Origin of the sequence: Massilia eburnea (assembly GCF_009720745.1) — a bacterium.
Classification (GTDB): Bacteria; Pseudomonadota; Gammaproteobacteria; order Burkholderiales; family Burkholderiaceae_D; genus Rugamonas; species Rugamonas eburnea.
The window spans coordinates 1-115,343 of record NZ_WNKX01000003.1 but is presented as its reverse complement, the minus strand read 5'-3'; the positions used below and the strand labels follow the sequence as shown (position 1 = coordinate 115,343).

At 63.5% G+C, this 115,343-nt stretch carries 95 protein-coding genes (1 of these 95 running past the window's edge); 54 read left to right on the top strand and 41 right to left on the bottom strand.

Translation table 11 applies throughout. The annotated features are described in order from the left end of the window. From GM658_RS04990 to GM658_RS04975, 5 genes are all read left to right on the top strand, one after another. On the top strand, positions 1-116 hold the 3' end of the coding sequence (locus tag GM658_RS04990) for a helix-turn-helix domain-containing protein (protein ID WP_155452904.1). 1,102 nt of this gene lie to the left of the window's left edge; the window shows 116 of its 1,218 coding nt (coding positions 1,103-1,218); the start codon falls outside the window, past its left edge; its stop codon occupies positions 114-116. A 366-nt stretch (positions 117-482) separates the two neighbouring features. Next, a complete protein-coding gene (locus GM658_RS04985) occupies positions 483-1,670 on the top strand; it encodes a XylR family transcriptional regulator (RefSeq protein ID WP_155452903.1) in 1,188 nt (395 codons plus the stop codon). Positions 1,671-1,901: 231 nt separating this feature from the next. Next, complete coding sequence (locus GM658_RS29205; protein WP_229416761.1) at positions 1,902-2,057, top strand: hypothetical protein; 156 nt, start codon at positions 1,902-1,904, stop codon at positions 2,055-2,057. 6 nt (positions 2,058-2,063) lie between these two features. Further along, positions 2,064-4,250: a beta propeller repeat protein gene (locus GM658_RS04980; protein WP_229416760.1), complete on the top strand. Its 2,187-nt coding sequence runs from the start codon at positions 2,064-2,066 to the stop codon at positions 4,248-4,250. 139 nt (positions 4,251-4,389) lie between these two features. After that, entirely contained in the window at positions 4,390-6,453 is a 2,064-nt protein-coding gene (locus GM658_RS04975; RefSeq protein ID WP_155452902.1) for a beta-galactosidase, read from the top strand. Positions 6,454-6,643: 190 nt separating this feature from the next. On the opposite strand, the gene GM658_RS04970 is transcribed toward GM658_RS04975, so the two are convergent. Continuing rightward, positions 6,644-9,028 (bottom strand): dockerin, encoded by a 2,385-nt coding sequence (locus GM658_RS04970; protein ID WP_211841808.1) that lies wholly within the window; start codon positions 9,026-9,028, stop codon positions 6,644-6,646. 177 nt (positions 9,029-9,205) lie between these two features. After that, positions 9,206-10,882, bottom strand: a complete 1,677-nt coding sequence (locus GM658_RS04965) for a sodium:solute symporter family transporter (protein WP_155452901.1) — start codon at positions 10,880-10,882, stop codon at positions 9,206-9,208. 257 nt (positions 10,883-11,139) lie between these two features. On the opposite strand from GM658_RS04965, the gene GM658_RS04960 reads away from it, so the two are divergent. Beyond that, on the top strand, positions 11,140-11,973 hold the full coding sequence (locus tag GM658_RS04960; protein ID WP_229416758.1) for an aldose epimerase family protein: 834 nt from the start codon (positions 11,140-11,142) through the stop codon (positions 11,971-11,973). Here the strand turns inward: GM658_RS04960 and GM658_RS04955 are convergent. From GM658_RS04955 to GM658_RS04945, 3 genes are read right to left on the bottom strand one after another with little or no spacing between them, the layout of a single operon-like run. Then, entirely contained in the window at positions 11,970-13,616 is a 1,647-nt protein-coding gene (locus GM658_RS04955) for a family 43 glycosylhydrolase (RefSeq protein ID WP_155452900.1), read from the bottom strand. The genes GM658_RS04960 and GM658_RS04955 overlap by 4 nt on opposite strands. Further along, positions 13,613-15,952 carry a glycoside hydrolase family 31 protein gene (locus GM658_RS04950; RefSeq protein ID WP_155452899.1) on the bottom strand — a complete coding sequence of 780 codons (2,340 nt, stop codon included), beginning with the start codon at positions 15,950-15,952 and terminating at the stop codon, positions 13,613-13,615. Before GM658_RS04950 ends, GM658_RS04955 begins: the two co-directional genes overlap by 4 nt. An 11-nt stretch (positions 15,953-15,963) precedes the next feature. Then, entirely contained in the window at positions 15,964-16,863 is a 900-nt protein-coding gene (locus GM658_RS04945) for an alpha/beta hydrolase (RefSeq protein WP_155452898.1), read from the bottom strand. Positions 16,864-17,044: 181 nt separating this feature from the next. Here GM658_RS04945 and GM658_RS04940 point away from each other — a divergent pair, with 181 nt between their 5' ends. After that, complete coding sequence (locus GM658_RS04940; protein ID WP_155452897.1) at positions 17,045-18,631, top strand: GH39 family glycosyl hydrolase; 1,587 nt, start codon at positions 17,045-17,047, stop codon at positions 18,629-18,631. On the opposite strand, the gene GM658_RS04935 is transcribed toward GM658_RS04940, so the two are convergent. After that, complete coding sequence (locus GM658_RS04935; protein WP_155452896.1) at positions 18,628-20,625, bottom strand: glycoside hydrolase family 2 protein; 1,998 nt, start codon at positions 20,623-20,625, stop codon at positions 18,628-18,630. The two genes, GM658_RS04940 and GM658_RS04935, sit on opposite strands and share 4 nt — an antisense overlap. A gap of 158 nt (positions 20,626-20,783) precedes the next feature. On the opposite strand from GM658_RS04935, the gene GM658_RS04930 reads away from it, so the two are divergent. The 8 genes from GM658_RS04930 to GM658_RS04895 all read left to right on the top strand — a co-directional run bounded on the left by GM658_RS04930 (position 20,784) and on the right by GM658_RS04895 (position 34,364). Continuing rightward, entirely contained in the window at positions 20,784-22,268 is a 1,485-nt protein-coding gene (locus GM658_RS04930) for a tryptophan halogenase family protein (RefSeq protein ID WP_155452895.1), read from the top strand. A 13-nt stretch (positions 22,269-22,281) separates the two neighbouring features. Further along, positions 22,282-23,937, top strand: coding sequence for an alpha-L-fucosidase (locus GM658_RS04925; protein ID WP_155452894.1), 1,656 nt, complete (start codon positions 22,282-22,284; stop codon positions 23,935-23,937). 314 nt (positions 23,938-24,251) lie between these two features. Then, positions 24,252-27,311, top strand: coding sequence for a TonB-dependent receptor (locus GM658_RS04920; RefSeq protein ID WP_170298671.1), 3,060 nt, complete (start codon positions 24,252-24,254; stop codon positions 27,309-27,311). A 54-nt stretch (positions 27,312-27,365) separates the two neighbouring features. Continuing rightward, positions 27,366-29,012 carry a GH35 family beta-galactosidase gene (locus tag GM658_RS04915; RefSeq protein ID WP_155452893.1) on the top strand — a complete coding sequence of 549 codons (1,647 nt, stop codon included), beginning with the start codon at positions 27,366-27,368 and terminating at the stop codon, positions 29,010-29,012. Between the two features lie 13 nt (positions 29,013-29,025). Further along, the gene (locus GM658_RS04910; protein ID WP_155452892.1) at positions 29,026-30,522 is read left to right on the top strand and encodes a tryptophan halogenase family protein; all 1,497 of its coding nucleotides are present in this window, start codon (positions 29,026-29,028) and stop codon (positions 30,520-30,522) included. Positions 30,523-30,638: 116 nt separating this feature from the next. Next, a complete protein-coding gene (locus GM658_RS04905; RefSeq protein ID WP_371865036.1) occupies positions 30,639-31,796 on the top strand; it encodes a fumarylacetoacetate hydrolase family protein in 1,158 nt (385 codons plus the stop codon). A 17-nt stretch (positions 31,797-31,813) separates the two neighbouring features. Then, positions 31,814-32,581, top strand: coding sequence for a D-xylose 1-dehydrogenase (gene xylB / locus GM658_RS04900; protein ID WP_155453115.1), 768 nt, complete (start codon positions 31,814-31,816; stop codon positions 32,579-32,581). Between the two features lie 13 nt (positions 32,582-32,594). Further along, positions 32,595-34,364: an IlvD/Edd family dehydratase gene (locus GM658_RS04895; protein ID WP_155452891.1), complete on the top strand. Its 1,770-nt coding sequence runs from the start codon at positions 32,595-32,597 to the stop codon at positions 34,362-34,364. A 14-nt stretch (positions 34,365-34,378) separates the two neighbouring features. Here the strand turns inward: GM658_RS04895 and GM658_RS04890 are convergent, their stop codons facing one another. After that, on the bottom strand, positions 34,379-34,636 hold the full coding sequence (locus tag GM658_RS04890; RefSeq protein ID WP_155452890.1) for a hypothetical protein: 258 nt from the start codon (positions 34,634-34,636) through the stop codon (positions 34,379-34,381). Between the two features lie 292 nt (positions 34,637-34,928). On the opposite strand from GM658_RS04890, the gene GM658_RS04885 reads away from it, so the two are divergent. Genes GM658_RS04885 through GM658_RS04875 form a run of 3 tightly spaced genes read left to right on the top strand, consistent with a single transcriptional unit; the run spans position 34,929 to position 35,833 of the window. Then, positions 34,929-35,306: a hypothetical protein gene (locus tag GM658_RS04885; RefSeq protein ID WP_155452889.1), complete on the top strand. Its 378-nt coding sequence runs from the start codon at positions 34,929-34,931 to the stop codon at positions 35,304-35,306. After that, positions 35,307-35,564, top strand: a complete 258-nt coding sequence (locus GM658_RS04880) for a DUF5985 family protein (protein WP_155452888.1) — start codon at positions 35,307-35,309, stop codon at positions 35,562-35,564. It begins immediately after the preceding gene. Beyond that, entirely contained in the window at positions 35,564-35,833 is a 270-nt protein-coding gene (locus tag GM658_RS04875; protein WP_155452887.1) for a DUF5985 family protein, read from the top strand. Before GM658_RS04880 ends, GM658_RS04875 begins: the two co-directional genes overlap by 1 nt. Positions 35,834-35,856: 23 nt before the next feature. Here GM658_RS04875 and GM658_RS04870 read toward each other — a convergent pair whose 3' ends face one another. From GM658_RS04870 to GM658_RS04860, 3 genes are read right to left on the bottom strand one after another with little or no spacing between them, the layout of a single operon-like run. Further along, positions 35,857-36,654: a radical SAM protein gene (locus tag GM658_RS04870; RefSeq protein ID WP_155452886.1), complete on the bottom strand. Its 798-nt coding sequence runs from the start codon at positions 36,652-36,654 to the stop codon at positions 35,857-35,859. An 11-nt stretch (positions 36,655-36,665) separates the two neighbouring features. Further along, positions 36,666-37,235 (bottom strand): 3'-5' exonuclease family protein, encoded by a 570-nt coding sequence (locus tag GM658_RS04865; RefSeq protein ID WP_155452885.1) that lies wholly within the window; start codon positions 37,233-37,235, stop codon positions 36,666-36,668. After that, positions 37,232-37,891, bottom strand: coding sequence for a DUF7146 domain-containing protein (locus GM658_RS04860; protein WP_155452884.1), 660 nt, complete (start codon positions 37,889-37,891; stop codon positions 37,232-37,234). The genes GM658_RS04865 and GM658_RS04860 overlap by 4 nt, the downstream gene beginning before the upstream one ends. A gap of 143 nt (positions 37,892-38,034) precedes the next feature. Here GM658_RS04860 and GM658_RS04855 point away from each other — a divergent pair, with 143 nt between their 5' ends. From GM658_RS04855 to GM658_RS04845, 3 genes are all read left to right on the top strand, one after another. Next, positions 38,035-38,400, top strand: coding sequence for a DUF6968 family protein (locus GM658_RS04855; RefSeq protein ID WP_155452883.1), 366 nt, complete (start codon positions 38,035-38,037; stop codon positions 38,398-38,400). A gap of 113 nt (positions 38,401-38,513) precedes the next feature. Beyond that, positions 38,514-40,502, top strand: coding sequence for a squalene--hopene cyclase (shc, locus tag GM658_RS04850; RefSeq protein WP_155452882.1), 1,989 nt, complete (start codon positions 38,514-38,516; stop codon positions 40,500-40,502). Positions 40,503-40,513: 11 nt separating this feature from the next. Further along, positions 40,514-41,167, top strand: a complete 654-nt coding sequence (locus GM658_RS04845) for a phosphorylase family protein (protein WP_371865035.1) — start codon at positions 40,514-40,516, stop codon at positions 41,165-41,167. Here GM658_RS04845 and GM658_RS04840 read toward each other — a convergent pair. Both GM658_RS04840 and hpnN read right to left on the bottom strand, forming a co-directional pair. Next, entirely contained in the window at positions 41,164-41,937 is a 774-nt protein-coding gene (locus GM658_RS04840) for an MlaA family lipoprotein (protein WP_155452881.1), read from the bottom strand. The two genes, GM658_RS04845 and GM658_RS04840, sit on opposite strands and share 4 nt — an antisense overlap. A gap of 4 nt (positions 41,938-41,941) precedes the next feature. Beyond that, the gene (gene hpnN / locus GM658_RS04835; protein WP_155452880.1) at positions 41,942-44,629 is read right to left on the bottom strand and encodes a hopanoid transporter HpnN; all 2,688 of its coding nucleotides are present in this window, start codon (positions 44,627-44,629) and stop codon (positions 41,942-41,944) included. A 164-nt stretch (positions 44,630-44,793) separates the two neighbouring features. On the opposite strand from hpnN, the gene GM658_RS04830 reads away from it, so the two are divergent. Next, positions 44,794-45,405, top strand: a complete 612-nt coding sequence (locus tag GM658_RS04830) for an MlaC/ttg2D family ABC transporter substrate-binding protein (RefSeq protein WP_155452879.1) — start codon at positions 44,794-44,796, stop codon at positions 45,403-45,405. Positions 45,406-45,407: 2 nt separating this feature from the next. Here GM658_RS04830 and GM658_RS04825 read toward each other — a convergent pair whose 3' ends face one another. Genes GM658_RS04825 through ispH form a run of 6 tightly spaced genes read right to left on the bottom strand, consistent with a single transcriptional unit; the run spans position 45,408 to position 51,928 of the window. Then, positions 45,408-46,406: a lysylphosphatidylglycerol synthase domain-containing protein gene (locus GM658_RS04825; RefSeq protein ID WP_155452878.1), complete on the bottom strand. Its 999-nt coding sequence runs from the start codon at positions 46,404-46,406 to the stop codon at positions 45,408-45,410. Then, positions 46,403-47,248, bottom strand: coding sequence for a hopanoid biosynthesis-associated protein HpnK (gene hpnK, locus GM658_RS04820; protein ID WP_155452877.1), 846 nt, complete (start codon positions 47,246-47,248; stop codon positions 46,403-46,405). The genes GM658_RS04825 and hpnK overlap by 4 nt, the downstream gene beginning before the upstream one ends. Before the next feature lie 25 nt (positions 47,249-47,273). After that, a complete protein-coding gene (hpnJ, locus tag GM658_RS04815; protein WP_155452876.1) occupies positions 47,274-48,695 on the bottom strand; it encodes a hopanoid biosynthesis associated radical SAM protein HpnJ in 1,422 nt (473 codons plus the stop codon). Continuing rightward, positions 48,692-49,801 carry a bacteriohopanetetrol glucosamine biosynthesis glycosyltransferase HpnI gene (gene hpnI / locus GM658_RS04810; protein ID WP_155452875.1) on the bottom strand — a complete coding sequence of 370 codons (1,110 nt, stop codon included), beginning with the start codon at positions 49,799-49,801 and terminating at the stop codon, positions 48,692-48,694. The genes hpnJ and hpnI overlap by 4 nt, the downstream gene beginning before the upstream one ends. After that, complete coding sequence (hpnH, locus tag GM658_RS04805; RefSeq protein ID WP_155452874.1) at positions 49,801-50,964, bottom strand: adenosyl-hopene transferase HpnH; 1,164 nt, start codon at positions 50,962-50,964, stop codon at positions 49,801-49,803. The genes hpnI and hpnH overlap by 1 nt, the downstream gene beginning before the upstream one ends. A 22-nt stretch (positions 50,965-50,986) precedes the next feature. Continuing rightward, positions 50,987-51,928 carry a 4-hydroxy-3-methylbut-2-enyl diphosphate reductase gene (ispH, locus tag GM658_RS04800; RefSeq protein ID WP_155452873.1) on the bottom strand — a complete coding sequence of 314 codons (942 nt, stop codon included), beginning with the start codon at positions 51,926-51,928 and terminating at the stop codon, positions 50,987-50,989. A 148-nt stretch (positions 51,929-52,076) separates the two neighbouring features. Here ispH and hpnA point away from each other — a divergent pair, with 148 nt between their 5' ends. Continuing rightward, positions 52,077-53,075 carry a hopanoid-associated sugar epimerase gene (gene hpnA, locus GM658_RS04795; RefSeq protein WP_155452872.1) on the top strand — a complete coding sequence of 333 codons (999 nt, stop codon included), beginning with the start codon at positions 52,077-52,079 and terminating at the stop codon, positions 53,073-53,075. A 9-nt stretch (positions 53,076-53,084) separates the two neighbouring features. Here the strand turns inward: hpnA and GM658_RS04790 are convergent, their stop codons facing one another. The 3 genes from GM658_RS04790 to GM658_RS04780 are packed head-to-tail and all read right to left on the bottom strand — an operon-like array spanning position 53,085 to position 56,675. Further along, positions 53,085-53,972 (bottom strand): ferritin-like domain-containing protein, encoded by an 888-nt coding sequence (locus GM658_RS04790; protein WP_155452871.1) that lies wholly within the window; start codon positions 53,970-53,972, stop codon positions 53,085-53,087. A gap of 25 nt (positions 53,973-53,997) precedes the next feature. Continuing rightward, the gene (locus tag GM658_RS04785) at positions 53,998-55,266 is read right to left on the bottom strand and encodes a glycoside hydrolase family 2 (protein WP_155452870.1); all 1,269 of its coding nucleotides are present in this window, start codon (positions 55,264-55,266) and stop codon (positions 53,998-54,000) included. Positions 55,267-55,271: 5 nt separating this feature from the next. Further along, positions 55,272-56,675: a hypothetical protein gene (locus GM658_RS04780; RefSeq protein ID WP_155452869.1), complete on the bottom strand. Its 1,404-nt coding sequence runs from the start codon at positions 56,673-56,675 to the stop codon at positions 55,272-55,274. Positions 56,676-56,907: 232 nt separating this feature from the next. Here GM658_RS04780 and GM658_RS04775 point away from each other — a divergent pair, with 232 nt between their 5' ends. From GM658_RS04775 to GM658_RS04755, 5 genes are read left to right on the top strand one after another with little or no spacing between them, the layout of a single operon-like run. Continuing rightward, entirely contained in the window at positions 56,908-58,140 is a 1,233-nt protein-coding gene (locus GM658_RS04775; protein WP_155452868.1) for a 3-methyl-2-oxobutanoate dehydrogenase (2-methylpropanoyl-transferring) subunit alpha, read from the top strand. Between the two features lie 28 nt (positions 58,141-58,168). Next, positions 58,169-59,173, top strand: coding sequence for an alpha-ketoacid dehydrogenase subunit beta (locus GM658_RS04770; RefSeq protein WP_155452867.1), 1,005 nt, complete (start codon positions 58,169-58,171; stop codon positions 59,171-59,173). A gap of 1 nt (position 59,174) precedes the next feature. Beyond that, the gene (locus GM658_RS04765; RefSeq protein WP_155452866.1) at positions 59,175-60,488 is read left to right on the top strand and encodes a dihydrolipoamide acetyltransferase family protein; all 1,314 of its coding nucleotides are present in this window, start codon (positions 59,175-59,177) and stop codon (positions 60,486-60,488) included. 3 nt (positions 60,489-60,491) lie between these two features. Further along, complete coding sequence (gene lpdA, locus GM658_RS04760) at positions 60,492-61,889, top strand: dihydrolipoyl dehydrogenase (protein WP_155452865.1); 1,398 nt, start codon at positions 60,492-60,494, stop codon at positions 61,887-61,889. 43 nt (positions 61,890-61,932) lie between these two features. Then, complete coding sequence (locus tag GM658_RS04755) at positions 61,933-62,448, top strand: hypothetical protein (RefSeq protein WP_155452864.1); 516 nt, start codon at positions 61,933-61,935, stop codon at positions 62,446-62,448. A gap of 25 nt (positions 62,449-62,473) precedes the next feature. Here GM658_RS04755 and GM658_RS04750 read toward each other — a convergent pair whose 3' ends face one another. After that, the gene (locus tag GM658_RS04750) at positions 62,474-63,199 is read right to left on the bottom strand and encodes a hypothetical protein (protein WP_155452863.1); all 726 of its coding nucleotides are present in this window, start codon (positions 63,197-63,199) and stop codon (positions 62,474-62,476) included. A gap of 31 nt (positions 63,200-63,230) precedes the next feature. On the opposite strand from GM658_RS04750, the gene GM658_RS04745 reads away from it, so the two are divergent. Together GM658_RS04745 and GM658_RS04740 are read left to right on the top strand one after the other, a co-directional pair. Then, positions 63,231-64,070, top strand: a complete 840-nt coding sequence (locus tag GM658_RS04745) for a MipA/OmpV family protein (RefSeq protein ID WP_155452862.1) — start codon at positions 63,231-63,233, stop codon at positions 64,068-64,070. A 98-nt stretch (positions 64,071-64,168) separates the two neighbouring features. Further along, positions 64,169-64,669 (top strand): hemerythrin domain-containing protein, encoded by a 501-nt coding sequence (locus GM658_RS04740; protein ID WP_155452861.1) that lies wholly within the window; start codon positions 64,169-64,171, stop codon positions 64,667-64,669. Between the two features lie 7 nt (positions 64,670-64,676). Here the strand turns inward: GM658_RS04740 and GM658_RS04735 are convergent, their stop codons facing one another. Next, positions 64,677-65,594 carry a LysR family transcriptional regulator gene (locus tag GM658_RS04735; protein WP_155452860.1) on the bottom strand — a complete coding sequence of 306 codons (918 nt, stop codon included), beginning with the start codon at positions 65,592-65,594 and terminating at the stop codon, positions 64,677-64,679. Positions 65,595-65,729: 135 nt separating this feature from the next. Between GM658_RS04735 and GM658_RS04730 the strand changes: the two genes are divergently transcribed. The 7 genes from GM658_RS04730 (at position 65,730) to GM658_RS04700 (ending at position 74,837) form a co-directional block, all read left to right on the top strand. After that, positions 65,730-66,428: a hydrolase gene (locus GM658_RS04730; RefSeq protein ID WP_155452859.1), complete on the top strand. Its 699-nt coding sequence runs from the start codon at positions 65,730-65,732 to the stop codon at positions 66,426-66,428. 25 nt (positions 66,429-66,453) lie between these two features. Beyond that, complete coding sequence (locus GM658_RS04725; protein ID WP_155452858.1) at positions 66,454-66,711, top strand: DUF1427 family protein; 258 nt, start codon at positions 66,454-66,456, stop codon at positions 66,709-66,711. After that, positions 66,708-68,600 carry an amidohydrolase gene (locus tag GM658_RS04720; protein WP_155452857.1) on the top strand — a complete coding sequence of 631 codons (1,893 nt, stop codon included), beginning with the start codon at positions 66,708-66,710 and terminating at the stop codon, positions 68,598-68,600. The genes GM658_RS04725 and GM658_RS04720 overlap by 4 nt, the downstream gene beginning before the upstream one ends. Positions 68,601-68,611: 11 nt before the next feature. Continuing rightward, the gene (locus GM658_RS04715) at positions 68,612-69,064 is read left to right on the top strand and encodes a DoxX family protein (protein ID WP_155452856.1); all 453 of its coding nucleotides are present in this window, start codon (positions 68,612-68,614) and stop codon (positions 69,062-69,064) included. Continuing rightward, complete coding sequence (locus tag GM658_RS04710; RefSeq protein WP_155452855.1) at positions 69,061-69,768, top strand: YoaK family protein; 708 nt, start codon at positions 69,061-69,063, stop codon at positions 69,766-69,768. Before GM658_RS04715 ends, GM658_RS04710 begins: the two co-directional genes overlap by 4 nt. 241 nt (positions 69,769-70,009) lie before the next feature. Next, positions 70,010-72,976, top strand: a complete 2,967-nt coding sequence (locus tag GM658_RS04705) for a TonB-dependent receptor plug domain-containing protein (protein WP_155452854.1) — start codon at positions 70,010-70,012, stop codon at positions 72,974-72,976. A gap of 19 nt (positions 72,977-72,995) precedes the next feature. Next, the gene (locus GM658_RS04700; protein ID WP_155452853.1) at positions 72,996-74,837 is read left to right on the top strand and encodes a glycoside hydrolase family 35 protein; all 1,842 of its coding nucleotides are present in this window, start codon (positions 72,996-72,998) and stop codon (positions 74,835-74,837) included. A gap of 1 nt (position 74,838) precedes the next feature. Here GM658_RS04700 and GM658_RS04695 read toward each other — a convergent pair whose 3' ends face one another. Both GM658_RS04695 and GM658_RS04690 read right to left on the bottom strand, forming a co-directional pair. Next, a complete protein-coding gene (locus tag GM658_RS04695; RefSeq protein WP_443093807.1) occupies positions 74,839-77,292 on the bottom strand; it encodes a DNA translocase FtsK in 2,454 nt (817 codons plus the stop codon). 132 nt (positions 77,293-77,424) lie between these two features. After that, complete coding sequence (locus GM658_RS04690) at positions 77,425-78,315, bottom strand: LysR family transcriptional regulator (protein WP_155452851.1); 891 nt, start codon at positions 78,313-78,315, stop codon at positions 77,425-77,427. A gap of 98 nt (positions 78,316-78,413) precedes the next feature. On the opposite strand from GM658_RS04690, the gene GM658_RS04685 reads away from it, so the two are divergent. Beyond that, on the top strand, positions 78,414-79,382 hold the full coding sequence (locus GM658_RS04685; protein WP_155452850.1) for a zinc-binding dehydrogenase: 969 nt from the start codon (positions 78,414-78,416) through the stop codon (positions 79,380-79,382). Here GM658_RS04685 and GM658_RS04680 read toward each other — a convergent pair. Next, entirely contained in the window at positions 79,379-79,747 is a 369-nt protein-coding gene (locus GM658_RS04680; protein ID WP_155452849.1) for a cupin domain-containing protein, read from the bottom strand. The genes GM658_RS04685 and GM658_RS04680 overlap by 4 nt on opposite strands. 4 nt (positions 79,748-79,751) lie before the next feature. After that, positions 79,752-80,723, bottom strand: a complete 972-nt coding sequence (locus tag GM658_RS04675; protein WP_155452848.1) for a ribonuclease Z — start codon at positions 80,721-80,723, stop codon at positions 79,752-79,754. 164 nt (positions 80,724-80,887) lie between these two features. Between GM658_RS04675 and GM658_RS04670 the strand changes: the two genes are divergently transcribed. The 3 genes from GM658_RS04670 to lnt are packed head-to-tail and all read left to right on the top strand — an operon-like array spanning position 80,888 to position 85,010. Continuing rightward, positions 80,888-81,967 carry an SGNH/GDSL hydrolase family protein gene (locus GM658_RS04670; protein WP_155452847.1) on the top strand — a complete coding sequence of 360 codons (1,080 nt, stop codon included), beginning with the start codon at positions 80,888-80,890 and terminating at the stop codon, positions 81,965-81,967. Continuing rightward, positions 81,964-82,593 carry a hypothetical protein gene (locus GM658_RS04665; protein WP_170298669.1) on the top strand — a complete coding sequence of 210 codons (630 nt, stop codon included), beginning with the start codon at positions 81,964-81,966 and terminating at the stop codon, positions 82,591-82,593. The genes GM658_RS04670 and GM658_RS04665 overlap by 4 nt, the downstream gene beginning before the upstream one ends. Further along, positions 82,590-85,010, top strand: a complete 2,421-nt coding sequence (gene lnt, locus GM658_RS04660) for an apolipoprotein N-acyltransferase (RefSeq protein ID WP_155452846.1) — start codon at positions 82,590-82,592, stop codon at positions 85,008-85,010. Before GM658_RS04665 ends, lnt begins: the two co-directional genes overlap by 4 nt. A gap of 2 nt (positions 85,011-85,012) precedes the next feature. On the opposite strand, the gene GM658_RS04655 is transcribed toward lnt, so the two are convergent. The 6 genes from GM658_RS04655 to GM658_RS04630 are packed head-to-tail and all read right to left on the bottom strand — an operon-like array spanning position 85,013 to position 94,040. Then, on the bottom strand, positions 85,013-85,291 hold the full coding sequence (locus GM658_RS04655; RefSeq protein ID WP_155452845.1) for an acylphosphatase: 279 nt from the start codon (positions 85,289-85,291) through the stop codon (positions 85,013-85,015). Beyond that, positions 85,291-86,196, bottom strand: a complete 906-nt coding sequence (locus GM658_RS04650; RefSeq protein WP_155452844.1) for a diguanylate cyclase — start codon at positions 86,194-86,196, stop codon at positions 85,291-85,293. Before GM658_RS04650 ends, GM658_RS04655 begins: the two co-directional genes overlap by 1 nt. Further along, positions 86,193-89,630 carry a response regulator gene (locus GM658_RS04645; protein ID WP_155452843.1) on the bottom strand — a complete coding sequence of 1,146 codons (3,438 nt, stop codon included), beginning with the start codon at positions 89,628-89,630 and terminating at the stop codon, positions 86,193-86,195. Before GM658_RS04645 ends, GM658_RS04650 begins: the two co-directional genes overlap by 4 nt. Then, positions 89,624-90,985 (bottom strand): oxygenase MpaB family protein, encoded by a 1,362-nt coding sequence (locus GM658_RS04640; protein WP_155452842.1) that lies wholly within the window; start codon positions 90,983-90,985, stop codon positions 89,624-89,626. Before GM658_RS04640 ends, GM658_RS04645 begins: the two co-directional genes overlap by 7 nt. Further along, positions 90,982-91,782, bottom strand: a complete 801-nt coding sequence (locus GM658_RS04635) for a carotenoid biosynthesis protein (protein ID WP_155452841.1) — start codon at positions 91,780-91,782, stop codon at positions 90,982-90,984. Before GM658_RS04635 ends, GM658_RS04640 begins: the two co-directional genes overlap by 4 nt. A gap of 11 nt (positions 91,783-91,793) precedes the next feature. Next, complete coding sequence (locus GM658_RS04630; protein WP_155452840.1) at positions 91,794-94,040, bottom strand: TonB-dependent receptor; 2,247 nt, start codon at positions 94,038-94,040, stop codon at positions 91,794-91,796. Positions 94,041-94,250: 210 nt separating this feature from the next. Here GM658_RS04630 and GM658_RS04625 point away from each other — a divergent pair, with 210 nt between their 5' ends. After that, entirely contained in the window at positions 94,251-94,658 is a 408-nt protein-coding gene (locus GM658_RS04625) for a carboxypeptidase regulatory-like domain-containing protein (RefSeq protein WP_155452839.1), read from the top strand. On the opposite strand, the gene GM658_RS04620 is transcribed toward GM658_RS04625, so the two are convergent. Further along, positions 94,645-95,445: an isocitrate lyase/PEP mutase family protein gene (locus GM658_RS04620; protein WP_155452838.1), complete on the bottom strand. Its 801-nt coding sequence runs from the start codon at positions 95,443-95,445 to the stop codon at positions 94,645-94,647. The genes GM658_RS04625 and GM658_RS04620 overlap by 14 nt on opposite strands. 99 nt (positions 95,446-95,544) lie before the next feature. Between GM658_RS04620 and msbA the strand changes: the two genes are divergently transcribed. Beyond that, positions 95,545-97,371 (top strand): lipid A export permease/ATP-binding protein MsbA, encoded by a 1,827-nt coding sequence (msbA, locus tag GM658_RS04615; protein ID WP_170298668.1) that lies wholly within the window; start codon positions 95,545-95,547, stop codon positions 97,369-97,371. Here the strand turns inward: msbA and GM658_RS04610 are convergent. Together GM658_RS04610 and GM658_RS04605 are read right to left on the bottom strand one after the other, a co-directional pair. Continuing rightward, positions 97,359-98,108 (bottom strand): DUF481 domain-containing protein, encoded by a 750-nt coding sequence (locus GM658_RS04610; protein WP_155452837.1) that lies wholly within the window; start codon positions 98,106-98,108, stop codon positions 97,359-97,361. The two genes, msbA and GM658_RS04610, sit on opposite strands and share 13 nt — an antisense overlap. A gap of 12 nt (positions 98,109-98,120) precedes the next feature. Further along, positions 98,121-98,582, bottom strand: a complete 462-nt coding sequence (locus tag GM658_RS04605) for an Lrp/AsnC family transcriptional regulator (RefSeq protein ID WP_155452836.1) — start codon at positions 98,580-98,582, stop codon at positions 98,121-98,123. Between the two features lie 95 nt (positions 98,583-98,677). On the opposite strand from GM658_RS04605, the gene GM658_RS04600 reads away from it, so the two are divergent. After that, positions 98,678-98,941, top strand: coding sequence for an ACT domain-containing protein (locus GM658_RS04600; RefSeq protein WP_155452835.1), 264 nt, complete (start codon positions 98,678-98,680; stop codon positions 98,939-98,941). On the opposite strand, the gene GM658_RS04595 is transcribed toward GM658_RS04600, so the two are convergent. Beyond that, positions 98,926-100,257, bottom strand: coding sequence for an NCS2 family permease (locus GM658_RS04595; RefSeq protein WP_155452834.1), 1,332 nt, complete (start codon positions 100,255-100,257; stop codon positions 98,926-98,928). The two genes, GM658_RS04600 and GM658_RS04595, sit on opposite strands and share 16 nt — an antisense overlap. A gap of 56 nt (positions 100,258-100,313) precedes the next feature. Between GM658_RS04595 and GM658_RS04590 the strand changes: the two genes are divergently transcribed. Further along, positions 100,314-100,790, top strand: coding sequence for a MarR family winged helix-turn-helix transcriptional regulator (locus GM658_RS04590; protein ID WP_155452833.1), 477 nt, complete (start codon positions 100,314-100,316; stop codon positions 100,788-100,790). After that, the gene (locus GM658_RS04585; protein ID WP_155452832.1) at positions 100,787-101,524 is read left to right on the top strand and encodes a class I SAM-dependent methyltransferase; all 738 of its coding nucleotides are present in this window, start codon (positions 100,787-100,789) and stop codon (positions 101,522-101,524) included. The genes GM658_RS04590 and GM658_RS04585 overlap by 4 nt, the downstream gene beginning before the upstream one ends. 17 nt (positions 101,525-101,541) lie before the next feature. Here GM658_RS04585 and GM658_RS04580 read toward each other — a convergent pair whose 3' ends face one another. Beyond that, the gene (locus tag GM658_RS04580; protein ID WP_155452831.1) at positions 101,542-102,690 is read right to left on the bottom strand and encodes a hypothetical protein; all 1,149 of its coding nucleotides are present in this window, start codon (positions 102,688-102,690) and stop codon (positions 101,542-101,544) included. Positions 102,691-102,810: 120 nt separating this feature from the next. Between GM658_RS04580 and GM658_RS04575 the strand changes: the two genes are divergently transcribed. Continuing rightward, positions 102,811-103,701, top strand: coding sequence for a LysR family transcriptional regulator (locus GM658_RS04575; protein WP_155452830.1), 891 nt, complete (start codon positions 102,811-102,813; stop codon positions 103,699-103,701). Here the strand turns inward: GM658_RS04575 and GM658_RS04570 are convergent. Next, positions 103,688-106,021: a diguanylate cyclase domain-containing protein gene (locus tag GM658_RS04570; protein ID WP_155452829.1), complete on the bottom strand. Its 2,334-nt coding sequence runs from the start codon at positions 106,019-106,021 to the stop codon at positions 103,688-103,690. The genes GM658_RS04575 and GM658_RS04570 overlap by 14 nt on opposite strands. A gap of 150 nt (positions 106,022-106,171) precedes the next feature. On the opposite strand from GM658_RS04570, the gene GM658_RS04565 reads away from it, so the two are divergent. Next, positions 106,172-107,365, top strand: a complete 1,194-nt coding sequence (locus tag GM658_RS04565) for a glycosyltransferase (protein ID WP_155452828.1) — start codon at positions 106,172-106,174, stop codon at positions 107,363-107,365. On the opposite strand, the gene GM658_RS04560 is transcribed toward GM658_RS04565, so the two are convergent. Beyond that, entirely contained in the window at positions 107,362-107,550 is a 189-nt protein-coding gene (locus GM658_RS04560) for a hypothetical protein (RefSeq protein ID WP_155452827.1), read from the bottom strand. The genes GM658_RS04565 and GM658_RS04560 overlap by 4 nt on opposite strands. Before the next feature lie 234 nt (positions 107,551-107,784). Here GM658_RS04560 and GM658_RS04555 point away from each other — a divergent pair, with 234 nt between their 5' ends. From GM658_RS04555 to GM658_RS04540, 4 genes are read left to right on the top strand one after another with little or no spacing between them, the layout of a single operon-like run. Next, positions 107,785-109,173, top strand: coding sequence for a class I SAM-dependent methyltransferase (locus tag GM658_RS04555; RefSeq protein WP_170298667.1), 1,389 nt, complete (start codon positions 107,785-107,787; stop codon positions 109,171-109,173). A gap of 29 nt (positions 109,174-109,202) precedes the next feature. Continuing rightward, the gene (locus tag GM658_RS04550) at positions 109,203-110,543 is read left to right on the top strand and encodes a sensor histidine kinase (protein ID WP_155452826.1); all 1,341 of its coding nucleotides are present in this window, start codon (positions 109,203-109,205) and stop codon (positions 110,541-110,543) included. Then, complete coding sequence (locus tag GM658_RS04545) at positions 110,540-111,661, top strand: hybrid sensor histidine kinase/response regulator (RefSeq protein ID WP_155452825.1); 1,122 nt, start codon at positions 110,540-110,542, stop codon at positions 111,659-111,661. Before GM658_RS04550 ends, GM658_RS04545 begins: the two co-directional genes overlap by 4 nt. Beyond that, positions 111,658-112,647 (top strand): response regulator, encoded by a 990-nt coding sequence (locus GM658_RS04540; protein WP_155452824.1) that lies wholly within the window; start codon positions 111,658-111,660, stop codon positions 112,645-112,647. The genes GM658_RS04545 and GM658_RS04540 overlap by 4 nt, the downstream gene beginning before the upstream one ends. Positions 112,648-112,651: 4 nt before the next feature. Here the strand turns inward: GM658_RS04540 and GM658_RS29650 are convergent, their stop codons facing one another. Beyond that, the gene (locus GM658_RS29650) at positions 112,652-113,989 is read right to left on the bottom strand and encodes a methyl-accepting chemotaxis protein (protein ID WP_155452823.1); all 1,338 of its coding nucleotides are present in this window, start codon (positions 113,987-113,989) and stop codon (positions 112,652-112,654) included. A 137-nt stretch (positions 113,990-114,126) separates the two neighbouring features. Between GM658_RS29650 and GM658_RS04530 the strand changes: the two genes are divergently transcribed. Together GM658_RS04530 and GM658_RS04525 are read left to right on the top strand one after the other, a co-directional pair. Next, entirely contained in the window at positions 114,127-114,309 is a 183-nt protein-coding gene (locus tag GM658_RS04530; RefSeq protein WP_155452822.1) for a PIN domain-containing protein, read from the top strand. Positions 114,310-114,403: 94 nt separating this feature from the next. Next, a partial coding sequence (locus GM658_RS04525; protein ID WP_170298666.1) for a cache domain-containing protein occupies positions 114,404-115,343 on the top strand: 940 nt, incomplete at its 3' end.

Here is a 115,343-nt window from a genome sequence, read left to right as displayed (position 1 = left end):
AGGAAGAATACGGCTGCACGCCGAAATCCTTCCGCTGCCTGGCCAGCCAGCAGGCCCCGGCGGCATCTCCCGCCACGGCCGATGTCCTCTCCTCACAAGCCGCAGAAACCGGTTGACGCGCTTGCACTTCCTGCAGAACTGATCGCAATTTTTGCACATTGCTAGAAATTCCCCTCGGGGCGTTACCGCCTCGCAGGGGTGTCCGCCTATGCTTTGGCTGTGGCTTAGCTTCCGCTATCCACCTATAAAAACAGAACTGTAATAGCGCGGTCATTCATGGCGGCTTGCTGCAGGCCGTCATTGGGGACGATTGTAAATGATTAAGACCGGGGATGCCTTTCGGCGCTACCCTGGCTAATTGGAGACAAGCATGAAGAATATCCTTTCCGATATCGGCAAACATCATCGCTCAGCTGAATTCGCCACCACGGCGAAAACTGCTTTCTAGCATTCACCTGAAACCTGTTTGGCGATTGGCGATTATGAATACTTCGAAAGCACACCGTATTGCCCTGCTGTTTAATGCAAACAAGAGTTTCGACCGCGAAGTGATATCCGGTATCGCAGCCTATTTGGGCAGCACCCGCGCGGCCTGGGATTTATTTCTGGAAGAGGATTTCCGCCTGCGCCTGGCAGGCATCGAAAACTGGCAGGGCGATGGCATCATTGCCGATTTCGATGATCCTGCCGTAGCGGCAGCCCTGTCCCGCTGCAGCGTTCCCGTGGTGGCGGTTGGCGGCTCCTACTCCGACGAAGCCGAATACCCGCGCGGCTTGCCGTACGTTGCCACCGATAATTTCAAGCTGATCAAACTGGCCCGCGACCACCTGATCGACGTCGGCCTGCACCGATTTGCCATGTTCAGCCTGCCCAAGGCCAAGGAAAACCGCTGGGCGCAAGAGCGCGAGAATGCTTTCCGCACGCTGATGGAAGCGGACAAGATGGAGGCGCCGATCTTCCGCGGCTGCGAGACCAGCGCCTCGGCCTGGGACGAATCGGTGGAAGGCCAGATCGCCTGGCTGCGCAGCCTGCCCAAGCCCGTCGGCATCATCGCGGTGACCGATGCGCGCGCGCGCCAGCTGCTGCAGGCCTGCATCATCGCCGGCATCGCCGTGCCGGAACAGGTGGCCTTGATCGGCATCGACAACGACCCGCTGGTGCGCATGCTGACCCGCATTCCCCTCAGTTCGGTGATCCAGGGTGCGCAGGAAATGGGGCGCACCGCAGCGCACTTGCTGGACCAGATGCTGCACGGCGTGCGCCTGTCGAACACGCGCATCCTGATGCCACCGGCCGGGATCAATGTGTTCGCGTCGAGCCAGCACCAGGCAGTGCGCCATCCCCACGTTGCACGGGCGCGCCACTTCATCCGCCAGTACGCTTGCCAGGGCATCAAGACCCACCAGGTGGCGGAATATGTCGGTGTGTCGCGTTCCTCGCTGGAGGCCTATTTCCGCCAGGAGCTGGGCTGCAGCGTGCACGACGTGATCCTGCAGTTCAAGCTCGATGCCGCCAAGGCCGGCCTGGAGTGCGGGGAGCGCAGTATTGCCGATGTGGCCTTGGGCTGCGGCTTTACCTCGACCCAATACATGCACCTGGTGTTCAAGCGCGAGCTGGGATGTACGCCAAGGGCCTACCGCGACAGGGCGTTGGCGCTGGAGACGGAATGAAGCAAGGGCCTGCGGGCCCTTTTTTATTGCCTGGCGTTAACACTTGCGTTTCGCACACTTCAACTTTTTGCAGAATGCAAGGCGTTGGCGCGAAAGTTCTACCTGAAATGGAATCGTGCTGCTTAGTCTGGATGCGAAAACTCACCAATTCTCACGATCTGCAGTGTGCGCGTGGGAAGAGGGGGTTTTCCTATGCAAACCATGAAGCCATTTCTTTTGAAGGATGACAGGATGAAATCGCAATACAAGGCAAAGTACACCGTAGTCCCGGTCTTATTGGCCGCGCTGGTTGCCAGTGTCGTCGCCGGCTGCGGCGGTAGTTCCGGCAGCGGCAGTGCGGCAGTCAGCACTGCGGCCCTGGTCGCCGGTTCAGCCGCCAACAGCTAGACCAGCGTGAAGTGGGGCGGCGGCGGCTACGTCACCGGCCTGGTCTACCACCCGGTCAATGCCAGCGTGCTGTATGCCCGCACCGACGTGGGCGGCATCTACCGCTGGAACGCGAGCAATTCGACGTGGATGCCGTTGACCGATGGCCCGGGTTTTGGCGGCGGCGAAGCAAGGTTCCATGATGTGGAGAGCCTGGCGCTCGATCCGGCCAATGACCAGAAAGTCTATTTTGTTGCCGGCGATACTACCAAAGGCAATGGCAACGGCCGCCTTTATATTTCCAGTGATCGCGGCAGCAGCTGGACCTGGGTCAGCCTGCCGTTCCCGGTGGGCGGCAACGACACCGCCCGCGCCGTCGGCGAACGCTTGAAGCTCGACCCCACCAATCCGTCGACCATGTTCTACGGTTCGCGCACCTCCGGACTGTGGAAAAGCTCGGACGCGGGCCAGACCTGGAACCGCGTCACCGGGCTGGGCAGCTTCACGCTCGCAGGCGACCCGCCGCCAGTCGGCATTGAGCACCTGATGTTCGACAACTCGGGCGTGGGTGGCGGCGCAACCACCTGGATCATGTATGCCGCCATCGCGCCCGACTACGCCAACGCGGCAGGCCTGACGTCGGTGCTGTACAAGTCCGTGAACGGCGGTGCGACGTGGACGCCGGTGCCGGTCCCATCGCAGGCGGCAGGCTTCTACATCCCGCACATGCTGCGCACCAGCGATGGCAGTTTCTACATTGTCTTCAATAAAAACCGCGGCGAGGGCGCCGGCGGCCCCGGCTACCTATACAAGTTCGGCGGCACCGTCGGCAACGAAAGCTGGAACCTGCTCAACAGCAGTACCCAGGGCGGTTTTGGCGGGGTGTCCGTGTATGGCGCCGGTTCGGGCGCCCGCATCGCGCTGGGCGTGACCGGCACCTGGGGCGATTATCCCGGCAAGCAGGTGGTGCGCCTGTCCGACAACGACGGCCTGGCCTGGCACGAAATCGCGGCTGGCATGCCGCATAATGCGCCCGGCGATTTCTCCGGCTGGGTGGACGATGTCGAGATCGACCCGGCCAACCGCGACCACGTGATGCATGTCTTCGGTGGCGGCATCTGGGAAACCTTCAACGCATCCGCCGCAACGCCAAGCTGGAGCCTGAAGGTCAACAACCTGGAAGAGACGGCCACGCTGTCCCTGGTCACGCCTCCGGCTGGCGCGTCGTACAAGTTCATCAACAGCGCCGGCGACATCGGCACCTGGGTCAACACCGACCTGGCGACGAAGCCGACAAAGGGTCCGCTGAACGCCTGGAGCAGCGGCAATTCGGCCGATCTCGCCTGGTCCGATCCGCAATACATCGCCGCTGCGGGGGTGATCAACAACGGCGACGGCAGCCATGTCGGCACCGGCTACTGGTCCGGCGACGGCGGCAATTCCTGGTCCACCTTCGCCAGCCTGCCGGCAGGTGCTGCCGCTGGGACGGAGGGCGCGAGCAACATCGCCGTCACCACGCGCAACAATGTAATCTGGGCGCCGAATGATGCAGTGCCTTCCTACACCACCAACAGCGGCGCGAGCTGGAATGCGACCAACCTGCCGGCGCTGGCGCCGATCAGCGGCGCACCCCGCAGCTACCGCCTGGCGGTGGACCGCAAGAATCCGAACAAGGTCTATGCCTACGATTCGGGCGGCGCATGGTGGAACCAATGGTCGGATACGGCACACTTCTGGGCCTCGACGGATGGCGGCCATACCTATACCGAGCGCACTTCGTTCAAGGCGACCAGCCCGATGGTGACTTTCTTCGGCAATACGTCGATGGCGGTGAACCCGAACGTGGAAGGCGACGTCTGGCTGGCTGACGGTAATGCCGTGTACCACTCGGTTGATGGCGGCGGCACCTGGACCAAACTCAGTGATTTCTCTTCGGTCTGGGGCAGCAACAACTGGCCGGACGTGCAGGGCGCCACCGTGGTCACCCTCGGCAAAGCGGCACTGGGTTCGCCATATTCGGCCGCGGTCTATGTGGTGGGCGTGATCAATGGCGCATGGGGCGTTTACCGCTCCGACGATGCCGGCGCCCACTGGTCGCGCTTCAATGACGACAGCCACCAGTTCGGCGGCGTGCTGCACATGGCGGGCGACTGGAATACCTACGGGCGACTCTACGCCGCCGGCAACGGTCGTGGTGTCCTCTATACAAACTAAACGGCAGCCTTGCTGAACGGCGGCGGCGTGTCGAGCTAACGGATTTCATTGACTGCGTTGGCCATTTTCGCAATTGCGGTGCGATGCGGGCGCTCGCAGAATCTTCTGCGAGCATTCCTAATGCAAATCCCACATCGCTATGAAATTCACAAGAATCGCCGCCGCCTGCGCGCTGGCACTGGCCGTCCTCGCCACAGCAGATGCCGTGGCCCAATCTACCGAAGGCCATCCTGAATGGCCAGGTGCGGGCCAGCTTTTCGTCGGCACCAATTACCAGCCTTTCGACCGTAGTGGCCGCGAGCAGATCGAGCGCGACATCCAACGCATGAAGCAGGCCGGGATGAAGGTAGTGCGCATGGGCGACCTGGCGTGGGACGCCTTCGAGCCGTCGGAAGGAAAATTCGACTTCCGCCTGTTCGACTGGATCATGGACCGTATGCAGGCTGCCGGCCTGAAGGTCATCGTGGATATACCGGGCCAACCGGCGCCGATATGGCTGCACAAGAAGTACCCGGGCGTCGACATCGTCACCGAGCGCGGTGAGCGGCTCGACCCGGTGGAGCGTTACATGGACGACACCAGCGATCCTGACTACCGGCGCCTGCTGGTGCGGCTGGCCGACACCATGACCAAGCGCTATGCAAAGCATCCGGCGCTGTTTGCCATCGGCTACAACAACGAAAGCGGCAATGGCATGGTGTCGTACTCCGAGGCTGACCGCAAGCGCTTCATCGGCTGGCTACAACGCAAATACGGCAGCGTGGCGGCATTGAACAAGGCCTGGGCCTCGCAGCGCTGGTCGCGCCACCTCAACACGTGGGACGAAGTGCGCCTGCCATATATCGAAGGCCCTGGTCCTTACGAGCGCTACCTCGACATGCGGCGCTTCTGGTCCGACCAGACCGTTGAAGTGCTGGAGTTGCTGGAAGCAGTGCGCAAGAAGAATACGCCGGACAAGCCTGCCATCTCCAACCTGTGGGACAGCGCCGGGCGCAAGGGCTTCGACATGCTGGCCACTTACCGCAAATTTGTGAGTTACGGCGCGATGGGCTTCTACCCCGGAGATCCCCTGAGCGCGGGGTTCGAAGCGACGATGATGCGCGCCGGCATGAAGTCTCCGATCTGGTTCAACGAGTTTACTGCCGGCGGCCCTGGGTATTACGGCACACCGGGACGTTCGCGCATGTGGGCGCACTTCGGCCTGCTGATGGGCGCGCAGGCAGTGATGCCCTGGACTTGGCACAGCCACCACGGCGGCGAAGAACAGGCGCTGTTCGGCCTGATCGACCACGACGACCGGCCCTCCTGGAAGCTCGACGAATTCGCTACCGTCGCGAAGGAATTCGCCACGCTGGAAAAGCTGGGCTTCCCGCGCCTGCAAGAGCCCAAGGTGGCCATCGCCTACGCGTTCGACAACATCATCGCCACCAACCTGCCGAAGGAAGGCATGAACAACACGGTGCGGCCTTACGTCAACCCGGGCTACATGAAACAAGCGCATAACGCATACGAACCGCTGTTCAAGGACAATGTCGACGTGGCGGTAATTCACGTCGGCCACGAAGATTTGAGCCGCTACAAGCTGGTGATCGTTCCCGGCTTGTATCTGCTCGATGCGGCTTCGACTGCTAACCTGCGCAAGTTCGTGGCCGAGGGCGGTACGGTCATCATGACCGCGCAGTCAGCCAAGGTGAATGACAACAACCAGTGGCACGACACCCCGCTGCCCGGCGGCCTGACCGACGTGTTCGGCCTGCGTACCAACGCCTTCTACAACGCAGGCACCCTGCAGACCACGATTGATGGCACGGAGGTCAAGGCCGAACTGGGTGCCTACGAGGTGCTGGAGCCGTCCACCGCCGAAGTGCTGGCAAGTTTTGCCAATCTTGACGGCAAGACGCCCGCCATCACGGTCAACCGCTTCGGTAAGGGACGCGCCATTTACGTTGCCACGGCAGCGCATCCGCAACTCATGCGGCCGTTGTACCGCCAGCTTTACGCGAGCCTGGGGATTGGGCCGGGGCCGGCAACGCCCGACGGCGTCTACGCACGCGTCGTAGACGGCCGTACGCTCTATGTCAACACCACGGGTGAACCCAAGGAGGTCGTGATCCAGGGCGCCATGAGTGGCGTACTGACTGGGAAACGCTGGCAGGACGTGCTGCGACTGGAGCCCTTGGGCGTCGACCTGCTCGAGAAGTGACCCAGGCCGCCAATTTTGCGAAGCAAGTTCTTCACGGACTACCAGGAAATTCAATATTCGCCATTAGCTGTAAAGCAGGCGGGTCAGACCCAAGCCGGATGGCCGTCCTGTCTGACCCGCCTGCTCAGCTGCTGTCGGCGAAAACCAAAGGAAGGGCAGCTGGCGCCACCCTCCCTGATTGTTTTAGGCCTTAGTTGGAGTACAGCAGGCCGCGGCCGGTACCGGAGACGTAGATGCGTCCGTAGGTGTTCTGGTCCGCTGCCATCACGCCGATGCCGCCGAACTGGTGGGCGTCATCATTGAAGCGCGTCCAGGTTGCACCGGCGTCGTCTGAACGGTAGACACCCCATACGCCGCCGATCGTCCCAACCACATAAACCGCAGCGGAGTACTTGGCGCCACTGGCGGCCTTGCCCAGCGCGACAATGCTGGCGCCCTGCACGCCGGTGGCGGAAGCAAAGTTATTCAGCTTGGTCCAGGTCGCGCCCGAGTCCAGCGAGTGGTAGACGGTGTTGCCGTCAGCCAGCCACAGGTCGCCTTCCGCGTTCGGGTTGACCGCAACCGAAGTCGCCCAGAAAGCGTTAGGCGCCAGGTTTGCCGTTACCGAGCCCTGGCTCAGCGCGAAGCTATGGCCGCCATCGGTCGATACGTAGAACTTGCCGGCCGTGCCCCAAGTTGCTCCGCCCGAATCGTAGGCATAGACCTTGTTCGGATTCTTGCGGTCGGCGGCCAGGTGGTAGCCACGGTCCCAGCCTTGCGCGACTGCCGGGAGCGCCGGCAGGTTGGTCGCCGTCCAGCTGGCGCCGTTATTGGTGGTGTAGGACGGCACCGAGTTGGCCGGCGACCAGATGATGCTGTTGCGGGACGGTACCGCTACGCTGGCAGCGCCACCGGTATTGGTCTGGGCGCCTGCTGGCAAGGTCGCGAAGTTCGACCACGTCTTGCCGCCATCGCCCGACCAGAAGCCGAAGCCGCCGGCACCGGACCAATTTGCGACGCCCGCGCCGGCGATAAACAGCGGATCGGACCACGCCATGTCGGCCGCGTTGCCGTTGCTCCAGTTGGCGGTGGGGGCCAGGGTTGGCTTGACGGTGACGTCGGTCTGCAGCCAGGTGCCGATATCGCCAGCGCTGTTGATGAACTTGTACGGTGCGCCGGCTGGGGCCGTGACCAGCGACAGGGTCGCGGTTTCTTCGATGTTGGTGATGTTGCCGCTCCAGGTCGGGGAAGCCGAGGACGCATTCTTGGTTTCAATGATGCCGCCGCCGTGCACATGCAGGATGTGGTCGCGGTTGGACGGATCGATTTCGACATCGTCGACCCAGCCCGATGCGGTCTCGCCCGGCGTCATCGCTTCGATTTCGCGCCAGGTCTTGCCGGCGTCATCGGACAACTGCACGATCTGCTGGCCGCTGAAGTTGCCCCAGGAGTTGGTCACGCCCAGCGCAATACGGGTGGTGGCGCCGCTGCCCTGGACGGATACGCCGCCGAGGCCGAAGTTTGTCCCGTTAAGCGGGTCTTCACTCTTGAGCAAGGTCCAGGTGCTGCCGTCGAATTTGTAGAAACGGCCAGGGCCGCCGGCGCCAGGGCCGGTGTCCTTGGTGAACACGACGTAGAACATGCCGTCCGCAGCGCGCACCATGTGCGGGATGTGGTACCCGGAGACCGGCAGCGGGACTGGCGACCAGGTGGCGCCGCCGTCGCTGGATTTGTACATGTTCGACGTCAGGCCGGCCACGCTGGCGTAGTCCGGCGCGACGGCGGCGTAGATGGTCTGGGTGGCCGTGCCGCTGCCCTTGGAACCGGTGTCATAGACTACCAGTTCGACCCCCATCGCGCCGCCGGCGGCATTGATCTGGTCCGAGGTCATCTTGACGGACGACAGTGCCGTCACCTGGGCCCAGGTCTGGCCCGAGTCGGCGCTCTTCCACAGGCCAGCCGTGCGCGAGCCGTAGAACAGGGTCGAAGGCTTGTTAGGGTCCACCATCAGGCGCTCGCCCATGGCCCGACCGGGATTGTTGCCGCCCAAGGGGAAGGGCAGGTCGACGTGCGTCCAGTGGTCGCCGCGGTCGCTGGAGAGATACAGGCGGCCGTTGCCTTCAAAGGTGTACATGCCGGTCGCCATGTAGACCAGCTGGTCGTTGTTAGGATCGAGGGCAATGCTCTCGATGCCGTGGTATTTGCTCTCCGCCGCGCCGAAGCCCAGGCCGTCGGTGATCGGGACCCAGGACGAGGCGGCCTGGTTCCAGCGGTAGGCGCCGCCGATATCGGTGCGCGCGTACAGCAGGTTGGACGTGGTCGGATGGAAGATCAGGCCGCTGACGTAGCCGCCGCCGCCCCATTTCACGCTGCTCCAGGTGGTGGCTTTGCTGGCCGGCGTGTTGCTGGTGCCGCCGGTGCTGCCTGAGTCGGTGCTGCCGCCAGGCGGGGTGCCTGTGTTGCCCGTGCTGCCGGTGCTGCCCGTGGTGCCGCTTGCTGACGCACCGCCATAACCGCCCGAGCCACCGCCGCAGCCAGCGGCAAGGCCTGCCGCGATGAGCGAGACGACAATCGCCCGCATTTTAAGATTGTTCATTCTTTCCCTTCCGATAAGTGTCATTTGCGGCATACGCAAATTGCATTTTGGTAGGGGACAATTGCCCTTGCAATTCTCAAGACCGCCAAGACGCTGAATGAAATTGCTCAGTAATTGCCAAAAATGAACAAAGGGCCTCGCGGCCCTTTGCTTGCTACGGTGGACTTGGGCTTGCGCTTACCAGAGCGTGCCGTAAATCGCTGCCAGTGCCACGCCGATGATGGCCGAGCCGACGGTGAAGGCGCCGTCGACGCGGAACATCGAGGTATCCACGTGCAGGTGCCTGGTCACGCCTTCGCGCTTGGCTTCGGCCAGTTTGCTGATCAACACCATGCCGGCGATGACGAACCAGAACACGATGAACATGCGGTCCAGGAAGGGGATCTCGGCGACACCGGAGGAGGTGACTTTGGCGAAGCCGATCGGCACCAGGAAGGACAGGTCCATCATGGTCGGCAGGAATTTCAGCACGATCGATCCGGCCAGGCCGCCGACAGTGGCGAACATGGCCGCGCCGGAGGTGGTCTTTTTCCAGAAGAAGCCCATGAGGAACATGGCCAGGATGCCGGGCGAGACAAAGCCGGTGTACTCCTGGATGTACTGGAAGCCGCCTTTCTTGTCGATGCCCAGCATCGGCGCGATCAGCACGGCCAGCGCCATCGACACCACTACGCTGACGCGGCCGATCCACACCATGCGCTGCTCGGTGGCCTGCTTGTTGAACGTCTTGTTGTAGATGTCGAGGGTGAAGATGGTGGCGATGCTGTTTGCCTTGCCGGCCAGGGATGCCACGACTGCCGCGGTCAGGGCGGCGAAGGCGACGCCCTTCAGGCCGGACGGCAGCAGGTTAAGCAGCACAGGGTAGGCGCGGTCGGGATTCAGCTCGCCGCCCTGGCGCATGGCGTCGCCCAGGGCGCCGGATTTGTCCAGCGCGTAGGCGGCGATACCTGGCAGCACCACGATGACCGGCATCAGCAGCTTGAGGAAGGCCGCGAACAGCAGCCCTTTGCGGGCGGTCGGCAGGTCGGCGCCCAGGGCCCGCTGGGTGATGTACTGGTTGCAGCCCCAGTAGTTCAGGTTGACGATCCACATGCCGCCCAGCAGCACCGACAGGCCTGGCAGGTCCATGTAGTTCGGGTCTTCGCGCTTCAGCACCATGTCGAAGTGGCCGCGCGCCACGCCGAACAGTTCCGACAGGCCGTCCAGTGCGCCGTGCTTGCCGGCCAGGCCGGCCACCAGGTCAAGCGCCAGCCAGGTGGTGACCAGGCCGCCGACCACCAGGCAGGCCACCTGCACCACGTCGGTATAGCCGATCACCTTCATGCCGCCCAGGGTGATGATGGCTGCGAACACCGCCAGGAACAGCATGCATGGCAGCAGGGCGATGCCGGAGAGGCTGGAAATGGCCAGCGCGCCCAGGTACAGGATGGAGGTCAGGTTGACCACCACGTACAGGCCAAGCCAGAACAGGGCCATGGTAGTGGCCACGGCTTTGCCGTAGCGCTGTTCCAGGAACTGTGGCATGGTGTAGATGCGGTTCTTCAGGTACACCGGCATGAAGAACACGGCGACGATGACCAGGGTGGCGGCCGCCATGAGCTCGTAGACGGCGATGGCCATGCCGATCTTGTAGCCCGAGCCGCTCATGCCGATGAACTGCTCGGCGGAGATGTTGGAGGCGATCAGCGAGGCGCCGATAGCCCACCAGGTGAGCGAACCTTCGGCCAGGAAGTAGTCATGCGACGCCTGGCCGGAGCTGTTTTGCTTGCGGCGGTAGATCCAGATGCCGTAACTGGCCACGGCGACGAAGTAAATCAGGAAGACAATCAAGTCCAGGGTTGAAAAGGTACTCATGCGGTGCTCACAATAGGGTTTGTCTCTGGGCGGGAACGCGTGGGCTTGCGTCGCACCCTGTTGTTGAAGTCGGCCGGCGCAGGCCTGCCGAAGCTGATGCGCTTGCATTATTGCCTAATCCGTGGCGCAGAAAAGCCCTTTGCCGTGCAGTTCGCCAGAATCGTTCGGGGGCTTGGTGATTTTAGTAATTGAATCGCCATGCGCCGGATAGCAAAATGTCATGGTGCCGAAGTGTGCACAGGGAGCCCGATTTTTTAATGATGACGAAACATTTTTCCGGCGCAGCGTCCGAAGCGGACGAATACCGCGTGTTTACCCTCAGGAACGCCAGCGATATGGTGGTGACGGTCAGCGAGTGCGGCGCCGCCTTGTGCGGCTGGCGCGCGCCAGACCGGTATGGCCGGATAGCCGACGTCCTGCTGGAACCAGGATGCAGCGCAAAAGCGGCACTGTGGCAAGGACGCCACGATGACAGCGGCGTACGGCTTTTGCGGATGGAAAATGGCGACGGCGTGGCGCAGTTGGCGAAATACCACCTGGACGACGATGGCAGCCTGACCGTTGAGCATGAGGTGGTGGCGATGGCCCTGACTCCGCTCGAAACGGCATCCAATCCTTGCTTTAACCTGAACGGCGCCACGGCCGACGTGGGCGACCACATGGTGCAGATCGATGCCGACTACTATGTGGAAGTGGATGCCGGCGGCGCGCCGTCCGGCGTAGCTGCCGTGGGCGGCACCGCATTCGATTTCCGGCATCCGGCGCCCATCGGCGCGCGCCTGGGCTGGCCCGATAGCCAGCTTGTCGGGCGCTCGGGTTTCGACCACTGCTTTTTCGTGCGCGATCATTTTGCCGGCGGCCAGGGGCCGCTGCGCAAGGTGGCCCGGATTGCCGATCCAGCCTCCGGACGCTGCCTGCAGGTGCACACCACCGAGGCGGCGCTGAAGTTCCGTGCCGGCCCGCAGGGCGGCTTCATCATCGAATCGCGGGCGCGTCCGGAATTGGCCAGCGCCGCCTGGCCGAACGTGCTGCTGCTGCCCGGCCAGGTGTACCGGCAGACTACGGTCTACCGGCTTTCGCTGGAGGCTTAGGCGGGCTTCAGGCCGCGGTAGGAAAACTGCCGCGCCCTGACTTCGCCGCTGCCGGCGCTATAGATACCGACCTTCAGGCTCATGAAACCGCCGAACACATTGTGGTGGAAGCCGGAGACTTCCATCTGCCACGGGTGCTTGATCCATGTCACGCCGTCCCGCGAGTAATGGAAAGTCAGTACGTTGGCGTGGTTGGTGAGCCTGATGTGGATCGTCCCCGCGTTGATGTTTTCCCGCATCCAGCTCTGTTCTTCGCTGCACTGGTAGGTGAACATCTGCGTCGGGCTGAAACCGATGCCGCAATAGGCGCGCTGGCTGTAATACAGCAGCAGGCCCCCTTGCGCGCCTTCCGAAATATCCAGCACTACGGAGGCCTCGTAATCGCGGTCGCCGACGATGCAGGTGAGGGGGGAGCAGTCTGCCGGCGAGCTGCCCTTGCCCTTGATGACAAGGCCTTTGCCATCGTAGCGGGCGCGTTGCATTTCGTCCGGACCGGGAGCAAAGAAACTCCACTGCATACCGAACTTGTTGGCGCTGAAATCATCCGACAGCGCCTGGCCGGAAGGCGACGGACGGCCGCCTTTGGGTTTGCGCAAGGGTTTGGACAAGGTGCCGCCGCCGGCGCGGAACCAGCCGTCGCGGGTCCATTCGACCGGTTCCAGCAAGGCCTGGCGGCCCAGGGTGCGGAAGCCGTTTTCGTAGCCATGGTAGATCATCCACCAGTCGCCGCCGGGTCCTTCGAACACGGTGGCGTGGCCGCGCGACCACCATGGCTCGTCCGCACTGCGGGTGCGCACGATCGGGTTGGCGGGGCAGTTCTGCCAGGGGCCGTGGATGGAGCGCGAGCGCGCCACGGTCACCATATGGCTGGTGGGCGGGCCCGAGGTGCCGCCGACGGCGGTCACCAGGTAAAACCATTCGCCGCGGCGGAAGATCTTGGGGCCTTCGGGCGCGTACATTTCGACCACCCAGTCGTCCGGGTAACGCCATGGCTCGTAGACTTTTTCCAGCGGTCCGGCGGTCGACAGGCCGTCGTCCGACAGTGCGATACGGCGCACGCCGTTGAAGAAGAGGTAGCGCTTGCCGTCTTCGCCGACCGCGTGACCGGGATCGATGCAGCCTTTGATCTTGAGGTCGACAGGATCGCTCCATGGGCCGCGGATATTGTCGGCGTAGATCACGAAGATCGAGTCGGCGGCCGGGATGTACAGGTAGTATCGGCCATTGTGCTTGACCAGGTCCATCGCCCACACGTTGCCGATCGGCTTGGCCAGCGCTGCGCAGAGCGGAGCCCAGTTGACCAGGTCGCGCGAATGCCAGATGACAGCGCCGGGGTAGGACAGGAAGGACGAAAACGTCATGTAGTAATCGTCGCCGTCCTTCAGGATGGTGGGGTCGGCATGGTCGCCCGGCACGATCGGATTGAGGAAGGTGCCGTTGCCAAGGTCGGCCTTCCGCTGGCCCTCGATGCCGTAGGCGGGCGACGGCGCGCCTGGCGCGCAGGCAGGTGCGCCGGTGGCGGTGGCTGCGTCTGCGCCGGCCAGCGGCGCCAATGGAGCCGCCGCCGCGCCGGCGCCGGCCAGGGCCAGCTTGAGCAGGCCGCGGCGGCGCGTAGGGTCGGCTGGAGAGTGATCGCGCGTCATTTCGCCACGACTTTGGTGATGCCAGGCGCCTTGCGCGCCAGCTCGCTGTCGCCAGTGACGGCCAGCTTGCCGGCGGAGTTGTCCCATTTCAGCTTGGCCAGCGTGGCCTTGCCTTTCTCGTAGTCGTACGAGACGCCGTCGTCGTCATACAGCGTGAACTCGCCGTCCTTGCCGGGATAGACCCTGATTTCCGCGATCGCCTGCTTGCTGGCAGTCGACTGGATGTCCGAGCCAAGCGGCAGGATGGAACCGGCGCGCACGAATACCGGAATCTGGTCGATCGGTGCCGCCACCTTGACCCAGCGCCCGCCGGCCAGCTTCTCATTGGTCCAGAAGTTGTACCAGTCGCTGCCAGCCGGCAGGTAGACATCCTTTTCCGTCTGGCCTTGCTCCGTCACCGGCGCCACCAGGAAGGCCGGGCCGAACATGTACTGCGTGCCGATGTTGGCGACCGCCGGGTCGGCCGGGAAATCCATCCACAGCGGGCGCATGAACGGCGCGCCGCTGTCCCAGGTCGACTTGGCCTGGCTGTACAGGTAAGGGATCAGCTGGTAGCGCAGGCGGTCGTAGCGCGCCATGATGCTCTCGGCGTGCTTGCCGAAGGCCCAGATCTCGGCGTGCTTGCGGTCGCCGTGCAGGCGCAGCGTCGGCAGGAAGGTGCCGTATTGGAACCAGCGCGTGAGCAGTTCAGGGTAATCGTGGTTCTGGCCGACAGTTTCCTCGGCGCCGCGCGGATCGACCAGCGGCTGCTTGGTGGCGCGGGTCGATTGCGGCAGCCATTGCCAGCCGCCGATATCGTTGCCCCAGTAGGCGATGCCGGATGCGGTCATGTTCAGGCCAGTGGGGACCTGGCGCGCCAGCGCTTCCCACGAGGGGTTGATGTCGGAGGACCAGAACAGGGCGCCCGTGCGCTGCGAGCCGAGGTAGGCTGCGCGCGACAGGATCAGGGCGCGCTTGTTCGGCTTCCAGGCGCGCATGCCCTGGTGCACGCCCTCGGTATGCAGCAGCGGGAACACATTGTGATAGCGGTCGCCCGAGCCGATCGAGTAGAAGAAGCCGTCCGGCACCAGGTCCGGTTCCGTCTCGTCCAGCCATGGATAGTCGAAGCCCTGCGACATCACGTTGTCGCGCATGTGCTCCCAGAACCATTGGCGTGCCGCCGGATTGGTGGAGTCAATCAGGGCGCCGGCGCGGTCGGAGCGGAAAGGCAGGCCGTCGACGGTCTTGCCGTCCTTGTCCTTCAGGAAGAAGCCCTTGGCATCGAGCTCGTTGAAATAGCGGCCCGAAGTTTCAAAGCGCGGCCAGACCGAGACGATCGACTGCATGCCCAGGTCGTGCAGTTCCTTGTTCATGGCGGCAGGGGCGGGGAACTGCGCCGGATCGATGTCCAGCTGGCCCATGCGGGTCCAGTAGAACCAGTCGAGCACCATGATGTCGAGCGGGTATTGCTTCTGGCGGTAGGTATTGGCCACGCTCAGGATTTCCTGCTGGCTCCCGTAGCGCGCCTTGGACTGGATCAGGCCGAATGCCGCCTTGGGCGGGATCGGCGTCTTGCCGGTCACGCGTGCGTAGCCTGAATAGATTTCTTCCGGCGTGCTGCCGGTGATGACGAAGAAGCTGACGCGCTCGCCCACATTGGACTGGAAGGCGGTACGGCCATTGACGCCGGCGATGAAGCGGGTGGCGGAAGGGTTGTCCCAGACGATGCCGTAGCCTTTGGACGACACCATGAAGGGCACGCATACCGTCTCGCCGGCCGGTGCGTCATACCAGTGCTTGCAATCGAGGGTGCGGCCGCGCAGGTCGAGCGGCCCGGCCGATTCCTGGTTCTGGCCCATGCCGTAGTAATGCTCGTCGGCCGGTGCGCTGAAGTTGGCGCTGGCCTGGTAGGTCTTTTCGCCGGCAACGGTTTGCGGCGACAAGTCCCAGCCCGTCATGTCGAGCACGAGGTCGCCCTTGGCGTTGCGCACCTGCAGTCCGACCGGCGCCAGTTGCGGCGCGAAGTATTTTTCCATCTGGGTCGGCACGCGCGGCTGCGGCGCCGGGTTGACGTGCAGTGTCAGCGCCGCCGAAGCAAAGCTGTCGCCGTCGTTGCCGCTGCTGTGGCGGAAGGCGGAACTGTCGCTGTTCTTGGGCAGGATGCCGTAGCCCGGACCTTTCAGCGCTTCGGCCTTGTCGGCCGCAATGGTGATATGGACGACGTTCGGACCATAGGCTTCAACGGAAACCCAGGCGCCGTTGCGGTCGAGGGTGGCGATCGGCGCTGCCTGGGCGGCGCCAAAGCCGATCATCGACACGGCTGCAGCCAGGGCCTTGCGCTTGTAATGCACGTTCATCAAAACTCCTTTTATTGGGAAATCAGCTTGCGGTCGCGCAGCCAGTCTTCGACGCGCCTGGTCCAGTTGGAGGCAGTGCCGTTACCGGTACGCATGGCCATGCCGTGGCCGCCGTGCTCGAAGACCAGCATTTCAGCCGGTACCTTGGCGCGCGTCAGGGCCTGGAAATACAGGATGCTGTTGTCGACCGGAACCACGCCATCGTCTTGCGAGTGGATCAGCAGGGTGGGCGGCGTTGCAGCGGTAACCTGCTTCTCGACGGACATCAGCTGCACCAGGGCGGGCGCAGGCTTGGGACCGATCAGCGCCTCGCGCGAACCGGCGTGCGCGGTGGGCGCTTCCATGGTGATCACGGGGTACATCAGGATGGCGAAATCGGGGCGGGCGCTGATGGCGTCCAGCGTGTCGCCGGCTTTTCCTGCCGGGTGGTTGAACAGGGTGGAGGCGCTGGCGGCGAGGTGGCCGCCGGCCGAACTGCCCATGACGCCGATGCGGTCTGGCGCAATGCCATATTTGGCTGCCTGCGAGCGCACCAGGCGAATGGCATGCAGCACGTCCTGCAGGGGTGCCGGGTGACCGAAATCGGCCAGGCGGTACTTCAGCACGAAGGCGGTAATGCCGAGGGAGGACAGCCACTGCGCATACTGCTGCCCTTCGCGCGTGTTGGACAGGAACTGGTAGCCGCCGCCGGGGCAGATGATGACGGCGGTGCCGGTCGGGCGGTCGAGCGCTGCGGGGTAGACCGCCAGGGTCGGCTGGCTGACATTGCTGATGCGCTCACCGTCTAGCCGTTCCGGGCCGGCTTGCGGCCGCGCGTTCGGCACGCCGTCGGGCCAGACTGGAATGGTGCTGCTTTGCGCCAAAGCGCTGTTGGCGGCCAGGAACAACAGGGCCAGGATCCACGATCGCATTTCTTGCAGTCTCCAATATTGTTGAATCAGGCCATCTTTGCAGACTGGCCCGGGCGCTGCAATTATGAAAATCACCGAGCGGCGGAATGATTTAGTCGAAGCGGCACCGGAGGCGGCCACGAGCGAAACCCCCGGTGATAGCATGCCTCGCAATACCAGTCACAATCAGGAGTCCTGAAGCATGAAATACCTGCAGCAAATCTGTCTCGCGGCGCTCGGCGCTGCCTGCTTGTCGAACACCGCGGCCATGGCCGCCACGCCTGCCAAAGCGGCCGCGCGCCACGTGGTGCTGGACGCCGGCAAGGCGGAGCAAGCCCTGGACCGCTTCTTCGACCTCTCGGTGGGTTCCGACTACCCGGGTACGCTGCGCCGCGACGACAGCATGGCGCAGTTGAAGACCGTGGTCGATGAAACCGGCTTCCGCTACATCCGCTTCCACGCCATCTTCCACGACGTGCTGCAAACCGTGAAAAAGGAAAACGGCAAGCTGGTCTACGACTGGAGCGGCATCGACAAGCTGTATGACGACCTGTTGGCGCGCAAGATCAAGCCTTTCGTCGAGCTGGGGTTCACGCCTAAGGCGCTGGCCACTTCGAAAGCCCAGATCTTTTATTGGGAAGGCAATACCTCCCATCCCGAGCTGAATGGCTGGCGCGAGCTGGTGACGGCCTTCGTCGAGCACTGCCAACAGCGCTATGGCAAGGCAGAAGTGCGCAACTGGTTCTTCGAAGTCTGGAATGAGCCGAACCTGGATGGTTTCTGGGAGCATGCCGACCAGAAGGCGTATTTCGAGCTGTATGACGTCACGGCCAATGCGATCAAGGTGATCGATCCGGCGCTGCGCGTCGGCGGCCCGTCTACCGCAGGTGCGGCCTGGGTGCCCGAATTTCTCGACCATGTGGCCAAGAGCGGCGCTGCGGTCGACTTCGTGACCACCCATACATACGGCGTCGATAGCGGCTTCCTCGATGAAAAAGGCGTGGAAGACACCAAGCTGTCGCAGTCGCCGGACGCCATCATCGCCGATGTGCGCAAAGTGCGCGGAGAGATTGAAGCATCGAAGTATCCGGGGCTGCCGCTTTATTTCACCGAATGGAGCACCAGCTATAACCCGCGCGACAAGGTGCATGATTCCTATGTCGGCGCCGCCTATATCTTGAGCAAACTGAAGGGAACTAAGGGCCTGGCGCAGGGCATGAGCTACTGGACTTACACCGACCTGTTCGAAGAACCGGGGCCGCAGGCCAAGCCATTCGACGGCGGATTCGGCCTGATGACCCCGCAGGGTGTGCGCAAAGGTCCCTATTTCTCGTACAAATACCTGCATGCGCTGAGCGGTAAGGAAATTCCAGTGAATGATGGACAGGTGATGGCGGCCAGCGACGGCAAGGCCGTGCGCGCCGTGGCCTGGGACTTCCAGCTGCCGAAGCAGCCGGTCAGCAACCGCTCCTTCTTCAGCCGCGTGCTGCCGGCCACGCCATCCGCGCCGCTGGCGTTGTCGATCCAGCATGCAAAACCCGGCAAATACCGTCTCCAGGTGCGCCGCACCGGCTTCCGCGCCAATGATGCATACACGGCCTACATTGAAATGGGCATGCCGGACAAGCTGAGCGCGGAGCAGCTGGAAAAGCTCAGTACCTTGACCAAGGATGCACCGGAAACCGAGCGTGAAGTCAGCATCGGCAAGTCCGGTTCCTATTCGCTCACCGTGCCGATGCGCAGCAACGACGTGGTGCTGGTGACGCTGGAACCGCTGGAAAAGCGCTAACGCGAAGCGGGCGCGGGCCGGAGGGGCCAATCGACGCTGTCGGCCGCGGCGCCCGCCGTCACTTCCAGCCGGTTGGCGCCTTCGGCCAGCTGCACCTGCCAGGTGGCGATGTGGCCGTTCACCGGACGTTCGCCGAGATCGATGCCGTTCAGCCGCAGGCGCGCGCTGGGCTGGTTGCTGTACACCTTGACCTGTGCGGCTGCCTGTGTGCGCAGCGCATGCCGGCGCGACGTGATATAGGCCATGGGCCGGGTCGTCCAGTGGGCCTGGTACCAGAAATATGCGTCCTTCCTGACGTTGCGGTCAAAGCTGACCAGGCCCTTGTCGTTGAACCCCGGCGTGTCGCCTTCGTTACGCCCGGCCGAGGCGAAATCGAAACCGACCCAGATGAAATTGGCCCACAGCCAGGGCCGTGCCGCCAGCTGCGGCCAGGCCGCCTCGTGATACAGAGCCTGGTATTGCTCGGGGTGCCAGCGGCCGCCGGGCTGCGGGCGTTGCGGCGGGTCTTCCTGATGCAGTGCGCTGGCGCCGGCGCCGTATTCGCTGACAGCCAGCGGTGTGGCCGGGCGGCGCGCATGGTTCGCATCAAGGAATGGGCCCAGGTCGGCGAATTGCCCGTCGTACCAGCCGAAATAGACGTTTGAACCAACGGCATCGGTATGCGAGGCTTGCGCTCCGTCGATCGGCCCGCAGCAATTGGCGTAGGCGGTGGGCCGGCTCGGATCTTCCTCGTGGGCGGCGCGCTGCAGCGCGTCGAGCACGCGGGCGCTGGCCGCGTCGCTCTGGTAGATCTCATTGCCCAGGCCCCAGACCATGACGGAAGGGTGGTTGCTGTTCTGGCGTACCAGCTCGCGCAGCTGCTGCTTGCCGTTGGCGAGGAAGGCATCCGAACCGTCGACGGCCGCCGTCAGCGGCAGTTCGGTCCATACCAGCCATCCGGCGCGGTCGGACAAATCATAAGCGCGCTGCGGGTGCTGGTAGTGGGCGTAGCGCAAGCCGGTCACGCCCAGCTCGGACAGGATGCGGTAATCGGCATCGATGTCGGCGTCGCTCGCAGCGATGCCTTTGCCCGGCAAGGAAGTCTGGTGCACATTGACACCATGGACCTGGTAGCTGGCCCCGTTCAGCAACAGGCCGCGCTGGGGATCCAGTCGGATGTCGCGCAGGCCGGCCTGGAACGATAGCTGGTCGCCAGCGGCGCGATCTGCGGCGCTCTCTTCCGAGAGCACGGCCTCGCTGGTGTACAGGTAAGGATCATCGACGCCTTGCCACAGGTGCGGCGCAGGCAGTGCGGCCCGCAGCTCGACCTGCACCGTGCCGCGCGGCGGCAGCAGCACCATCTTGCGTGCCGAAGCGACCACATTTTGCTGGGCATCGCGCAATTGTGTGGCAACGACAGCGCGTACGGCGCGGGCGCGCTCGTTGCGTGCACGGACGGTCCAGGCCAGTTCGGCATGCTCCCGCGTCACGGCGCTGGGCTTGAAGTACACGCCGGGCCCGCCGTAATCGAGCATGTCGAAGTGGACATCGCCGGTCGTCACCAGCCTTACCTTGCGATACAGTCCGCCGGCCAGGGTGTAATCGCCGGCCAGCGGGGCGATGTCCTTGCCGGGCGCATTGTCGACGCGTACCACGATTTCGTTGTCGCCGTCCCGCAGCAGGTCCGTGATATCGAAGCGGAAGCGCGCAAAGCCGCCGGCATGGCGTCCCGCCGGCTGGCCGTTGATCCAGGCCTCTGCCACCAGCAGGGCGCCATCGAACTCGAGGAAATGCCGCTGCCCGTGGCGCGCGCGCGACAGATGCACGGTGCGGCGGTACCAGGCCGGGCCGCGGTAACCGTCGAAGCTGTGGGGCAGGGCCACCGCTTGCCAGCCATGGTCGCCAATCTTGTGGAAAAGCCATTCGGTATCGAGTGGGATTGCGGCGCGTGGCTGTGCGATGGCGGCTATTGGCGCGAGTAACGCGCACGATATCACTGCATGGATCGTCTTCATAGCGCCGCATTCTCCACCGCGTCACGCCGCAGTTCAATTGCGCTGCAAGATTTCATTGAACGACTTGGTATTTTTCACAATTGCGTGCACCTGGGGCCACTTGCACAATCCATCCACATAATGAGCCGATCCGAACACGAGATCGCGAAGGAGACGATATGAAAACAGCATTCAAGCGCATCGTGGTTGTCGGAGGCGGCTCCGCCGGCTGGATGGCAGCGGCGGCGTTCGCGACCGCGTTCCCGGCTTGCTCGGTGCAGCTGGTCGAATCCGAAGAAATCGGTATTGTCGGCGTTGGCGAAGCGACTTTTCCTTCCATCCGCCACTTCCACAAGCTGCTGGGCATCGATGAGGCGGAATTCCTGCGTGCCACGAACGGCACGTACAAGCTGGGGATCGAATTCCGCGACTGGCGCGAGCGCGGAGAGCGCTACTTCCACACCTTCGGGGATATCGGTGGGCTCAGCGGCCCGCGCTCGCTGTGGGGCCAGTACCGCCGCGTAGGTGACGCCGGCCTGGGCGCCCTGGATGCGCAATGCCTGCCGAGCGTCATGGCGCGCGAGGGCCGCTTCATGTCCGCCGGCAGCGAAGAGGAGCGCCAGTTCAACTACGCCTACCATTTCGACGCCGTGCTGTACGCAGCCTTCCTGCGCAAGCTGGCCGAAGGACGCGGCGTGCGCCGCATCGAAGGCCGGATCGTCCAGGCGCCGCGCCGCGCTGACGGCGGTATTGGCAATCTTGTCCTGGCTGATGGCCGCGCGGTGGAAGGCGACCTGTTCGTCGATTGCTCCGGCTTTGCTTCGCTGCTGCTTGGCCGCGCGCTGGAAGAACGCTTCGTGGACTTCGGCCGCTGGCTGCCGGTGGACCGGGCCTGGGCCTGCCCATCCGAACGCAGCGGTACCGCACTGATGCCTGCTACGCGCTGTACGGCGCTGGAAGCTGGCTGGGCATGGCGCATCCCCTTGAGCAACCGTACCGGGCATGGGCACGTCTTCGCCAGCCGCTACATCGACGACGACAAGGCCCGCGAGCAGCTGCTGCAGCAACTGGACGGCGCACCCATCGCCGAACCGCGACTGCTGCGCTTTGCCGCCGGCCACCGCGAACGCTTCTGGGTGCACAACGTGGTGGCGCTCGGCTTGTCGTCCGGTTTCCTGGAGCCGCTGGAGTCGACCAGCATCTTCCTGGTCCAGAGCGGCCTTGGCAGGCTGATCGAACTGCTGATGCCCGGCGAGCGCCCGCCAAAGGAAGCGGTGGACGCCTACAACACGGGCATGCGGCGCCAGTTCGAGCGCATCCGCGACTTCATCATCCTGCACTACTGCCTCACGTCACGAAGTGACAGCCAGATGTGGCGCGATATGGCCAGCATGGAGCTGCCGGAAACGCTGGCCTTCAAGCTCCATGCGTGGCGCGAGGCCGGCGCCCTGCATCAGTACGACGAAGAAGGCTTCGACGCCACCAGCTGGCTGGCGATCCATGCGGGCATGGGCCATTGGCCGCAGCGCGCCGACCCTTCCTTGCTGGACCTGCCGCATGAAGACGCGCTGCGCGCCTTGCGCTTCCGGCGCGACAGCATCGCCGCCGCCGTGGCCGCAATGCCCACCCATGAAGCCTACCTGAATAGCGTGCTCGCACGCTGACCGAGAAAGACTGATGAAACGCCGAGATTTGCTGAAACACATGGGCGCGGCCTTGCCCGCTGCCGCACTGCCCGACCTGTGCTCTGCCGCCGATGCGGTGGCGCCGGGCGCCGCATTACCGATCGCCAGCGGCCCGTTTGCGCCGGCCTGGGATTCGCTCGACAAGTACCAGGTGCCGGATTGGTTCCGCAACGCCAAGTTCGGCATGTGGGCGCATTGGGGGCCGCAGTGCGAACCCGAGTTCGGCGACTGGTACGGGCGCCTGATGTACGAGGAGGGCAGCGACGCCTACCGCCATCACCTGGAAAAATACGGCCACCCGTCGAAATTTGGTTTCAAGGACGTCATCCACCAGTGGCAGGCCGACAAGTGGGAGCCAGATGAACTGGTGGCCTTCTACAAGAAAGCCGGCGCAAAGTACTTTGTCGCCATGGCCAACCACCACGACAATCTTGACCTGTACAACAGCCGCTACCAGCCCGAGTGGAACGTCACCAAGGTCGGTCCGCGCAAGGACTTGATTGCCGGCTGGAGCAAGGCCGCCCGCGCCAACGGTTTGCGCTTCGGCGTCAGCGTGCACGCCGCCCATGCCTGGACCTGGTACGAGCTTGCGCAGGGGGCCGACAAGGCGGGCCCTTTGGCCGGCGTTCCGTACGACGGCAACCTGACGCGCCTGGACGGCCTGGGCAAGTGGTGGGAAGGCTTCGACCCGCAGGGACTGTATGCGCAGCGCCACCCCTTGAGCAAGGCGAATGGCGACGGCGGCGTGCAATATGAACAATGGCATTGGGGTGGCGGCGCCGCCATACCCGACCAGGCATATTGCGAGAAGTTTTTCCACCGGACGCGCGACCTCATCGATTCTTACGATCCGGACCTGGTGTATTACGACGACACCGTGCTGCCGCTGTGGCCTGTCAGCGACGTCGGCATGCGGCTGGCCGCGCATATGTACAACCGCAGCATCGCTACCAAGGGAAAGCTGGAGGCCGTGGTCAACGGGAAGATCCTGAACCCGCAGCAGCGCCGCAGCATGGTGTGGGACATTGAACGCGGCCAGAGCAACCAGATTGAGGAATTGCCATGGCAGACCTGCACCTGCATCGGCAACTGGCATTACGACCGGCGCCTGTTTGACAACCATGGCTACAAGAGTGCGCAGACGGTGGTGCATACCCTGATCGACGTGGTGAGCAAGAACGGCAACCTTTTGCTGAATATCCCGGTGCGCGGCGACGGTTCGATCGACGCGCAGGAGCGGGCCATCGTCGGCGAAATCGGACGCTGGCTGGCGCGCAACGGCGAAGCGATCTACGACACCCGCCCTTGGGCCGTCTTCGGCGAGGGGCCGGTGATGGAGCAAGCGGCGCAGATGTCGGGAGCAGGCTTCAACGAAGGCAAGGGCAAGCCATTTTCCGCATCCGATCTCCGCTTTACGGCCAAAGGTGAAACGGTGTATGCCTTCATCATGGGCTGGCCGCAGGACGGCAAGGTGACGATCAAGTCCCTGCGCAGCGCCTCGCCCTACCTGAAGAAGCGCATTGCGCGCGTCGAGCTGATCGCCAACGGCTTCCCCTTGGACTTTCGCCAGACCGCACACGGCCTGGAAGTGACGCTGCCGCGCGACCAGCCGCCATTGGCGTATGCCAACGCGCTGAAAATCAGTTGAATGTCCGTGCATTTACAGATTTTCGTTTGTTGTATTGGTGATTTTCGCAATTGCCGCTGAAAAGGACGAAGGGCAGAATGGTTTCATCGCCAGGCGATATAAAACATACAAGGAGACATTCCAATGATTATTCGAATTCTCGCCGCGCACAGCGGTGATATGGCACGCGCCAAGTAGGGCGCGGCGCGGACTCCGGGCTTACCCCGCCAGGCACTCCAAGGAAATGCGCGAATCAGGCCCCGACACGGCGGCGTGGTGGCGCTAAACGAGCACAACGGTGAGTAAACTAATAAGTTAGAACGAGAGGATTCAGAGTGAAGCACTTGAAGAAGACAGCAATCGCCATGGGAGCAGCACACATTGCACTGTTGGCGAGCGGCGCCGCGATGGCGCAGACTGCGCCTGCCGCGAAGGGTGACCCGAATACCGTGGTGGTGGTAGGCCAGCGGGCAGCGCTGGAGTCGGCGCAGAAGATCAAGCAGAATTCCGACGAGATCGTCGATTCGATCGTCGCCGACGACATCGGCAAGCTGCCGGACCGTTCGGTCACCGAAGTACTGCAGCGCATTCCTGGCGTGAGCATCGACCGCACCATGAACCGTGCGGACCCGATGCAAGGCCTGGGCGACGGTATCCAGCACTTCGCCGCCGAAGGCACCGGCGTATCGGTGCGCGGCTTGAGCTATGTGCGCTCCGAATTGAATGGCCGCGATTCCTTCTCCGCCAACGGCGGCCGCTCGCTGAGCTTCGAGGATGTGCCGCCTGAACTGATGGCCGGCGTCGACGTGTACAAGAATCCGTCCGCGGAACAGATCGAAGGCGCCGTCGGCGGCCTGGTCAACCTTCGCACCGCGATGCCGTTCGACTTCAAAGGTTTCAAGGCCGCGGTATCCGTAGAGGGCTCGCGCGCCAGCCGCAGCGGCAAGACCAAGCCGGCAATGTCGGGCATGGTGTCGAACCGTTGGGACACCCCGATCGGCCAGGTGGGCGCTTTGCTTGACCTGTCGCATTCGCAGATTTCCACTGCCAGCGATGCGCTCGGCGTCAGCAACTACCTGCCGCGCTCCGATATCGATCCGGGCAAGATGCGCTGGATCAGCCCAGGCGCCAGCTGGAATTCGAATACTTTTGACCGCACCCGCCAGGGCCTGTACGGCGCCCTGCAATGGAAGAAAGACAATCTCTCGTCCGCGCTGACCTACTTCAAATCGAAGTACAAGATCCACACCGAGGAGAGCGGCTTCTTCATGAGCACCACGGCCTCGACCCTCACCGTCGATCCGGGCGCGACCTATGACGACCAGGGCGCGCTGCTGACGGGCGTGCTGCGCAATCCTACCGATGGCGGCTTTGGCCTGAGCAAGGGCATTGGCTTCGGCACGGATGCGCGCCAAACCAGCCGCAAAGCGGATACGTCCGACTTGTCCTGGAACCTCCAGTGGCGCGCTTCCGACCAGTGGGTGTTCAAGGCGGACTTGCAGCATACCCGTGCCACCACCAAGGGCTATGATAATACTGTCGGCCTGGGCGGCTTCATGCCCAAGGAAACGATGGACCTGCGCACCTCGCCACCGACCTACACCTTCGATGACAGCGACCGTGCCTGGCTGGCCGATCCTTCGCACTATTATTGGAGCTTCGCCCAGGAACACCGCGACAAGGCGGTGGCGACGCAGAATGCGGCACGACTCGACGCCAAGTTCATTTTCGATTCGCCAGTGCTGCAGGACCTGCGTTTCGGCGTGCGCGCGACCGACCGCGACTCGGTTACCAACCGTACCCATGGCGGCAACGGGGGTAACGAATGGCAGAACATCACGCAGTCCTGGTCGGTCGGCGGCGACGGCTGGCAGCCATACAGCAAATTCGCAGTCCTGACCGATCCGCGCCTGGGCCAGAACTACACCACGCACTCCTTCCCTAGCTTCTTCAACGGCACCGTGCCGGCGCCGCCGCCGATCGTCCTGCCGACCGCGGCGACCGTGGCTGGCTCCTACGATGCGACACCGCCGATGTTCCAGGAATTGCATGGCTATGCCAACTATTTCTGCGCCAACCCGGGACCGACCGGCGATTGCACCAACTGGAAGCCTTCGCCATTCGGCGGGCCAAGCGATACCAACGAGCAGCATGAGCGCACCAAGGCGGCCTACGCCCAACTGCGCTTCGCCTTCGACAACCTGCCTTATCCTATCGACGGCAATATTGGTACGCGCGTCGTGCGGACGGAAGCAAGGGCGAACGGCATGCTTCTGTTCAGCCCGCCAACTGGCCCCCAGCCACCGGGCGTGCCGTCGATTCCGGAGTTGAACGAGAAGCAAAATATCGAGCATAACTACACCAACGTTCTGCCGAGCTTGAACCTGCGCATGAAAGCCGGCAGCGACCTGCAGTTCCGTTTCGCCGTATCGAAGGGCTTGACGCGCCCGGACTTCTACCTGATGCAGCAGTACACTACGCTGGAACAGAAGGTCAATACGCACACCGACCCGGACACCAAGCAGACGGTGCTCGACTCGATCGACTACAAGGGCAATGCCAGCGGCAACCCGATGCTCAAGCCGACCACGTCCACCAACGTCGACCTGACGGCCGAATGGTATGGCAGCCATGGCAGTTCGGCGACCCTGTCGCTGTTCAACAAGCGGCTGAAGGACATCGTCATCAACCGCACGTTCGTCTATACGCTGAGCGACACTGCAGGGACGCAGCATGACTTCCTGACCAATGGACCGGTGAACGGCGCCGATGGACGCGCCCGTGGCGCCGAGATCGCGATGCAGCATTATTTCGACAAGCTGCCAGGCTGGATGTCAGGCTTTGGTGTGTCGGGCAACTACACCTATATCGACAGCAAGCTCGATATGCACGCGCCGGCCGGCTTGTGGTGCACGCCGAAGGGCACGCTGGACGCCAACACCCTGCGTGACCTGGCCGGTTGCGATACCGACGGCCGCGTGATCGGCGGCATGCCGATGATCGGCTTGTCGAAGAATGCCTACAACCTGGCTTTGTTGTACGACCAGGGCCCATGGTCTGCCCGCCTGGCATACAGCTGGCGTTCGAAGTACCTGCAGGTAATCAATGCCTTTGGCAGCAATGGCACCGACGGTATCGACCAAAATCCGGATAGCCCGAACAAGGGGCAGTTGAATTCGGTGAACTATGCACTGCCGGTATGGGGCGGCGCGTATGGCCAGCTGGACCTGGGCCTGCAGTACAAGGTGACCGACAACATGACCGTGGCATTCAACGTCGGCAACCTGAACAACGCCATGTACAAGCAGTATGTGCAGCAGCACATCGGCATGAAGGAGCACTTCGCCAACTTCACCGGCCGCAGCTACTACCTGCAAGCACGTTACTCGTTCTAAGACGGTCCGGCAGCACGTCCTCGCGGCGTGCTGCCTTTTTGAGATGGATGACGAATGAAAAAAACGCCCAGCCGCCTTATGGCGGCGTTTTGCTTGATGGCGATGCTGTCCGCGCATGCCAACGCCGCACAGGCGCCGATTCCGCAATTGCTGCGCCAGGATGGGCGCTTTGCGCTGATGGTCGACGGCCGGCCTTTCACCATGCTGGGCGTGCAGGCGCATAACTCGAGCAACTATCCGTCGGCACTGGATAAAGTGTGGGCTGCGGCGCAAGACGCCCATGCCAACACGGTCGAAATCCCGGTGGCCTGGGAACAGCTCGAGCCTACTGAAGGCAAGTTCGATTTCAGCTACATTGACACCCTGGTGGCGCAAGCACGGCAAAACAAGATGCGGCTGGTCCTGCTCTGGTTCGGCACCTGGAAGAACACCGGGCCGCAGTACACGCCGGAATGGGTAAAGTTCGACAACCAGCGCTTCCCGCGTATGGTGGACAAGGACGGCAAGACGATCTATTGCCTGTCGCCGTTTGGCGAGCAGACCTTGCAGGCCGACGCCAACGCTTTTGTCGCGCTGATGGAGCACCTGAAGAAGACCGATTCCGCGCAACGCACCGTGATCATGGTGCAGGTTGAGAACGAGGTCGGTACTTACGGCACCGTGCGCGACTTCGGCGCCAGGGCGCAGGCTGCGTTTGAACAGCCGGTGCCGCCGGCAGTCCTGGCGCGCAAGAAGGCGCCCGTCGCCGGCGCCGCCAGCGGCAGCTGGGCCGAGGTCTACGGCCCGTATGCCGACGAATATTTCCATGCCTACGCCGTGGCCAGCTATATCGAAACGCTGGCCAAGGCCGGGCGCGCGGTCTACGACTTGCCGATGTATGTCAATAACGCCCTGCGTGATCCGGTCGAACCAATGGCGCCGTGGAAGGGCAATTTTGCCAGCGGCGGCCCTACCTTCGACGTGATCGACATCTACAAAGCGGCAGCGCCTCATATCGACATCGCCGCGCCGGACCTGTACTCGCCGGAGTCGAAGAAGCTGGGTGCGACCCTGGCATTGTTCCAGCGCCAGGACAACGCCCTGTTTGTCCCGGAGATGGGCAATGCCGCCACTTATGCGCGCTATATTTACCAGATCCTTGGACGCGGAGCGATCGGCGTCGCGCCGTTCGGCATTGATTACGCCGACTACAGCAATTATCCGCTCGGCTCCAGGCTGAAAGACAAAGCCATGGCCGAACCGTTCGGCAAGGTCTACGCTGCGTTCCGGCCGATGGCGGGCCTGTGGGCGCAGTGGTCGCTGGCCGGCCGCACCTACGGTATCGCGGAAGGCGATGACCGCCAGCCGCAGACGCTGACCGCCGCCGGCTGGAAAGTGACGGCCACCTTCCGCGAATGGCAGTTCGGCAACGCCAGCAAGGACGACCTGCCGCCGGGGACCGAATCGCCCAACGGCGGCGCCGCGCTGGCGCAAATCGGCGACAATGAATTTGTTGTCGTTGGACAGAACGTGCGCTTGAGCTTTGAAGGCGCCGGCCCCAACGCCGGCAAGCCATCGATGTATGCGCGCGTGGAAGAGGGACGTTTCGATGCCGCCGGCAAGTGGATCATGGAGCGCAACTGGAATGGCGACCAGACCGACTGGGGCATCAACTTGACAGGCAATCCCACGGTGCTGAAGATTCGCCTGGGTACATATTGATGGAGAATTAATCATGTCCGGTAAGCCGATTCGGAAAATCGTCATCGTTGGCGGCGGCACCGCCGGCTGGATGGCCGCCGCGCCGCTGGCGCTCAAGCTTGGCAAGACCTGTGAAATCGTGCTGGTCGAATCGCCGGAGATCGGCACCGTGGGAGTAGGGGAGGCAACACTGCCGACCATCCGCTACTTCAACCAGGCGCTCGGCATCGATAACGCCGATTTCGTCAGGAAAACGCAGGCGACCTTCAAGCTTGGCATCGAGTTCAAGGACTGGGGCCACATCGGCAACCGCTTCTTCCACGGATTCGGCGATTTCGGTCCTGCCATCGAGGGCCGTTCGCCGATCATGTACTGGCTGCGCCTGGCCAGCGTCTACAAGGACATGCCGTCGTACGAGGAATGGTCGACCGCCACCGTCATGGCGCGCGCCAACCGGTTCATGGAGCCCTATGGCGACCAGCCTGCCGCGACCAATGCCTTCTCCTACGCCTACCACTTTGACGCCAGCCTGTACGCCGCCTTCCTGCGCGGCTATGCAATGGAGCGCGGCGTGCAGCGCGCCGAAGGGATGATCAATGAGGTTGAACAGCATCCGGAAACCGGGTTTATCACCGCACTGAAGCTGAAAGACGGGCGCCGTATCGAAGGCGACCTGTTCATCGACTGTTCCGGCTTCCGCGGCCTGCTGATCGAAGGCGTCTACCAGGCAGGGTATGACGACTGGAGCGCCATGCTGCCTTGTAACAGCGCGCAGGCCGTGCCATGCGAAAAGGCGGAGCCTCTGACGCCTTACACCACGTCGACTGCCCGCAGCGCCGGCTGGACATGGCGCATTCCGCTGCAGCACCGCACCGGCAACGGCCACGTGTACTGCAACGGCTTCACCAGTGACGAGGAGGCTGGGCGGGTGCTGCTGGCCGGGCTGGACGGGCGCGCGCTCGACGATCCGCGCCAGCTGCGTTTTACGACGGGCCGGCGCCGCAAGTCGTGGATCAGGAATTGCGTGGCGGTGGGATTATCGAGCGGTTTCCTGGAGCCGCTCGAGTCGACCAGCATCAACATCATTGAAAATGCGGTCGGCTGGCTGCTGCAGTACTTTCCCGACCAGGACTTCCGGCCGGAACTGGCGGATGAATTCAACCGCCTGGTGTCGCAGCGCTACGAGTACGTGCGCGACTTCATCATCCTGCACTACAAAGCCACCAGGCGCGAGGACTCGGAGTTCTGGCGCTATTGCGCCAATATGGCGATCCCGGATACGCTGCGCCACCAGATCGAGCTGTTCCGCGCTACCGGCCGGGTGATGATCTATGACACGGAGGGCTTCGGCGTCGCCTCCCATGTTTCGATCCTGATGGGCCTTGGCATCACTCCGAAGGCGTATGACCCGCTGGTCGACCTGTTCGACCTGGAGCGCCTGCAAGACCATTTCACCCGGGTGCGGGACACCATCCGCCAGGCGGTGGGCGTCGTGCCGGAGCATGCGAAATATCTCGCCCAGATGCGCTAAAACATCCCGTACGCTTAATCATGAGCCGCATTGGTGAGTTTCATAATTGCGGATAGCACTTGCAGCGGGCAACATTCATTCGTCAATCAACCAACGCAGTCAGGGAGAAGATTCAAGTGACGAATGCAATATTGCCCGCCGACCTGGAGCGGGCATTGCTGGTAGGGCGTGTCTGGCGCGAAAACATCGGGCCGGCCGTGGTCGTGGTGCGCCAGGGCCAGATGTTCGATATCACCCGGCATGCGCCAACAGTGTCCGCACTGTTCGAGCGCGCCGGTTTGCAGGAACTGCTGGCGCAGGCGCAAGGCGAGCCGCTCGGCCCCGTGGCCGCACTGGCGAACGAGGCAGGCGCTTGCGATGGCCTGCGCCTGCTGGCGCCGTGCGACCTGCAGGCGGTCAAAGCCTGTGGCGTCACCTTTGCCGTCAGCCTGCTGGAGCGGGTGATCGAAGAACGCGCCAAGGGCGATCCGGCCCGCGCGGCCGACCTGCGTAAGGAAATCCAGTCGCGCATCGGCGCCGACCTGTCCGAAATCCGTCCCGGATCCGACGCGGCCATGCAGTTGAAGGCGGACCTGCTGGATCGCGGCCTCTGGTCGCAATACATGGAGGTGGGCATTGGACCTGACGCCGAGGTGTTCACCAAGTCGCAGGCCATGTCGGCGGTCGGGCACGGCGCGGCGGTCGGCATCCACCCTGATTCAAAATGGAATAATCCCGAGCCGGAAATCGTCCTGGCCGTCAACAGCGCCGGCGTCGCCCTGGGCGCGACCCTGGGCAACGACGTCAACCTGCGCGACATCGAAGGGCGCAGCGCACTCTTGCTGGGCAAGGCCAAGGACAATAACGCATCGTGCTCCATCGGCCCGTTCATCCGCATGTTCGACCAGCATTTCAGCATCGACACCGTGCGTAACGCCGAAGTGAGCCTGCTGATCGAAGGCGCCGAAGACGGCTTCGAGCTCGCCGGCACCAGCCGCATGCGCGAAATCAGCCGTGATCCGCTGGACCTGGTGAAGCAGGCTTGCGGCCCGCATCACCAATATCCCGACGGCTTCATGCTCTTCCTCGGCACCATGTTCTCGCCGACCAAGGACCGTGATGCGCCAGGGGCGGGCTTCACCCATCACCTGGGCGACCGTGTCAGCATCGGCAGCACGGCGCTGGGAACCCTGGTCAACCAGGTGCAGCGCAGCGACCAGCTGCCGCCATGGACGTTCGGCGTGCGTGCCTTGTACAGCAACCTGGCGCAGCGCGGCATCGCGTTCGGGGAGTGAGCATGTCCGCAAATCCTATGGAATACGCCCGCTACCCGGACCTGCCGGGCAAGCTGGTGGTGGTGACCGGTGGCGGCTCCGGCATCGGCGCCGCCATCGTTGAAGCCTTTGCAGGGCAGGGGGCGCATGTCGTCTTCCTCGACGTGCAAGACGGACCATCGCATGAACTGGCGCAAAAGCTGGCCCAGTCCGGCTTCCCGCCGCGCTACGTGCACTGCGACCTGACCGACCTGGACCAGCTGGGTGCGGCGTTTGCCGGCATCACACGCGACTACGGCGCAGTCGATATCCTGGTCAACAACGCTGCCAACGACCAGCGCCACCAGGTGCGGGAAGTTACCGCGCAATATTGGGACCAGAGCCTCGCCGTCAACCTGCGCCACCAGTTCTTCTGCGCACAGGCCGTACTGCCCGGCATGCAGGAAAAGGGGAACGGGGTCATTCTCAATTTCGGCTCGATTTCCTGGCACCTTGCGCTGGCCGGCCTGCCGCTGTACATGGCCTCCAAGGCCGCCATCGAAGGCTTGACGCGCGGCCTGGCGCGTGAGCTCGGGCCGCACGGCATCCGCGTGAACTGCATCGTGCCGGGCGCGGTCAATACGCCGCGCCAGATGGCTTTGTGGCAAACGCCGGAAAGCGAAGGGGAAATCCTGGCCGCCCAGTGCCTGCCGCAACGCGTGCAGCCGGAGGATGTGGCCGCGCTGACCCTGTTCCTGGCCTCGTCCAATGCTGCGCGCTGCAGCGGCCGCGAATATTTTGTAGACGCCGGCTGGTACGGTGCATAAGGAGAAAGGCATCATGAGCGAACGTCGCTTCCGCTCCCAGGACTGGTTTGACAATCCTGAGCGCATCGACATGACGGCGCTGTATCTCGAGCGCTTTATGAATTACGGCATCACTGCCGAGGAACTGCGGTCCGGCCGCCCCATCATCGGCATCGCGCAGAGCGGCAGCGACATCAACCCGTGCAACCGCATCCACCTGGAGCTGGCCAAGCGCGTGCGTGAGGGCATCCGCGACGCGGGCGGCATCGCGATGGAATTCCCGGTGCACCCGACATTCGAGAATTGCCGCCGGCCGACCGCGGCCATCGACCGCAACCTGGCCTACCTGGGACTGGTGGAAATCCTGCACGGCTATCCGATCGACGCTGTAGTCCTGATGACCGGCTGCGACAAGAGCACGCCGTCGCAGCTGATGGCTGCGGCCACCATGGACCTGCCGGCCATCGTGCTGTCGGGCGGCCCGATGCTGGACGGCTGGTTCGATGGTGAACTGGTGGGTTCCGGCGCCGCGATCTGGAAGGGCCGCCGCATGATGGCGGCGGGCCAGATCGATGGCGAGAAATTCCTGCAGATCGCCACCGCGTCAGCGCCATCTGCCGGCCACTGCAACACGATGGGCACCGCCTCCACCATGAATGCAATCGCCGAGGCGCTCGGCATGTCGCTGACCGGCTGCTCCGCCATTCCTGCGCCATACCGTGAGCGCGGCCAGATGGCATATGAGACCGGCCGCCGCATCGTGGCGATGGCGCACGAAGATTTGCGGCCGTCGCAGGTCATGACGCGCGACGCCTTCCTGGACGCCATCGTGGTCAACGCCGCCATTGGCGGTTCCACCAACGCGCAGCCGCACATCATGGCCATGGCGCGCCATGCCGGTGTCGAGATCACGCCGGAGGACTGGATGCGCTACGGCTACGACGTGCCCCTGCTGCTGAATATGCAGCCGGCCGGCAAGTACCTGGGCGAGCGTTTCCACCGCGCCGGCGGCGTACCGGCCGTCATGTGGGAACTGCAGCAGGCGGGCCGCTTGCGCGCCGCCCGCCCCACCGTGACCGGGCGCAGCATGGCGGCCAACCTGGAAGGACGCGCCACCTCCGACCGCGAGATGATCCATCCGTTCGAGCAGCCGCTGAAGGAGCAGGCCGGTTTCCTGGTCCTGAAAGGCAATCTGTTCGACTTTGCCATCATGAAAACCAGCGTGATTTCGGCGGACTTCCGGCAGCGCTACCTGTCCACGCCGGGCAGCGAAGGCGTATTCGAGTGCCGTGCCGTGGTATTCGACGGCGCCGACGACTACCATGCTCGCATCAATGATCCGTCGCTTGAAATCGATGCGCGCTCCATGCTGGTCATTCGTGGCGCAGGGCCGATCGGCTGGCCGGGGTCGGCTGAAGTGGTGAATATGCAGCCGCCGGACGCATTGCTGAAGCAGGGCATCAGCGCCTTGCCGACGCTGGGCGACGGCCGCCAATCCGGTACTTCGGACAGCCCGTCGATCCTGAACGCTTCGCCGGAGAGCGCGGCGGGCGGCAACCTGGCCTGGCTGCGCACCGGCGACATCGTGCGTGTCGACCTGAATGCCGGGCGCTGCGATGTACTGATCAGCGAGGAGGAGTTTGCGCAGCGAAAAACGGCGGCGCCGGCGCAGGCGCCCGCCAGCCAGACACCATGGCAGGAAATTTATCGCGCCACGGTTGGCCAGCTGCAGTCAGGGGCTTGCATGGAGTTGGCGGTGTCCTACCGCGGGGTGGGGCAGGATATGCCGCGGCATAACCATTGACCGACCCACATGCTTCAACACCCGCCGGGATGCCAGCCCCTCAGCCGGATTCCGGCGGCGTTCAGCGCCAGGCGCGCGGTCGTTTCGGCATTTTCGACCCTGTAGCACCATGCATCCGCAGGCGCGTTGAGGATTCGCAGGATGTCAGCGTCGGCAACGCCGGCGCGGGACAAATATGTCCAGGCATACAGGCCGCCGTGGACAAAATCGATACAGAGGGCATTCAGCTCCAGTTCGTCGCGGTACGGCGACTTTGCGTGGCGGGCGCGCATGATTCTTCACTTTCGGGCGGGCGCCGCACAGGGGCATGGTGCGGTGTTAACGGTCGCTGCGGTGTATGGGAGCGATAGGGCATACCATAATCGACTCAATATTTGTTTGCAAGCACTGCGGGCGAATCGGTCGACTATTGCACAACAATCATTGCCTTATGGAAAGTAGCAGCCCCGGGGATAGCCGCGCGCACGGTTGAATTCACTTTCTTGCAAGCGACATAAAGCTCGTGCAATATAAGTTTCATGCGCATAACAACTCGTTCGTTCCGTCTTCTGCCAACCGCCTAGCATGAGTTCTTCAGCGATCCCAAACGACATACGGCGCTACCTCATGCAGTGCGTTCCCTCCGTTCCCTATATCGAGGCGGTACTGCTGATGCGCGAGAGCAGGCAACCGTGGCAAGCGGATGCCCTGGGGCGCCGCCTGTATCTTGGCGTCGATGACGCACAGCAGCTGCTGGCCAGGATGCATGCCGATGGCCTTGCTGCGGAAGACGCGGGCGGATTAAGGTATGGGCCCAACGCGCCTGAACTCGAGGATCTATGGAGCAGGCTGGCAGTCGTATACGCACAGCATCTGATTGAAGTCAGTACGCTCATTCATACCAAAACCAGCGGCAAAGCTCAGATTCTGGCCGATGCGTTTGTCTGGCGAAAGGGAAAATAGATGGCAAGTGTCATTTACCTGATGTGCGCGGCAACCGCGCTGGCGTGCGCCATCCTGGTACTCCGCAGTTACCGGGCAAGCCGGCACCGCCTGCTGTTCTGGTGCGGGCTATGTTTCGGCGGCATGTTTCTTTGCAACGTGCTCTTGATTGTCGACCGGCTGGTCCTCCCCGATACAGACTTGTCGACGGTGCGGCTGGCCGCCGGCCTGGCTGCACTGCTGCCGCTGCTGTATGGCTTGGTGTGGGAGGACGAATAATGGCGATCAATGCCTGGTTAAACGGCGCAATTTTCATGTCGGCGATGGTTATCGCGCTGTTCTTTGTCCGTTATTGGCGGCATTCCCGCGACACACTGTTTATCTACTTTGCGATCGCATTCGTGCTCGAAGGCGTGCACCGGCTGTTGCAGGCCTGGCCCGCAGACGATCCCGATACGCCGCAATATTACTTGCTGCGCTTGCTCGAATATGGCTTGATCCTGGTTGCCATCGTGAAGAAAAATCGCGGCGCCGGCAAGGAACGGTGACGGCACGGATTGGCAGCTTGGCGTTACACGAACTGGATGGGGATGCGTTTCTTTTGCGTGGCGTCCTCCGGGATCGTGCACAGCAAGGTGTCCCTGGATTCGCTGGCGCGTTCGAGCACAACGCGCCCATCGGCTTCGACGACCGGCACTGGCTTGACTGAAAAGTCCAGCCAGCGCACATCCAGGCGGCCGAGCAGCGCACGCCGCTTGCGCAGGACCTTGTCGTGCAACAGGGCCCGCTCCGCAGGCGTCAGACCATAGTCGCCTTTGGTGCGGACACCGCTGCCGCGCGGAATGAAGGGCAGGATGCTGAGCTTCCGCACTCTTTCCGAAAGGCAGAAATCCGCCATCCAGTCCAACACCCATTCTTCACCGGCGACAACCGTGGTCTGTATTGACGCCGGGATGCCGGCAGAAAGCAGATCGCGAAGATGTTGCGTTGCCTGGTCAAAGGCCGCTCGCCCCACCATTGCATCGTGATGGGCACGATCCCCGTGCAGGCTGACCTTCACCCGTGTGCCTGCTGCGAGCAAGGCCCGCAATATGGGCTCAGTCATTGCGATGCCGTTGGTGGTCAGGCGCGACTCGCCGCCATGCGACTGGACATGCGCCAGCAGCTCCGGCAGTCCGGGATGGATGGTCGGTTCGCCGCCGCAGAAATGGACAGTACGCACGCCCTGGTCCTGCAGCCACCCCAGGCGGTCTTTCAATACCGCTGTCGGCGGGTGCGCCCCGTCAGGCGGCGCAAGGCAGAATCCGCAGCGCGCATTGCAGTAGCGCGTGACGCGAAAGCAAACTGTTGAGGGCAGCTTCACGTTCATGCCAGGCCTCCTTAGCGGCTGCGGCTCTCTTTCAGCATATTGCAAAACAATGCGCCTTGTTCGAGCGCGTCGTCCACCGCGACATGGGTATGCGGCAAGTCGTCAAACCAGCGCTTGGGCATCGCACTCTTGGTGCTGCGCCGATAGTCCTTGCGCAGCATTGTCATTGCCATCGTTTTCATGTCGAGGGCAGAGAAGCTGAACGGGCTGCGGCCGGCAAAGCGCATCAGGTACCAGTAAACGAACATGAAATCGAAGGCCGCCGGATAGCCGACGAAGACCGGCAAGCCGGGCAGTGCTTCCAGCCATGCGACATAGTCTTGCATGGCTGCCTGCGGCGGCTGGGGATTGCGCCGCGCCGCTTGCCAGGCGTCTGGATGATCTTTCCACCATGCGAGCGTGTCGGGATGCCCGCTGGCCCCGGGCAGGAAGTCCAGGTTGGCTGCGAAAGTCCCGAGCAAGGTCTTGTCCGCCAGGTAGGCCGCAGATGCAAAGCTCAACATCGAGTGTGGGCCGGGGATCGGGCCGTCGACTTCAACGTCCGTGCTGACGTAGATTTCCACCCTGGGCTTATCGCTCATCTCGTGACCACATCCTCGCATTCAAAACTGGCCTTGAGCCAGCGCGCCACCCTGGTGTTTCCCTGTTTGACCAGCGCTGTGTTCCAGTCCTTGCAGCGTGCCGGCGGCAACAGGCGCCGCGGCTTGCTCATCGACAGCATCTGCGCATAGTGCCGCGCCTCTTGTTCGCCCGGGGCGTTTGCATCAAAACCCAGCCACACGACGCGCATGGCGCAGGTCTGCGGCAGCCAGGGCGCCCAGCGCCCGATGGTGGCGACGCCATCCCAGCCACATGCGGCCAGCGAGAGGGCATCGAATATCCCTTCCACCAGGATGAGGGGCTCGGCGCGCCAACTCGAGCCGACGCCGGCCACGCCGCCGGGCAGTCCGACTGTCAGCATCTTGTTCTGGCCGCGTAAAGTAGTCAAGTAGCGGCCGTGCACCGACACCAGCAGGCCCTCCTGGTCATGCAGTCCGACCAGTACCGCCGGGCGCCCGTCCCAGTCGGGGTCGAAACGCATGCCGGCCTGCTCGGCCAGGGGCAAAGGAATTCCGCGGCGCTCCACGTAGGCCTGGCCCGGCGTGCCGGCAAGCGGCAGCGCGCGTGCGAGGCGCTCGCTCGGGAGTTCACCAGAGCGTGGCATGCGGACAGGGTCAACGCGTTCGAGTCGGGCCATATCGTGCATTGTGCCCAGATATTGCCCGTTGATTCCTCTCCGATTGTCACGTTTGGTAATCTCCGGAGTTATGTTATTTTTGAGTTTGCGCACTGGAAAGCAAATTTGCCGCCGCATCCCGGCTATTCGCAAAGGAGTCCAAAGTGGAAGACGACATTTCAGACGTGATTTCTGAACGCAGGCTAAGCCTGGCGACCGATGACGGCAGCATCGCGTCGATTATCGTCCGGATTGGCAGACCGCTTTGCGTGGCCGGGCCGGAGGTCTATCGGTGCCATTTCCAGTTCTTGGGATTCGACAACAATAAGATCCGCTACGCAGAAGGCGATGACAGTATGCAAGCCCTGATCCTCGCCCTGACGAAAATCGCCTCGCATCTCTACACCTCCGCCGAATTCAGGTCGATGCGCTTGACGCTCGATGGCCAGTGCAATCTTGGGTTTCCGCTGTTCGTTTCGGACCATCAATCGACGCTTTTCCCGGATCCGATCGGATTACTGCTGATCTGACCATGCACGAAATTCAACGCTATTAGCATGTTGTGGAGTTTTGGCATATTGTTATAATTTGCTGAGCTATCGTGGCAGTACCCCAATTGTGTCAACTCCGATTTCGGTGAATCATGGCCCAGGTACGACAAGCGACATCCCAATCAGTTCCTTGCGACGCTGAGTCAGCAATCGAACAAGCCCTCGATGCCATCCTGTCCCGACAGCGTGAAGATGGCCATTGGCTATATGAGCTGGAAGCCGATTCCACCATTACAGCGGAATACATCCTGCTGGTGCATTACCTGGGGGAAGACCATGATCCCGAGCTGGAAGAGCGCATGGGCCGCTATTTGCGGCGCGTGCAGGGCCGGGATGGCGGGTGGCCACTGTTCCATGAAGGCGAGGCCGACGTCAGCGCCAGCGTCAAGGCCTACTTTGCGCTGAAAATGCTGGGCGATTCGCCCGACGCCCCCCATATGCAGCGCGCCCGCGCCCGCATCCTGCAGCTGGGCGGCGCGGAAAACTGCAATGTCTTCACGCGCACCCTGCTGGCGCTGTACGGCTTCCTGCCTTGGCGCAGCGTGCCCATGATGCCGGTGGAACTGCTGCTGTTGCCACGCTGGGCGCCGTTCCATATTTCGAAAGTTTCGTACTGGTCGCGCACCGTGGTGGTGCCGCTGCTGGTGCTGAACAGCCTGCGGCCGGTCGCCCGCAACCCGCGCGGCGTGAAGATTGACGAGCTGCTTGCCAATCCTCTGCAGAAGGCGGGCTTGCCGCCATGCGCACCGCACCAGCACCGCGGCTGGTACAGCATCTTCCGCGGCATCGACATGGTGCTGCGCGCCGGCGAAGGCCTGATTCCGCGCCCGGTGCGCCGTCATGCGCTGAAAAGGGCCGAGCAATTCGTACGTGAGCGCGTGAACGGCGAGTATGGACTGGGCGCGATTTTCCCGGCCATGGTGAATGCCGTGCTGATGTTCGATGTGCTGGGTGTGCCGCGCTCCGATCCCACAGTTGAAATGGCGCGCAGGTCGATCGACGCGCTGCTGGTCGACCGGGTGGATGAATCATATTGCCAGCCTTGCCAATCGCCGGTATGGGATACGGCGCTGGCTTGCCATGCCTTGCTTGAAGTGTCCAGCTCCAAGGCCTCGGCGGCTGCCGCGCGGGGCCTGCAATGGCTGCGCCGCCTGCAAGTGCTTGACCACTGGGGCGACTGGAAAGTGCGCCGGCCGCATGTGCGTCCCGGCGGCTGGGCCTTCCAGTATGAAAATGCCTATTATCCGGACGTGGACGATACGGCTGTCGTGGCGATGGCGCTGCACCGCTTCACACAGACGCTGGGCGAACACGTTCCCCACAGCGATCCGGCGCTGCCCCCTTCGTCCGAAGCCATTGAGCGGGCGCGCGAATGGGTGGTGGGCATGCAAAGCGCCAATGGCGGCTGGGGCGCCTTCGAGCCGGAAAATACGCACTACTACCTGAACAATATTCCATTTGCCGATCACGGCGCCTTGCTCGACCCGCCCACTGCCGACGTTACGGCGCGCTGCCTGTCCATGCTGGCGCAGATGGAGGGCGGCGCCAGCAGTCCGGAGGCGCAACTGGCCCTGGCTTACCTGCTCGACGAGCAGGAAGAAAATGGCAGCTGGTTCGGGCGCTGGGGAACCAATTACCTGTACGGCACCTGGAGCGCTCTTTGCGCCCTGAACGCTGCGGGCCTGGATGGCGGCCATCCGGCCGTGAAGCGCGCCGCGCACTGGCTGCTGAGCGTGCAGAACGAAGACGGCGGCTGGGGCGAAGGCGGCGACAGCTACCGCATCGACTATAGCGGCCACGCGGAATCGGTCAGCACGCCTTCACAGACCGCATGGGCCATCATGGGGCTGATGGCGGCCGGGCAAGGCCGGCATGAAGCGGTGGAGCGCGGCATCGCCTACCTGGTCGAGACCCAGCGCGACGACGGCACCTGGCATGAGGAGCACTTCACGGCGGTGGGATTCCCGCGCGTGTTCTACCTGCGTTATCACGGCTACGCGCACTACTTCCTGTTGTGGGTGCTGGCCCGCTATGCCAACCTGCACCGCGATGGCGCCTCGCCGACGCGCTGGGGCATGTGATCCGCCCGCCGGTGGTCGTCCTTACCGGCATGGCGTTCGAGGCGCGCATCGCCGACGCGCCGGCAGTCTACGGGCAGCGTGGCAAGGCGCTTGAGGATGCGTTGGCCGCGCGTTTGCAGCGGCCCTGCGCGGGGCTGATCAGCTTCGGCGTGGCGGGAGGACTGGCGCCTGCCTTGCAGCCCGGCGCCATCGTCGTGGCGGATTCGGTGGCCACGGCGGGCGAGACGATTCCTACTGATGGTGGCTGGAGCGCGGCATTGTTGCGCGCATTGGACGGCGCATCATTGGGGCCAGTTGCCGGAGTCGATTCGCCGCTGGCGGCAGTGGCGGAAAAGGCGGCCCTGAACGCTGCATTGGGCGCCTTGGCGGCGGACATGGAATCGCATATCGGCGCGCGCGCTGCCCGGCAGGCCGGCGTGCCATTCGCGGTGCTGCGGGTGGTGATCGATGCGGCCGGAAGCGCGGTGCCGCCGGCGGCGCTTGCCGGTTTCGGCGCCGATGGCAGGACGGATATGCGCGCGCTGCTGGCAAACCTGCTCGCCCATCCCTGGCAGCTGGGGGCCATGCTTCGGCTCGCGCGCGACTCGGCGCATGCGCGTGCTGCGCTGCGCGACGCCCGTGCGTCGCTGGGTGCGCGCTTCGGCCTGCCTGAAACGCCGGGTTAAGAAGACGGCGGTCGGGATGGCGGCGGTACCGGCGTGGCCGCTGGCACGGCTTCAGCGGGCTTGCCTTCCTCGGGTTCCTCATATTGCGGCAAGCCGTCCTTGTCCTGCCCCAGGCGATTGCGGCGTTGCTGCAGGTAGGCGTCGCGCACGAAGCTGTATTTGTCCAGCGCGGCCTGCTCCAGCAAATCGCTGGCGCCAAGGTAGTTGGCGCGGGTATTCACAACCTGCAGTGCGCGCAAGGGAACGCGGTAATCGGCATCGGCATAGCTGAGCGGATCGGCGTAGAAGTCGACGCCGGTGCCCACGCCATCGCGAATGGAGCTCGGGCCGAAGAGCGGCAGCACCAGGTAGGGGCCGGACGGGACGCCCCAAGTGCCCAGGGTCAGGCCGAAATCCTGTGAATGCTTGGGAATTCCGGCCGGCGTTGCGATATCAAGCACACCGGCCAGGCCAAAGGTCGTATTCAAAGCGACCCGCATCAAGCTCTCCATGCCGTCGCCGACTTTACCCTGCAGTAGATTGTTGATGGTGTTGCCGACGTCGCCAAGATTGCTGAAGAAGTTCGTCACACCGGTACGCAAGAATGATGGCGTCGCCTCCTGGTAGCCCTTCGCCACGGGCTTCATGACGTAGGTGTCGAGCTTGTCGTTGACCTGGAACATGGTGCGGTTATACGGTTCCAGCGGATCTTCCTGCGTGGCGTTCGGGCCGGTGGCACAGCCGCCCAGCAGGGCACACATCAGTAGCAAGATGCTGATTGTTGTCTTCATCGGCTCAATCCCTGGCGGTGCGCTGGCTGCCGGCGCTGTCTGCAGATCCCACCCGGCCTTTGTCGCCGGGCATACTGCCCTCGCCAGGAACCTGCGCTGCATCGCGTGGGCGTCCCAGCAGGATAGGTTGGAAGAATACGGCGCCGACCAGGGTGCAGGCCAGCGCCAGGGCCAGCAGCTGGCCCATGCTGGCCGTGCCGGGATGGTGGGAGAAACTCAGGCTGCCGAATGCCGCTGCGGTCGTTGCCGCGCTATACAGCACGGCGTGCGTCAGGCTCGATTGCAGCAAATGGGTCTGGCCGGCGCGCCAGGCCATGACGTAGTAAATCTTGAAGGCCACGCCGACGCCGAGCAGTAATGGCAGTGCGATGACGTTGGCGAAGTTCAGCGGCAGATCGATCAGTACGCAGGATTCCAGGGTCACCAGCGCGGAAACCAGCAGCGGCACCAGTGTGCGCAGCACATCGCCGAAATTGCGCAGGGTAAGCCAGAGCAGAAGCGTAATCGACAGCACGGCATAGGCGGTCGCCTTGCCAAATGCGCCCATGATGGTGTCGGCCGAACCGCGTACGGAAATGGGGCCGCCGGCGGCACGCGGATCGGCGCGCAGTACGGCGTTGATAAAGCGCTCCAGCGTGGCGGCGTATGCCGGGCTGCCCGGCGCCGGCAAGCGCGGTGTGATGGCGACCAGGGCGCGGCCGTCCGGGGTGAGCCAGTCGCGCACCAGTGCAGGCGGCACGTCCTTGACGGTGACGGGCTGCGCTTGCAGCGCCAGTTGCAGGCGTTTCATCGACAGCCTGAGAGGCAGGGCGATCGCCGCCTCCGTGCGGTCGCGCTGGCGGACATCGGCAGCAGCGAGGCGTTGCACTGCCCTGGATAGCCGCTGGGCCGGGGCTGCGCCGGGGCCTGGATGGTCTTCGGCGGCCAAGTCGAGCTGCTGGCCGAGGCGTTTCAGCGAGGCGATGCGCAAGGCGTCGCTGGCCGGGGCGGCCGAGGGCTGGGCCAGGACCGGCAGCAGCAAGGCTGCGGTGGACGCAATCATGGGCAGCTTGCCTTCCTGCTGTTCGGGCACCAGGCTAAGCAGGCTCACGGTGCGCGCCACTTCCGGCAAGGTGGCCAGTTGCTGGGCCGTCTTGCGCGCATCCTCCAGCGTGGGCGCCAGCACGTTCACATCTTCGGTTCCAGCTTCCGGGGCGTCGGCCAGGGCCCGCAGCGTTGCCATGGATTCGGAATGCGGATCCTTCAGGTTCAGCGGATCGAAGTCGAAGCGCAGGTCGCGCAGCAAAGGCACGCCCGCCAGGATCAGGACGATCGTACCGATCAGGACACCGTTGCGGTGGCGTTCGAAAAATTCGTCGGCCGGCGCCAGCCATCGTGCTGCGGGAACGGCCGATTCACCGTGCGGGCGGAACACGCTGATCAGGGCAGGCAGCAGGGTCAGGGTAAAGGCGAAGGCCACCAGCATCCCTACGCCGGCAATCAGGCCCAGCTCCGCCACGCCGCGATAGTCGGTGGGCAGGAAGCAGAAAAAGGCGAGGGCCGTGGCCGCTGCTGCGAGGGCCAGCGGCGCGCCCGCCACCGCCGCGCTGCGCTCCAGGGCCAGTTGCAACGTCGGCTGCTGGTGACGCTCAGCGCGGTAGCGCACCCCGAACTGGATGCCGAAATCGCCGCCCAGGCCGATAAACAGTACGGCGAACGCCACCGAGATCATGTTCAGCGCCCCGACCATGGCAAGGCCCAGGGCTGCCGTGACCACCAGCCCTGCGATCAGGCTCACCAGCACAGCGGCGATCAGTTTGGCCGAGCGCAAAGCCAGCCAAAGGATGAAGATGACCAGCAGCAGCGTGAGCACGCCGTTCACGACGGCCCCTTCGGCGACCGAGGCGAATTCCTCGTCGGCCAGTGGCTGCGGGCCGGTCAGGCGCACCGTCGCGTTGAATTTGCGGCCCAGGTCAAGGCGCACGGCGGCGGCGCGTATCAGATCGCTGGCGTCGCCGCCGGCAGCCAGGTTGGCGTAATCCAGCACCGGTGTGATGGCAACGAAGCTGTTGGCCAGGGCCGCTTTATCCTGGGATGGCAGGTCAAAATCCATCCATGACAGGGCGGCCTGCTGGCCGGCCAGCGTGCTTTCGATGACGGCCGCGCTGCGCCCGAGCAGGCCGGCCATGTCTTCCAGCTTCACCTGTCCGGTTTGCAGGGGCAGGGCCAGTGTGGTCGAGAGAGTGTCGGCCAATCCGCGCAGCGACGGGTCGCGCTGCAGCGTGCCGATCAGCGGCTTGGCCTCCTGCAGCTGGCTGGTAACGTTCTTGAGTTCATCGGCGGGAAGGAAGAGCAAGCCTGCATGGTCAAAATAGCTGCCGCCGCCGGGACGGCTGACGGCACGGAAGCGTTGGTCCTGCATCTGCAGGTCGGCGGCAAGCGCGTCGGCTGCCGCATCGGCCAGTTCGCGCGCCGGCGCCTGCACGACGGCAAGGATCATTTGCCGACGCTGCGGGAAGGCCTTGCCGATGGCTGCGTCCCGCTGGGCCCACGGGGCATTCGATTCCAGCAGGCGGTCGACGTCGGTGTCGATGGCGAAATGCCGGACCGCATAGATGCCGCTGAATAAGGTCAGCGCCGCCGCCACGGCGATGGTGAGGCCAGCGCGTTGCGCGGCCTTGCTAACCAGGCGAATGAGCATTGCTGTCAGCATAAGCAGTAGGCGTTTGGCTCGGGGCACGGTGGGGAAAAACCAGTATAGCAGCAGCCGGCGTTTTTATGGCAAGCATGCCAACGTTGTGAGTGCGGGCGCGCTATACTGTGCCGAAGCGCCGCTTCCTGCGGCAAACTTGGCCCCAACCGCAGCCCATACCGCCCATGAAAAACTATGCCGCCCTGATGCCTGTTGCCGCCGTGCTGGCGCTTGCGCCTGCGCAGGCCCAGAACCAGTCTGCGCCGGACGCGCAGGTCCGCGCCGCCGTCGAGAACGTGCTGGGGATGATGCAGTCCGACGCCGCAGCGCGCGGCGGCGATATGGCCAGGATCACGGCCATCGTGCAGCGCCATTTTCTGCCGTACACCGATTTCGAATACACCACCAGGCTGGCAGTCGGCAAAGCATGGAAGGAAGCGACGCCTGAGCAACGCCAGAAGCTGTTCCTGCAGTTCCAGGCCATGCTGGCGAACACGTATGCGCTGTCGCTGTCGCAGCTGCGTGAACAGAACGTGAAATTCCAGTATGCCCCAAGCAAGCAAGGTGGCGGCGTGAACGACGCTGTGGTGCAGACGCATGTGGTGGCCAACGGCGAAGACATGCAGATCGACTACCGGCTGACCCGCACGCAAAATGGCTGGAAGATTTACGACATCAATATGATGGGCGCCTGGCTGATTGAAATTTATCGTCGCCAGTTCGCCGATATCCTGGCCAGGGATGGGGTGGAGGGGCTGCTCAAGTACCTCGAGCGCCACAACAGGGCAGGCAGCTGAGTTCACGGTGCGATCCCGCGCGCGCCGCCATTGCGCTTCCAGCGCCGCATTTCCAGCCATTGCCACGACAACAGGGCCGGCACACCGAACAGGATTTCCCTTGCGCGCTTGACCAGGGCCAGCGACAGTGCAATCTCAGGGTGAATGCCCAGGATCTGGCCCAGCATCAGTACCGCCGCCTCCTGCACGCCCAGGCCGGCCGGGACGAAGAACGCCATCTGGCGCGCGGCCTGCGTCAGCGCTTCAATAAACAGGGACTGCGCCAGGGTCGCCTCGTGGCCAAGGAGGCGCAGGGCGAACCAGACTTCAGCTGTACCCAGCACCAGGCCAGCGAGCTGCCAGCACATCGCCGTCAGCAGCACGCGCCGCCGGCGCACCAGTGAACGGATTCGCAGGTCCAGATGCGCGCCGTCGCCCAGTGCGCCGAATTGGTCGCCAAAGACCTTGCGTGCCAGCCCGCCCAGGCGCGCAAAGATGGCCCCATGGTGGAGTACCAGCGCAAACACAATCGGCCCGGCAAGCGACAAGGCGAGCCCGGCGATAATCGCCCAGCCATAGCGCGTGCCTTCTGTGGCCGCGAGCAAGCCAAGCACCCCCAGTACGGTGAAGGCATAATACGTGAACATGGTCACCATGACTTCGGTCACGATGCTGGCGGCGACCGCGCTGGTGTCGCCTACGCGCATGCGCGCCAGCCGGATGCCGACCAGCTCTCCGCCGACGCTGGCAGTCGGCAACAGGCGGTTGACGGCCTCGCGCACCATCGCGACCCACCACAGGAAGGGCAGCGCCACGCGTTCGCCAGGCAGCGCGGCGTGCAACAGGGTCCGCCAGCCTTGGGCGTCAAGCAGCAAGGGCAGGGCATGCAATGGCAGCAGCAACAGCAGCGGCCAACCCGCTTGCCGCAGCACTTTCGCCACGTCCGCTGCACCCTGGTGAATGACCAGGGCGGTCAGGCCAAGCAGGCCGGCCAGCGCAAACAGGTAGGCCAGTCTCTTCATTGCGTGGCGTGGACGCCGCCGGAGACCGGGGCGAACAGGACGTCCGTGAAGCCGCCGCGCGGCACGCCGAGCGCGTCGAGGGCGGCGCGTACCCGCGGTGAAAGCAGGGCGGCAAGTTCGTCGGCGTGGCGGTAGCTGCGCATGGCCGATGTCAGCGGCCCATCGCCCGCGAGCGCCGGGTGGAAGTAGATCTCCGTGATGCCGGGACCGAGATGCGGCAGAGCGGCGAGCAGTGCAGCTTCGTCCATCGCGCCGCTGGCGGCGATGCCGACTACCTGGTCGTTATGCGCGATGCCCGCCTGCCGCAGGCGCCAACGCAGCAGGGACAGCCAGGGCCGCAGCCACCACGGCGCCCCCGTTTCCAGCGGCAGGCGGATGGCGCGCATGCCGAAATCCCGGCCGGTTTCCAGCACCAGGGACAGGATGGTTGGATGCAAATGGAAGTGCTTGTGGCAGTTGACGTGGTCGAGCGGCAGGCCGGTCGCTGCAAACGCTTCGAACTGGGCCCGTATTTCCGACGCCAGTTGGCGTCTTGCGCCGGGGAGGAAGAAGAAGCGCACGCCGTTGCCGGCCATGTTGGCACTGAAGCGTCCACCCGCGTCGACCAGGGCGGGGACAAGCGATCGGGGCAGGGTCGGAGCACCGTCGGCCAGCACAAGATGCAGGCCGACGCGCAGGCGGGGCAGCCGGCGCGCACGTTCGATGGCGTCGGCTGCCGCGGGAGCGCCGACCATGAGGCTGGCGGCATTCAGTACGCCATCGCGGCAGGCCAATTCCACTGCTTCATTGACAGACGCATGCAAGCCGAAATCGTCCGCCGTCAGGATCAAGCCGCGCGGCATCGCCGCTGTGCCGGGAGCAGCCAGTTCAAGCCTCGTGCGAACGCAGGAAGTGGAAGAATTCGACGCCTTCACGCAGGCGGCGCTTGGTCATTTCCCAGCTGCCCAGCATTTCGCGCACGATTTCCCATATTTTGCTGGGACGGAAGTAGAAGCGTTTATAGAACACTTCCACGCTGTGATAAATTTCTTCGCGCGACAGGTGCGGATAGCTCAGCGCCGACAACTGCACGCCTTCTTCGTTGACCAGGCTGATGACCTTGCGGTCCTTCAGCCAGCCGTTCTCCAGGGCCTGCTGGTAGAGCGCCGTGCCGGGATAGGGCGCGGCCAGCGACACCTGGATGGTGTGCGGGTTGATGTCCTGGGCGTAGCGGATGGTCTTCTCGATGGTTTCCTGGGTCTCGCCGGGCAGGCCGAGGATAAACGTGCCATGGATGGTGATGCCCAGCTGGCGGCAATCGGCGCTGAAACGGCGCGCGATATCGGTGCGCAAGCCCTTCTTGATATTCAGGAGGATCTGGTCGTCGCCCGACTCATAACCCACCAGCAGCAGGCGCAGGCCGTTCTCCTTCATGATCTTCAGAGTGCTATACGGGACGTTGGCCTTGGCATTGCAGGACCAGGTCACGCCCAGCTTGCCCAGGCCGCGCGCGATCTCCTCGGCGCGGGGACGGAGGTCGGTGAAGGTGTCGTCGTCGAACATGATCTCCTTCACTTCGGGCATGTTCTCCTTGATCCATTTGACCTCGGCCAGCACGCTTTCGGCGGAACGCGTGCGGTAGCGGTGGCCGCCGACGGTCTGGGGCCAGAGGCAGAATGTGCAGCGGGAACGGCAGCCGCGGCCCGTGTAGATCGACACATAAGGATGCTTGAGGTAGCCGATGAAATAATTTTCCACCTTGAGATCGCGCTTGTAGATGGGCGCGACGAAAGGCAGTTCGTCCATGTTCTCGATCATCTCGCGCGGCGCATTGTGCCGGATCGTGCCGTCGGCCAGTTTGTAGCTGAGCCCCGTGACATCGGCGAGCGGGCGGCCTTCCGCCACCTCCTTGCAGGTGTAGTCGAATTCTTCACGGCAGACAAAATCGATCGCCGGGCTGGCGCCGAGCGTTGCATCCGGTTCGACGGCAGCTTTGGCGCCGACCATGCCGATCAGGAAGCCGGGCTTGCGCGCTTTCAGCGCTTCGGCAAACTTGACGTCCGTTGCGAATGACGGTGTGCTGGTGTGGATGATGATGAGTTCATAGCCGTCGGCGATTTCGAGCGTCTGCTGCACGCCCAGTTCATCGGCGGGAGCGTCGAGCAGGCGGCTGCCTGGCACCATGGCCGCAGGCTGGGCCAGCCAGGTCGGATACCAGAACGATTTGATCTCGCGCTTGGCCTGGTATCGTGAACCGGCGCCGCCATCGAAACCGTCGAAGGAAGGCGCTTGCAGGAACAGGGTTTTCATGGCGACCTTTCGGAAAGCGATTGCGCATCATGCACGGACAATGTCTGCTGGCGCCAGTGCACGCGTGTGCCGCCCAGGGCGGCGGCCCATTCGGCCAGCAAGAGAGCGTCGCGCAGCGGGGAACGCATGGCGGCGCCGAGGGAACGGGATGGCAGGCAGCGTGCGGCGCCGCCTGCCAGCAGCAGGGTCCAGCCAAGCGGAGCGCGGGATATGGCCAGGCCGAGGAGCAGCATTGGCCAGGTGAAGGTAATGAAAGTGAAGGCGAAGCCGGCAGGATTCAGGGACCGTATGGTACGCATCCAGCGCAGTTCATGGCGCCAGAGATCGCGCAGGCTTTGTTCCGTGACATCAGTGCTCACCACGACATCGGAAAGGACTGTCGCCAGCCCTTTGCAGCGCGTGAGTTCTCCGAGCCAGTAATCGTCTGCAAGACGGTTCTTGAGCGCTGCGAGCCCGCCAATGGCGTCCAGTGTGTCGCGGCGCAGTGCAATGGTGGCGCCGAACGCAAAGCTGCGCGAGCCGCCGGCGTGCGCCACCCGGACGGAAGGTGCAAACCAGTCGTCAATGAATTGCGCGCCAAGCTGTGGCCAGCCGTTTCCCTGGGGGCGGCCTTCATAAAGGCAGGTGACGACGCCGGTGCCAGGGGCGGCCAACGGTGCGGTGACGCGAGCGAGGTAATCCTCAGGCACGGCGATGTCGCTATCGGCCAGCACGAGCCAGTCTTGGCGGGCGTGGGGCATCATATTCAGCAGGTTGCTGACCTTGGGGTTGCTGCCGTGCGTGCGTTGATCAACCACCAATGTAATGTCGCATTGGGGAAAATCGGCTTGCAGGCGCCGCACCACGGCGACAGCGGCATCGCCGGCTTCCCGCACGCCGAATACGATCTGGAAGCAAGGGTGGGCCTGGCGGCAGAAAGTGGCCAGGTTGTCGTACAGGCGTGGCTCGGCGCCGCATAGCGGCTTCAGGATGGTGACGGGCTGCGGCGCGGCCGTGCTTGCACGCGGGCCTGCGCGGCGCGCGCGCAAAGTGGCGAGCGCCGCGAGCAGGGCGTAGGCCGTGGCGGCCGCACTGAGAGCGCCGCCGGCCAGTACCGCCGCGTCCATCAACGGCCTCCCGCCTCGGCGGCTGGAACTGCTGCGGCGGCAGGCGCTTTGCGATTGCGGATTTCCTCGACGCGGATCGCCACTTCCTTCGTATAGTTGAATTCAGCGGGACGCTGCTTGTCGAGCGCAATATCCGGCGCCATCGGCCCGTCCGTCTTCACGCCGCGCAGTGCAACGCCAAGGGCTTTCAGCGGGTGTTTGACTGTGTCGGTGACGGCGGTGGCTTCGTAACCGCTGTGGACCATGCAGTTGGCGCATTTCTCGTAATTGCCCGTGCCGTAAGCATCCCAGTCGGTTTCTTCCATCAGTTCCTTGAAGCTGGATGCATAGCCTTCGCCCAGCAAATAGCACGGGCGCTGCCAGCCGAACACGGTGCGGGCCGGGTTGCCCCACGGGGTGCAATGATAGGTCTGGTTCCCGGCGAGGAAATCCATGAACAGGGAAGACTGGCTGAACGCCCAGTTCTTGCCGCCGCGCCCGCGCGCCAGGATGTCGCGGAACAGCTGGCGGGTTCTGGAGCGGGTCAGGAAGTGCTCCTGGTCCGGAGCGCGTTCATAAGCATAGCCTGGCGACACCGTGATACCGTCGACCCCCATCCCTTTCAGCGAATCGAAGAACTTCGCCACGCTCTCGGGGTTGGCGTCGTTGAACAGCGTGCAGTTGATGTTGACGCGGAAGCCGCGCGCCTTGGCGGCCTTGATTGCGGCCACGGCGCGTTCGTACACGCCTTCCTGGCACACGGAATGATCGTGCATCTTCTGGTCGCCATCGAGGTGCACGGACCAGACGAAATAGGCGCTGGGTTCATACTGGTCCAGCTTTTTCTCCAGCAGCAGGGCATTGGTGCAGAGGTAGACAAAGCGCTTGCGGGCGACGATGCCCCTCACGATGGCCGGCATATCCTTGTGCAGCAGCGGTTCGCCCCCGGCGATGGAGACCACCGGGGCGCCCGATTCATCGACCGCCTGCAGGCACTCTTCGATCGATAAGCGCAGGTCCAGGATAGGATCGGGATAGTCGATCTTGCCGCACCCCGAGCAGGCGAGGTTGCAGCGGAAGAGCGGTTCCAGCATCAGTGCCAGGGGATAGCGCTTGCGGCCAGCCAGCTGTTGCCGCACGATGTAGCTGCCGACGCGGACAGCCTGCAGGAGAGGTATCGCCAAAATCAGCCTCCAGGAAGAGGAATCAGATAGTCACAGCCGGTACTTCAGCCAATTCATTGGGCAGCCGGAATTCCGCATGCTCCTCCTTGCCATCCATGGTGGAGATCTGGACGGGACCGAGCTTGCGTAAAGCATCCAGCACGTCTTTTACCATAGCCTCCGGCGCAGAGGCGCCAGCGGTGACGCCGACCACTTTGGCGTGGCGCACCCAGTCGGGGTCCATCTCGCTGCCGTCCGCGATCAGGTAGCTCGGGATCCCCATTTCCGTGCCGATCTCGCGCAGGCGGTTGGAGTTGGAGCTGTTGCTGGCGCCGATCACCAGGATGACGTCCACCAGGGCCGCCAGCTGGCGCACGGCGCTCTGGCGGTTCTGTGTGGCGTAGCAGATGTCCTTGGTGTCGGGACCGACGATATTGGTGAAGCGTTTTTCGAGCGCGGCGATAATGTTGCGTGTGTCATCGACGCTCAGCGTGGTCTGGGTGACGTAAGCCAGGGGCGCATCCGTCGCCAGATTCAGCCTGGCGACGTCTGCCTCCGTCTCGACCAGGATCACTGTACCGGGAATCTGGCCGGTGGTGCCGATCACTTCCGGATGTCCGGCGTGGCCGATCAGCAGCACCGTGCGGCCGCTGGCGGCATACTGGCGGCCCTGGTTATGGATCTTGATGACAAGGGGGCAGGTGGCGTCGATAGGGCGCAACTGGCGCTGCCTGGCTTCGTCTTCGACGGAGGCAGGGACGCCATGGGCACTGAAGACGGTGATGGCGTCTTTTGGCACCGCATCCAGGGATTCGACGAAAACGGCGCCTTTGCGCCGCAAGCCTTCAACCACGTGCTTGTTGTGGACGATCTCATGGCGTACGAAGACCGGAGCGCCAAACTTGATCAGCGCGCGGTCGACAATTTCGACAGCGCGTACTACGCCTGCACAGAATCCGCGTGGTTGGGCAAGAATCACCTGCATCGGAGGCTCCCTTCTGTCCTGTCGTCCAGCTCAAAAAACGAGTTTTGGAAATTGACAACACTTTCGGCGCAACAGGACTTACTATATACCGGTATTCAGCCTTGTGCACTTTTTGCAACCGACTTTTTGTCTCTGGGCGGAAGCTCCTATGCGTGAAGACGATATTCTGGTGACTGGCGCCTCTGGTTTTATTGGATCGGCTGTGGTACGCCGCGCGCTCGGTCGCGGCTTGCGCGTGCGGGTCCTGGTCCGTGCAGATAGCCCTCGCCGCAACCTGGAAGGCTTGCCCGTCAGCGTGGTGGTCGGCGATATGCGCGATGCGGCATCGATGCGCGCCGCCGTCAACGGAGTGCGCCATGTCAGCCATGTGGCGGCCGACTATCGTTTGTGGGCGCCGGATATGGGGGAAATCGTCAGGACGAACACTGAGGGCGCGCGCGCGGTGATGGAGGCCGCCCTGGCGGCCGGCGTCGAAAAGGTGGTCTATACCAGCAGCGTGGCGACGCTGCGGGTGGCCGGTGCTTCAGGGCCCGTGGGTGAGGATGCCGGCATGGCGGCGGACGAGGCGATCGGCGGCTACAAGCGCAGCAAAGTCCTGGCTGAACGCCTGGTGGAGAAGATGGTGGCCGAGCAGGGGCTGCCGGCAGTGATCGTCAATCCCTCGACACCGGTAGGGCCACGGGATGTGCGGCCCACCCCGACCGGACGCATCATCGTGGAGGCGGCTTCGGGCAAGATGCCGGCCTTTGTCGATACGGGGCTGAACCTGGTACACGTGGATGATTGCGCCGAAGGGCATTTCCTGGCCCTCGAACGCGGACGCGTCGGTGAGCGCTACATCCTTGGCGGGCAGGATGTGTCCTTACGCGAGATCCTGGGCGAGATTGCAGCCTTGAGCGACCGGCGCCCACCCGGCGTGGAACTGCCGCGCTGGCCCCTGTATCCGCTGGCGCACCTGGCGGAAGGGGCGGCAAGATTGACGGGGCGCGAGCCTTTCCTCACCGTCGACGGATTGAGGATGTCGCGCTATCGCATGTTCTTTACGTCGGCGAAAGCGCAGCGGGAATTGGGCTACGCTCCGCGCCCATACCGCGAAGGCTTGCGCGATGCCATCGACTGGTTCCGCGCCGAGGGATACCTGCAATGAAGCCCGGGTTCAGCGCAGCAACCTGAGTGCCAGCCGCGCCAGGCGCGGCACGGTTTCCGGCCGCAGCAGGCGTTCGTCGTAGCCGGCCATGCGGCGTTCATTTTCGGCAAGGCACAACTCAATCAGCGCTTTCGGCTCCAGCGGTTCCGCCACGGCGGAAGAGCCGGTCATGGTGAAATTTGCGTCATTGGCCGTGCCATCGGCGTCGATGCCGCGCGCGATGCCGATGCGCTCCCAGATCAGGAATGTCCACACGCGCATCACTTTCAGCGCAAAGAGCGGACGCCGCCACCATGGCAGCTGGCGCCGGTACCAGGCCGCCCAGTTGACGAAGAAGAGGATGTGGCGGCCTTCCTCCTGGATGACCGGCTCGAAGGTTTCCACCAGTTCAACCGGAAAGAAACCGGAACGCTTGGCCGCGGCAAACAGCCCAAAGGCGAAAAAGCTGTCGATGCATTCGCTGTAGCCGGTCACCAGCCAGCCCCATTCCGGATCGTCGGGCGGCGGATAGTCGGGTTCAGGCGCAAGCGTGATGCCGTAAGCTTCCACGAGTTTGGAAAGGACGACCTTGTGGCGCGCCTCTTCATCCGCATCCATATCCAGTGCGCGGCGCAGCAGCGGGTCTTGCACTGTGCCGGCGAAAGTACGCACGCGGATGGAGGCGCGCCCCTCGGTCTGCACGGCGATGTCCCAGATCGGCAGCGAAGTCACACGATGCAAGGCGTCCGGCGCCAGTTCGGGCCAGTCGATCACCGCGGGTTTGTACGGGTTATGCGTTTGCAGCAGCAGTTCGCAGAACATGCGCAAGTGGCGCTCGGAGCCCGGAGGCACGGGATCGGGCGAAGGGTCCGCCCAGTTGCGCATGGCGTGGTCCGCCTGGAGGATATGGTCGACCATCGGTTTGTCCCTTGAGTGAGCTGGCCTACTGTCTCGTTGATTTTACATGCAAGTACATAAAGTAGCCCAGAAGGGGAATTACGAGCGCCAAAGCGTACTGGGTACGCGACACGCCGACCTCGAATGGAAACCAGATTCCCGGCAGGCCGAACGCGGACAACTCGCTTGGGAACAAAGCCACTCCCATCGTGAGGACGGTGAGGAGTGCCAAAGGACGAAGATGGCCGTTCCGCGCTATGCCCAGGCACGATATGCCGAAAAGCGCGAGCAGCACCACGCGCATCCCGGCTTGGAGCGTCGGGAATTCATAGCCGGGAATGGCAGACAGGCCAACGAGCATTCCCAGGACGCAGGTGCCGATATCCAGACGGCGCTCGCGGAATCCCGCCAGGCGGTAGCAGGCGAGCAGCCAGCAGACGATTGCCAGGGGATTGAATATGACGTAGCGCGCGATGATGATCGTCTGCAGACTTTCGGCTTCAGTCCAATAATACAAAGGCTGGTTGATGCGTGAAGCGGCGATCGCCGAGACGCAGCCGGCGGCAAGGAGAAGGAACTGCCCGCTACCCCCGAAGCGGCGCAGCGCGAGCGCAAAGAGCGCCAAGGCCAGGAGCGCCAGCGGTTCCGCCAGGTCGACTGCATAGCCCCAGAAAGTCTTCCACCATTGCACCTGATAACGCGCAGCCGCTGCGGTTGATTCAGCGAGAACCGGCGCTACATGCAGCCCGCCCGCTTCGGCATCATTGACCGACTCGCGGGGCAGGTAGACGTGAATGGCCAGTACGCCTTCGCCGGTTGATGCATTTTCGCCGAGGGGAATCAGCTTGGGGCGGATGCCGTAAACGCGCGGTGGATCGGCGCTGAAATCGCCGATGCCTGCGAGCTTGCGGCCGTTCCAGTAGACTTCGTAGGCGCTGTCCACCAGGGTTGGCCCGACGAGTACGGCGGCGGAACCCGCCGGCACGCTCCAGCGTACATGAAGGCGATACCAGGCGTGCCCCCACTGGCCGGGATGGCCGCGCGAAGTCCAACCGGCAACGTAGCCCGGAATGCCGACATCGCCGTCGTGCGCGCCGGGCGCCGGCGTAAGGTCCACGCGCTCCCAGTCATTGTCGTCAAATCCAGGCAGGACCCAGCGTGGATCGTTTCCCAGGCGGAATGCCCAGGGGCCGTTCAAAGGCGCTTCGGCGCGCCCGAGCACGAGTTCTGTGGCCGCTTGCGCGGCTTGTGTCAGGCTGAACGCAAGTACCAGGCCGGCCAGCGTCCGCCAAATGGCATGCGCGATGTGGCTCATCGTCGTTAGAGTTGCTGCTTGCGTGCCACGATTTCCCCTGGCGAGCCGAGCAGGAATATATTGTCGTTCAGCGAGTCGTCGCCTTTACGGTGATCAAATGAAGTGAGCGACGGCAGCAAGTCATGTACGAACGACTGCTGGATCGGCGTGCCTTTCTCTGATTTCAGTTTTCCCAGCATGAATGTATACACGTGCTCTGACTGGCGCGCCATCTGTTCCATGCTGGCCTTGGCCAGCTTGCCATACTGGTAGTGAAGGGAGACCTTGCTGCCGGCGCCATCGTCAATGCGATGGTACTCATAATTCTGGGTTTGCGGCGTACCGTCGAAGAATGGGGGACCGGATTTGCCAATGGCCGTGTGGTACTCGGCACTCAGGTGCGACTGCTGGGATTGGCCAATACTGCGGTCGTCGTGGGACTGGCCATCAATCTTCGTCGTTTGCGAGACGTCGTAGGAAAAAGTGTCTTCCTGTTGCGGCTTGAGCGGATTGCTGGACTTGGGCGTCTGGGTGAGGGATGCGCTGAAGTCGGAGAGGCCGGTCAGCGTGGCATGGTCATCGGCGTTGAGTTGCCACCTGGCTGGCGTACGCAAAAGCTCGTCGCGGCTTTCCGCAGTGGCCGTCCGGTTCATATCGGAGAAGGCGTCCTTGAACATCGCCATCAATTTCTTGTCGCCATGGCCGCGCGCGAGCGCCTGGTCGAACTGGGCCAGGTAGTTGCTGATGGCTTTTGCCTGTTGCTGCCTCGTGCCCAAGTGGTCGACGGCGCTCGTGTCGACGTTCACTTCAGCCTTTCCGTCTGGCCCGCCAATACTCACTTTGCGCCCCACGTCGTCGATGTGGAAATCCAGGGTCTGGGAGACGGAGTCGGCGCCAGCCACTTGGGCGTGAAGGTCGACGGACTGCACGAATTTACTGTCAAACCGGGTCAGTGCGCCTAGCTTGACCTGCGGGGCCGAGCCCGCCATTCCATCAATGGCAGCCTGGAAGCCCTCGGCCAGTTCGGACAGGGCCTTGCGCTCATCTTCGTTCAACTCGGCGCTCGAGCTGACCTGGTAGATCATTTCGTCACCTGCGTTGGCCAGCGTAAGGTCGACTTTCGCGCCGCTCCGTGTCGTGATACTCAAGGCAAACTTGTTATCGAGCGCCGCCGGCAATTTGGCGTGATCCAGCGGGATGACAGCGCCGGCCCCCAATTGCTTGAGCATGTCCGCGCCCAGGTCCTGGTAGCGCTGGCTGGCCGTCATGGGCGCTGACGCGGCAGCGATGGCTTCGGGACTGAGGGTCACGATCGCTGAAGGCTGCAAGCCTGACGCTGCATCCAGCCTGGCGACGATCGGATTGACGGCTCTGGCAACGGGGTAGCGCGCCGCCGGCTGCCAATTTGAAAGGTTCGATATCGAGGTCATGCAGTGTTAACGGCATGCTATTAACGAAACTTTAATTACTGAACATCTGTTCCGCTTCATGAGAACGGAAAAGCGTGCTACGCTAGCGTTGCTTTTGAGGAAATGTTTTTTCGTGTCCGCTGTGCGAAACACAGCGGGCGGTTCCACAGTCCAGGCAGGCCGCAGCTACCCGCTCAAAGCCGCCCGGAATGACCACTCCTAGTGCGACACCATCGCACATGAAGGAATCTGAATGAGCAAGGGCGAACCACTTCGCCTGCACGTTCCCGAACCAACGGGGCGTCCAGGCTGTGCAACTGATTTTTCCTATCTCCGCTTGTCACCGGCGGGCGCCGTGCGCCGGCCCGAGGTTGACGTGGCCCCCATGGATACGCGCGACCTGGCGTACTCCCTGATCAGCGTGATCGATGCCGAGGGCAATGCCGTCGGCCCCTGGGTGCCGCATATCGACATCGAAGTCGTGCGCAAAGGCTTGCGCGCCATGATGAAGACCCGCATCTTCGACAGCCGGATGCTGATGGCGCAGCGCCAGAAGAAGATGTCGTTTTATATGCAGAGCCTGGGCGAGGAGGCGATCGGCACCGCGCAGGCGCTGGCGTTGAACGTGGACGATATGTGCTTCCCTACGTACCGCCAGCAAAGCATTCTTGTCGTGCGCGACTATCCGATGGTGGATATGATCTGCCAGCTGATGTCGAATGAGCGCGATCCGCTCAAGGGGCGGCAGCTGCCTGTCATGTACTCGGTGAAAAAGGCAGGCTTCTTCTCCATTTCCGGCAACCTCGCCACGCAATATATCCAGGCGGTCGGCTGGGGCATGGCGTCGGCGATCAAGGGCGATACCAAGATTGCCTCGGCCTGGATCGGCGACGGCGCCACCGCTGAAGCGGACTTCGACACCGCACTGACTTTCGCCCACGTCTACCGTGCGCCGGTCATCCTCAATGTCGTAAATAACCAGTGGGCCATCTCGACCTTCCAGGCCATCGCCGGCGGCGAGGACACGACCTTTGCCGCGCGCGGCGTTGGCTGCGGCATCGCGTCGCTGCGCGTTGACGGCAATGATTTCCTGGCCGTGTACGCGGCATCGCAATGGGCCGCAGAACGGGCGCGCCGTAACCTCGGGCCATGCCTGATTGAATGGGTAACCTATCGCGCGGGACCGCATTCGACGTCCGATGATCCATCGAAGTACCGCCCCGGCGACGACTGGACGCATTTCCCGCTCGGCGACCCGATCATGCGTCTGAAACAGTACCTGATCAAAGCCGGCGCATGGTCCGAACAGGAGCACGAGGAAACGCAGAAGCGGCTGGAGGCCGAAGTACTGGCAGCACAGAAGGAGGCCGAACAATACGGCACCATGGCCAGCGGCCATACCTTCAGCCCCGCCGAAATGTTCGACGGCATCTATAAAGAGCTGCCGGAACACTTGCGCGTGCAACGTCAGCAACTGGGGATCTGAGATGGCGGAAAACATAGTAAAGACATCCATGACCATGATCCAGGCGCTGCGTTCGGCGATGGACGTGATGATGGAGAAGGATGAAAACGTCGTGGTCTTCGGCCAGGACGTGGGCTATTTTGGCGGCGTTTTCCGCTGTACTGAAGGCCTGCAAAAGAAATACGGCAAGTCGCGCGTGTTCGATACGCCGATTTCCGAGGGCGGCATCGTTGGCGTGGCGATCGGCATGGGGGCGTATGGCCTGCGGCCTTGCATCGAAATCCAGTTTGCCGACTATATTTATCCGGCATATGACCAGATCGTGTCGGAAGCGGCAAGGCTGCGTTTCCGTTCGGCGGGAGACTTTACGGCGCCAATTGCCATCCGTACGCCATGCGGCGGCGGCATTTACGGCGGCCAGACCCACAGCCAAAGCCCGGAAGCCGTGTTCGCCCACGTGTGCGGCTTGCGCACGGTGATGCCGTCGAATCCTTACGACGCCAAAGGCCTGCTGATTTCTTCGATCGAATGCGACGATCCGGTGATCTTCCTCGAGCCTAAGCGCCTGTATAACGGTCCATTTGATGGCCACCACGACAAACCGGTGGTGCCATGGTCGCAGAATCCGATGGGGGAGGTGCCCGAAGGGTATTACACCGTTCCGCTGGACAAGGCGGCCATTTTCCGGCCCGGAAAACAGCTGACGGTGCTCGCTTACGGCACCATGGTGTGGGTGTGCGAGGCTGCGGCGCGCGAGACCGGCATCGACGCCGAGATCATTGACTTGCGCAGCCTGTGGCCGCTGGACCTGGAGACGATCGTCGAGTCGGTCAAGAAGACCGGCCGCTGCGTCGTGGTGCACGAGGCCACCCGTACCTGCGGCTTCGGCGCCGAGCTGGTCTCGCTGGTGCAGGAGCATTGCTTCTACCATCTGGAAGCGCCGATTGAACGTGTGACCGGGTGGGATACGCCTTACCCCCATGCACAGGAATGGGCGTATTTCCCAGGGCCGGCGCGCGTTGGCGCGGCGTTCAAACGTGCGGTGGAGGCATAAGATGGGTATTCACGTCATCAAGATGCCTGATATTGGCGAGGGCATTGCAGAAGTTGAGCTGGTCATGTGGCATGTCAAGGTGGGCGATGCCGTTACCGAGGACATGATCCTGGCCGACGTCATGACCGACAAGGCGACCATTGAAATTCCATCGCCGGTCCATGGCACCGTGGCCATGCTGGGCTGCGCAGCGGGGCAGGTGATGGCAGTCGGCGCCGACCTGATTCATATTGAGGTGGAGGGCGCGGGCAATTTGAAAGCGCAAGCCGCAGGATCGGCAGGCCTGGCGGCGACGCCGGCGCCACCACCGCTTCCGGCCGCGGCGCCCGCAGCATCGCCAGCCGCGCCGGCGGCCAAACCTGCGCCGGCTCCTGCACCAGCCGCGCCGTCGACTCACGCGTCGGCCTCTGCGCCAGCCCGCGTTGTGCGAGAACCGGGTCAACGTCCGCTCGCTTCGCCGGCCGTGCGCAAGCGTGCATGGGACATGGGGATTGAACTGCAGTTTGTGCACGGCACAGGCCCGGCAGGGCGCATCCTGAGTAATGACCTGGATTCCTACGCAGCGCGCGGCGTGCAAGGCGGGCCGTCTGCAACCGCCGGCGGTTACCGCGAGATTAACACCGAACAAGCCGTTCCATTGATCGGCCTGCGCCGCAAGATTGCGCAGAAAATGCAGGAATCAAAGCGCCGCATTCCGCACTTCTCCTACGTGGAGGAGGTGGACGTGACCGAACTTGAAAACCTGCGCGTACGCCTTAACGAGCAATGGGGCAAAGAGCGCGGAAAGCTCACCGTGCTGCCCCTGCTGGTGCGCGCGCTGGTGGTCGCGTTGCGCCAGTTCCCGCAGATGAACGCGCGCTTCGACGATGATGCTGGTGTTGTCACGCAATACGGCGCCGTCCATCTCGGCGTCGCGACACAGACCGATTCAGGCTTGATGGTGTCCGTGATGCGGCACGCAGAGGCTGTCGATATGTGGGCCTGCGCCGCAGAGATTGGGCGCCTGGCTGATGCTGCGCGTGCTGGCAAGGCCACGCGCGACGAACTGTCTGGTTCTACGATCACCATCTCCAGCCTGGGACCCTTGGGCGGCATTGTGACCACGCCCGTGATCAACCATCCGGAAGTGGCCATCATCGGCGTCAACAAGATCGTGGAGCGGCCGATGGTGCGCAACGGCACGGTGGTGATCCGCAAGATGATGAACCTGTCGTCTTCCTTCGACCACCGGGTGGTTGACGGAATGGACGCCGCCCGATTCGTGCAGGCCATCCGTGGTTTGCTTGAATGCCCAGCCATGCTCTTTGTGGAGTAATCAATGAATCAACACACCACTACGCTGCTGGTGATCGGCGGCGGTCCCGGCGGCTATATCGCGGCCATCCGCGCCGGCCAGCTGGGCATTCCGACAACGCTGGTCGAAGCCGGCGAACTGGGCGGCACTTGCCTGAATGTCGGCTGCATACCATCGAAGGCCCTGATCCATGCGGCTGAAGAATTTGAAAAGGCAAGCCATTTCGCGAGCGGCTCGGCGCTTGGTATTTCGGTGCAGGCGCCGCGCATCGACATCGGCCAGACCGTGCTGTGGAAAGATGGCATTGTCGGGCGCCTGACCGGTGGCGTGGCTGCGCTTCTTAAGAAAAGCGGTGTGCGCGTCGTCAAAGGCTGGGCCAATATCGTCGATGGCAAGACTGTCGAAGTGCTACGGGACGGCGAAAGCCCGCAGCGCATCGGTTGTGAACACCTGCTGCTGGCCACAGGCTCACACGCTACCGAGCTGTCTTTCATGCCATTCGGCGGAAAAGTAATCAGTGCAACCGAAGCGCTGTCGCCGAAGACGGTGCCGGGCAAAATGGTCGTGGTAGGTGCGGGTTATATCGGCCTGGAACTTGGCATTACTTACGCCAAGCTGGGCGCGCAAGTCCATGTGGTGGAAACGCAAGACCGTATCCTGCCAGCCTACGATGCCGAATTGACCCGACCTGTGGCGAATGCACTCAAGGGCCTGGGCGTGGAAACCCACCTCGGCTGCTCGGTGCTGGGATTGGACGAGAAAGGCGGCGCCGTGCGTATCCGGAATGCCACCGGCGAAGAGTCGGTTTTGGCGGCGGACCAGGTCCTGGTCGCCGTTGGGCGGCGCCCAAGCACGCGCGGCTTTGGCCTGGAAAAACTGCGTATCGACATGGACGGCCACTTCATCAAGGTCGACGACCAGTGCCGCACTTCCATGCGCGACGTGTGGGCCATCGGCGATGTGACCGGCGAGCCAATGCTGGCACATCGCGCCATGGCGCAAGGCGAAATGGTCGCTGAAATCATCAGCGGCAAACGGCGTCATTTCAGCCCTGCAGCTATTGCGGCGGTGTGCTTCACCGATCCGGAAGTCGTCGTGGTCGGCGCCACGCCGCAGTCGGCGCGCGCACAAGGAATCGATTGCATTGAAGCCTTATTCCCGTTTGCCGCCAACGGGCGCGCCATGTCGCTCGAATCGAAAGACGGTTTCGTGCGGGTGGTAGCGCGCCGCGACAATCACCTGATCGTGGGCTGGCAGGCTGTAGGCAAAGCAGTGTCGGAGCTATCCGCCGCATTTGCCCAGTCCATCGAAATGGGAGCGACGCTCGAAGACGTGGCAGGCACGATCCACGCCCACCCAACCTTGGGCGAAGCAATTCAGGAGGCAGCACTGCGTGCCTTGGGTCATGCGCTCCATATTTGATGCTTCAGCGGCACGCGCTTCGGTTTGCAGGCTCATTGTGAGCATGGCGACAATGATTGGCGCCAGCCACGCGTTCGCGGCGACAGAAGGCGCAACGGCCTCGAAGAAGATTCACTACCGCGGCGGCCTGGTAGTTTTCGCCATCCCGGAGCCTTGGATCGAGGAATACGAACCGGAAGGCGGCGGTATCTTTTATCAGCCAGGCGAGGATACTGCTACGCTCAGGTTGAATGTCATCACTGCGACGCGGCCATCGTCGTCCGGGGCGCTATCCGGCAAGCAGGTACTGTCGAGCATTGGATACCCTGCGTCGGAAATACTCTCAAACGGTAATGCAATTTCCAAAGGCATCAGGCGGGGGACTGAACGTGGTACCCCGATCACTATTTTCTGGTGGCACTTGGTTAACGTGGTCAGCCCACAGCAAGTCCGAGTCGCAACTTTTACTTACACGGTATTCAGTTCATCGGAACGTTCCGCTTCAACCATCGCAGAGCTTTCCTTTGTCGAAGACTCAGTGCGCAGCGCTGATTTCACGCCGGACGGCGGCAAACATTAAGCCAATCGGCGTGCCCCGCTGTTCCTTACTGGAGCTTGGCCAATTCGGCTATCACGTCGAAGTCGCAGCGGATGTGCTTCTTCTCGGCGCCGCACACCGTCGCATCGAAAAGGGGCAACAGCCGTTTGCCTGCCTTCACTGATTCCAGCGAGCGCGCGATGCCATTGCTGACGCAAGCATCGCTTGGCGATGAAGCGGGAAGTGCGGCGGCGTTGAATTCAAAATGGCCGACGGCATGGATTTTCTTGAATCCAGGCTGTGGCGCATCCGAAACAACCATCTTATCGATTTGAACCTTGAGCTTGGCCTCAGGATCATTCTCAACGGGTGAAAATTGCTGGCTATACGTGCCGGCGTTGTAGCCCTTGAGCAGGTCGCGCTCCGTGGTCCGGGTGTTATAAAACGGGAGCGTCTCGAATTCGTAAGCGCCGGTCCGCATTGGCAAATGCATCAAGGAGGAGGAAACCTCGTGCACTTTGCCCGCATGCCCGACATTCAGGCTCAGGCCGAAGCCATTGATGGTATCCCCCTCGATGCCAAACGCGGCTACCCCTACATCCGGCGCACCTGTTCCGGAAAGTTTGAGGTCGCCGGTCTGGCAACTCATGGTATTGCCGTCGGCCGGCGCAGCAGCTTGCTGGTCACAGGCAGCAAGGAAGAGCAGGATGGGCAAGAGGGCAGCGCGCGTCATAGTGTCCGGTCGAACAAAAAATGCCATTTTGCCATTGTTGCGCTTGGCTGTATCATGCATGGCTCATTTTGTCGTTTATGGAGCATTCAGCATGCAACAGCGCTTTTGGGCCGGCATTGCAATGTCGGCCTTGATGATCTCGGCCAACGCCCAGCAGGTAACGGCGGCTCCGGCCCCCGATTTGCCGTTATGGGAGCTCGGCTTGTTCGGCGGCGCCGCGTCGACACCGGCATATCCGGGCGCCGCTGACCGTTCCTCGCGTGGGCTGGTACTGCCGATGTTTATCTATCGCGGAAAGGTGCTACGCGCGGATCGCTCCGGGGTGAGCGCCCGATTGTTCGACAGCGAACGTGTCGACCTCGATCTTGGCTTTGCACTGTCGCTCCCGGCCCGTTCCAATGACGTGGAAGCGCGCTCAGGCATGCCGAACCTGCACTCGCTGCTGGAATTCGGGCCGCGCCTGAAGATCTTGCTGACCGAGCCGAAGGCGCCCAACCGGGTTCGGTTCGAATTGCCCCTCCGCACGCCGTTTGAATTAGGAAATGGATTCAAGCGCCAGGGCCTCGTCTTTGAGCCCCGCGTGGTATTCGAAACCCAGGCCAGCGACCAGAAATGGCAGGCCGATGCCAACCTCGGCGTAGTCTTCGGCAATGCACGCCTCAACCAGTATTTCTACGAAGTCGCACCGCAATACGCGACCGCCTCCCGCCCCGTTTATGAAGCAAAGGGCGGCCTGATGATGACGCGCGTTGGCGTGAGCTTGTCCCACCGGTTGACGCCGGATTGGCGGATCTTTGGCTTTACGCGCTATGAAAACTACACGCATGCCGCAAACCGGGAGAGCCCGCTGTTCCGCCAGAATAGCGGGCTTTCGCTAGGCATCGGCTTTACCTGGACTGGGTACCGCTCACAAGCGAGGGCGTGGGACTAAAAATGTCACGGCTCTTCAGCGCGCGCGTGAGGGGGCGCACATACATTGCTTGACGGCTCAAGGCATCCTTGTAACGCACTCAACCCAAGGAGGAAGTCATGGATGCAATCAAGCTACTCAAGCAGGACCACACCAATGTCAAAGCACTGTTCCAGCAGTACGAAGAGATGGGTGATCGCGCGTTCGCCGGGAAAAAGAAACTCGCGGACCGCATTTGCCTTGAGCTGACTAAACATGCGGTCATTGAAGAGGAAATTTTCTATCCAGCGCTGCGCGAAGCATCGAAGGAGAGCGAGGACCAGCTGGATGAAGCCTCAGTCGAACACGCATCGCTCAAGGCATTGATCTGGCAAATCGGCCAGATGGATCCGCACGACGAGCTGTACGATGCGAAAGTGAAGGTACTTGGCGAATATGTCAACCATCACGTCAAGGAAGAAGAGGGCGAGCTATTCCCGCAAGCGCGCCAGTCGGATATGGATCTGGCGACGCTGGGCCGCGAGATGGAAGCAAGGAAGGAAGAGGTCGACTCTGTTCCGGGCGAAATGCCGATTCCTGCAGGAGCAAGGACGCCTGGGTCGGCAAGGGCCGTCAGGTAATCGTTTGTCACGCCGCATCGGCCCACGGTGCCTGGGTAAACCGCTGGGCGAGGAATTCGATCAGCGCCTGCACGCGTGCGGGCCGCCTGCGCCCAGGCGGAGTGACAATATGCAGCGCAATGGGCTCGGCTTCCCAGTCGTCCATGACGGTTTCCAGTGCGCCTGATTGCAGGTCCTGCCAGGCAAGGAATTCGGGCTGCAGCGCAAGGCCCAGGCCGGCCAGCAATGCCGGCCGCAAGGCGTCCGCATTGTTGACATGTAAGTCCGCAGGCATCGCCAGGCTGAATTCGCCGTGCCGCTGGTGGCTGAAACGCCATGTTGTGCCGTGGCGGGAGTAGGCGTATTGCAAGGCTTTGTGCTCAGCGAGGTCGCTCGGATGGCGCGGCCTGCCGTAGCGTTCGAAATAGGCTGGTGCGCCGACCAGCAGGATCCTGACGCGGCAGAGTCTTCGGGCAAGCAGGCTTGAATTGTCGAGGTTGGCGATCCGAAGCGCGAGGTCGAAGCGTTCGGCGACCAGGTCCACCAGTTTGTCGTTGAATTGCACGTCCAGCTTGACGTCCGGGTAAGCTTGCATGAATTCCGGCAAGATTGGCGCAAGCCGCGCAAGGCCGAAGGACATTGGCACTGTGAGCCGGATCAGGCCGCGCAGGGTATCGGACTGTTCAGATATCTCTGCTTCCACCGCTTCCCCTTCACCCAGGATACGCGTTGCCCGCTCCAGTGAGGCAAAGCCGGTCTCGGTCAGCGATAAGCGCCGTGAGGTGCGATGAAATAAGGTGACCCGAGTCCGCTCTTCCAGGCGGGATATAGCCTTGGAAACCGTCGCCTGCGACAAGGACAAGTCAGCGGCGGCGCGGGCAAAAGAGCCCGTCTCGGCGACTTTCGCGAAAATCGCCCAGGCTTCCAGGTCAGGTAGTTTCTTCATGAACGCATTATCACCCAACTTACCCAAGCAGAAATGGAAATGCTGACATTCCATTTGTTATCTTCCGGACAGTAATTGCTGCGCATAGACTGAAAATCCCCAAGTTTCAATTCTTAACCCAAAAGGGAGATTCCCATGTCCAGCAAATACACCGAAGTCCTGACGCCTTTGAACTGCCAGCTCATCTTTATTGACCAGCAGCCCCAGATGGCTTTCGGCGTCCAGTCTATCGACCGCCAGGCACTGAAGAACAATGTCGTGGCGCTGGCCAAAGCGGCCAAGGCATTCGGGATCCCGACCACGATCACCACCGTGGAGACTGAGGGCTTCTCCGGCCCGACTTATCCTGAATTGCTGGCGGTCTTTCCGCAGAATAAACTGCTGGAGCGTTCGTCGATGAACTCCTGGGATGACCAGAATGTGCGTGATGCGCTGGCAGCCAATGCCGCACAAGGCCGCAAGAAAATCGTGGTGTCAGGGCTGTGGACCGAGGTGTGCAACCTGGGCTTTGCGCTGTCCGCCATGCACGATACGGACTATGAGATCTATATGGTGGCCGACGCGTCGGGCGGCACGTCGCTTGATGCGCACAACTATGCCATGGACCGCATGGTGCAAGCCGGCGTGGTGCCGGCGACCTGGCAGCAGGTCATGCTGGAATGGCAGCGCGACTGGGCCCGCAAGGAAACCTATAACGCGGTGATGGACATCGTGCGTGAGCATTCCGGCGCGTATGGCATGGGCGTCGATTATGCATACACGATGGTGCATAAGGCTCCTGAGCGCGTGCAGCACGGTGACCGCATCGGCCCCAACCCAGCCAAAGCCAGGTAATTCTTCGTCCGGCGGGAGGCCTATCATGAAGATCTATGTTCTTTCGTTTGGGGCCGGACTTCTCGTCGGCATCATCTATAACTTGCTGAATGTCCGCTCGCCGGCGCCGCCGCTGGTGGCGCTTGTCGGATTACTTGGTATCCTGCTTGGCGAGCAGCTCATCCCGGTCGGCAAGCAGTTGTTGAATGGCGCCGCTTTCAAAACTGCCTGTACGTCGTGCCAAGCTACGGAGCACGTATTAGGCGAGCTCCCTGGCCGGAACACAAAGGAGAACATTCAATGACGAACGCTGTGCCCGACATTATTTTTCATAATGCGCAGATGACGACGCTCGATCGCGCTAATCCGGTGGCCAGCGCGGTCGCTATCAAGGATGGCCGGTTCGTAGCAGTGGGCGAGGATGCGGAAATCCTGGCCAAGGCCGGTTCGGGCACGCGGATCATTGACCTCAAACGCAGGCACGTCTTGCCCGGCTTGTTCGACAACCACACGCACGTCGTGCGCGGCGGCCTGAACTACAACATGGAGCTGCGCTGGGATGGCGTTCGTTCGCTGGCCGACGCCATGGACATGCTGAAGCGCCAGGTTGCCGTAACGCCGGCGCCGCAGTGGGTGCGTGTGGTCGGCGGCTTTACCGAGCACCAGTTCATGGAAAAGCGCTTGCCGAACATCGATGAAATCAATGCCATCGCGCCCGATACGCCGGTTTTCCTGCTGCACCTTTACGATCGGGCGCTGTTGAATGGCGCTGCCTTGCGTGCTGTCGGCTATACAAAGGACACGCCGGAACCGCCCGGCGGCCAGATCGTCCGCGATGGCAATGGCAATCCGACCGGGCTGCTGATTGCCAAACCCAATGCCACCATCCTCTATGCCACGCTGGCGAAGGGGCCGAAGCTTCCGCTGGAGTACCAGATGAACTCAACGCGCCATTTCATGCGTGAGCTTAATCGCCTGGGGGTGACCGGCGTGATCGACGCGGGCGGCGGCTTCCAGAATTATCCGGAAGACTATGATGTGATCCAGAAGCTGGCCGATGCGAAGCAGATTACCGTTCGTATGGCCTACAACCTGTTCACGCAAAAGCCCAGGCAGGAGAAAGAGGATTTCCTCAACTGGACATCCTCAGTCAAATACAAGCAGGGCGACGACTACTTCCGCCACAACGGCGCCGGCGAGATGCTCGTCTATTCGGCCGCCGACTTTGAGGACTTCCGCGTTGAACGTCCTGAAATGCCGCCGCAAATGGAGAATGACCTGGAGGAAGTTGTCCGCATACTGGTGCAGAACCGATGGCCATGGCGCATGCACGCAACCTATGACGAAACGATCTCGCGGGCACTGGACGTTTTCGAGAAGGTCGATCGTGAAGTGCCGATGGCCGGCATCAACTGGTTCTTCGATCACGCCGAGACGATTTCCGACAAGTCGATCGAGCGCATTGCGGCGCTGGGCGGCGGCATCGCAGTGCAGCATCGCATGGCGTACCAGGGGGAGTATTTCGTGTCGCGCTACGGTGCGCAGGCGGCAGAAGCGACGCCGCCGTTCAAACGGATTCTTGAAAGGGGCGTCAAGGTTTCTGCCGGAACAGATGCAACGCGTGTCGCATCGTATAACCCCTGGGTCTCGCTGTCCTGGATGGTCACTGGGAAGACCGTTGGCGGCACCAGCCTGTACCCACGCCGCGACCTGCTGGACCGCGAGGCCGCGCTGCGCATGTGGACGGAAAACGTGGCGTGGTTTTCGAATGAGGAGGGTAGGCGCGGGCGCATTGAGGCCGGCCATTTTGCTGATTTCATCATCCCAAGCAAAGACTATTTCAGCGTGCCGGAAGACGAGATTACTTTCCTGACTTCGCACCTGACGGTGGTGGGCGGCCGCATTGTGTTTGCCGACGGAGAATTCGCATCCTTGGACGACAACCCGCTGCCACCGGCAATGCCCGACTGGTCGCCGACCCGCACCTACAAAGGCTATGGTGCGTGGGGTGAACCAGGGAGGGCCGGCAAGAACTCCCTGCAACCAGTGCAGCGCCGTAGTGCGGCCGCCTGCGGCTGCGGTACGAGTTGCGGGCTGCATGGGCATGTCCACGCAAGCGCCTGGGGATCGCAGGTCCCGGCTTCCGACCTCAAGGGCTTTTTCGGCGCCCTTGGATGTTCGTGCTGGATGTAAGGGGAGGGTCCATGAAAAGCGCAGGCTCAGGGTTGCAGGGCCGCCTGGCGGCGACAGTCGGCGGGAACACCTCCTTGCGATGGATCGCATACCTGGGCTTGTGCGCGGCCTACCTGCAGGGTGGCCTGGTCAAGCTCTTTGATTTTCCATCGGCCATCGGCGAGATGACGCATTTTGGGCTGGCGCCAGCACCTTTATTCGCGGTGGGCGTGATCGTGCTCGAACTGGGCGCCTCGGTCATGATATTGGCGGGCCGCTTGAGATGGCTTGGGGCAGTCGTCCTTGGCGCCTTCACTTTGCTGGCTACGGCGATCGCCCTGCGCTTCTGGGAGCTGCCGCCAGGGCATGAGCGCTTCATGGCGGCGAACTCCTTCTTTGAACATCTGGGTTTGGTGGGCGGGTTCCTGCTGGTCGCCTGGCAGGACTTGCGCGAAAAACTGCCTCTCGAACGGAGACAATCATGACGGCGAACGCTCCGCGCGACCCGCTGGTCATCCTGCTTTACACATTGACTGTCACGACAGGTTTGATCGATGCGGTCAGCGTGCTTGGCCTGGGCCGCGTCTTTACGGCAAACATGACTGGCAACATCGTGTTCATGGGATTCGCGGTTGGCGGCGCCCCGGGGTTCTCGATTCCGCGCTGTCTTGTGGCGGTGGCGAGTTTTCTCTTTGGGGCGGCAATCGCCGGCCGCCTTGGCAAGGCCATGGAGAATGCACCGCGCAGGCGCTGGCTTTCCATCATCGCTGGCATCGAGGCCGGGCTGTTCTTCGTCTCTGCCCTGATCGCTGCGGGCTACGACATCAAGAGCCTGGAGCCGGCCGTCCATCTCTATGCGATGATCGTCATGACCGGTATCGCAATGGGGCTGCGAAATGCCACGGTCCGGCGCTTGTCGGTCGCTGACCTGACGGCCACGGTACTGACACTGACCCTGACTGGGATCGCTGCGGATTCGTCGATTGCCGGTGGCGCCAATCCAAGATGGGGGCGGCGCGTTGCAGCGGTCGTCCTGATGTTCCTCGGCGCAGCTCTTGGCGCTGCACTTGTCCTCTCGGCAGGTTTGGCTGCGCCGCTCTGGCTTACCGGCGTGGCGGTGCTCCTTGCCACTTTCCTCTATACCCGGCACCCAGACTCACAATTGAGCCAGAAACAGGCCCAGGCCTGAGTTCTCCTGTCGCAGGATTGCGACAATTTGAAAGTTTGTCAATCATTCGTTTCGTCGAACGAAAGGTTTTGGTATGCCAAAAATCACGTGAACTATGCCTTTTTCGGCTAATAGCTGATTTATTGTCTTTCCAATCTTACAGTGTTTATATCAAATGCTTGCGAAAGCGAAACTTAGAGAAACTTGAGGAGGTTTCGAGATTTCGTTTCGTCAGCGATAACCACAAGACTGGAGACTAGGAATGAAAAAATCAGCAGTTCGCAAATCTTTGCTCGTCCTGAGCCTGATGTCGGCCGTCGCCGGGATGGAATGCGCCCAGGCGCAATCGATTACCGGTGGCTTGTACGGCTCCGTGCCCGGCGGCTTGGGTACGGAAAAGGTCAGCATCGTCGTCACCAGCGAACAGACCGGCTTCAAGCGGGACTTGCAACCGGACGCGCAAGGCCACTACAAGACTTCCGGGCTGAACCCGGGCCTCTACACAGTGATCTTCAAGCAGGGCGACAAGGTGCTGGCTGAGCGCCAGGTCAGCGTCAAACCGAACAGCGATGCGGCCGTCGTGGCCGTAGAATCCATTGCCACCGTGACCGTGGCAGGCCAGTCGGCGCATACGACGGTGATCCCGATCGACGTGTCGACGCCGGAAATGTCCAGCCACTACAGCCGCGAGCTGATTAACACCTTGCCGATTTCGGGCGCAGCCAACGTTGAATCGATCGCACGCCTGCGCTCCAATGTGCGCTATGACCAGAACACCACGGGCCTGGTGCAGCTTGGCGGTGCCTCGCCGGCGGAGAACCGCTACTACCTGAACGAGTTCGATACGACCAACGACCGTACCCTGCTCGGTGCGAACCGCCTGCCGCGCGAGGCGATCCAGGATACGGAGGTGATGACGGGGAGCTTCGGCGCCTCGTGGACCAATGCCACTGGCGGCATCATGGCGCAGACTGTGCGCCAGGGCTCGAACAAATTCCAGGCCGGCTATTCGATGTATTACACGCCTGGCACCTCGAGCACGCTGATGCCGGCCGAAAAGGATATCCGCAACGCGCAGGGCGGCTACTACCGCTATACCTCCAATAACCACAGCGATGCGAGCGCCACCCACTACCTGTGGGCCTCCGGCGCACTGATCGAAGACAAGCTGTTCGGCTTTGCGCTGCTTGGCGACCGGCAGCCGTCGAAGAGCTATAGCTTCAGCCAGAACCGCGCGGCGGTTTCAGAATCGAGCAACAAGAACATCCTTCTGAATGTCACCTGGAACATCAACAGTGATCATACCCTGAGCGTCACCGGCTCGCGCGGCTGGACCAGGAACCACACCGACAATTACCGGCTGCTGTCCGACTATACGACCCAGGTCGGCGCCTTTTCCTCGAGCTCGAACTCGCCGGTGAAGGAGCGCATGCTCATTGCGAACTACCATGGCAACATCACGGACAACCTGCAAGTGCGGCTGATGGGGGGCTATCTTGGCCAGCTCAATGACCGCGCCCATGGTTCGGAGGACATTCCTTATGTCGACTCCTACAACAGTGCAACGCAGAAGACGACCAATATCGGCATCCAGGACAGGAGTGTCAACTTCCAGCCCGATGATTACTGGCGGCGCGGCTACAAGGGTGACGTCACGTGGAATGTGGCGAACCACAAGATCGTGTTCGGGGCCGAGTATTACAAGCACTACCTGGGCCAGGACTGGCACACGCCGAATGCCGGCTGGTATACCTATTTCGATCGTCCAAACACCGTGCAGCTGCCGAATGGCGAGCAGGTGAGTGGCCAGTATGTCGGCTATTACTTCAACCGCGAGTTCGGCCACATGGTGTCGATTAACAAAGCGGCCTACCTTGAGGACTATTGGAAGGCCAGCGATGGCTTGCTCCTTTACGGCGGCCTGCGCTTCGACAAATACGTGAACAAGGACGCGCTGGAGCGCCCACTGTTCTCGTTCCCGATCACTTCCCCTCGTGTTGGCGTGTCCTGGGACGTAAACGGCGACTCGAGCCTGAAGGTGGGCGCGAACCTGGGCCGCTATTCACTGTCGATGCCGTCCAACTTCAGCTTCGGCGTGGCCGAATCGCACCTTGAGCAGCGCAAATGGTACCGTTATAGCGGCATCGACCCGGCCAGCAAGGCGCCGCTTGGCCTGACCCAGATCGGCTCCACGTACACCGTTCCCGGCCATGACGGCGTTCCGCCTGAAGCCTACCAGGTCGCGACGACCAACCTGAAGGCGCCTTACCAGAACGAGCTGCAGCTGTATCTGCAAAAAGCACTGGGCCGCAACTGGGTAGGCCAGGTCGACTTTGGCTATGCGGACCTGAAGCGCGTGATCAATTCCACCTGCTACGGCCAGGGCATCGGCAAATATGCCAATGCCCATGGCTATCCGGACTACCCGGTCGACTACGAGTGCTTCGAGCTGAACCCGGGTGAAGATGTGACCGTGAAGCGCGACTTCAACGGCGACGGCAAGCTTGAGACGCTGACGATCCCGGCCTCGGAATTCGGCCTGCCTAAGCCCAAGCATAAGTACATTCACCTGACCTTTGATGCGAGCCACTCGCGCAGTGCATCCGAACCCTGGTACCTGAACGCGAGCTATACCTGGGCGCGTTCGTTCGGTAACGACAACGGCTTCCTGAACCTGGAAAACCGCGTCGCCGGCTATATCGGACAGTCGGGCGTGTACGACTTCCCGGAAACGACGCTGGGCGCGAGCGGCAACCTGACCAACGACGTGCGCCACGCCTTTACTGCCTCCGCTGCCTACTATTTCCAGAATGGCCTGCGCACCAGCGGTGTGCTCAGCATGCATAGCGGCGAACCGGTCAGCTGCTTCGGGCTGAAGCCGGACGTGGACAGCATTTCCTACAACTGGGGATCGTGGGGCCATTACTGCGACGCTTCCACCAATCCGGTTGGCGTCAAGACCGCAGGCACCAGCGGTCGCCTGCCGTTCTTCTGGCAAGTCGACATGGGCATCGGCTATGACATGACCATTGGCGCGCACAACAAACTGAGTTTCGACCTGAGTATCCAGAACCTCACCAACCGTCGCGGCATCACCGACCGCTACAACACTTACAGCGCCGACGTGAACGCAGACAATACCATTGTGCAGGACGTGAATTGGGGCATCCCGAGCCAGTACCAGACCCCGCGCCGCGCCTCCTTCGCGCTACGCTACGCCTTCCGTTGATTTTGCAGGAGTCCTTACCTTGAAATTTTCGAAAACCATACAAGCAGGCCTGCTGGCGCTGGCCTTCACGAGCATTCCCGCGACGGCGGCCAAACAGCCTCACTTTGCCATCGATGGCGCGCAGTTCAAACTCGATGGAAAGCCCTTTGTGATCCGTTCCGGTGAGATGCATTATCCGCGCATCCCGCGCGCAGCCTGGCGTGACCGGCTGCGCATGGCCAAGGCGATGGGGCTCAACACGGTCACGACTTACGCTTTCTGGTCGCGACATGAACCGGAACCGGGTAAATGGGATTTCGCCGGCCAGAATGATGTGCGCGCATTCATCAAGACGGCCGCCGAGGAAGGGCTGAACGTTGTTCTGCGTCCCGGACCCTATGTCTGCGCGGAAGTGGACTTTGGCGGATTCCCCGCCTGGCTGCTGCGCACCCCCGGCCTGCGGGTGCGGTCAATGGATGCGCGCTACCTGGCCGCCAGCGCCCGCTACTTCCGGCGCCTGGCGCAGGAGGTAGGCGATTTGCAAAGCACCCGCGGCGGCCCGATCCTGATGCTTCAGCTGGAGAACGAATACGGTTCCTTTGGCCGCGATCATGAATACCTGCAAACCGTGCGGGCCCAGATGCGCGCCGCCGGGCTGGATGCACCGCTGTTTACCTCCGACGGTGGTGCGGGACGACTGTTCGAGGGCGGCACCTTGCCTGAGGTGCCGGCAGTCGTCAACTTTGGCGGCGGAGCGGACGATGCCAAGGGTTCGATCGAGGAGCTGTCCACTTGGCGGCCGAAAGGCCCGCGCATGGCCGGCGAATACTGGGCGGGGTGGTTTGACCATTGGGGTGAGAAGCACCATGTCCAGAGCCCGGAGGACGCGGCGCGCACGGTCGACTGGATGCTGTCGCAGGGGGTGTCGTTCAACCTCTACATGTTCCATGGCGGTACAAGCTTTGGCTGGATGGCCGGCGCAAATTATGGCGGTGCTGAGCCCTACCAGCCTGACACCACGAGCTACGACTATGATGCTGCGTTGGACGAAGCCGGGCGGCCGACTGCGAAATACCGCGCCGTGCGCGAGGTCATCGCCAGGCACGTGAAAGAAGCACTGCCGCCGGTGCCCGCTGCACCGCAACCCCAGGCCTTGCCTGCGTTCGGACTGCAGCCGGCCGGCAGTTTGCTCGCGGGCCTCGACAAGCTGTCCAAGCCGCACACTTCGCGCTGGGTGGGCCCGATGGAAGAATTCGGCCAGAATTACGGCTACATCCTTTACCGCAAGCGTCTGGAGGCGGCGGCGAAAGGGAAGCTGGTGCTGGAAGAATTGCACGACCAGGCGACCGTCCTGGCCGACGGACGGGTGATCGGCCGCCTGGACCGGCGCCTTGGCGAGAATTCGCTCACGGTCGACCTGCCGGCCGGCACCCAGCTCGATTTGCTGGTTGAAGCGATGGGGCGCATCGGCTTTGGCGCCAAGCTGGTGGAAGACAGGAAGGGCATCACGCGCGCCGTCAGGCTGGACAAGGAGGAGCTGGAAGGATGGACAGTCTTCCCGCTGCCAATGGACGGCGGGGCGTTGCAGCGCCTGCCATTGGCGGAAGGTGGCGACACGGCGCAGCCCGGATTCTGGCGCGGTACGGTCACGCTGGATAAACCCGTGGACACCTTCCTCGATACACGCGGTTGGGGCAAGGGCCAGGTATGGGTCAATGGCCATCACCTGGGCCGTTTCTGGCACATCGGGCCGCAGCAAACCCTCTACCTGCCGGCCTCCTGGCTGAAGGCGGGAGCCAACGAGGTGCTGGTCTTTACCACGGAACCGCCCAAAGCTACGACGATGCAGGGCCTGGCGGGGCCGGTATTCGATACGCCATGAGTTAATCGGAAGAGACCGGCACCAGGATTTCGCGGCTGCCGTTGGTGGACATCGCGGAGACGATGCCGGCAGCTTCCATTTCTTCGACCAGCCGTGCGGAGCGGTTGTAGCCGATCCTGAGTTGGCGCTGGATCGATGAAATCGAGGCGCGGCGGCTGCGGATGACGAAGGCCACCGCTTCGTCATACAGCGGGTCGGTCTCGCCTGCCTTGACGTCGCCCAGCAGGTCCGGCGTCGCCGGCTCTTCGCTTGGAATGCCGGCCAGGATCGCTTCCTCGTATTCCGGCTCGCCGAACTGCTTCAGGAAGTCAACCACGCGATGCACTTCCTCGTCGGACACGAAGGCGCCGTGCACGCGCTGCGGGTAGCCGCTGCCAGGCGGCAGGAACAGCATATCGCCGTGGCCGAGCAATGTCTCCGCGCCCATCTGGTCAAGTACGGTGCGCGAGTCGATCTTGGACGACACCTGGAATGCCACGCGCGTCGGAATATTGGCCTTGATCAGGCCGGTAATCACGTCGACGGAAGGACGCTGCGTTGCCAGGATCAGGTGGATGCCGGCGGCACGGGCTTTCTGCGCCAGGCGGGCAATCAGCTCTTCGATTTTTTTGCCTGCGACCATCATCAGGTCGGCCAATTCGTCGATGATCACGACGATGGTGGGCAAAGTCGACAGCGGCTCCGGCGCATCCGGCGTGAGCGAGAACGGATTGGTGATGTATTTTTCCGCCGCCTTGCCGTCGCGGATCTTCTGGTTGAAGCCGGCCAGGTTGCGCACGCCGAGCGCGGACATCAGGCGGTAGCGCTTTTCCATTTCGGCCACGCACCAGGTGAGGGCGTTGGCCGCCAGTTTCATATCGGTGACGACGGGCGCCAGCAGGTGCGGAATGCCGTCGTACACGGACAACTCCAGCATCTTCGGGTCGATCATGATCAGGCGCACATCTTCCGGCGTCGCCTTGTACAGCAGGGACACGATCATGGCGTTGATCGCCACCGATTTGCCGGAGCCGGTGGTGCCGGCGACCAGCATGTGCGGCGCCCGGGCCAGGTCTGTCACGACAGGCGCGCCGGTGATGTCCTTGCCCATGGCCAGGGTCAGTTGCGAGCGCGAGGCGCGGTAGGCGTCCGAGGCCAGGATTTCGGACAGCTGGATCATGTGGCGGCGCACATTCGGCAGCTCCAGGCCCATGCAGGTCTTGCCCGGGATGGTTTCGACCACGCGCACCGAGGTGACCGCGAGGGCGCGCGACAGGTCTTTCATCAGTGCGACGATCTGCGCGCCACGTACGCCGATTGCAGGTTCAATCTCAAAGCGCGTGATCACAGGACCAGCGGAGGCGCCAAGCACATTGACCGGGACCTTGAATTCCTTGAGCCGCTGCTCGATCAGGCGGCCTGTTTCCGCCAGTTCGTCTGACGATACTTCAATTTTCGCCTCGGTATATGCATCCAGCAAATCCAGGCCCGGAATCTCGACGTCAAATTCCTGCGCGGCAGGCATGGACACCGCCGGACCTGCGGCGACCGCTATTTCCGCCGCTTCCACCACTTCCACCACCGGTGGCGCGGCCGGAACTTCCACCCACTCGACGTAGCTTGGCTCCTCGGTGACCGGCGCAGGCTGCCAGACGAAGGATTCGGCTGCCGAAGGCTGCGGGTGCTCGCGAACCATTGGCGGCTGGACTGGCCGTGGCGCGATGGATTCAGCTTCGACCGGCCTGACCGTGTGAACCTCGACTTCGGCGCGGATGACGCGCACTTCCATCGCGGGCTGGGGAGCCGGCATCGGCATCTGCATCGGCGCTGGCATAACCTCGAGCGAAACTGGCGCCGGGACCGGTGTTGTGGTTTGGGCAGGACGCGGCGGCGGGGGCAGTTTGATAATCCTGGTCGGCTCGCGCTGGACTTTGCGTGCATCCGATTGTTCAGCTGCCCGGGCGCGTGCCAGCATTGCGGTGGTCGGGCGAATGCTCTCGACGTCGGCCCATTGCTCACTTGAGCGGGCTGGCGGTTCGTTGCGGGCGACAGGCGGTGTCGGCGCTTGATTGGGTACTGCAGCCTGACGCCGCGAAGGCCGCCTGCTGACGAACGGATCGCCGCTACCGGAGGAGCTGACCGGCGGGCGGGCTTGTGCGGCAGGCCTTGGGGCGGCAGGGCGCTCTTTCTCGGAAGTCTGTTTGGAGCGGGTGGCGGTCCGATAACACCAGCGCAACAAATCGAGCGCGCGATAGCCGAAGAGCCAGGGTGCGGATAAAAGCACGACAATAAAAACGAGCAGGAAGCCCAGGAATTTGCCGGTCGCTGCGGCGAGGAAGGCAGCCAGCGCAGCGCCGACGATGGACGATTCGGGGCCGCGGACGAACGCCATCAGCGCGCTGCCCGCACATAACATGAGAATGGTGCCCAGCACCAGCCGGATAAAACCTTGGCCGAACAAGGTGCTCTTCTTCAAAACGAAGACTTTGACGAGGCGCCAGGATAAAGGAAGCGCCGAAAGCACAGACAAGCCAAACAACGACATCACTGCCATTCAAAATTACTCCACCAAATGCAGTGGCGGAGTTTAACATGCGGCCAGTTTCAATTAGGCGGATTTCACCAGTAATCGCTGCCACAAAGCCTGTGCGACCGGCCCATGGTTTGCCTCGCGCAGCCGCAACGCATGGTGAGGCAGGGTGGCGCCCCGCAAATGTTCGCCGGCCAGCGACAAGAGGCGGCCTGCCGCCAGGTCTTCCTCGATCATGTGTGCTGGCATATGTCCCCAGGCCAGGCCTTGCAACAGGATCTCGCGTTTGCTGGCCTGGTCGCCAACACTGACGGAAGGCGCGCCATTGAGCAGGTGATAGGACGGCGATGGCCAATCCCGGGCGCCGTCCCGCAACACGCATTGGCGCAAGGGACGCAGGTCCTTGGGCTGGATTTGCGCATGCGGAGCGAAAGGCAGGAAGCCGGGCGCCGCGACGGGAACCACCTGCACGTCAAACAGATAGTGCGTTTCCAGCTCCGGGCGCGGCTGGTCCAGGTGATGTATCGAGAGGTCTACCTCGCCCCGCAACAGCCTGGCCCACGGTGCACCGAGAACCTCGGTATGGAAAACCGGCCGCGTCCCGCTCGACTCGCCGAAGAAGCCGGTAAAGAGCGCCAGCGTGCTCGCCAGCGGGCATAAGTCGCCCAGGACGATGCGCAATTCGGCCTCGGCGCCGCTGCGCAACTGGATGGCATGGTTGGCCAGCCCGGCGTGCGCCCGCACCACGCGTTCCGCTTCCTCATGAAACGAGGCCCCTGCCGGCGTGAGCGTGACGCGGTAACCGCTCCGGTCGAGGAGTTCCACGCCGACAGTTTCTTCGAGATTCTTTATGGTGGCAAAAACCGCCGTGTGGGACTTGTGCAGGCGCTTGGCAGCGGCCGCAAAGCTCCCTTCGGCGGCCAGGGCGAGCAGGCATTCGAGCTGGTGCAGGCTGGGTGTGCGTGACATGTTCAGGTTTTTGAAACGGGTCGGTTCGAAATTGCCAATATCTTTCACTGCGTGCAGAAATTAATCTGGTGACCTCACAAACCAAACCAGGAGTAGTTATGCGCGCTATCGTTCGCCGCCAATTCGGCGGTCCCGAAGTCCTCGCCGAACAGGAGCAGCCGAGGCCGCGGCCCGGGCAAGACCAGGTCCTGATCCAGGTCAGGGCGTTCGGCCTGAATCACGCGGAACTGTACATGAGGCGCGGCGAATGGGGAAGCGTAGCGCCAGTCAGCGGCATCGAATGCGTTGGAACGGTGGCGGAAGACCCCAGCGGGCAGCTGGCGCACGGACAAACGGTACTGGCGGCAATGGGCGGCATGGGACGCACGGTGCAGGGCAGTTACGCCGAGCTTGTCGCCGTGCGTCGTGCCAATGTGGTGCCGCTGGAGACCAGCCTTCCATGGCAGCAGCTTGCCATGCTGCCCGAATCGTATGGCGTCGCCTGGAGTTGCCTGAGCAATTGCCTGAAGCTGCAGGCTGGCCAGCGCTTGCTCGTCAGGGGCGCAAATTCGGCGCTGGGCCGCGCTGCGCTCGACCTGGCCCGCTACATGGGAGCACGGACGACTGCGACCACGCGCTCGGCGTCGCAAGTGGCGGCGCTCCGGGAGTCAGGCGCGGATCGGGTCCTGATTGCCGGCGCAACGCTGGAGCACGAGCAGGCGGGCGAATACGAGGCTATCCTCGATTTGCTGGGCAATAGCAGTTTGCGCGCTTCGCTGCGGCTTGCCGTTCCGGGCGGCCACGTATGCCTGGCAGGCTTCCTCGGCGGACTCGCGCCGCTGGAAGCGTTCAATCCATTGGCCGATATGCCATCAACCGTACAACTGAGCTTCTTCGGCAGCTTCAATTTTGGCGAGCCGGGGCATGAAATGCATTCGATTCCCTATCAGGAACTTGCCGATGCAATGGCAAGCGGCCGGTTGCGCGGGCGCCCCGCCCAGGTATTCGCGTTCGGGGAGATCCGGGCGGCGCACAAGCTGATGGAGCAGGGCGCCGCCCACGGCAAGCTGGTTGTGCAGCTACCTTAATCGACGCCGCGGCGCTCGACGATCACATAGTGTTTGCGGACCGGTTCGAGCACTTCGAACACGCCTTTGAAACCGGCCGGTATCACCAGCGCGTCGCCGGGACCCGCATCGGCGGCGTACCCGTTTTCGTCGATCACGCGGCAGCGGCCTTGCAGTACGCAGAAATATTCATCCTTGTTCGGCGCAAAGGCGATGCGCCAGCTGCCTTTCTCGCAAGCCCAGATGCCGGCGTGGACTTCGCCGCTGGCGTTGGTGAAATGGTTCCAGGTGGTGCGCTTGGGGTTACCCTCGAGCCGGCGCTCTGCGCGCGGATGGTCGACTTCGGGCGCCGGGTCCTGCTGACGGAATTCGGTGATGGCTGGCATAGGATTACTTGCTGCGCGGCGCCGGTGGCAGCTTGGCCAGTACGCCGTCATTGAGTTCATAGGTATCGAAATCGCGCGCGAGGAACAGGTTCCTGCTGTAGTGCTGGCGCGCTTCCGCGTGTACCTCAGCCATGCCTTCGGGATTGTCGTAGCGCGGGCTGAAGTGGGTCAGGACCAGGTTGGGCACCTCCGCCAAGGCGGCAAACCGGGTAATGCGTTCGACGGAACTGTGCTGCGGGCCAGGGCCGACTTTTTGCAGCACGGCCTCGGTGTAGGTGGCTTCATGCACCAGGACGTCGGCGCCGGCACAGGCTTCGGCCAGCAGCGGCGGCTGGTCGTTGTCGCCGCCGATCACGACGACGGCGCGCTCGCTATGCTCGGCGCGGAACTCAGCAGCGACGAGCACGCTGCCATCGTCCAGCTGCACGTCTTTCCCGTGCTGCAGCTGGCCCCAGGCCGGACCTGGCGCAACACCGCGTGCGCGCAAAGCCTCGCTATCAACCTTCCATGTCGTCTTTTCGAAGCTAAACTTAAATCCGAAACTCGGCACACGGTGCGAAAGCGGAATGCGCTCGATCTGCAGGCCTTGCTGCCGATGCACTACATCCTGGCCGGCGACGTCGATGTGGATGATGTCGAAGGTCAGGAACAGTTCCGTGTGCAGCATGGTCGCATCCAGCCAGGCTTTGACGCCGGCCGGCGCGACCAGGATCAGCGGCTTCTTGCGGCCGGTCATGGAGGCGCTGGCAAGGAGCCCAGGCAGCCCGTAGCTATGGTCGCCGTGGATGTGGGTGATGCAAATGCCGGCCAGGTCGTGCACGGTGAGTGCGATGCGCTGCAGCTGGTGCTGGGTCGCTTCGCCGCAGTCCACCAGCCACCAGTCGCGATTCATTGTTGAGTGCAGGGCCAGCGCGGTGACGTTGCGCCGTATGGTTGGCACGCCTGACGAGGTGCCAAGAAAGGTCAGTTTCAGCATGCCACTATTATGCCGCATCGTGGCGGGCGCGCGACATGGAAATAGGCCTGTGCGGCCATTTTATTGTCCCCGCGAGCCAGGCTGCCGAAGCCGTGCGGGGCGGCGTTAAGATGGGTTGTTGGCTGGTCGATTCGAACAATTACTTCAATGATCGGAGACACTTCATGCATACTCGCTTCCGTCGTACGCTTTTGGCCGCTGTCGTTTTCTTCACCCTTGGCGGACAAGCTTCCGCCAACACCCTGACGCAAAACGTTTCCTGGACCATTGACCGAGCCGGTACCACGACCAAGTACCGCGTGGTGGCTTATGGGGATTCGATTTATGCCGGGTATAACGGCTCCATCACCAGCGCCGCCAAGTATTCGGCGCCGACGGTGGATGCGGAATACCTGTCCGCCTTGTGGAATGCGGACATTGAGAGCGTGCGGCGCGCCAAATCGGGCGCAGTCGCTTCGGACGTCTACAACAACAAGATTGTCGCTGAGCGATCCTACATGCAGGCGAGCAACACCCGCGTGGTCACGTTCGAAATGTGCGGCAACGACGGCTTGCAGGCGCGCTCCGCCTTCAAGAGCCAGACCGGTACCTGCGACGATTCGGTGCTGACGGCGGCTGAGAACAGCTGCAAGACCTACGTGGCGGCGGCGATGGATTACATCAACGCCAACGCCTATCCGGGCGTGAAGGTGAAGGTCATCTCCAACCTGCATTATCCGGGCTATGCGGCGGACAATGTGCAGAGTTCCTGCAAGGACCCGAGCACTGGCGCCACCGTGAACATGCAGCAGAAATTCCTGCCCATCCTGGCCAGGATGAACTTCATGATGTGCGATACGGCGCGCCAGAAGGGTTTCCAGTGCGCGGACAACTTCGCGCAATACATGGGCGCCGACTATGACAGCAACGGCGACGGCCAGGTCGATTCCGACGCGCTGCGCTATGTGGCCGGCGAGAGCCAAGCCAGCTACGTGACGCGCATCACGACGACTTTGCGTTCGACCATCCGCGACGCCAATACGCACTTTGTGTCGGCCGGCAGCAGCTACGACTATATCCAGTCCGACGATACCCACCCGACTTATACCGGCAGCACGGTGACCGCGGGCTTGTTTGGCGGCACGACCGGGACCGGGGCGCCGCGCTATACCTCCTTCACCGGCGGCAAGAACCCGATCTGGAACCAGTTCGGGCATGAGCGGATGGGGTGGGCGGTATCGGTCTTTAATTCGCCTTCGCCGTGAGCTCCTGGCGCCCACGCCCGGCCTTTCTGGCGGCGGCGCTGCTGCTGGCCGTGGGTGCGGCCAGCCTGGCCTTCTTCCTCTGGTTCTTCGCTCGCCCGGAGCCGGGCGACCGGCCGGATCGTCCGCCAGCGCCAGTGCTGACTGCCGCGCAGCGGCAAGGCGCTGGCGCGTTGGCCGCTTCCGCTTCCGCTACAGCTGCGCGGCCCCAACGTGCGCCGCAGCCGGCGGCAGAGGGCGATGCCGATCCTACGCGCGACTTGCGCAGCTACGTCATGCGGGGCGAAAAGCCGACCATGAATGAAGTCATCAAGCGCCTGCATGAGCAGGGCGTGCACACCGGGCTTGGCGCATTCAATCCTCCTGGCACCAATCCACCCCTGGTGGGGCTGGCTGTGCCGAACGATTTTGCGCTTCCGCCAGGATATGTGCGCCACCACCAGGTGACGGACGATGGGCAGACCATCGAGCCGATCCTCATGTTTGCCCCCGATTTCCAGCTGTACGACGCCGCCAGCCGGCCAATTGACATGCCCAGGGACCGGGTCGTGCCGCCTGAGCTGGCGCCGCCGGGCTTGCCGCTGCGGCGCATCGTGATTCCTCCACCGATCGATACTTCCGGACAATGAGACAACTTGCCTGCATTCTCGCGAGCGCAGCGATGACCGCCCTCTATGCGCGCGGCGGCGCGGGATGGGTGCTGGGCTTTGTGCTGCTCGTGCCTTGGCTCCTGGTCCTTGCTGGACGCCGCACGTTCGCAGCGGTCCTGCTTTGCACCTGGGGCATGGCGGTGGCCTATACCGCCGCCGGCTTTGCCTGGTTCGGTGAAGCGTTCGGGCGCTATACGCAGATTGGTGAAATGCCTGGGGTGGCCTTGCTGCTGCTGGCGGCCCCGCTCTTCCAGCCGCAGTTCTTTGCTTACGCCGTGGCGCGCCATCTCGCGGCGCGATGGCACGGCCCTGGGTTGGGGGCGGTCGCAGCAGCGGCGGCATGGGTGGGCAGCGAGTGGCTGCTGCCACGACTGCTTGGCGATACCCTTGGCTATGGACTGTACCCTTCGCGCCTTCTGCGGCAGGCTGCGGACCTCGGCGGGACAGCGGGGTTGACGCTGTTACTGCTGCTGGCCAACGAGGCAGTGGCGGCGGGCATCCAGCGCCGCGGGCTCGGCTGGTGGACCGTAACGTACCGGCTCGCGCTGGCAGCCCTGGCGCCGGCTTTCCTGGCGGCCTACGGCGCGTACGCGCTTTCGGGCCAGCCTGCACCGGCGGGCACGCCCTTACGCATGGGGCTAATACAAGCCAATATCGGTGATTACGAGAGACAGCGGCAGGAGCTGGGCGCTTACGCCGTGGTACGGGAACTATTGAACCGCCACTTCGCCATGGGCTACGACGCCGTGGCAGGCCAGGGCGCACAGGCGCTGCTGTGGTCGGAGACGGCCTATCCGACCACATTCGGTCATCCGAAGAGCGAGGCGGGCGCTGAGTTTGACCGCGAAATCCTCGACTATGTGAAGGCGGCAAACGTGCCCTTGGTGTTTGGGACCTACGACCGTGACGGCAGTGGGGAATACAATGCAGCCGCATTTGTGCAGCCGGACAGGGGCCTGGTTGGAGCGTACCGCAAAGTGCATCTGTTCCCCTTCACCGAATACCTGCCCGGCTGGCTGGATGGCCCGCTCGTGCGCCGCTTGCTGCCCTGGGCCGGCGCCTGGCTGCCGGGGAACGGCGCCCGCGTGCTGCCTTTACGATTGGCTGATGGCCGGGAGATTCCTGTGCTGCCGCTCATTTGCCGCGATGATGTCGATCCCGCACTGGCCATTGCGGGCGCGCGCCTGGGTGGCCAAGTCATCCTGACAATGTCGAATGACTCCTGGTTCAGCGAAGGCGGTCCGGGTGCCCGCCTGCACCAGGCGGCAGCGGCTTTCCGCAGCATCGAAACAAGATTGCCGCAGTTCCGTGTGACGACCAACGGCTTCAGTGCGGCGATAGGTATCGACGGCGAGATCCTGGCAGGCACGCGGGTTGGCGAACCGGCGCTGGTGATCGCGGACCTGCCGGTGCGTTCACCGGCGCCAACCTTGATGGTGATGTGGGGCGACTGGGCCGGCCTGGCGTGTAGCGCATTCTTGCTGATACTGGCGGCAATGGCCGCCAGCCGGGCGTGGCTGCCCCGCCGTGGGGCGGAACCTGGCCAGGTCGCGGTTGCGCTGGCGTTCCCGGCGCGGGTGGCAGTGCTGCCCTTCGCTGCACGCGTGAGCGCGGGCGTATTGCGCGCCCTGGCGCGGGCAGGCCTCCTCGGCATGTGCCTGGTCATGCTGCTGAATGAGCCGCTGCGCAGCAATACGCTGGGCCAGGTGCGCATCTTTGCACTGGTATTCCTGCTGCCGGAGGCGATTGCATGGTGCGTGCTGATGGCATTTGCGGCGCAGGCGGCGGTCAGTACGGGAAAACTGGTGCTGACGCGCGGCGCGCAACGGCTGGAACTGGACCTGCGCAGCATATCGGCTGTGAAGGTGTGGCGCCTGCCTTTGCCTGCTTGCGGGGTCAGCCTGCAGTTGGCGCCGGGAGGCGAATGGAAGTATGGGCTGGCACTGGCAGATCCGGCAGGCTTTGCCGCCGCCCTGGCCGCAAACGGTGGTCCGGCGCTCGCGACCGGGCAAGCGCCGCTTTTCGGGCTTGCTGCGAAACCTGGCTATTGGCTGGACAAGCCTTGGGCCAAATTCGCCCTGTTGCCGCTGGCCCTTGCGATTCCCGCCTTCCACCTGCACCAGCATATCGCCTATGGCAGCGCGTTCGGCGAATATTACAGCTTCGGGTTGGCGGCCTACCTGAGCGCATTTGCCCTGTGGTGGGCGGCATGGACGATCGGCGTTGCCTTGGGAGCGGCCTTGTTGCGGACCTTGATTGAGTCGGGCACCTTGCTGGCGGCATTTTTGCGGCCAGGCGACGCAGCAGGCGTCAGGCTTGGCCTCGAAAGGGTAGCGCACCTGGCGCTCTACCTGGCCTTGCCCGCCTGGCTGTTGCTGCGGATTTTCGGCGCCTGAAACTAGACGGTTGGCCGGATATCGAAGGTGGCGCCGGCTGGCGCAGGTTCTGCATCGTCCGTTACATGGACGTGGCTGACGCGCGCGGCGCCAGGGCCGCGGTGCGACCAGTCGATGATGGACTGTATGGCGTCCGGCGGGCCATGCACGCACGCTTCCACCGCGCCGCTGCTGCGGTTGCGCACCCAGCCCGCCAGGCCGAGCGCTGCGGCGCGTTCGGCGAAGGCGTAGCGGTAGCCAACGCCTTGCACCACGCCTTCGATCATCAAGCGCTTCGCCATCACATCCTCCAGTTGACGCGGTTGCGGCCGGCCTCCTTGGCGCGGTACAGGGCGGAGTCGGCGGCTTCAAAGAGTGCCGCTGCACTTTCCTGTTCGCCCAGGGGCAGGGTGGCGCCGCCGATGCTGACCGTCAGCACCGGGCTGGCAACGGACTGCTCGTGCGGGATCAGCAGCTGCGCAACGGCCTCGCGTATGCTTTCCGCCACGTAAAGCCCCTGCGCCGCATCCGTTTCCGGCATCAGGATCACCAGTTCTTCACCGCCGTAGCGGGCGGCGATGTCGCAGGGGCGGCGCATTGCGTTGCGCGCAACGCGGGAGACCGCGCGCAGGGCACGGTCTCCGGCTGGATGTCCATAATGGTCGTTATATTGCTTGAAGCAGTCGATGTCCAGCAGCGCCACGGACATCGTGTGCGCGTGGCGCGTTGCGCGCTGCCATTCGCTTTCGTAGATTTCGTCGAAGCGGCGGCGGTTGGCCAATTCGGTCAGGCCATCCATATGGGCCAGGTGTTCCAGCAGGCGCCGCTGGCGCACCACTTGCAGGTGGGTGGCAACACGCGCCATCACGACCGTGGCATTGAACGGCTTGGTGATGTAATCGGCGGCGCCCAGCTTGAGCCCTTTCGCCTCGTCTTCCGGCCGGCCCATGCCGGTGATGAAAATGACTTCGATGCGCGCGGTGGCGGGATCGGCGCGCAGGCGGCGCAGCACTTCGTAGCCATCCATATCGGGCATCATGACATCGAGCATGAGCAGGTCGGGCAGGTGGCGCTGGGCCCGTTCGATGGCCTGTTCGCCGGTCTTGGCCAGCAGTACCACGTAGTCCGGCTTGAGCAGGCTGGCGAGGACCTGGCGGTTGATGCCGTCATCATCCGCGATCAGGACCTTTTGCATTTCCTGGCTCATGCGCTCAATTCCATGTTGATGTCCAAGGCCTTGGCCAGATCGGCCAACGGTTTCAGGGCATCATGATATTCGATTTCGTCGACCGCCCGCTGGATTCGCGCCAGCAATGCGGCGTGGGAAGATCCGGCCAGCAGCGCGCTCAGTTCCGTCAGCAGGTCTTCGGCGCGCGCGTCATCGGTGCGCAGGTAGCCATCCAGTTCGCGCAGCAGGCGGCCGAAATCGGCGGCAACGCTTTCACTGCCGGTTGGCGGCTGCAAGGCGTTGCCGAAGCCCTCGAGGATGATGTCCAGCGACTTGGCCATGGCCGATGCTTCGCGCGTGCAGCGTTCCGGTTTGCCGTCGCGTATGCCGGCTTCCACGATGTCGGACAACTGCGCCAGGCTGGCGGCGCCCAGGTAGGTGGCGCTGGACTTGAGGTTGTGCGCCAGGCGCTCGACCGGCGCCCAGTCACCGCCGGCCAAGGCTGCCAGCAGCAACGCGGGGCCGTCGCCGTACTCGGTGCAGAAGCTGCGCATGCGCTTGGCGAGGATGGCGGGATTGCGGTCGGCCCGCGCCAGGGCATATTGCCAGTCGACGCCGGCCAGCGGTGGATAGGCCACCGCCGGGGCCGCCGGTGCGCTGGCGGGCGCGCCAGGCAGGGCCCGGCCAACCAGGCGCGCCGGGTCAATCCATTTGAGCATGGCGCGGAACAGGACGTCGGGGTCGATCGGCTTGGTGATATGGGCATTCATGCCCGCCTGCAGGCTCTTGGCCTGGTCCTCCGGCATGGCGTGGGCGGTCATGGCGAGGATCGGCAGCTTGCCCAGCGAGTCGATGGCACGGATCTGGCGGGTCGCCGTCAGGCCGTCGACGACCTGCATCTGCACGTCCATCAACACCAGGTCGTAGTCGGTCTGCTGCACCATCTGCACCGCTTCGCCGCCGTGCACTGCGACGTCGACCTGGATGCGCGCCGCTTCCAGGAAGTCGATGGCCACTTCGCGGTTGTTGGCATTGTCCTCCACCAGCAGAATGCGGGCGCCATGCAGGCGGGCCAGTTCTTCCTGCGGCAAGCCGCGCTGCTCGTCCCGGGCAGTCGCATGCTGGGCCAGTTCGGGGCGCAGGACCTGAAGCAGGCTGTGATACAGCAGTGCCGGGCCAACCGGCTTGGTGAGGAAGCCTTGCAGCGGCAATTCACCTTCCTGCTGCAGCACGGTTTCTCGCGTGCAGGCGCTGACCATCAGGATCGAAGGAGGCGCGGCGAAACGCGGATCGGCATGGATGCGGTGGATGGTTTCCACCCCGTCCCAGCCGGGCATCATGTAGTCCATCAGCACCACCTGGTATGGCGTGCCGGTCTCCACGGCCCGCACCAGCATGTTCAGCGACTGCTCGCCGGAGCTGGCGCTATCTGCCGCCACGCCGCAGGAACCGAGCATTTCGACCAGCGCTTCACGCGCGCTGGCGCTGTCGTCGACGACCAGCACGCGCGCCTGCTGCAGCGCCGCCGTTGGGGATGGGGTGGCCTCCGAAGAAGCGTCGCCCAGCCCCAGCTTGACGGTGAAGCTGAAACAGCTGCCCACGCCTGGCGTGCTGGTGACCTTGATGCTGCCGCCCATCATTTCCACCAGCTGGCGCGAGATGCTCAGGCCGAGGCCGGTGCCGCCGTATTTGCGGGTGATCGAGCTGTCGGCCTGGCTGAAGGACTGGAACAGGCGCGCCAGCTGCTCTTCGTCCATGCCGATACCGGTGTCGCTGACGCTGAACTTCAGCGCAACACTGTCGGCAGAGCGTTCCAGTGCCTTGACAGCCACCACGATCTCGCCGCGTTCGGTGAACTTGACGGCATTATTGGTCAGGTTGATCAGCACCTGGCCCAAGCGCAGCGGATCGCCGAGCAGTTTCGGCGGCACGCCGCGCTCGACGCGGAATACCAGCTCCACCTTGCGCGCGTCGGTCTTGACCGCGGTCAGGGTGGAAAGGTGGTCCAGCATTTCGTCCAGGCTGAACGGTACCTTTTCCAACGCCAGCTTGCCTGCTTCGATCTTGGACAAATCAAGGATGTCGTTGATGATGCCCAGCAGGTGCTCGCCGGCGCCAAGGATCTTGGCCAGGTAGTTGCGCTGCTTCGGGTTCGGATCGGCCATCAGGGCCAGGCGGCTCATGCCGATGATGGCATTCATCGGGGTGCGGATTTCATGGCTCATATTGGCCAGGAAATCGGACTTGAGGCGGGTTGCCGCCTCCGCGCGCAGCATGGCGTTCTGCATGGCCTTGGTGCGCAGCCCGAGGATGCGCATGAACACCAGCATGTCGAAGGCGTTGCCAAACTGGAGGGCGTGCATGGTCCAGAAGTTGGCCGCCAGCTTGCCGCTGATGACCTGGCTGAGGATCACGGAAGACAGGAAGCTGACTGCCCAGCCGACCAGGAAATAGATGCCGACCGAGTCGCCGCGGCGGGCGCGCATGAAGGCGCCCGGCAGGCCAAGCAGCATGGGCAGCAGGCCAAGGGTGCTGACGACGATCACCAGGACGTCGACGCTGATGACGTCCGCGCAGTAGGCGATCGCGAACAGGGTTGCCAGCGCGGCGCCGCCCTTCATCAGCAGCGAAAAAGTGCGGTCGACGCCCGGGCGGGCCAAAGCCTGCTCCACAAACAGGTAGCCGCCGCAGGACGCCATCAAGGCAAACAGGCCGCCGGCGTGCAGCGTCATCCAGACATTGTCGCGCCAAAGGTACAGGCTGCCCAGGCCGAAGAACTCGACCGAGAACAAGGTGGTGCCGGCGATCAGCAGGGCGTATTTGCCAAACAGCGGTTCGCGCAGGTTGGCCCATTGCGCCAGGCTGTATAGCAGCAGGCAAAGGCTGAGCCCAATCAGGATCCCCTGCAGCATTTGCTCGGCCAGCGCGGAAGCGTGGTAGACCGAAGCCTTGGAGAAGTGGATGGGCAGGATCATCGAGCCGATGTTCTCGACCCGCAGCAGGATCACATGTTCGCTGCCGGGCGTCAGGCGCAGGACCGCTGCCGGCGTGCGGCCGCCGCCTGCCGGCGCGACCACCGGCTGCAGGTTGCCGGTCACGGTATGGCTATGCAGGACGCCATCGGTGGCGGCAAAAACGTCGACGCGGTTGATCTGCGAATAGTCGATGTTCAGCGTCCATTCACCGTTGCCTTCCGGCGGCACGACGACCGGGATGCGCACCCAGACCACAGTGCCTTTGTTGACACCGAGCGTGGCGTAAGCCGATTGCGGTTTATGGAACTGGCCGGCGGCAGCCAGCACTTCCGCTGCACTGAGGGCGCCGCCGTGGTCTTTCAATATAGTGACAGCGGGCCAGGCATCGTGCGTGCCGGAGTGCTCGTCAAGCACCACGGCATCAGTGGACGCGGCTTGCGCCAATGCCAGGCTGGCGGCAAAGGCCAGCAACAATGCCAGGAGGAAGCGTTTCAGCATGGCTGCCGGCCTTCCGCTGGCTGCTCTGCGCGGCGCCCGGCGAGGCGCGCTTCGAGCGCATTCATCCAGCGCGGCGCCTTGGGGTCGTTGCCCCAGCGGCGCACGGTGTGATCGACTTGGTTCAGCACGGCCGGGGGGAGTTTCAATGGGCGGGTTTGGTCCATCAGGAATTTGACTGTGATCTGGTAGCCGAAAATGCGTGTGAGCATGCGGCAAATGGAAAAGTTGGGCAGGACGAGGCGCCCCACGGTGTCGATGGCGCGCGTGGTGGCCATGCCGGCCACGAACAGGGCGCGCGACAGCAGGCTGACGCGCTGGTCCAGACCCAGGTCGATGCGGGCGGCGTCGCCGCACAGGTAGCGTGTCAGCAGCACCGGGAAGGGCTTCAGCACGCGCAGGGGGATTTCATCCTGCATTGCCTTCATCAGCGCAGCGCCCAGCGCAGGGCGGGAGTCGGGCTGGTAAGTCGACATCCGGGCGCGCGCCTGTATCGTGCCGAAACTGGCCTCGGCCTGCACCATCGTTTGCGGCATCAATCCGTCTTCAATGCCGAGCACATGGCCCATCACGTTCCAGGCGTGCAGGTAGGCCTCCTCGTCTTTCTGCGACAGGCCAAGGCCCAGCCGGCGCAGGCCGCGCAGGAAGATGAAATGGAAGGTGAGCAGGGTGTAGGCCAGTTCCTCCTGGTTGCAAGGCAGGCCGTGGGCTGCGACGTTCCAGCCATTGTTGTACAGCGTATCGTACACATTGCGGCAGGGCGCATCGAGCGGCGCGAGGGCGATGCTGCCGTCGCTGACGGCATCGGAAGGATTGCCGCGCAGAATCAGGTGGCGGATCGTGGCGTGGATCAGCCGCACCTTGAGGACTTGCGCGATGCCGCTGCCGTCCGGGCTGCCAAGGCCGCCACGCATCATGACCGGGAAGATCATGGCCGCCGTGGAGCGCACGCGGTAGTCGCAGTGGGCCTCAAGCTGGCCGGCTACATGCAGCACACCGGCCAAGTTGGGAACCACGTAGCATTCGGGCAGGCTGGCGCAGAACAGCAGGCTGCAGGAGAGCATGCTCATGTCGAAGAACAGGTCTTCGGCGCGTGCGATCTTTTCGGCGTCGGCCCAGGCGGGCAGCCGGCTGCCTTGGGCAAGATAGCTTTCCAGTGCGTCAGCGATAACCTGCGGCGTACCCTCAGGCGCCCGCCAGGCCGCTACGATGGCGTTGGACTGCCATTGCGCCAGCAGCCGGTTGACGATGGCAATGGCTTCCCACTGGCCGCCTTCGTGCCCGGCCAGGACGGCTGCGATGGTGTCGTCCGCAAGCGGATCGGCGCGCAGGGTGTCCGCGTGGACAAGGGCGCTCATGCAGCGGCCTTCCAGCGCGTCCAGCCGCACATGGCCGTCAGGAGGGGAATACCCATGGCGAACAGCGCGATGGCCCGGGTCTCGACCGGACTGCCGTGAAGCGACTGGAAAAGCATGCTGCCGCCATAAATGAACAGCGGAACCAGGGCATGCAGCGGCGTGACGGCGCTGCTGGCGGCGGGCTGCTTGCGGCGCAAACTCAGGCGGAAACAGTAAATGATCGCGAAAGCGACAGCCATCCAGCCGACAAAGCCCTGTAAAGTCTCGCCGAACCAGCCGCCATCGGTCTTGGTCATGATCCAGGCCTTGAGCGTGAACACCATGTAAGGATCGGCGCCCAGGTCGTAGGCGGTGACGATCATGGCGGCGATGAAGGACATGGCCAGCGATTGCAGCGTCGACGGCGCGCCATCCGACGGCGCCTGCCACACGATCAGGTTGGCGATCACATAGGCCACGTAGCACAGGGCGAACCACATCAGCGGAATGATGAAGGGCACGGCGCCGATGCGCGGGCCGAGCACTTCGGTATAGGTGTAGGAACCGAAGAACCAGCCGCGCGTGGCGCCAAGCTCCTCCGCAATCCAGCCCAGGACGACGCCGATGATGACGAAGCGCAGCGCCGGGCCAGGCCCGAGCAGGTGGCTTGCGCTGGCCCAGCAACAGGCGAACATCAGGATCGAACTCAGCACCAGCAAGGTCGTCGTTTCACCCCAACTGCGTGCCGCAAGGGCGGCAAGGAAAGCCGCCAGAAGGACAAGGGTAATGCGGGGCAGTTGGTTCAGCAGCGACTTCATACGGCTCCTCATCAGAAGTGGTAGTCGAAACGGATGTCAAAAGTCCTTGGATCGCTCGGTACGCTCATGCCGAAGCTGTCGATCGTAATCGGCTGTACCTTGTTTTCCAGGTTCTTCACGCGCGCCATGACGCTCCAGCTGCCGGCATCGGGGCGGTAGGACACGTTGAAGTCGCTGCTGGTGCGCGCCGGAATACGGTACTGCAGCAGCTGGCTGGAAACGCTGATGTTGTAGGCAGCGCTGCGGCGCGCATTGATGCCGGCTGACATCTGGGCGCCTGGCAGGCGGAAGGTATGCTCCCAGCCGAGGTTCAGCACCGAATGCGGGGCGCGGTCGAGCGGCTCGCCGGCCCAGGAAGTCACGCCGTCCGGCTTGTAGCTGATGTAATGGGCATCCAGCAAAGTCACGCCGTAACTGAAATTGTCGGCAGCGCCGGCACGCACTTGTCCATCCAGTTCCACGCCCTTGACGCTGGCCTGGCCCGCATTCTGGGTGACGAAGCGCGGTGCGCCCGCGACGATGGCAACGCCGGACAGCTGCAGGTTTGTATAGTCGTAATTGAAGACGGCCAGGTGCATGCTGGCGCGCTTGTCCCAGAAGCGGGCTTTGACGCCGGCCTCCCAGGATTTCAGCGTTTCCGGCTGATAGAGCAGGGTGTCGGCTGGAACGGCGATCGCGGCCGGGCATGGAAGGCCCAGCGCGCTCGCCCCGGCCACGCAGCCATCGTTGAAGCCGCCCGACTTGTAGCCGGTGGCCACGCTCCCGTAAGCCATGGCAGTGGGCCCCAGGTCGTACTCGGCGCCCAGTTTCCAGGTCATCTTGTGGGTGTTCAGGGAGGCGTCGTTCAGGAGCTTGAAGTCGGTCGCCGCATTGAAATCTTGCCCCTGCTGGAAATTGGTGGAGCCGACCCGCGATTTGTCGTCCTGGGTGTAGCGAAGGCCGGCCGTGGCACGCAAGCCAGGGAGCACGCTGTATGTCAGCTGGCCGAAGGCGGCCTTGCTGCGGGCGATCGTCGGGCCGTGCGGGAACACGTAGTAAGGCGGCAGGTGCAGGGGAGTGAGGATCTGCAGGTCGCGGAACACATACAGCTGGTGCGACTCTTCCCGGAAGTAATACAGGCCGCCCTGGGCTTTCAGCGGTCCGCTGCCATTGGTGGACAGGCGCAGCTCATGCGAATCCTGGCGCTGGTCGCCCCAGAAATTTTCGTGCACACCGATCGCCAGCGTCGGCTGTACACGGTAATAGAAGTTGGCCAGGAAGTCGTTTTCGTTCCTGCGGTGCGATCCGAGATAGTCCAGCGTTGCCGCACCAAGATTCCACGAGAACTCTGCGCCCAGTGCGTCCGACGACTTATGGTTATAGCCTTGCTCAAGCCCCGTGTTGAACGGTTTGAAGCGGTTGGTCAGCCGCTCGCCGGTGCTGGCGCCGTACCACACAGGTTTGCCGGTCTCGATGCCCTTGAAGAAATTGGTGTCGGGGACGATGTTGTCGACATTGCCGTGTTGCGTGGCATGTTCGTAGCGCAGCAGCAGTGACGCCGACCGGCCCAGCGCCAGCTTGGCCGACAGGCGCGCGGAACGGTCGTCACGGTCCTGGCCCAGTTCATACCCGCTACCCTGGCCGTTGCGCAGGTAGCTGTCGTGCTTGTCGAGCGCGACGGCGGCGCGCAGCGCCAGCGCATCGTTCACGGGCACGTTCAGCATGCCGGTCGCCACGCGCGAGCTGTAATTGCCAAGCGCCAGGCTGGCGGCGCCTTCCAGCTGCTGTACCGGTGCGTTGCTGATGACGTTGACCACGCCGGCGGTGGTATTGCGGCCATACAGCGTGCCTTGCGGGCCGCGCAGTACCTCGATGCGGTCGACGTCGAGGAAGCTGAAGGTCTGGAACTGCGGGCGGGCAATATAGATGCCGTCCAGCATGAAGGCGGCGGAAGGGTCGCCTTTCTCGGTGGCATCGGCATTGGAGACACCGCGGATGGTGATGCGCAGACCGTCGGCTGCGCCGTCCAGGTGTACGTTCGGCAGGCGCGCGCCGATACCGGCGGCGTTATCGATACCCAGCTTGTCCAGCTGGGCGGACGTCAGCACCGACATCGCGACCGGCGTCTGCGATTCGGGTGCGCTCACACGCTGGGCAGTCACAAGGACTTCCGGCAGCTGGTCTTCAGTTTGGCTTTGCGCCAAAGCAGGCGCGCAAAGGACGCTGGCCACGGCGGCGGCCAGCAAGGTTGGGCGCAACGGCGCCCTGCGATTCGACATGACTTAACCCCTAATGCCCTGCTTTATGTGGCTCTTCTGGCAATATTGTTGCAGTGGCTTGCAAAAGTATTAGAGTCTAACAGTTCATTTTGTTTCTAAATAGGGGCTTTGTAGGCTTTCCCCGACACAGTTGCGACGCGATGGCTGATAGCGCACCGGTCCCGACAGGCGAATACTGGCGGCAAGCCTGTAAAAGGAAAGGAGTGAATCATGTTTATACGCAACATTACTCTTGCCTTCACCCTGGCCTGCGGTGCCCTTGGTAGCGCGACTGCGGCAGGACAAGCCCAATTCATGACCGGCGGCGTCGGCATGGAGGAACGCGGCAAGATGCTCGCCAGCAAGGAGGACTACAACGTCCACATGACCTTCGCCACGCGCGGCAGCGGTGTCTATCGTTCTGACGTGCAAGTCGAGATTGCGGACAATAAAGGCCGGGTCTACCTCAATGCCAACGACGCCGGCCCGCTGATGTACGCCAACCTGGAACCCGGCCGCTACCGTGTGACTGCGTCGGCGGCCGATGGCCAGGTCCTGCGCCGTGACATGGTGGTGCTGCCAGGGCACACCAAGGAGCTGTATTTCTACTGGAGCGAACCTGCAACTATCGTCGAGTAGCCATCAGCTCATTCAGGGCGCCGTAACCCAGCGCCTGCTCATCATCGATGGCGCCGGTCTGGAAGAAGCGCTCCATGTGGGCGCGCAGCCGGCCCATCATCGCTTCCGCAGGGGCTGATCCAGCACTGAGGCGGCGCACGCCCAGCTCCGACAAACGGGCAGGCGACGCCAGGTTGACGCGCGCCAGCACGTTCAGCGGCATCGTGCTGCCCTGCGCCAGGGCAGCGATTTCGCCCTCGTCGGTGACGCCCGGCGCAAACAGGCCGCTGGCGCCGGCTTGCTGGTAAAGCGCGGCGCGGCGCAAGGTTTCTGCGACACGCAGCGCCCCCGGCTCGGCAAGGCCTCGCAGGTAGACGTCGCAGCGGGCGTTGATGTACAGCTGGACGCCAGCCGTGTCCGCGACCGCGCGGCAGGCGGCGATCTTACGCGCCAGCAGTTCCGGCGGATCGCCGCCGTCTTCGATATTGATCCCCACCACGCCGGCCTTCAGCAGTTGGTCAACCAGCTGGCCGACCACTTCCGGATCGGACGAATAGCCATCCTCGATATCCACCGTCAGCGGCAAGTCGCTCGCGTGGACGATATCGCGCACGGTCTCCAGCAACAGGGCCGTCGGCAGCAAGGAACGGTCGCCGTAACCATGGGCCCAGGCAACTGCGGCGCTGCTGGTGGCCAGGGCTTTGGCGCCGGTAAGGGCTGCGATGCGGGCGCTGCCGCCATCCCAGCAATTGGCCAGCAGCAGGATGCCATCCTGGTGCAGCGCCTGGAATTTCGTATCGTTGCGCATATGGTCGTTTCCTTAACATTGTGGGGCAGGCCATTCTGCCACGGTTCACAGATTCCTGCTTTGGTACAATTCGGGGTTGCCCATCAATCCTATAGCCAAGTGCAAAGCCGCCAACTCTACGCCCGCCTGATAAAAGAATTCCTCCCCTATAAATGGGTCGCCATCGCAACCTTGATTGGCGTGGGCGTTGCATCGCTGACGGATGTGATGCTGATCCGCCAGCTGCAAAACGTGGTCGACGCGGTGCAGCCGCACGGCCTATCCAGCGCAGCGCCTCAAAGCGGCGCGCTGGCGGCGATCCACGGCTGGCTTGACCGCATCTTGCCGGCCGATCCCGGCGCTGCCGCGCTGTGGGCGGTCCCGGCCCTGATCATGGCGCTGGGCCTGCTGCGCATGGCCAGTACTTTTACCGGCGATTATGGTTCGGCGTGGCTCACCCAGCGCGTGCAAGCCAATGTGCGCGAAAAGATGTTCGCCCGTGTGCTGCGGCTGCCGAACCGCTATTTCGACCAGTCGTCGACCGGTACCACGCTGTCCCGCATCGCCTTCGACGCAACCCAGGTGACCCAGGCCGGCCTGAGCGTGTTCTCGATCGCCGTGCGCGATTCGGTGGCGGTCATCGGTTTCCTGGGCGCGCTGTTCGATATCGACTGGAAACTGGCCCTGTTCTGCCTCGTACTGCTGCCGCTGGTGGCGCTGGTGGTCACGGTGGCGGCGCGCCGCATGCGCCACCTCAGTTCCAGCGCCCAGCATGCGATGGGCGAGCTGACCCGCGTCCTGGACGAAAGCATAGGCGGCCAGCGCGTCGTCAAGATTTTTGGCGGCCAGGCCTACGAACAGAAGCGTTTCGATGACGTGGTGAAGCTGAATCGTCAGCTGGCTGTCAAGCATGCCACGACTGCTGCCATGAACTCTGGCCTGATCATGCTGATGGTCGGGGCGACGCTGTCGGCCGTGATCTATTACGCCTTGCTGCGTGCGCAGGAAGGCGCGCTGACGCCGGGTGCATTCGTCGCCTTCATCACTTGCCTGATGTCCTTGCAGGGCCCGATCAAGAACCTGACCAAGCTGAATGAACCGCTGCAACGGGGCCTGGCCGCCGCTGAATCGGTGTTCGGGTTGATTGATGCGCCGATGGAGGCGGATACCGGCACGCGCGCTGTCGACCGCGTCAAGGGCCGGATCAAGCTGGAAGAGGTAGGCTTCCGCTACAACGAAGACGATCCGGAAGCTCCGCCCGCGCTGCGTTCCGTTTCGCTCGATATCGCGGCCGGCGAAACGGTGGCCCTGGTGGGCGGTTCAGGCAGTGGCAAGACCACGCTGGCCAGCCTGCTGCCGCGCTTTTATGACGTGAGCAGCGGCCGCATCCTGCTGGATGGCGTTGACTTGCGCGAATACCGGCTGCCGGACTTGCGCAGCCAGATTGCCCTGGTCAGCCAGGACGTGGTGCTGTTCAACGACACCCTGGCGTCGAATATCGCATACGGCGATCCGGCACCGGATATGGCGCGCGTTGAAGCGGCTGCCCGCGCCGCTTACGCGCACGACTTCATCATGCGCCAGCCGCAGGGCTACGAGACCGAAGTGGGCGAGAACGGCATGCGCCTGTCGGGTGGCCAGCGCCAGCGCATGGCGATTGCCCGCGCGCTGTACAAGGACGCGCCGATCCTGATCCTCGACGAAGCGACCAGCGCCCTCGATACCGAATCGGAGCGCCAGGTCCAGGCCGCGCTGGAAAAACTGATGCAAGGCCGCACCACGGTGGTCATTGCACACCGCCTGTCGACCATTGAAAACGCCGACCGCATCGTCGTGATGGCGGCCGGCGCGATTGCGGAGGAGGGCAGTCATGAAGCCCTGCTCGCCAAAGGCGGCATCTACGCCCGGTTGTACCAGACGCAGAAGCAGCTGGATCAGAAGGAGTAAACCAGCGTTACCGAAGTCTGGGTATCGGTGTTGGTCTTATCGGCAGGCACGCTGCTGTCATTGATGGCGCTGAAAGCGGCCTTCATCTGCATCGAGCCGTTGATGCGGGTGCTGAGCGAGGTTTCCGACGTCGAGTGCGTGTTCCAGCTGGCGCGCTCCACCGTCAGCATTTGTGCGAACGCGGCGTTATCACTGAGTTTCCAGCGGAAGGCGGCACGGCCACGCAGCACCAGGCCGTTTTCTTTCTCGCCGTTGGCGCGGGTCGCGCTGAAGTAGCCCGGGCCCGCTTCCATATCCAGGGTCTTGTTCGAGGACTGGTACCAGCGGAAGCCGTGACCGACGCCGAGGCTGGAGCTGCGGGTGTAGGCGCCGAACTTGTCTTCGGAATGGTTGGCCAGCACGAACAGGGTGGCGTTTTCCTCCAGCAGCTTGTAGCCGGCTTTCGCGCCAAGCTGGTAGCGCTGCGCCGAACGCTGGCTGGTTTCCTCGCCGTTCACGCGGGTGCGGTCTTCCTTAAAGTAGCCGTTGCCGGTGTACTCATTGCTCCACAATGGCAAGTCTTGCAACACTTCAAACCGGCCGGTCACCGAGGTGCCGGCGGTATTGCCGCTGGTGGTGATCGCGCCGACTTCGGCGGAAACCATCACGTTGCTGGAATGTTCGATGTCTTCGTCGGCTGCCAAGGCGTTGCCGGCTGCCAGGCCAGAGGCCAAAATCAGGGTCGTCAGGTATTTCATAACTGAATTCTATCAGGGCTCTACAGAATGCGCCCGTTTCAGGCAGCGCAAGACAAAGGTCGAGCGGCTGTGGCGGATGCCGGGCAGTTTATACAATTTGCGGCGCAGGAACTCCTCATAACCCGCCGTTCCAGCCACGGCTACCTTGATCAGGTAGTCGTATTCGCCGGTCAGCAGGTAGGCTTCCATGACTTCGGGAAGTTCGGCCAGCGCCAGGCCGAATTTGTGCAGCATGTCGTCGTCATGGCGGTCCAGCGTGACTTCGATGATGACGATGTCCGGCAAGCCGAGGGCCTGCTGGCTCAGGAGCGCAGTATACCCTTCAATCACGCCCCGTTCCTCCATTGCCCGCACCCGGTTCCAGCATGGGGTGGTGGACAGGCCTACCGCTTCGGCCAGTTTCGTGTTGCTTAAACGGCCATCACGGCGAAGCTCGCGCAGGATTTTGCGGTCGATATCATCGAGTTGTTCCATGGTTTCCGATAAATGAAGAAGATTCTTCTATTTTACATGGAAACCAAGGCAAACTTTGGATGCCTATTCCGGCGGGCCAGCCGCATAATCTTCATATGCATACCGAACAGAGAACTTTCCGCCTGCGCCTCGACCGCTGCTCCTCGATGGATGCCGCCGAGGCTGTGCTGGCAACCCTGCGCCGCGGCGGCGTCCAGCTCCATGCGATGCGCATGGCGCCGGGCGTGCACGGCATGAACCTGGACCTGGATGTGGCAGCCGAGGGCGAAGATGCCCTCGTGCTGGCGAGGATGCGGCTGTGTAACCTGATCGGGGTCCTGAAGATCAGGGTCCAGCAGCGCGTTTATGCGCCGATATAGGCGTATTTGAAGCTGAAGACGATGGCGATCACCCACACAATCGGCTTCACTTCGCGGAAGCGGCCGGTCAGCAGCTTGAGCGCCGCATAAGTGATGAAGCCAAAAGCGATGCCGTGCGCGATCGAATAGGTGAACGGGATCAGCAGTGCGGTGATCGCGGCCGGGATGCATTCGGTCGTCTCGTTCCAATCGAAGTCGCCCAGGTCGCGCAGCATCAGGCAGGCAACGAACAGCAGGGCTGGCGCTGTTGCATAAGGCGGAACGACGCCGGCCAGCGGGGCGATGAAGAGGGATGCCAGGAACAGCAAGGCCACGACCAGTGCGGTGAGCCCGGTGCGGCCGCCGGCCTGCACGCCGGAGGCGCTTTCCAGGTAGGCGGTGGTGCTGGAAGTGCCGAGGATGGAGCCGGCCACGATGGCGGTGCTGTCGGCCAGCAGGGCTTTGTTGAGGCGTTGCATTTTGCCGCTGACGAGCAGGCCGGCGCGGCTGGCGACGCCCATCAGGGTGCCGGTAGCGTCGAACAGTTCGACCAGGAAAAATACGAGCACCACATTGAGCACGCCGACGCCCAATGCGCCCGGCACATCGAGTTTGAGGAAGGTGGCGTCGAGGGACGGCGGCGCGGAGAAAACGCCATGGAAGCTATTCCCGGCGAAGAAGAAACTGAGCACCGTCACGGCCATGATGCCGATCAGGATTGCGCCCCGTATTTTCAGGCGGTCCAGCGTAACGATCAGCAGGAATCCCACCACGGCCAGCAGCGCCGGCGGCTTGTGCAGGTCGCCCACGGTCACCATGGTATTCGGATTGGCCATGACGATCCCTGCGCTTTTCAGGGCAATCAGGCCGAGGAACAAGCCCAGGCCGACCGTGATCGCAATGCGCAGCGAGCGCGGAATCCCGTTGACGATGGCTTCGCGCAGTCCGAGCAAGCTGACGACCAGGAACAGGCAGCCGGAAATGAATACCGCGCCCAGCGCCACCGGCCATTTGATGCCCATGCCCAGCACCACGGCGTAGGCGAAGTAGGCATTCAGGCCCATGCCGGGCGCCATGCCGATCGGATAGTTGGCATACAAGGCCATGATGGCCGTGCCCAGTGCAGCGGCGAGGCAGGTGGCGACGAACACCGCTTCTTTCGGCAAGCCGGCGTCGCCCAGGATCGCCGGGTTGACGAAAATAATGTAGGCCATGGTCAGGAAGGTCGTGAAGCCTGCCACAACTTCCGTGCGCACATCGCTGCCCGCTTCTTTGAGTTTGAATAGGTTTTCTACGAAGGACACGGAAACTCCCTGATTTGCAATATCGGGGAGCATACCACCACGGGCCGCGCCGCTTGAAAGTCCATTAGCGCTAATGTATTATGCTTTGCATGGATACCAGACTGCCCCCGGGCCTGGGCGAGCTGCTGCGCTATGTCAACGAACTCGTTGAGCAGGGCGCGGAAGAACATTACCAGGCCATGCGCCTCAACTACAGGGCGCGCTACACGCCGGTACTCAGGGCGCTGAATGCAGGCGCCAAGACCGTGACTCACATCACGGAGCGCACCCGGTTGACGCAGGGGGCGATCAGCCAGACAGTCGCTCTGATGGAAAACGACGGACTGCTTACGCGCCGTGCCCTTGACGATGGGCGCAAGAGCGCGCTCCTGCTCACGGCCGCAGGCCGCAAGCTTTGCGTCCAGCTCGAACAGCATTGGAAGGCGACGTTCGCCGCGATTGCCACGCTGGAGGCGGAAATTGGTTTTCCCCTGATGCAGGCGTTGGATGCGGCTGCGAATGCGCTGGAGCGTGAAGGATTTTCCGCACGGGTTGCTGCCGCCAAAGAAAGGAGCGAATCATCATGACCAACTGGTTTGAGCAGGGCGGACGAGCGTATGCGCGTTTCCGTCCCGAATACCCACGGCAACTCGGGACTTACCTTGCTGAGCTGGCGCCCGAACACCGGGTCGCCGTCGATGTGGGCTGTGGCAATGGCCAATTGACGCAGCTGTTAGTCCCGTATTTCGAACGCGTTGTCGGGCTGGATCCGAGCGAGGACCAGATAGCAAATGCCGCGCCGGGCAGCCGGATCGAATTTCAATGCGCCGCGGCGGAGGAGCTTCCCTTGGCGGACGGCAGTGCGAACCTGATTACCGCAGCGCAGGCGGCGCACTGGTTCGAGCTGCCGGCCTTTTACCGCGAAGTGCGCCGGGTAGGCGCTTCCGGCGCGGTAGTGGCGCTGATCAGTTACGGCGTGCTGAAGCTCGAAGCGTCGCTGAATGAGCGTTTCCAGCGCTTCTACCGGGAGGAGGTCGGCCCTTACTGGCCGCCCGAGCGAAAGCTGGTCGACTCGGGGTACGCGACGATTGAATTTCCATTTGATGAGATCACGCCGCCCGCCCTGAACATCGACGTCGAGTGGCATCTGTCCGAGTTCCTCGGCTACATGCTGACCTGGTCGGCGGTGAAAAGGGCGAAGGACGACGGGAACGAAGCGGTCTTGATGGCGTTCGCCAACGAGTTCGCAGCGCTGTGGGGCAATCCGGACCGAAAGCGTCCCGTATCCTGGCCAGTCAATATGCGGATCGGGCGCCTATGACAGCGGGCCATGCCGATTCATGCCAGCGCGAACAGCTGCGAATAGACACGTGCCGCCATCAAGCCTAGCGGCTGGTGGTGCGCGGCTGGGCCCATGTGGCGAGCCAGCATTGTCATCGCTTCGGCCTTGCTGGCGCAGGCCGCGATCTGCGCCTCCAGCAAACCGAGATCGCTGGTGATGGTTTCCCACGCGTGCTCGTCGGCTGGAAATGCGTGGCGCAAGATTGCGCGCGGTTCTTCGACGGCGGCAGCTTCGCTGCCGCCATCCCCGGCGGCAGCGGCGGTGCCGGCCGGCGGAGCGGCAAACATGGCGGCAATGGCGCCAGGCGCCGGGGGATCCTGCGGTGCACCGTCTTCCGGCGTGGCCGGCAGGGTTTGCAAGCCAATCCGGCCCAGTGCATAGCCAAGCTCCAGCCGCATCAGGAAGTCAGTGACTTGCGCCGGCTCGTCTCCACCGAGCAAGGCGCGCAGGACATTGAGCACGATCGTATCGGATTGCGGCGGCGCGGGCAGCGCGACACCCAGTTCGGCCAGTTCATGCAGCAGGGAAGGCTGGGCGGCCGGCTGGTCCGGCACGGCCAGCTGATAGCCTAGCATTTCCGGCAAATAGCGCTCGCCGGCGCTGGCCAGCGCGAGCCGGATCGCGCCCTGCACGAAACCGCCATCTTCCAATTCCTGCCAGTTGTTGCAGCCCTGGACGGCCAGCACCTGTCTCACCTGCGCAACATGATTGGTCGCCGGAACGCCTTTGCCAAGGTAATCGAGGTAGAGCTTGACCAGGGGCATGAAGGCCGGCTGGCGCCAATGGTCGAGCACAACGTGCAGCCAGGCCCCTTCCACCAGCAGGCCTGGCGCCTGTACGCACAGGAAGCGGCGCGCCTGCGCCAGCGTGGCGAAGTGGCGCCGCGGCGCCCCTTCCAGCCGGGCCGCCTGGTATTGGCGCAACTCTTCGGCGCGCGTGCGGGCGCGCAGTTCCAGCCAAGCTTCCAGGCCTGCGAATTCACCGCTCCATGCCGGCGGCTGCGCAGCGGCTTCGGCCAGCCGGCGCTGCAGGTAGGCTGTCGCCTGCGCGCAGTCGGGCGCCTCGCGCAGCAGCATATAGAGTTGGCGCGACGGGCCGCCCGCGGCGCCCTGTGCGCTTCGGCTGAGAGGAAGTGTGGTCATCATGTCAACCAGTATCCAAGTGCAAGCCTAGGTTTCCTAGCAGAGCGGAGCGCGCCACGATGTAAGACCAGTCTTACACGGTCGTGTAGAATCGCCCGCCAGGCGACCAACACAGGATGGCATATGCTCGATGCAATGTCGATGGACCAATTGCGGACCTTTATCGCCGCGGCGGAAGAAGGCAGTTTTTCTGCAGCGGGACGCAAGCTGCGCCGGGCCCAGTCGGTCGTCAGCCAGACGCTGGCCAACCTGGAGCAGCAAGTCGGTTTCGCGCTGTTCGACCGCAGCGGGCGCTATCCGCGCCTGACGGAGCAGGGCCGCGCCTTGCTCGACAGCGCGCGCGCCGCCGCCAGCAGCATGGATGGCTTCAAGGCCAAGGCGCGCACCCTGGCCGAGGGACTGGAGGCGGAACTTTCGGTCGCTGTCGACGTCATGTTCCCCATCGCACGCCTGACCGAGGCGGTGCGCGCCTTCCACCACGAATTTCCCGGTACGCCGCTGCGGCTTGACGTCGAAGCGCTGGGCGCGGTGGTGCAGCCCTTGCTGGAGCGCCGCTGCCGGCTGGCCGTGGTGGGCTCTTATCCTGACGTGCCGGCCGAGTGCCTGACCGATTTCCTGTTCGAAGTGCCGCTGGTGGCGGTGGCGGCGGCCGGACATCCGCTGGCCGCCATGCCGGCGCCGATTGCGCGCAGCGAGGCGGCAAAGCATGTGCAGCTGATCCTGACGGACCGTTCCAGGCTGACCGAAGGGCGCCAGTTCGGCGTGGTGAACCAGCAGGGGTGGCGCCTGGCCGACCTCGGCGCCAAGCATGCCTTCCTGCGTGCGGGCCTGGGCTGGGGCGGCATGCCGCGCCATATGGTGGAAGACGAACTGGCCGATGGAGCACTGGTCGAACTGGCGCTGGAAGCCAGCCCGGTGCTGGGCATGGCATTTTCGATGTACGCGTGCTGGCGCAAGGATGCGCCGCCGGGGCCTGCCGGCCGGCGCTTTATCGCATTGCTCAAGGCCGCGTAACGGCCGCCTCCGGCAAGCCGCGCCCGCTGTCGATGGTGAAGCCGTTGCGGCCGCGCCGCTTGGTGTCGTACAGCGCCATGTCGGCGCGCCCGATCAGGCCTCCCGCGGTTTCCGTGCCGCCCGCATACAGTGCGATGCCAATGCTGGTGGTCACGCGCAGGGGCGAGCCCAGTACCGTGAAATCGGGCGCTACCGCATCCATCACTTTTTGCGCCAGCAGCTGGATCTCATCGGGGTGGCGGATGTTTTCGAAGACGATCACGAATTCGTCGCCGGCCAGGCGCGCCACGGTGTCGGTGGTGCGCACATTGCCGGTCAGGCGCAGCGCGAATTCCTTCAGCACCTCATCGCCGCCGGCATGGCCCAGGCTATCGTTGATATGCTTGAAGTTGTCGATGTCGAGATAGGCCAGCGCCATCTGGCTGTCCTGGCGCCGGACGCGCTCGATCGCCTGGTCCAGCACGTCTTCGAACTGGCGCCGGTTGGGGATGCCGGTCAGCGGATCCCGGCGTGCCTGGCGCAGCAGTTCCGCCTCCACTTCGCGGCTGCGCGTGACGTCGGTGGTCAAGGCGTAGACGAAGGGCACGCTGCCGTCCTTGCGCACGTCGGGCACGAAGGTGGTTTCCAGCACGCGCGGCTCGCCGTGCAGGCGGGCGGTCGATTCGTAATCGGTCACCTGGCCGGCGAAGGCGCGCTCCAGCCAGGGCTTCGCTTCCCGGTAGGCCACTTCGCCGGCAACGCTGGCCATGGGGCGGCCGGGCAGGGTGTCGGGGTCGGTGTCGAGCCAGCGGCGGTACGTGGCATTCCCGAATTGCAGCACGTGCTCGCGGTCGATGGCGCTGATCATCACCGGCAGGTGGTCGGCGATCAGGCGCAGGCGCTTTTCGCTGGCCGCTTGCGCCAGTTCTGCGGTCTTGCGCTCGGTGATGTCGGTGCACATCATGTAAAAGCCCGGCACGCTGCCGTCGGGCGCCAGGTCCGGCACCAGTTCCACCATCAGGTGCAGGTGGCGTTCCAGCTCTTCCCCCAGCCGCTCGACGTGGATGCGGCGCCCGGCCAGCACGATGTCGAAGCAGTCCTGCCAGCGCGCCAGCATCGCGGGCCCGAATACTTCGTCGACGCGCTTGCCGACCATGCGGCGCGGGTCGATCCCCAGCAGGAACTGGTAATGCTCATTGGTGAAGCGGAAGCGCAGTTCGCGGTCGATATAGGCCACCAGGGCCGGGATATTGTCGGCGATGACGCGCGCCCGTTTTTCGCTTTCGGCCAGCCGCTCCAGGGCCGCCTGGCGTTCGGCAGTCAATTCGTACAGCGCTTCACTGAGCTCGCCTATCTCGTCTTTCGCATGGCTGCGCAGCAGGCCGATATCGCCGCCGCGGGCGCGGATCGCATGCAGGTTGGAGCGCAGCTTCTGCAATGGCGCCAGCAGGACCTGGATCATGCTCCAGCTCAGCAGGCCGGCTACCGCGGCAAACAGCGTGGCCGCCAGCACGGCTTGCTGGCGCATGCGGATCATCGGGGCGAAGGCTTCGTCGGTCGGGTAGCGCGCCCCCACGATCCAGTTGGTGGTGTTCAGCCGCTTGTAGGAATAAATCCCGTCCACGCCATCCTTGTTGGTCGCTTCCAACCATCCTTCAAAGCCGTCCAGTGCCCGCTGCGTACCCAGGTTGACGCCAGGCCGCGCGTTGATGTGCTCCAGCAGGCGCCCCTTGTTGGGATGATTGACCAGGATACCCTCGGTGGTCATGATGAACATGAAGCCGGTTTTGCCTGGCTTCATGGTATTGAAGTGCTGGAAGAAGTCGGAGTTCAGCAGGTCGATGCTGCCCACCAGGACCGCCTGGACGTCGCCGCCGCTATCGATGATGGGATGGGTCAGCACCACCACCGGCAAACTGGACACGCGTCCGCGCAGCGGAGGCGATATGATGGCGCGCTTTTGCGCCAGGGTCTGTTCGAAATAGGGCCGGTCCTTGACCGAGGGATTGTCCTGCAGCGGCGGACGCAGGCTGGCCAGGAAGCGGCCATTGGCGTCAAAGGCGGCGACGTTGGCGAATTCCTCGGCTGCGGAAGCATGGCGCTCGATCGCCGCGCGGATGGCCGCCGGCGTGCGTTGGCGCGGCGGCACGTCGTCGGCGATGGAGGCCAGCAGCGTGCGCTTGCCGGCCAGCTGCTCGTCGATATTGGCGGCGGCCAGGGACAGGAGGCTGAACTGTTGTTGCCCGATGACACTCTTCATATCCCTTTCGGACATCGAGAGCGCCATCCAGGTGACGACGGTGGTGGCTGCAAGCACGAGCAGGATAACCACGCAGGTCATGCGCGCGCGCAAGCTCCGTGGTAGCAGTCGGAAGGAGGCCATGGCCTAGTATTGCACACCTGTTTGCCAGTGTGTTCTAAAATCCATGGCATAGCAATGATTGGAAATAATGTGAAAAATGCAATGACACTTGGTCGGGTGAATTGATCCATGGCTCATTTCCACCTGGCTTGGGAATTAGGCGGCGATGCCGCCCATGCGGGACGCTTGCGGGTCATTGCGCAAGCCCTGTTGGCCCGCGGCCACGCCGTCAGCCTGTCGGTGCGCGACCTGGGTCCGGCGCGCCGCCTGTTCGGCGACCTGGACGTGAAGATGCTGCAGGCGCCGCTGTGGCTGCACAGCACGGCCCAGCACGCTTCCAGCCTGGCCGAGATCATGCTCGCCTCCGGCTACCGGGAGGCGCAGACGCTGGACGCCCTGGTGCGCGGCTGGCGCTCGGCGCTGGAATTGCTGAAGCCCGACGTGGTGGTGGCCGAATTTGCGCCGACCGCCTTGCTGGCGGCGCGCAGCATGGATATCCCGACGGCGGCGATCGGCGCCGGTTTTACCCTGCCGCCGGCCGGCCAGCCGCTGCCCAATTTCCGCCCGTGGGAAGCAGTCGACCTGGCGCGCCTGGCCGGCGCCGAGATCCACATCCTGAAGGTCATGAACACGGTGCTGGTGCACCACGGCGGCGTGCCGTACGTACAGGCGGCTGACGCGCTGCTGGGGCGCCAGCACTTCCTGTGCGCCTGGCCGGAAACCGACCATTACGGCCGGCCTGCCGAATCGCAGCAATGGTTTGGCCCGGCCTTCGTTTCGCCGGCCGGCGAGGCGCCGCAATGGCCGCCGGGCCACGGGCACAAGGTGTTCGTCTACCTGCGCCAGGAGCATCCGGCCCATGTCGCCGTGCTGCATGCGCTGGTGATGGAAGGCTGCCGCGTGCTGTGCTACCAGCCCGAAGTCGCGGCCGGCGCGGTGCCGCCGGTGCATGCCACCAGCCTGGCCTATGCGCGCGGGCCGGTCGACCTGGCCGGCGCCATGGCCGAGGCGCGCATCTGCGTCAGCCAGGCGGGCGAGGGCACGGTGGCGCACTCGCTGCTGGGCGGGGTGCCGATGCTGCTGCTGCCAACCCAGCTTGAGCGCTACCTGCTGGCAGCGCGCCTGGAGCAGTCGGGGGTGGCGATCAATGGCGGGCGCCTGCCGGGCACAGTGGACTGGCGCAGCGTGGTGCGCAGCCTGCTGATGGATGGCCGTACCCTGATGGCGGCGCGCGGCATGGCCACGCGCTACGCCGGCTTCACCCAGGCCCAGATGGCTGAGCGCTTGGCCGGCCGCCTTGAGCTGCTGGCGAAAACTGCCTAATGCGGCCCCCGGTCCTGGCGCTGCTCGCAGTACTGGCGCCAGGCCAGTTCTTCCAGGGCAGCGACGGCATCGCGCAAGCCGTCAAAGCGCGGATCGTTGAAACTGCGGGCGAAGCGCGCATGAAATTCCGCGCGTTCCGCTTCCGCCGCTGGCAGCTTGCCCAATTGATCAACCGCATGCTTCACTGTGTGCTCCATCGTATTCCCCCAAGCCTTGCTGGCAGTGTGGCAGCGGGCAATGGTCGCGTCTGTGCGGCAGCGTACTTTCGGTAACAATTGTTGTTAATCCAATAAAATCTTTGGCCCCACCGCAATTAATCCCTTTTATCGAATTTCGTTTTCTCTTAGGGGAAACATTGCGATTTGCTTCACAACTGAGTACACTCGATTTAATTAACGGCAACCAATTAGTTCCGAACAGTGTATTCACAGGCGCAAATCGATCCGGTCGTCAGTTTCCTCAACACGCAGGGTGAAGCCGTCCGCGGCACCATCGTGACGCTCCAGCGCAAATCGCTGGTGATGGAAGTGTATAACCCGTATTCCATCGTGCAGGTCAGCGAGGTGTTAAGCGAGCTGACCGTGCGCATGGGCACGGCCAGCGCCTATATTGGCAAGGCAGTGGTGATCAGCATGGTGAACACTGGCCTGACGGCCGTGGTGTCGGTCACCCTGATCGACGAATGGCGCGAGCTGAGCGAAGTGGTGCTGCTGCCGGGGGCGGTGGGACGCGAAGCGAGCAAGTTCGTGCTGGACTGGGACGAACGCTTCCGCATCCGCCGCGACTACCAGATTGCCGTCAATGAAATGCGCGCCTATCTGGCCGAAGTGGCGCGCTGGGTGGAGCAGGTCGACCTGTCCGACTCGCTGCCGAAAGAGGGCGGCCGCCTGCGCGCCGACGTGTTCGCCGAGCTGGCGCAGCCGCTGATCGTGCGCGTGCGCCGCTATTTCGACGATTTGAACCGCGAAGCGGCGATGGTCGAGCAGGAAGCCGCCGCCGCCCACCGCGCTTTTGCCCAGGCCGCGCTGCATCCCTTGATCCTGCGCGCGCCTTTCGTGTTCCGCACCTTCAGCAAGCCGCTGGGCTATGCCGGCGACTACCAGATGGTGAACCAGATCCTGGGCGACGCGCGCCAGGGCCCGAGCACCTACTTCCAGATCGTCAACGCCGCCTTCCTGCAGACGGCGGTGGCGGTGGCGCACCGCAACCGTATCGATATCCTGGTCGACTTCCTGAAGCGCCACGCCGACGCCGCGCGCCGCACGGGACGTCCGTTCCGCGTGCTGAACGTGGGCTGCGGCCCGGCCCAGGAAATCCAGCGCTTCCTGCGCGAGTACGACGAGCCGCACTGGCTCTCGTTCGAACTGGTCGACTTCAGCGAAGAGACGCTGGCCTGGACCCGCGGCGAACTGGCCGCCATCAGCGCCGGGCTGGCGCGCCAGCCCGACATCCGCTTCGTGCAGGATTCGGTGCACAACCTGCTGAAGCGCCGCGTCGACGGCCCGCAGGTGGGCGCCGATTTCGACGTGGTGTACTGCGCCGGCCTGTTCGACTACCTGTCGGACAAGGTGTGCAGCCGCCTGCTGAGCTACTTCGCCTCCTGCATGAAGAGCGGCGGCCGGCTGCTGGTGACCAATGTCCATTCCAGCAACCCGGAACGTCCCGGCATGGAACACTTGCTGGAGTGGTACCTGATCTACCGCGACGAAGCGAAAATGGAGCAGCTGCTGCCGCCCCAGTCGCGCGCGCGGACCACCTATGTCGATGCGACCGGCGTCAATGTCTTTGCCGAAGCGTCGCTGCCATGACCGGACCGGCACCTGCCCTGGGAAAATTCATGAGCCTTTCCCTGCACCGGGCTTATGAATCGGACTTGCGCAGCTACCGCCTGAGCTTCAGCCGCGGCGGCGCCTGGACCGGCATCGCCCTGGTGCTGCTCGGCATCGGGCTCGATTACAGCCTGTACCCCGCCCATCTGCTGGAATTCACGCTGGCGCGCGTGCTGTGCTCGCTGGGCATCCTCGCCATCATCGGCTTGATGCGCACGCCCTGGGGCGCGCGCAACGTCGAAGCCATGAGCTTTACCTGGCTGATGCTGCCGCAAGTGATGATCGCCTGGATGATCGCCGTCACCGAAGGCGCTTCCTCCATCTATTACGCCGGCCTGAACCTGGGCGTGTTCGCCTCGGCCATCGCTTTTGCCTTCCGCATGTGGCAAAACCTGACCCTGGGCCTGCTGACCTATCTGTTGTACGCGGCGGCGTGCTGGGTGCACGACGGCCATGCGCCGGGCGGCGGCGCCTTTGCCGTGAACTCGCTGCTGCTCGCCTTCAGCGCCATCGCCAGCGCGGTGTGCACCTATTTCAACGAGCAGGCGCGCTTCAACCTGTTCCAGCTGAAGGCGGAGCTGGCCGACAAGAACGCCCAGCTGGAAGAAAACAACCGCAGCCTGGCCGAGATCAAGGGCCAGATGCTGCAGCAGGAAAAAATGGCGGCGCTGGGCACCCTGGCCGCCGGCCTGCTGCACGAGGTGAACAACCCGGTCAACTTCTGCATGATGGCGATCGACATCGCGATGGAAGAACCGGCGGCCAAGTCCAACGAGGTGCTGCACGAATGCCTGACCGACGCCAAGTCCGGCATGCAGCGCGTGCAGTACATCGTGTCGGACCTGAAGACCTTCGCCTACCGCAAGTCCGGCACCGACCACGAAAGCGCGCAATTCCTGTTCGAGCGCGCGCTCGAATCGTCGGTGCGCCTGGTGGGCCACGAGATCAAGGGGATCAAGGTCAACCGCCACCTGCAGCCGGACACCCTGGTGCGCGGCGACGAGGCGGCCATCATCGGCGTGCTGATCAACCTGCTCAGCAACGCGGCGCTGGCGATGCGCAAGGGCGCCACCCGCGAGCCGAGCATCGATATCTATGCCGAGTCGCGCGGCGAGCGCCTGAAGGTCACGGTGCGCGACAACGGGCCCGGCATCACGCCGGAAAATATCGGCCGCGTGTTCGAGCCCTTCTTCACCACGCGCGAAGTCGGGCAGGGCCTGGGACTGGGGCTGTCGATCTGCTACAGCGTGATCCAGCGCCACGGCGGCGTGCTGGCGGCCGAAAGCACGCCCGGCGAATGGACCAAATTCACCTTCGATCTGCCGCGTGTGACGGGAGGCGAGAAATGAACCAGCCTGCCCAGCCAACCACCGTGCTCTACGTCGACGACGAGGAACTGGCGCGCAAATACTTCGCGCGCGCCGTGGAGGGCGACTTCACCGTGCTGACCGCGCCCGGCGTGGACGAGGCGCTGGAAATCCTGGCCCGGCCCGATAATGAAGTGGACGTGCTGGTGACCGACTACCGCATGCCGGGCCGGGTCGGCGGCGAGCTGCTGGCGCAGGTCGAGCGCGACTACCCGCACCTGGTGCGCATCCTGGTCACGGCTTACGCCGACAAGCAAGTGCTGCTGGAGACCATCAACGGCGGCGACATCTTCCGCATCCTGGAAAAGCCGCTCGACACCAATACCGTGCGCCATGCGCTGCGCCTGGCCAGCGAAAACGCGCGCGAGCGCGCCATGCGCCGCCAAAGCCTGCTGGCCATCGAGGAAACCGTGGCCTTCCTGGCGCACGAACTGAATACCCCGCTGGCCACCATCGCCAATTTCGCGCGCAATATCCAGCGCCGCGTCAATGGCCAGGGGGCCGACAACGGCCTGCCGCTCAAGGCCGACATCGGCAACGCCGCGGCGCACATGAACGACAACGCGCGCTACTGCCTGTCGGTGCTGTCCTCCTTCGTGGAGTCGGTCAAGCGCGCCAGCGTGGTGCCGGCGGCGGCGCGCCTGGGCAGCGGCAGCGCGCAGCAGATGGTCAGCGCGCTGCTGGGCGTGTACCCGCTGGCCGTGGGCCAGCGCCAGATCGTCGAAGTCGACGTGCTCAACGACTTCACCGTGCGCGCCTCGCCCAACTGCGTGGCGCTGGTGCTGTCGTCCTTGCTCAGTAATGCGCTGCGCGCACTGCAGCAGCATCCCGATCCGCGCATCAGGATCACTGTGGGCGTGGACCAGCGCCCCTTCATCATCGTGGAAGACAACGGCCCGGGCATCGCGCCGGCGCTGCTCAACCGACTGCTGCTGGACCCGGTGTCCATGCACGGCGCCGAAGGCGGCAGCGGCTGGGGCCTGATCTTCTGCAACCGCGTGATGCAATCGTTCGGCGGCCACCTGCGGGTGCAGTCGGAACAGGGTTGCTCCACCACCGTCACCATGAATTTCCCGGATTTAGAGAAGGAACCAGCATGACCGAACAACCGACTAAACAAGCGCCGGCGATCCTGTACGTCGACGACGAAGCGACCGCCCTCAAATACTTCCAGCGCGCCTTGGGTTCGCTGGCGCCCGTGTATGTGGCCGAGTCGGTGGAAGAGGGCAAGCGCATGCTCGACGAGCATGCCGACGACATCGCCGTGCTGGTGTCCGACCAGCGCATGCCCGGCGCTTACGGCAATGAACTGCTGTTCTATGCGTGGGACCGTTATCCGCACATCGTGCGCATCCTGACCACTGCCTATTCGGAACTGGAACACACGGTCGACGCGGTCAACCAGGGCCAGATCCACCGCTACATCCAGAAGCCGTGGGATATCGCGGCCCTGCGCATGGAACTGAAGCAGGCGCTGGCCCTGGCCAAGCTGCAGAAGGAGCATTCGCAGCTGCTGCGCGAAAAGCTGCTGGTGCGCCAGAAGCAGGCCGTGGCCAGCCGCGTCGGCACCCTGTACACGCTGGCGGCCAGCCTGTCCTCCGGCCCGTCTTTCGTGCCGGTGGAAAGCTACCTGGCCGGCGCCCTCAGCGCCGGCATGACGCCGCCCGAGCCGGACTGGCTGATGCTGGACCATTCCGACCTGATCAGCTCGGAAGCCTTCCGCAGCGCCGCTTTCGGCTGCGCCGTGCGCGACCACCTGCAAGACCTGGAAGCGCGCTATCCGGATGCCGAGGCGGCGCATGTGTTCGCGCTGCTGGCCGAAACCTTCGGCCACACCTTCCGCGCGCTCGACGCGGAGCAAGCCCTGTTCCTGCAGGCTTCGCAGCTGACCGAATTCCTGGAAACGCCGACCAGCGCGCCGGTGTCGTCGCAGCACGCGTTCTGGCTGGCCTGCCTGCTGTGGCTGGGCAAGCGCGGCGCCGCCCTGCAGATGGCCGGCGGCGCGCAAGGCGTGGAATGCCGCCTGGTGCAGGCCGACGCGGCGCTGACGCCTTCGCAGCTGGCGGCCTGGGTCGAACAGTTCTAGAGCATTAACGCAAGGCCAGCGCACGCTGGCCGGCCGCGCCCTGAGCCCCCATGAGCCGGGCCAGGCGGCGCGCATGTTCCAGCATGCTGGCCGAGGCACTGGCCGCCTGCTGCACCAGGGCGGCGTTCTGCTGCGTAACCTGGTCCATTCCGCTGACGGCGGCGGTCACCTGCTCGATGCCGGCCGTCTGCGCGCGGCTGGCGGCCGTGATGGCCTGCATCAAGCCTGCCACCTGCTGCACCGAGCCCACCAGCTTGTCCATCACCTGGCCGGTGGCGCCGGCCAGCTGGTTGCCTTCCTGCGCCCTGTGCACCGAGTCGCCGATCAGCTGGCGGATTTCCTGGCTGGCGGCGGCGCTGCGCTGGGCCAGGCTGCGCACCTCGCTGGCCACCACCGCAAAGCCGCGCCCCTGCTCGCCGGCGCGCGCCGCTTCCACCGCCGCATTCAGGGCCAGGATATTGGTCTGGAAGGCGATGCTGTCGATGACGCCGATGATGTCGTGGATGCGGCGCGCGCTGTCGTGGATGGCGCCCATGGTGGCGACCACCTGGGCCACCATGGCGCCGCCCTGCACGGCCACCTGGGAGGCGGCCGTCACCAGCTCGCTGGCGGCGCAGGCATCGTCGGCGTTCTGGCGCACCGTCTGCGCCAGCTGCTCGACGGTCGCCACGGTGCGCAGCAGTTCGGCGGCCTGCTGCTCGGTGCGGCCTGACAGGTCCCGGTTGCCGCTGGCGATGGCGTGCGCCGCTGCGCTGATGGCATCGATGCCGACGTGGGCTTGCGTCACCGTGTTGTGCATGCGGTCGAAGCTGGCCTGCAGGCTGGTGCGGTCGGCCTCGCTCTGCGCACGCTGGCGGGCGAAGCTGATGGCGAAGTGGCAGAGCGCGCCAGTTTCGACGACCACGTACAGCGCGTGCACGATGATGACCGGCAGCGACGGCGTATGCAGGCAGACGGTGCCGAAGCCGGCCTGTTGCAGGAAGTTGAACAGCAGGTGGTGGACGGCGACGAAAGCGGCCGCGCCGATAATGATGCGCCAGTCCTGGTAGACCACCAGCAGGGCCAGCAGCACGAAAATGCCGAAATGCAGTTCGATCATGCCCATCGCCTGGTGGATGTGCAGGGCGCAGAAGGCCATGCAGGCCAGGGCCACGGCCATGCGGCTGGCCAGGGCCTGCGGCGATCGCCAGGCAAGCAGGGTGGGGATGAGCGCGGCCGGCAAGCCGGCCAGCAGGGCCGGCTTCCAGGTGCCGTACCAGGGCGCCAGGCCGAAGGCCATCAGCAGCAGCAGCCACAGGATGGGGATGAACAGTTGATGGGCCTTGGCGTGGTGGTCCGGCATGCGAATTCTCCATGGTTGTGATGGCGTGATTGTCTTGGCAATTGCGTTGCATGTCGATCAAGTAGTGAAAGTGCGGTGCGCTGTGTCCGTCCCACTTTCGCTAGCATGATGGCAGGACGCCACACGAGGAGGCCATCATGCCACGAGGAGCCAGCCAGAAACGCGAGCGCGAATACAAGGAACTCAAGCAGGATTTCAAGCAGGAGCACCGCTATCCCGGCCGCGAAGAGGAAGTCGCGGCGCGCATCGTCAACAAGCAGCGCCGCGAGCACGGCGAAACCAAGGCGCAGAAGGCGCGCAGCGGACGTAAGGTGCATTAAGTAAAGTGCATTAATTAAGTCGCAGGCAAGACTTTCAGGCAACTTTCCGAGGGCGAGTCGGTTATACTCTGGGCATCGGAATAGCGGAGCCGCCATGCCTGAGGAAGTCTTGCCCGCACGCCCCCTGCGCGACCGCTTCGGCCTGGGCGCCATGCTGGCCGCGGCGCTGGCCGCCGCCGTGCTGCTGCTGACAGCGCTGGCGGTGTGGGGCCTGGGCTGGCGTACGGCTGCCGAGCTCAAAGCCAGCCTGGGGCAGAGCCTGGCGCAGCGCGCCAGCGACCATGCCGACCAGCTCGACGCAGCCATGTTCGAACGCTATCGCGAAGTGCAGCTGCTGGCGCGCCGCGCCGCCCAGCTCGACGGCGCCACTGCGCGGCGCCAGCTGCTGGAAGAGCTGCAGCGCACCTATCCCCTGTATGCCTGGATCGGCCTGGCCGATGCCGCCGGCACGGTCCAGGCCGCGACCGGCCATGTGCTGGAAGGCGCCAACCTGGCGCAGCGGCCCTGGATGGGCGAGGCGGCCAAGGGTGTGTATGTGCACGACGTACACGCCGACGCCCAGCTGGCGCAACTGCTGCCGGCCCACGGCAGCCGCCCGCTGCGCGTGCTCGACCTGGCGTTTCCCTACTTTGACAGCGCGGGCCGCCCGGCCGGCGTGCTGGGCGCCGAACTGCACTGGAACTGGGCGCACCAGCTGCTGCCGGCCGATGCCTTGCTGGTCGCGCGCGAGGGCAAGGTGCTGGCAGGGCCGGAGGACCTGCTGGAGCAGACCTTGCCCGGCGCCAGCCTGGCCCAGGCGCGCCTGCAGCCGGCCGGCTACGGCGAAGAGCACTGGCCCGACGGCCATGACTACCTGGTCGGCTATGCGCGCACGCGCGGCTACGAAGCTTATCCCGGCCTGGGCTGGATGGTGCTGGTGCGCCAGGATGCAAGCGCCGCCATGGCGCCGGTGCGGCGCCTGCAGACCTCGCTGGCGCTGTGGGGCCTGGCCCTGGCGCTGCTGCTGGCCGTGCTCGGCTGGCGCGGCGCGCGCC

What these genes read in the sequence shown, in the direction of transcription:
- GM658_RS04985 (WP_155452903.1), top strand. Translation starts at nt 483, where the DNA reads ATGAATACTTCGAAAGCACACCGTATTGCCCTGCTGTTTAATGCAAAC.
- GM658_RS29205 (WP_229416761.1), top strand. Translation starts at nt 1,902, where the DNA reads ATGAAATCGCAATACAAGGCAAAGTACACCGTAGTCCCGGTCTTATTG.
- GM658_RS04975 (WP_155452902.1), top strand. Translation starts at nt 4,390, where the DNA reads ATGAAATTCACAAGAATCGCCGCCGCCTGCGCGCTGGCACTGGCCGTC.
- GM658_RS04970 (WP_211841808.1), bottom strand. Translation starts at nt 9,028, where the DNA reads ATGAACAATCTTAAAATGCGGGCGATTGTCGTCTCGCTCATCGCGGCA.
- GM658_RS04965 (WP_155452901.1), bottom strand. Translation starts at nt 10,882, where the DNA reads ATGAGTACCTTTTCAACCCTGGACTTGATTGTCTTCCTGATTTACTTC.
- GM658_RS04960 (WP_229416758.1), top strand. Translation starts at nt 11,140, where the DNA reads ATGATGACGAAACATTTTTCCGGCGCAGCGTCCGAAGCGGACGAATAC.
- GM658_RS04955 (WP_155452900.1), bottom strand. Translation starts at nt 13,616, where the DNA reads ATGACGCGCGATCACTCTCCAGCCGACCCTACGCGCCGCCGCGGCCTG.
- GM658_RS04950 (WP_155452899.1), bottom strand. Translation starts at nt 15,952, where the DNA reads ATGAACGTGCATTACAAGCGCAAGGCCCTGGCTGCAGCCGTGTCGATG.
- GM658_RS04945 (WP_155452898.1), bottom strand. Translation starts at nt 16,863, where the DNA reads ATGCGATCGTGGATCCTGGCCCTGTTGTTCCTGGCCGCCAACAGCGCT.
- GM658_RS04940 (WP_155452897.1), top strand. Translation starts at nt 17,045, where the DNA reads ATGAAATACCTGCAGCAAATCTGTCTCGCGGCGCTCGGCGCTGCCTGC.
- GM658_RS04935 (WP_155452896.1), bottom strand. Translation starts at nt 20,625, where the DNA reads ATGAAGACGATCCATGCAGTGATATCGTGCGCGTTACTCGCGCCAATA.
- GM658_RS04930 (WP_155452895.1), top strand. Translation starts at nt 20,784, where the DNA reads ATGAAAACAGCATTCAAGCGCATCGTGGTTGTCGGAGGCGGCTCCGCC.
- GM658_RS04925 (WP_155452894.1), top strand. Translation starts at nt 22,282, where the DNA reads ATGAAACGCCGAGATTTGCTGAAACACATGGGCGCGGCCTTGCCCGCT.
- GM658_RS04915 (WP_155452893.1), top strand. Translation starts at nt 27,366, where the DNA reads ATGAAAAAAACGCCCAGCCGCCTTATGGCGGCGTTTTGCTTGATGGCG.
- GM658_RS04910 (WP_155452892.1), top strand. Translation starts at nt 29,026, where the DNA reads ATGTCCGGTAAGCCGATTCGGAAAATCGTCATCGTTGGCGGCGGCACC.
- xylB (WP_155453115.1), top strand. Translation starts at nt 31,814, where the DNA reads ATGGAATACGCCCGCTACCCGGACCTGCCGGGCAAGCTGGTGGTGGTG.
- GM658_RS04895 (WP_155452891.1), top strand. Translation starts at nt 32,595, where the DNA reads ATGAGCGAACGTCGCTTCCGCTCCCAGGACTGGTTTGACAATCCTGAG.
- GM658_RS04890 (WP_155452890.1), bottom strand. Translation starts at nt 34,636, where the DNA reads ATGCGCGCCCGCCACGCAAAGTCGCCGTACCGCGACGAACTGGAGCTG.
- GM658_RS04885 (WP_155452889.1), top strand. Translation starts at nt 34,929, where the DNA reads ATGAGTTCTTCAGCGATCCCAAACGACATACGGCGCTACCTCATGCAG.
- GM658_RS04880 (WP_155452888.1), top strand. Translation starts at nt 35,307, where the DNA reads ATGGCAAGTGTCATTTACCTGATGTGCGCGGCAACCGCGCTGGCGTGC.
- GM658_RS04875 (WP_155452887.1), top strand. Translation starts at nt 35,564, where the DNA reads ATGGCGATCAATGCCTGGTTAAACGGCGCAATTTTCATGTCGGCGATG.
- GM658_RS04870 (WP_155452886.1), bottom strand. Translation starts at nt 36,654, where the DNA reads ATGAACGTGAAGCTGCCCTCAACAGTTTGCTTTCGCGTCACGCGCTAC.
- GM658_RS04865 (WP_155452885.1), bottom strand. Translation starts at nt 37,235, where the DNA reads ATGAGCGATAAGCCCAGGGTGGAAATCTACGTCAGCACGGACGTTGAA.
- GM658_RS04860 (WP_155452884.1), bottom strand. Translation starts at nt 37,891, where the DNA reads ATGGCCCGACTCGAACGCGTTGACCCTGTCCGCATGCCACGCTCTGGT.
- shc (WP_155452882.1), top strand. Translation starts at nt 38,514, where the DNA reads ATGGCCCAGGTACGACAAGCGACATCCCAATCAGTTCCTTGCGACGCT.
- GM658_RS04840 (WP_155452881.1), bottom strand. Translation starts at nt 41,937, where the DNA reads ATGAAGACAACAATCAGCATCTTGCTACTGATGTGTGCCCTGCTGGGC.
- hpnN (WP_155452880.1), bottom strand. Translation starts at nt 44,629, where the DNA reads ATGCTGACAGCAATGCTCATTCGCCTGGTTAGCAAGGCCGCGCAACGC.
- GM658_RS04830 (WP_155452879.1), top strand. Translation starts at nt 44,794, where the DNA reads ATGAAAAACTATGCCGCCCTGATGCCTGTTGCCGCCGTGCTGGCGCTT.
- GM658_RS04825 (WP_155452878.1), bottom strand. Translation starts at nt 46,406, where the DNA reads ATGAAGAGACTGGCCTACCTGTTTGCGCTGGCCGGCCTGCTTGGCCTG.
- hpnK (WP_155452877.1), bottom strand. Translation starts at nt 47,248, where the DNA reads ATGCCGCGCGGCTTGATCCTGACGGCGGACGATTTCGGCTTGCATGCG.
- hpnJ (WP_155452876.1), bottom strand. Translation starts at nt 48,695, where the DNA reads ATGAAAACCCTGTTCCTGCAAGCGCCTTCCTTCGACGGTTTCGATGGC.
- hpnI (WP_155452875.1), bottom strand. Translation starts at nt 49,801, where the DNA reads ATGGACGCGGCGGTACTGGCCGGCGGCGCTCTCAGTGCGGCCGCCACG.
- ispH (WP_155452873.1), bottom strand. Translation starts at nt 51,928, where the DNA reads ATGCAGGTGATTCTTGCCCAACCACGCGGATTCTGTGCAGGCGTAGTA.
- hpnA (WP_155452872.1), top strand. Translation starts at nt 52,077, where the DNA reads ATGCGTGAAGACGATATTCTGGTGACTGGCGCCTCTGGTTTTATTGGA.
- GM658_RS04790 (WP_155452871.1), bottom strand. Translation starts at nt 53,972, where the DNA reads ATGGTCGACCATATCCTCCAGGCGGACCACGCCATGCGCAACTGGGCG.
- GM658_RS04785 (WP_155452870.1), bottom strand. Translation starts at nt 55,266, where the DNA reads ATGAGCCACATCGCGCATGCCATTTGGCGGACGCTGGCCGGCCTGGTA.
- GM658_RS04780 (WP_155452869.1), bottom strand. Translation starts at nt 56,675, where the DNA reads ATGACCTCGATATCGAACCTTTCAAATTGGCAGCCGGCGGCGCGCTAC.
- GM658_RS04775 (WP_155452868.1), top strand. Translation starts at nt 56,908, where the DNA reads ATGAGCAAGGGCGAACCACTTCGCCTGCACGTTCCCGAACCAACGGGG.
- GM658_RS04770 (WP_155452867.1), top strand. Translation starts at nt 58,169, where the DNA reads ATGACCATGATCCAGGCGCTGCGTTCGGCGATGGACGTGATGATGGAG.
- GM658_RS04765 (WP_155452866.1), top strand. Translation starts at nt 59,175, where the DNA reads ATGGGTATTCACGTCATCAAGATGCCTGATATTGGCGAGGGCATTGCA.
- lpdA (WP_155452865.1), top strand. Translation starts at nt 60,492, where the DNA reads ATGAATCAACACACCACTACGCTGCTGGTGATCGGCGGCGGTCCCGGC.
- GM658_RS04755 (WP_155452864.1), top strand. Translation starts at nt 61,933, where the DNA reads ATGGCGACAATGATTGGCGCCAGCCACGCGTTCGCGGCGACAGAAGGC.
- GM658_RS04750 (WP_155452863.1), bottom strand. Translation starts at nt 63,199, where the DNA reads ATGCATGATACAGCCAAGCGCAACAATGGCAAAATGGCATTTTTTGTT.
- GM658_RS04745 (WP_155452862.1), top strand. Translation starts at nt 63,231, where the DNA reads ATGCAACAGCGCTTTTGGGCCGGCATTGCAATGTCGGCCTTGATGATC.
- GM658_RS04740 (WP_155452861.1), top strand. Translation starts at nt 64,169, where the DNA reads ATGGATGCAATCAAGCTACTCAAGCAGGACCACACCAATGTCAAAGCA.
- GM658_RS04735 (WP_155452860.1), bottom strand. Translation starts at nt 65,594, where the DNA reads ATGAAGAAACTACCTGACCTGGAAGCCTGGGCGATTTTCGCGAAAGTC.
- GM658_RS04730 (WP_155452859.1), top strand. Translation starts at nt 65,730, where the DNA reads ATGTCCAGCAAATACACCGAAGTCCTGACGCCTTTGAACTGCCAGCTC.
- GM658_RS04725 (WP_155452858.1), top strand. Translation starts at nt 66,454, where the DNA reads ATGAAGATCTATGTTCTTTCGTTTGGGGCCGGACTTCTCGTCGGCATC.
- GM658_RS04720 (WP_155452857.1), top strand. Translation starts at nt 66,708, where the DNA reads ATGACGAACGCTGTGCCCGACATTATTTTTCATAATGCGCAGATGACG.
- GM658_RS04715 (WP_155452856.1), top strand. Translation starts at nt 68,612, where the DNA reads ATGAAAAGCGCAGGCTCAGGGTTGCAGGGCCGCCTGGCGGCGACAGTC.
- GM658_RS04710 (WP_155452855.1), top strand. Translation starts at nt 69,061, where the DNA reads ATGACGGCGAACGCTCCGCGCGACCCGCTGGTCATCCTGCTTTACACA.
- GM658_RS04705 (WP_155452854.1), top strand. Translation starts at nt 70,010, where the DNA reads ATGAAAAAATCAGCAGTTCGCAAATCTTTGCTCGTCCTGAGCCTGATG.
- GM658_RS04690 (WP_155452851.1), bottom strand. Translation starts at nt 78,315, where the DNA reads ATGTCACGCACACCCAGCCTGCACCAGCTCGAATGCCTGCTCGCCCTG.
- GM658_RS04685 (WP_155452850.1), top strand. Translation starts at nt 78,414, where the DNA reads ATGCGCGCTATCGTTCGCCGCCAATTCGGCGGTCCCGAAGTCCTCGCC.
- GM658_RS04680 (WP_155452849.1), bottom strand. Translation starts at nt 79,747, where the DNA reads ATGCCAGCCATCACCGAATTCCGTCAGCAGGACCCGGCGCCCGAAGTC.
- GM658_RS04675 (WP_155452848.1), bottom strand. Translation starts at nt 80,723, where the DNA reads ATGCTGAAACTGACCTTTCTTGGCACCTCGTCAGGCGTGCCAACCATA.
- GM658_RS04670 (WP_155452847.1), top strand. Translation starts at nt 80,888, where the DNA reads ATGCATACTCGCTTCCGTCGTACGCTTTTGGCCGCTGTCGTTTTCTTC.
- lnt (WP_155452846.1), top strand. Translation starts at nt 82,590, where the DNA reads ATGAGACAACTTGCCTGCATTCTCGCGAGCGCAGCGATGACCGCCCTC.
- GM658_RS04655 (WP_155452845.1), bottom strand. Translation starts at nt 85,291, where the DNA reads ATGGCGAAGCGCTTGATGATCGAAGGCGTGGTGCAAGGCGTTGGCTAC.
- GM658_RS04650 (WP_155452844.1), bottom strand. Translation starts at nt 86,196, where the DNA reads ATGAGCCAGGAAATGCAAAAGGTCCTGATCGCGGATGATGACGGCATC.
- GM658_RS04645 (WP_155452843.1), bottom strand. Translation starts at nt 89,630, where the DNA reads ATGCTGAAACGCTTCCTCCTGGCATTGTTGCTGGCCTTTGCCGCCAGC.
- GM658_RS04640 (WP_155452842.1), bottom strand. Translation starts at nt 90,985, where the DNA reads ATGAGCGCCCTTGTCCACGCGGACACCCTGCGCGCCGATCCGCTTGCG.
- GM658_RS04635 (WP_155452841.1), bottom strand. Translation starts at nt 91,782, where the DNA reads ATGAAGTCGCTGCTGAACCAACTGCCCCGCATTACCCTTGTCCTTCTG.
- GM658_RS04630 (WP_155452840.1), bottom strand. Translation starts at nt 94,040, where the DNA reads ATGTCGAATCGCAGGGCGCCGTTGCGCCCAACCTTGCTGGCCGCCGCC.
- GM658_RS04625 (WP_155452839.1), top strand. Translation starts at nt 94,251, where the DNA reads ATGTTTATACGCAACATTACTCTTGCCTTCACCCTGGCCTGCGGTGCC.
- GM658_RS04620 (WP_155452838.1), bottom strand. Translation starts at nt 95,445, where the DNA reads ATGCGCAACGATACGAAATTCCAGGCGCTGCACCAGGATGGCATCCTG.
- GM658_RS04610 (WP_155452837.1), bottom strand. Translation starts at nt 98,108, where the DNA reads ATGAAATACCTGACGACCCTGATTTTGGCCTCTGGCCTGGCAGCCGGC.
- GM658_RS04605 (WP_155452836.1), bottom strand. Translation starts at nt 98,582, where the DNA reads ATGGAACAACTCGATGATATCGACCGCAAAATCCTGCGCGAGCTTCGC.
- GM658_RS04600 (WP_155452835.1), top strand. Translation starts at nt 98,678, where the DNA reads ATGCATACCGAACAGAGAACTTTCCGCCTGCGCCTCGACCGCTGCTCC.
- GM658_RS04595 (WP_155452834.1), bottom strand. Translation starts at nt 100,257, where the DNA reads ATGCTCCCCGATATTGCAAATCAGGGAGTTTCCGTGTCCTTCGTAGAA.
- GM658_RS04590 (WP_155452833.1), top strand. Translation starts at nt 100,314, where the DNA reads ATGGATACCAGACTGCCCCCGGGCCTGGGCGAGCTGCTGCGCTATGTC.
- GM658_RS04585 (WP_155452832.1), top strand. Translation starts at nt 100,787, where the DNA reads ATGACCAACTGGTTTGAGCAGGGCGGACGAGCGTATGCGCGTTTCCGT.
- GM658_RS04580 (WP_155452831.1), bottom strand. Translation starts at nt 102,690, where the DNA reads ATGATGACCACACTTCCTCTCAGCCGAAGCGCACAGGGCGCCGCGGGC.
- GM658_RS04575 (WP_155452830.1), top strand. Translation starts at nt 102,811, where the DNA reads ATGCTCGATGCAATGTCGATGGACCAATTGCGGACCTTTATCGCCGCG.
- GM658_RS04570 (WP_155452829.1), bottom strand. Translation starts at nt 106,021, where the DNA reads ATGACCTGCGTGGTTATCCTGCTCGTGCTTGCAGCCACCACCGTCGTC.
- GM658_RS04565 (WP_155452828.1), top strand. Translation starts at nt 106,172, where the DNA reads ATGGCTCATTTCCACCTGGCTTGGGAATTAGGCGGCGATGCCGCCCAT.
- GM658_RS04550 (WP_155452826.1), top strand. Translation starts at nt 109,203, where the DNA reads ATGAGCCTTTCCCTGCACCGGGCTTATGAATCGGACTTGCGCAGCTAC.
- GM658_RS04545 (WP_155452825.1), top strand. Translation starts at nt 110,540, where the DNA reads ATGAACCAGCCTGCCCAGCCAACCACCGTGCTCTACGTCGACGACGAG.
- GM658_RS04540 (WP_155452824.1), top strand. Translation starts at nt 111,658, where the DNA reads ATGACCGAACAACCGACTAAACAAGCGCCGGCGATCCTGTACGTCGAC.
- GM658_RS29650 (WP_155452823.1), bottom strand. Translation starts at nt 113,989, where the DNA reads ATGCCGGACCACCACGCCAAGGCCCATCAACTGTTCATCCCCATCCTG.
- GM658_RS04530 (WP_155452822.1), top strand. Translation starts at nt 114,127, where the DNA reads ATGCCACGAGGAGCCAGCCAGAAACGCGAGCGCGAATACAAGGAACTC.